71 protein-coding genes (1 of these 71 running past the window's edge) are annotated in these 115,343 nt (G+C 70.3%); 35 read left to right on the forward strand and 36 right to left on the reverse strand.

Going from position 1 to position 115,343, the window contains the following annotated elements; translation table 11 throughout:
• Positions 1–1,010 precede the first annotated feature (1,010 nt).
• The gene (locus ACIQF0_RS12895; protein ID WP_401028495.1) at positions 1,011–2,027 is read left to right on the forward strand and encodes a glycoside hydrolase family 88 protein; all 1,017 of its coding nucleotides are present in this window, start codon (positions 1,011–1,013) and stop codon (positions 2,025–2,027) included.
• Between the two features lie 67 nt (positions 2,028–2,094).
• Positions 2,095–2,580, forward strand: a complete 486-nt coding sequence (locus ACIQF0_RS12900) for a hypothetical protein (protein ID WP_401028498.1) — start codon at positions 2,095–2,097, stop codon at positions 2,578–2,580.
• Here ACIQF0_RS12900 and ACIQF0_RS12905 read toward each other — a convergent pair.
• Positions 2,574–3,497: a peptidoglycan-binding protein gene (locus ACIQF0_RS12905; RefSeq protein WP_360035270.1), complete on the reverse strand. Its 924-nt coding sequence runs from the start codon at positions 3,495–3,497 to the stop codon at positions 2,574–2,576. The two genes, ACIQF0_RS12900 and ACIQF0_RS12905, sit on opposite strands and share 7 nt — an antisense overlap.
• Before the next feature lie 10 nt (positions 3,498–3,507).
• Positions 3,508–4,032, reverse strand: a complete 525-nt coding sequence (locus ACIQF0_RS12910; protein WP_360035267.1) for a response regulator transcription factor — start codon at positions 4,030–4,032, stop codon at positions 3,508–3,510.
• A 97-nt stretch (positions 4,033–4,129) separates the two neighbouring features.
• On the opposite strand from ACIQF0_RS12910, the gene ACIQF0_RS12915 reads away from it, so the two are divergent.
• On the forward strand, positions 4,130–8,245 hold the full coding sequence (locus ACIQF0_RS12915) for a BTAD domain-containing putative transcriptional regulator (RefSeq protein ID WP_401028503.1): 4,116 nt from the start codon (positions 4,130–4,132) through the stop codon (positions 8,243–8,245).
• Here the strand turns inward: ACIQF0_RS12915 and ACIQF0_RS12920 are convergent.
• Both ACIQF0_RS12920 and ACIQF0_RS12925 read right to left on the reverse strand, forming a co-directional pair.
• Positions 8,200–8,865, reverse strand: coding sequence for a response regulator (locus ACIQF0_RS12920; RefSeq protein ID WP_401028506.1), 666 nt, complete (start codon positions 8,863–8,865; stop codon positions 8,200–8,202). The genes ACIQF0_RS12915 and ACIQF0_RS12920 overlap by 46 nt on opposite strands.
• A complete protein-coding gene (locus ACIQF0_RS12925; protein WP_401028509.1) occupies positions 8,862–9,944 on the reverse strand; it encodes a sensor histidine kinase in 1,083 nt (360 codons plus the stop codon). Before ACIQF0_RS12925 ends, ACIQF0_RS12920 begins: the two co-directional genes overlap by 4 nt.
• Positions 9,945–10,075: 131 nt before the next feature.
• Here ACIQF0_RS12925 and ACIQF0_RS12930 point away from each other — a divergent pair, with 131 nt between their 5' ends.
• The gene (locus ACIQF0_RS12930; RefSeq protein ID WP_401028512.1) at positions 10,076–10,390 is read left to right on the forward strand and encodes a DUF6223 family protein; all 315 of its coding nucleotides are present in this window, start codon (positions 10,076–10,078) and stop codon (positions 10,388–10,390) included.
• On the opposite strand, the gene ACIQF0_RS12935 is transcribed toward ACIQF0_RS12930, so the two are convergent.
• From ACIQF0_RS12935 to ACIQF0_RS12950, 4 genes are all read right to left on the reverse strand, one after another.
• Entirely contained in the window at positions 10,347–11,486 is a 1,140-nt protein-coding gene (locus ACIQF0_RS12935) for an ROK family protein (RefSeq protein WP_401028515.1), read from the reverse strand. The two genes, ACIQF0_RS12930 and ACIQF0_RS12935, sit on opposite strands and share 44 nt — an antisense overlap.
• Entirely contained in the window at positions 11,483–12,865 is a 1,383-nt protein-coding gene (xylB, locus tag ACIQF0_RS12940; protein WP_401028518.1) for a xylulokinase, read from the reverse strand. Before xylB ends, ACIQF0_RS12935 begins: the two co-directional genes overlap by 4 nt.
• Before the next feature lies 1 nt (position 12,866).
• Complete coding sequence (xylA, locus tag ACIQF0_RS12945) at positions 12,867–14,018, reverse strand: xylose isomerase (protein WP_401029934.1); 1,152 nt, start codon at positions 14,016–14,018, stop codon at positions 12,867–12,869.
• 81 nt (positions 14,019–14,099) lie between these two features.
• Entirely contained in the window at positions 14,100–14,690 is a 591-nt protein-coding gene (locus ACIQF0_RS12950) for an SGNH/GDSL hydrolase family protein (protein WP_401028521.1), read from the reverse strand.
• A 316-nt stretch (positions 14,691–15,006) separates the two neighbouring features.
• Between ACIQF0_RS12950 and fusA the strand changes: the two genes are divergently transcribed.
• Both fusA and ACIQF0_RS12960 read left to right on the forward strand, forming a co-directional pair.
• Positions 15,007–16,992, forward strand: coding sequence for an elongation factor G (gene fusA, locus ACIQF0_RS12955; RefSeq protein WP_401028524.1), 1,986 nt, complete (start codon positions 15,007–15,009; stop codon positions 16,990–16,992).
• 52 nt (positions 16,993–17,044) lie between these two features.
• A complete protein-coding gene (locus ACIQF0_RS12960) occupies positions 17,045–17,806 on the forward strand; it encodes an endonuclease/exonuclease/phosphatase family protein (RefSeq protein ID WP_401028526.1) in 762 nt (253 codons plus the stop codon).
• Here the strand turns inward: ACIQF0_RS12960 and ACIQF0_RS12965 are convergent.
• Positions 17,796–19,253: a hypothetical protein gene (locus ACIQF0_RS12965; protein WP_401028528.1), complete on the reverse strand. Its 1,458-nt coding sequence runs from the start codon at positions 19,251–19,253 to the stop codon at positions 17,796–17,798. The genes ACIQF0_RS12960 and ACIQF0_RS12965 overlap by 11 nt on opposite strands.
• A 117-nt stretch (positions 19,254–19,370) precedes the next feature.
• Here ACIQF0_RS12965 and ACIQF0_RS12970 point away from each other — a divergent pair, with 117 nt between their 5' ends.
• The 3 genes from ACIQF0_RS12970 to ACIQF0_RS12980 are packed head-to-tail and all read left to right on the forward strand — an operon-like array spanning position 19,371 to position 23,057.
• Complete coding sequence (locus ACIQF0_RS12970; RefSeq protein ID WP_401028531.1) at positions 19,371–19,979, forward strand: hypothetical protein; 609 nt, start codon at positions 19,371–19,373, stop codon at positions 19,977–19,979.
• A gap of 22 nt (positions 19,980–20,001) precedes the next feature.
• Positions 20,002–22,236: a GH92 family glycosyl hydrolase gene (locus ACIQF0_RS12975; RefSeq protein WP_401028535.1), complete on the forward strand. Its 2,235-nt coding sequence runs from the start codon at positions 20,002–20,004 to the stop codon at positions 22,234–22,236.
• 50 nt (positions 22,237–22,286) lie between these two features.
• A complete protein-coding gene (locus ACIQF0_RS12980) occupies positions 22,287–23,057 on the forward strand; it encodes an SAM-dependent methyltransferase (protein ID WP_401028538.1) in 771 nt (256 codons plus the stop codon).
• 27 nt (positions 23,058–23,084) lie between these two features.
• Here the strand turns inward: ACIQF0_RS12980 and ACIQF0_RS12985 are convergent, their stop codons facing one another.
• Positions 23,085–23,687 (reverse strand): flavodoxin family protein, encoded by a 603-nt coding sequence (locus tag ACIQF0_RS12985; RefSeq protein WP_401028540.1) that lies wholly within the window; start codon positions 23,685–23,687, stop codon positions 23,085–23,087.
• A 72-nt stretch (positions 23,688–23,759) separates the two neighbouring features.
• Between ACIQF0_RS12985 and ACIQF0_RS12990 the strand changes: the two genes are divergently transcribed.
• The 3 genes from ACIQF0_RS12990 to ACIQF0_RS13000 are packed head-to-tail and all read left to right on the forward strand — an operon-like array spanning position 23,760 to position 25,314.
• Positions 23,760–24,083: a plasmid stabilization protein gene (locus ACIQF0_RS12990; protein WP_401028542.1), complete on the forward strand. Its 324-nt coding sequence runs from the start codon at positions 23,760–23,762 to the stop codon at positions 24,081–24,083.
• Position 24,084: 1 nt separating this feature from the next.
• A complete protein-coding gene (locus ACIQF0_RS12995; protein ID WP_360035221.1) occupies positions 24,085–24,747 on the forward strand; it encodes a hypothetical protein in 663 nt (220 codons plus the stop codon).
• Between the two features lie 15 nt (positions 24,748–24,762).
• Positions 24,763–25,314, forward strand: a complete 552-nt coding sequence (locus ACIQF0_RS13000) for a hemerythrin domain-containing protein (RefSeq protein WP_401028545.1) — start codon at positions 24,763–24,765, stop codon at positions 25,312–25,314.
• Here the strand turns inward: ACIQF0_RS13000 and ACIQF0_RS13005 are convergent.
• Positions 25,250–26,035, reverse strand: a complete 786-nt coding sequence (locus ACIQF0_RS13005; protein ID WP_401028548.1) for a TauD/TfdA family dioxygenase — start codon at positions 26,033–26,035, stop codon at positions 25,250–25,252. The two genes, ACIQF0_RS13000 and ACIQF0_RS13005, sit on opposite strands and share 65 nt — an antisense overlap.
• Positions 26,032–27,207, reverse strand: a complete 1,176-nt coding sequence (locus ACIQF0_RS13010) for an MFS transporter (RefSeq protein ID WP_401029937.1) — start codon at positions 27,205–27,207, stop codon at positions 26,032–26,034. Before ACIQF0_RS13010 ends, ACIQF0_RS13005 begins: the two co-directional genes overlap by 4 nt.
• 115 nt (positions 27,208–27,322) lie before the next feature.
• Here ACIQF0_RS13010 and ACIQF0_RS13015 point away from each other — a divergent pair, with 115 nt between their 5' ends.
• Genes ACIQF0_RS13015 through ACIQF0_RS13035 form a run of 5 tightly spaced genes read left to right on the forward strand, consistent with a single transcriptional unit; the run spans position 27,323 to position 31,966 of the window.
• Positions 27,323–28,300 carry an ABC transporter substrate-binding protein gene (locus ACIQF0_RS13015; protein ID WP_401028551.1) on the forward strand — a complete coding sequence of 326 codons (978 nt, stop codon included), beginning with the start codon at positions 27,323–27,325 and terminating at the stop codon, positions 28,298–28,300.
• On the forward strand, positions 28,293–29,354 hold the full coding sequence (locus tag ACIQF0_RS13020; protein WP_401028554.1) for a FecCD family ABC transporter permease: 1,062 nt from the start codon (positions 28,293–28,295) through the stop codon (positions 29,352–29,354). The genes ACIQF0_RS13015 and ACIQF0_RS13020 overlap by 8 nt, the downstream gene beginning before the upstream one ends.
• Complete coding sequence (locus tag ACIQF0_RS13025) at positions 29,351–30,118, forward strand: ABC transporter ATP-binding protein (protein WP_401028556.1); 768 nt, start codon at positions 29,351–29,353, stop codon at positions 30,116–30,118. The genes ACIQF0_RS13020 and ACIQF0_RS13025 overlap by 4 nt, the downstream gene beginning before the upstream one ends.
• 13 nt (positions 30,119–30,131) lie before the next feature.
• On the forward strand, positions 30,132–30,926 hold the full coding sequence (locus ACIQF0_RS13030) for a Rossmann-like domain-containing protein (protein WP_401028559.1): 795 nt from the start codon (positions 30,132–30,134) through the stop codon (positions 30,924–30,926).
• The gene (locus ACIQF0_RS13035) at positions 30,923–31,966 is read left to right on the forward strand and encodes a pyridoxal-phosphate dependent enzyme (RefSeq protein WP_401028562.1); all 1,044 of its coding nucleotides are present in this window, start codon (positions 30,923–30,925) and stop codon (positions 31,964–31,966) included. Before ACIQF0_RS13030 ends, ACIQF0_RS13035 begins: the two co-directional genes overlap by 4 nt.
• On the opposite strand, the gene ACIQF0_RS13040 is transcribed toward ACIQF0_RS13035, so the two are convergent.
• Complete coding sequence (locus ACIQF0_RS13040) at positions 31,938–32,096, reverse strand: DUF3040 domain-containing protein (RefSeq protein WP_360035200.1); 159 nt, start codon at positions 32,094–32,096, stop codon at positions 31,938–31,940. The two genes, ACIQF0_RS13035 and ACIQF0_RS13040, sit on opposite strands and share 29 nt — an antisense overlap.
• Before the next feature lie 369 nt (positions 32,097–32,465).
• Between ACIQF0_RS13040 and ACIQF0_RS13045 the strand changes: the two genes are divergently transcribed.
• Positions 32,466–35,057 carry an ABC transporter substrate-binding protein gene (locus ACIQF0_RS13045; protein ID WP_401028566.1) on the forward strand — a complete coding sequence of 864 codons (2,592 nt, stop codon included), beginning with the start codon at positions 32,466–32,468 and terminating at the stop codon, positions 35,055–35,057.
• A 1-nt stretch (position 35,058) separates the two neighbouring features.
• Here ACIQF0_RS13045 and tsaA read toward each other — a convergent pair whose 3' ends face one another.
• Together tsaA and ACIQF0_RS13055 are read right to left on the reverse strand one after the other, a co-directional pair.
• Positions 35,059–35,454 carry a tRNA (N6-threonylcarbamoyladenosine(37)-N6)-methyltransferase TrmO gene (gene tsaA / locus ACIQF0_RS13050; protein WP_401028569.1) on the reverse strand — a complete coding sequence of 132 codons (396 nt, stop codon included), beginning with the start codon at positions 35,452–35,454 and terminating at the stop codon, positions 35,059–35,061.
• Positions 35,454–36,851: a YdiU family protein gene (locus tag ACIQF0_RS13055; RefSeq protein WP_401028571.1), complete on the reverse strand. Its 1,398-nt coding sequence runs from the start codon at positions 36,849–36,851 to the stop codon at positions 35,454–35,456. Before ACIQF0_RS13055 ends, tsaA begins: the two co-directional genes overlap by 1 nt.
• A 138-nt stretch (positions 36,852–36,989) precedes the next feature.
• Between ACIQF0_RS13055 and ACIQF0_RS13060 the strand changes: the two genes are divergently transcribed.
• Both ACIQF0_RS13060 and ACIQF0_RS13065 read left to right on the forward strand, forming a co-directional pair.
• Entirely contained in the window at positions 36,990–37,904 is a 915-nt protein-coding gene (locus ACIQF0_RS13060; protein ID WP_401028573.1) for a hypothetical protein, read from the forward strand.
• A gap of 235 nt (positions 37,905–38,139) precedes the next feature.
• Positions 38,140–38,586 (forward strand): hypothetical protein, encoded by a 447-nt coding sequence (locus ACIQF0_RS13065; protein WP_401028576.1) that lies wholly within the window; start codon positions 38,140–38,142, stop codon positions 38,584–38,586.
• Here ACIQF0_RS13065 and ACIQF0_RS13070 read toward each other — a convergent pair.
• Genes ACIQF0_RS13070 through ACIQF0_RS13080 form a run of 3 tightly spaced genes read right to left on the reverse strand, consistent with a single transcriptional unit; the run spans position 38,583 to position 40,170 of the window.
• Complete coding sequence (locus ACIQF0_RS13070; RefSeq protein ID WP_401028579.1) at positions 38,583–38,882, reverse strand: hypothetical protein; 300 nt, start codon at positions 38,880–38,882, stop codon at positions 38,583–38,585. The two genes, ACIQF0_RS13065 and ACIQF0_RS13070, sit on opposite strands and share 4 nt — an antisense overlap.
• A gap of 3 nt (positions 38,883–38,885) precedes the next feature.
• Complete coding sequence (locus ACIQF0_RS13075; protein WP_401028582.1) at positions 38,886–39,257, reverse strand: HNH endonuclease; 372 nt, start codon at positions 39,255–39,257, stop codon at positions 38,886–38,888.
• Positions 39,241–40,170 (reverse strand): LysR family transcriptional regulator, encoded by a 930-nt coding sequence (locus tag ACIQF0_RS13080; protein WP_401028584.1) that lies wholly within the window; start codon positions 40,168–40,170, stop codon positions 39,241–39,243. Before ACIQF0_RS13080 ends, ACIQF0_RS13075 begins: the two co-directional genes overlap by 17 nt.
• Before the next feature lie 70 nt (positions 40,171–40,240).
• Here ACIQF0_RS13080 and ACIQF0_RS13085 point away from each other — a divergent pair, with 70 nt between their 5' ends.
• Together ACIQF0_RS13085 and ACIQF0_RS13090 are read left to right on the forward strand one after the other, a co-directional pair.
• Positions 40,241–41,269, forward strand: coding sequence for a TDT family transporter (locus ACIQF0_RS13085; protein WP_401028586.1), 1,029 nt, complete (start codon positions 40,241–40,243; stop codon positions 41,267–41,269).
• Positions 41,270–41,278: 9 nt separating this feature from the next.
• Positions 41,279–42,412, forward strand: a complete 1,134-nt coding sequence (locus ACIQF0_RS13090) for a hypothetical protein (protein WP_401028588.1) — start codon at positions 41,279–41,281, stop codon at positions 42,410–42,412.
• On the opposite strand, the gene ACIQF0_RS13095 is transcribed toward ACIQF0_RS13090, so the two are convergent.
• Entirely contained in the window at positions 42,375–44,072 is a 1,698-nt protein-coding gene (locus ACIQF0_RS13095; RefSeq protein WP_401028589.1) for a hypothetical protein, read from the reverse strand. The two genes, ACIQF0_RS13090 and ACIQF0_RS13095, sit on opposite strands and share 38 nt — an antisense overlap.
• Before the next feature lie 520 nt (positions 44,073–44,592).
• Here ACIQF0_RS13095 and ACIQF0_RS13100 point away from each other — a divergent pair.
• Both ACIQF0_RS13100 and ACIQF0_RS13105 read left to right on the forward strand, forming a co-directional pair.
• A complete protein-coding gene (locus ACIQF0_RS13100; protein WP_401029940.1) occupies positions 44,593–45,372 on the forward strand; it encodes a hypothetical protein in 780 nt (259 codons plus the stop codon).
• Between the two features lie 143 nt (positions 45,373–45,515).
• Complete coding sequence (locus ACIQF0_RS13105; protein ID WP_401028592.1) at positions 45,516–46,727, forward strand: MFS transporter; 1,212 nt, start codon at positions 45,516–45,518, stop codon at positions 46,725–46,727.
• Here the strand turns inward: ACIQF0_RS13105 and ACIQF0_RS13110 are convergent.
• From ACIQF0_RS13110 to ACIQF0_RS13145, 8 genes are all read right to left on the reverse strand, one after another.
• Positions 46,711–47,556, reverse strand: coding sequence for an XRE family transcriptional regulator (locus tag ACIQF0_RS13110; protein WP_401028595.1), 846 nt, complete (start codon positions 47,554–47,556; stop codon positions 46,711–46,713). The genes ACIQF0_RS13105 and ACIQF0_RS13110 overlap by 17 nt on opposite strands.
• A gap of 10 nt (positions 47,557–47,566) precedes the next feature.
• Complete coding sequence (locus ACIQF0_RS13115; protein WP_401028597.1) at positions 47,567–77,659, reverse strand: hypothetical protein; 30,093 nt, start codon at positions 77,657–77,659, stop codon at positions 47,567–47,569.
• Positions 77,660–77,847: 188 nt separating this feature from the next.
• A complete protein-coding gene (locus tag ACIQF0_RS13120; RefSeq protein ID WP_401028599.1) occupies positions 77,848–79,545 on the reverse strand; it encodes a hypothetical protein in 1,698 nt (565 codons plus the stop codon).
• A gap of 48 nt (positions 79,546–79,593) precedes the next feature.
• Positions 79,594–80,100: a YbaB/EbfC family nucleoid-associated protein gene (locus tag ACIQF0_RS13125; RefSeq protein ID WP_401028601.1), complete on the reverse strand. Its 507-nt coding sequence runs from the start codon at positions 80,098–80,100 to the stop codon at positions 79,594–79,596.
• A gap of 41 nt (positions 80,101–80,141) precedes the next feature.
• The gene (locus tag ACIQF0_RS13130) at positions 80,142–80,897 is read right to left on the reverse strand and encodes an ESX secretion-associated protein EspG (RefSeq protein WP_401028603.1); all 756 of its coding nucleotides are present in this window, start codon (positions 80,895–80,897) and stop codon (positions 80,142–80,144) included.
• Positions 80,894–82,537 (reverse strand): PPE domain-containing protein, encoded by a 1,644-nt coding sequence (locus tag ACIQF0_RS13135; protein WP_401028605.1) that lies wholly within the window; start codon positions 82,535–82,537, stop codon positions 80,894–80,896. Before ACIQF0_RS13135 ends, ACIQF0_RS13130 begins: the two co-directional genes overlap by 4 nt.
• Before the next feature lie 43 nt (positions 82,538–82,580).
• Positions 82,581–82,961: a hypothetical protein gene (locus ACIQF0_RS13140; RefSeq protein WP_360039528.1), complete on the reverse strand. Its 381-nt coding sequence runs from the start codon at positions 82,959–82,961 to the stop codon at positions 82,581–82,583.
• Positions 82,962–83,377: 416 nt separating this feature from the next.
• Positions 83,378–84,139 (reverse strand): ESX secretion-associated protein EspG, encoded by a 762-nt coding sequence (locus tag ACIQF0_RS13145; RefSeq protein WP_401028609.1) that lies wholly within the window; start codon positions 84,137–84,139, stop codon positions 83,378–83,380.
• Positions 84,140–84,482: 343 nt separating this feature from the next.
• On the opposite strand from ACIQF0_RS13145, the gene ACIQF0_RS13150 reads away from it, so the two are divergent.
• The 11 genes from ACIQF0_RS13150 to ACIQF0_RS13200 all read left to right on the forward strand — a co-directional run bounded on the left by ACIQF0_RS13150 (position 84,483) and on the right by ACIQF0_RS13200 (position 103,610).
• On the forward strand, positions 84,483–85,598 hold the full coding sequence (locus tag ACIQF0_RS13150; protein ID WP_401028612.1) for a molybdopterin-dependent oxidoreductase: 1,116 nt from the start codon (positions 84,483–84,485) through the stop codon (positions 85,596–85,598).
• Positions 85,599–85,689: 91 nt separating this feature from the next.
• Positions 85,690–87,267, forward strand: a complete 1,578-nt coding sequence (locus ACIQF0_RS13155; RefSeq protein WP_401028615.1) for an MFS transporter — start codon at positions 85,690–85,692, stop codon at positions 87,265–87,267.
• Between the two features lie 191 nt (positions 87,268–87,458).
• Positions 87,459–88,418 carry an AAA family ATPase gene (locus ACIQF0_RS13160; RefSeq protein WP_401028618.1) on the forward strand — a complete coding sequence of 320 codons (960 nt, stop codon included), beginning with the start codon at positions 87,459–87,461 and terminating at the stop codon, positions 88,416–88,418.
• A 10-nt stretch (positions 88,419–88,428) separates the two neighbouring features.
• Positions 88,429–89,547, forward strand: a complete 1,119-nt coding sequence (locus ACIQF0_RS13165; RefSeq protein ID WP_401028621.1) for a DUF58 domain-containing protein — start codon at positions 88,429–88,431, stop codon at positions 89,545–89,547.
• A 5-nt stretch (positions 89,548–89,552) separates the two neighbouring features.
• The gene (locus ACIQF0_RS13170) at positions 89,553–91,676 is read left to right on the forward strand and encodes a DUF3488 and DUF4129 domain-containing transglutaminase family protein (protein ID WP_401028624.1); all 2,124 of its coding nucleotides are present in this window, start codon (positions 89,553–89,555) and stop codon (positions 91,674–91,676) included.
• Entirely contained in the window at positions 91,673–94,342 is a 2,670-nt protein-coding gene (locus tag ACIQF0_RS13175; RefSeq protein ID WP_401028627.1) for a right-handed parallel beta-helix repeat-containing protein, read from the forward strand. Before ACIQF0_RS13170 ends, ACIQF0_RS13175 begins: the two co-directional genes overlap by 4 nt.
• Before the next feature lie 12 nt (positions 94,343–94,354).
• Positions 94,355–95,467, forward strand: a complete 1,113-nt coding sequence (locus tag ACIQF0_RS13180; RefSeq protein WP_401028630.1) for a hypothetical protein — start codon at positions 94,355–94,357, stop codon at positions 95,465–95,467.
• Positions 95,464–96,564 (forward strand): caspase domain-containing protein, encoded by a 1,101-nt coding sequence (locus ACIQF0_RS13185; RefSeq protein ID WP_401028633.1) that lies wholly within the window; start codon positions 95,464–95,466, stop codon positions 96,562–96,564. The genes ACIQF0_RS13180 and ACIQF0_RS13185 overlap by 4 nt, the downstream gene beginning before the upstream one ends.
• Positions 96,561–98,345: a hypothetical protein gene (locus ACIQF0_RS13190; RefSeq protein ID WP_401028636.1), complete on the forward strand. Its 1,785-nt coding sequence runs from the start codon at positions 96,561–96,563 to the stop codon at positions 98,343–98,345. Before ACIQF0_RS13185 ends, ACIQF0_RS13190 begins: the two co-directional genes overlap by 4 nt.
• Positions 98,342–101,638, forward strand: a complete 3,297-nt coding sequence (locus tag ACIQF0_RS13195) for a hypothetical protein (protein WP_401028639.1) — start codon at positions 98,342–98,344, stop codon at positions 101,636–101,638. The genes ACIQF0_RS13190 and ACIQF0_RS13195 overlap by 4 nt, the downstream gene beginning before the upstream one ends.
• A 625-nt stretch (positions 101,639–102,263) precedes the next feature.
• The gene (locus ACIQF0_RS13200; RefSeq protein WP_401028642.1) at positions 102,264–103,610 is read left to right on the forward strand and encodes a collagenase; all 1,347 of its coding nucleotides are present in this window, start codon (positions 102,264–102,266) and stop codon (positions 103,608–103,610) included.
• Between the two features lie 7 nt (positions 103,611–103,617).
• Here the strand turns inward: ACIQF0_RS13200 and ACIQF0_RS13205 are convergent, their stop codons facing one another.
• The 9 genes from ACIQF0_RS13205 to ACIQF0_RS13245 all read right to left on the reverse strand — a co-directional run.
• Positions 103,618–106,146 carry a CHAT domain-containing protein gene (locus tag ACIQF0_RS13205; protein WP_401028645.1) on the reverse strand — a complete coding sequence of 843 codons (2,529 nt, stop codon included), beginning with the start codon at positions 106,144–106,146 and terminating at the stop codon, positions 103,618–103,620.
• Positions 106,143–106,601, reverse strand: coding sequence for a hypothetical protein (locus ACIQF0_RS13210; protein ID WP_401028648.1), 459 nt, complete (start codon positions 106,599–106,601; stop codon positions 106,143–106,145). Before ACIQF0_RS13210 ends, ACIQF0_RS13205 begins: the two co-directional genes overlap by 4 nt.
• On the reverse strand, positions 106,598–107,197 hold the full coding sequence (locus ACIQF0_RS13215; protein WP_401028651.1) for an RNA polymerase sigma factor: 600 nt from the start codon (positions 107,195–107,197) through the stop codon (positions 106,598–106,600). Before ACIQF0_RS13215 ends, ACIQF0_RS13210 begins: the two co-directional genes overlap by 4 nt.
• Entirely contained in the window at positions 107,194–108,801 is a 1,608-nt protein-coding gene (locus ACIQF0_RS13220; RefSeq protein WP_401028654.1) for a S8 family serine peptidase, read from the reverse strand. The genes ACIQF0_RS13215 and ACIQF0_RS13220 overlap by 4 nt, the downstream gene beginning before the upstream one ends.
• 114 nt (positions 108,802–108,915) lie before the next feature.
• Positions 108,916–111,120 carry a hypothetical protein gene (locus ACIQF0_RS13225; RefSeq protein ID WP_401028657.1) on the reverse strand — a complete coding sequence of 735 codons (2,205 nt, stop codon included), beginning with the start codon at positions 111,118–111,120 and terminating at the stop codon, positions 108,916–108,918.
• Between the two features lie 13 nt (positions 111,121–111,133).
• A complete protein-coding gene (locus ACIQF0_RS13230) occupies positions 111,134–112,795 on the reverse strand; it encodes a P-loop ATPase, Sll1717 family (protein WP_401028660.1) in 1,662 nt (553 codons plus the stop codon).
• Between the two features lie 251 nt (positions 112,796–113,046).
• Positions 113,047–113,997, reverse strand: coding sequence for a LysR family transcriptional regulator (locus ACIQF0_RS13235; RefSeq protein ID WP_401028663.1), 951 nt, complete (start codon positions 113,995–113,997; stop codon positions 113,047–113,049).
• A 21-nt stretch (positions 113,998–114,018) separates the two neighbouring features.
• Positions 114,019–114,912, reverse strand: a complete 894-nt coding sequence (locus ACIQF0_RS13240; RefSeq protein ID WP_401028666.1) for a hypothetical protein — start codon at positions 114,910–114,912, stop codon at positions 114,019–114,021.
• A gap of 2 nt (positions 114,913–114,914) precedes the next feature.
• Positions 114,915–115,343 carry the 3' portion of a hypothetical protein gene (locus ACIQF0_RS13245; RefSeq protein ID WP_401028669.1) on the reverse strand. 93 nt of this gene lie beyond the right edge of the window, so 429 of the gene's 522 nt are visible here — the last part of the coding sequence; its start codon lies beyond the right edge, outside the window — the gene reads right to left on this strand; the stop codon is at positions 114,915–114,917.

The raw sequence follows: 115,343 nt of genomic DNA on the forward strand, positions 1-115,343 counted from the left end.
CCGGGGACTCGTTCCGCACCGACCATCTCGTTCAACGGTGCGGGGTTCTGTTGTGTTCCCGGCGTGCTGTGTGCTCGCTCACCGGTCGGTTGACATCTAATTCCCAGCTGCGCAAGGGAATCCCGGCGAAGAGGAAGACCCTCAAGCCGTCTGGGGGGTCCGGCTTGAGGGTCGAGCTTGTGGTCGGTGCGGCGGTCGCCTCTCGGCGGTGGGCACGACGCGGTTCCAGCCGAACGGTATGCCGCGAGGGCGTTTGTGTTGGGGTCCGGGGACTCGTTCCGCACCGACCATCTCGTTCAACGGTGCGGGGTTCTGTTGTGTTCCCGGCGTGCTGTGTGCTCGCTCACCGGTCGGTTGACATCCAATTCCCTGCTGTGCAGGGGAATCCCGGTGAGGAGGAAGATCCTCAAGCCGTCTGGGGGGTCCGGCTTGAGGGTCGAGTTCGTGGTCGGTGCGGCGGTCGCCTCTCGGCGGTGGGCACGACGCGGTTCCAGCCGAACGGTATGCCGCGAGGGCGTTTGTGTTGGGGCCCGGGGACTCGTTCCGCACCGACCACCCCGTACAACGGCGCGGGGATCCGTTGTGTTCCAGGGGGACCTGTGTGGCCGGTCACCGGCGGAAGCGCGGAAAACCTTCCGGGGCAAGAAGAAAACGGGTGGTCGGCGCGGCAGGAGAGCTCCGCGCCGACCGGACGCCCTCAAGACGTCTGTCGGGGAGAGGGACGGCTTGAGGACGAGTCTGGTGAGGCCGGTGCGATCGGTCGCCTCTCGGCGAGTGGCTCTGCGCGGTACCAGCCGAACGGTCTTCCGCGAAGGCGTTGAGGTGAGGCCCGGGGGACACGGATCGCACCGCCCAACACGTATAACGGACCTGAAGCCCGCAGTGTTTCCGGAACGGGCTGTGTGGTCGCTCACCGCGTACCGGGATCTCGCGAAACCCTGGCCTCGCGGGGTGACCGCCCGCTCTAATGGGCGATGACGCCGCCCATGTCACAGGTTGGAGAAAACCTGATGGTGAGGCGGCGTTCGTTCCTGCTCGGGGCATCAGCCCTGCCACTCATCGGTCCCGGCACCGCGCTGGCAGCGGCCGGACCGCTCGACTCCGGGCGGCTGGCCGCGGACTACTGGATCCGCACGCAGGCCGTCGGCGGCAACGACTGGCAGGACGCGACCCTGCACAGCGGTGTCATGGCGCTGTACCGGGCCACGAATGACACCAAGTACCGCGACTACGCGCTGGGCTGGGCGAACCGGCACAACTTCGGGCTCAAGAGCTCGTCGAGCAACCCGCACTTCGCCGACCACCAGGCGGCGGGGCAGGCCTACCTCGACCTGTACGAGGACACCCCGGAACCGCGGCGCAGGGCGGCCGTCGTCCGGGAGATCGACGCGACGATCGCGACCGGCAGGACCGACTACTGGTGGTGGGTCGACGCGCTGCACATGGCGCTGCCGCTCTTCGCCCGGCTCGGGAAGATGGACTACGGCGACCGGCTCTACCGGTACACCCGGCAGCGGCTGTGGAACAACGGGCTGTGGTGGCGGGACAGCAAGTTCGTCAACAAGAACATCTACTGGTCGCGCGGCAACGGCTGGGCGATCGCGGCACTCGCCAAGGTCCTGCAGGTGCTCCCGCAGCAGTCGCCCTACCGCGCGGGCTACGAGGCGGACTTCCGGCAGATGGCCGCCAGGCTCGCGCAGGTGCAACGCTCGGACGGGTTCTGGAACGTCAACCTGGGCGACCCCAACAACTATCCGGGTCCGGAGACGAGCGGCACGGCGTTCTTCACCTACGGCCTCGCGTGGGGCGTGCGGTCGGGGCTCCTCAACGCCACCACCTACCGCCCGGTCGTGACGAAGGGCTGGGACGGCCTGACCAGGCTCGCCCTGCAGTCCAGCGGCCGGCTCGGGTACGTGCAGGGCGTGGGGCAGCAGCCGTCCGACCACCAACCCGTGCGCGCCAACGACACGTCGAACTTCGCCGTCGGGGCGTTCCTGCTCGCCACGTCGGAAGTCGCGCGTCTCTAGGCGCGAAAGTCGTCCGCCGGCGAACATCGCCTGCCTGGACTGACGATTCGGGGGAGTCACGCGGTACGTGCTGGGAGCGCTCGCGGTCGCCACCGCGCTGGCTCTTGCCCACGACACGACGGGCGTCATCGCCATTCCCGGAGCGCCGGTACCGCTGTCGGTCGAGTCGATGCGCCTTCTCGCGGACGACGGTTGCCGGCGGCCACCGGGATTCCGGCTCAACACCCTGCAACGGTTGCACGGCAGCGTTCTGGAGGTGGGCGTCACCGACAGCCAGCTCGTCGTGTGCACCGTCGAGCCTCAGTCGCAGGTGATCTCCACGACCGAGGTGGGGCGGGTCGCCCCTGAGATCGCCGTCCTCGAGTTCCTGGTCGGCGGACAGGTCTTCACGGCCGAGTTGTACGGCGAGACCTACCTCTGCCGCATTCCGCACAGGATCACGATCGTGCGAGTCCGGGCCTGCGACGCGAGTGGCCGGCTCCTGCGGGATGCGGAGATCCAGGGTCTGGATCGCCGAGAGCCTCGGCGATCCAGACCCGTCGTCCGTCAGTAGAAGCAGCCCGTGCGGGGCAGCGACGACGGCGCCGGCGGCGTCCGCCCGTCGTACAGCGCGAGCAGGAAGTTCTGCGGGCAGTAGGACGTTCCGCTGATCTTGATCGCGATGTGCAGGTGCGGGCCCGTCGAGTTGCCGGTGTTGCCGGTCGTGCCGACGCGGTCACCTGCCTTGACGGCGGTGCCGTTCGAGACCGACCACGACGAGAAGTGGCAGTAGATGTAGTCGACGCCGCTCTTGACGATCCGCAGGCCGTTGCCACAGCCGCTGGGCTCGTTGATGCGGTACGCGGTGCCGGTGACCATCGCGTACGCCGGCTTGCTGTTCACCGGCAGGTCGATGGCGGGGTAGTCGTGGTGCGGGTCGTCGTACTCGCTGCGCGGCAGGGCGCTCTTGGCCAGCGGCAGGCTGTAGGTGCCGCCGCCACCGCCGCCGGAGCCCGACCCGCCGACCAGGGTCTGCCAGGTGTTCGGGCCGACGACGCCGTCCGCGGACAGGCCCTTCGAGCTCTGGAACGCCACGGCCGCGCTGCGCGTGCCGCCGCCGAAGTCGCCGTCCTCGTCCAGGCCGTAGCCGTAGCGGTTGAGCTGCACCTGGGCGGCGCGGACGGCGTTGCTGTTGTTGCCCTGCTGGACGCTGACGATCAGCTTCGGCCAGGTGTTCGGGCCGATCTGGCCGTCTGACGACAGTCCGTTGGCGGTCTGGAACTGCTTGACCGCCGCTTCGGTGGCCGGGCCGAAGTCGCCGTCGGCGTCGATGTTGTAACCGCGGTGGCGCAGCAGGTGCTGGGCGGTCAGCACGGTCGCGCCGTTCTGGCCTTCCTTGACGTTCGGCCACGACGGCAGTGCCGCCTGAGCGGGGCTGACGACTCCTATCAGAACCCCGAACGAGATCAGGGCGGCAACGAGGATTCTCATGCCCAGCACGCTAGGAACGCACCGCCAGCGGGCGCCCTAGTCGCGAGACCAGTTGTGTGCGGTCGCGGCAGCCGAACTTCCTCAGCAGGTTCGACACGTGGTACTTCACCGCGCTCACGGTGATGAACATGGCCGCGGCGATCTCCGCGTTCTCCCGCCCCTCGGCGACCAGCCGCAACGTCTCTCGCTCGCGGACCGTCAGCGACGCCGGCGGGGGACCGGGCAGCAACGACGACACCAGTCGCGGCGACACCCAGCCGCCGAACCGGTGCACGTCGTGCACGGCCCGCACGATGTCCTCCGGAGGGTCGTCGGCGAGCACGAGCCCGGTCACGCCCAGCCGCACCAGGCCTTCCACGGCGTCGAACGACGACAGCACCGCGACCGTGCGGGGCCCGGCGGCGGCAGCGGCGTCGGTGACGATCACGTCGGCGGGAGTGCCTGGGACAGCCCACGGGGCGGCGGTGAGGCGGGACGAGATCCGGTCGGCCAGCAACGTGCTGCGCAGCGACAGGGAGACATGGATGGTCGGCACATCCCGGAACAGTCGGGAAAGGACCGTATTTCTCCGTATCGGCTGCGTATAACGCCAGGTCGTTGTTACCGTTCCGCCGATCATCGGGGGAGGGTGCGTGCGGTTCCGGGTGCTCGGTCCGATCGTCGTCGCGGCAGGCGAGGAGGAGACGCCGTTGCGGTCGGCGAAGCAGCGGATCCTGCTCGCGATGCTGGTGCGGCACGCCAACACACCCGTGTCCCCGCAACGGTTGATCGAGGTGCTCTGGGAGGTCCCGCCCGCCTCCGCGCAGGAGAACGTCCGGTTGTACGTCTACCAGCTCAAGCGCGCGTTGGGCCTCGCCGACCGGATCACCCGCGAACCGGCCGGGTACGAGCTGAGCATCGAACCCGGCGAGCTCGACGCGGACCTGTTCGACCAGCTGACCGAGGACGGCGAACGGGCGCTCGCGGACGGCGACCCCGCCAAGGCGGCCGATCTGCTCACCGAGGCGCTCGGCCTGTGGCGCGGCCCGGCCTACCCGGACCTGCCCGGCCAGTTCGCCGCGCGGCTGGACGAGGCCCGGCTGCGCGCGGCGGAAGCGCGTGCCGGGGCGGAACTGGCGCTGGGCCGGCACGCCGAGGTGATCGGCGGCCTGGCCGAGCTGGCGCAGGCCAATCCGTACCGGGAACCGTTGCACGCCAAGCTGATGACCGCCCTGTACGGCGCGTCCCGCCAGGCGGAGGCACTGGAGGTGTTCCGGCGGGCACGCGAACGGCTCGTGAGCGACCTGGGCATCGAACCCGGCCCCGAACTGCGCGGCCTGCACGAGACGATGCTGCAGGGCGCGCCGCTGCACGAACCCGCGCCGCCGAAGACCGCCCGCGGGGACTGCCCGTACCGCGGCCTGATGGCGTACCAGCCGGAGCACCACCCGTGGTTCTTCGGCCGCGATCACCTCATCGACCTGGTCACCCGCCGGATCGACCGCCATCCCGTCGTCGGGGTGTTCGGCGCGTCCGGCAGCGGCAAGTCGTCGTTGTTGCGCGCCGGGGTCGTCGGTGGGCTCGACGCGTCCTGGCGGCCGATCGTCATCACTCCGACCGCGCACCCGATGGCAGCGCTCACCAACGCACTCGCGTCGTTCACCGGCAAGCGGCCCGACCTCGGCACCGATCCGGCGGCGTTCGACGTCGAGGTCCGCAACGCGCTCGCGAACGGCCCGGACGACGTCCGCGTGCTGCTCGTGGTCGATCAGCTGGAAGAGCTGTTCACGTTGTGCACCAACGAAGGTGAACGCTCACAGTTCATCGGCGTGCTGCTCGACGCCGCCCAGGGACCGCATCGCCGCACCCGCGTGGCGCTCGGCGTCCGGGCGGACTTCCTCGCCCACGTCACGCAGCACCCCAGCCTGGTGCAGGCGCTCGCGGACGAGGCGACCGTGCTGGTCGGACCGCCGTCGGGCGCCGACCTGCGGGACATCGTGCTGCGCCCGGCCACGATGAGCGGGCTGTCCGTCGCCGCCGACCTGCTCGCGACCGTTCTGGCCGACGTGGACGCCGAACCGGGCGCGCTTCCGTTGCTGTCGCACGCGCTCGTCGAGACGTGGCAACGCTCCGGCACCGAACTGACGCTGGCCGCGTACCGGGCCGGTGGCGGGGTGCGCGGGGCGATCGCGCAGACCGCCGAACGCGCCCACGACGACCTGGCCGACGCCGAACGACAGGCCATGCGCCGGATCCTGGTGCGGCTCACCGCGTTCGGCGACGGCACCGAGGACACCCGCAGGCCGATCCGCCGTGCCGAACTCGACGGCATCGCCGAGCCCGAGGTGATCGACGGCGTGCTCGGCCGCCTGGTCACCGAGCGGTTGATCGTGGTGGACGAGGACACCGTCGAGATCGCGCACGAAGCGCTGATCCGCGCGTGGCCCCGGTTGCAGCGCTGGCTGTCCGACGACCGCTCGACGCTGCTGGTCCACCGCAGGCTGACCGCCGCCGCCCACACGTGGAGCGAGCTGGACCAGGACGACGGCGCGCTCTACCGGGGCACGCAGCTCGTCACCGCGTCGGCCTGGGCGCAGGACCACCCCGGCGAGCTCAACGCGGCCGAGGAGGCGTTCCTTGCGGCCAGTCGCGAGCACGACCAGGCCGAGCAGGTCACCGTGAAGCGCCGAAACCGGCTGCTGACCAGGCTCGTCTCGATCATGGGTGTGCTGCTCCTGCTGGCCGCGGGCGGGGGCGGCGTCGCGTGGTGGCAGTCGCGGGAAGCCCAGCTCCAGCAACGGATCGAGCAGGCGCACCAGATCGCGCTGTCCGCTCGTGGCCTCGTCGACACGGCGCCCGACCTCGCCGGACAGCTCGCCGTGTCGGCCTACCGGTTGCACGAGGACGACGACACCCGAGGCGCGCTGCTGAGCGCCGCCTCCGCACCGCGTCGCCGCATCGAGCTGAACGCGGACGGCCCACCCGTGCTCGACGTGAGCGTGTCGCACAAGGGCGACGTGATCGCCACGGCCGACCGGGACGGTCACGTCACGCTGTGGGACCCGCGGACCCGGTCCCGCAAGCTCCTGCTCGCGGACCACAACGGGTTCACCGACGGCGGCTACGCCAGGCAGGCCGAGTTCAGCGCGGACGACAGGTTCCTCGCCTCGAACGCGTCGCTGCCCGCGCTGGGCGGAAGCCCCGGCGACGTCGTGGTCTGGGAGCTGGCGAGCGGCACGGCCGTGTTCTCCCACCAGTTCGACGTGATCACCACCGGACTCGCGTTCCACCCGGCCGGCACGTCGTTCGCGGTCGGCGTCGCCGGTGGTGCCGTCGAGGTGTGGGACGTGGCGGCGAAGACCAGCCGGACCTTCCAGGGCCACGGGAACGAGGTGAACGCGCTGGCGTTCAGCCCGGACGGCTCGCTGCTGGTCACCGCGAACGGCAAGGAGCGTCCGCTGGTGTGGGACGTGGCTTCCGGGGCGCGCGTCGGCGAGATCCCGTCCCTGGAGGTCAACAACGTCGGCTTCGACGGCGCGGCGATCGTCACCGCGACCCTGCGCGACGGCGTCAAGTTCTGGGACGTCAACGGGAACTTGTTGTCCGAACTGCCGAAGCAGGGCGCCTACGCGTGGGAGGCGTCCGGGCCGGTGGGCGGCCGGATGGCGGTGGCGGACGAGGACGGCCTCATCACCATCTGGGACATCCGCACCGGCCGCCCCATCACGACCTACCGCGATCGCGGCCGCACCGAGTCCAGGGCGATCGCGCTCGGCCGTGATGGCACGCTGCTGGTCTCCGGAGGCTACGGCCGGATCGTGGCGGTGCGCGAGGACGCCGTGCCGCCGTTCACCGGTCACGCCGACGGCATCAACGACATCGACGTGTCCGGCGGGACGGTCGCGTCCGCGGGGGACGACGGAACCGTGCGGCTGTGGGATCTCGACGGTGCCGCGGTGGCCACTTTGGACGGTCATTCCGACCGGGTGGAGTCGGTGGCGTTCAGCCCGGACGGCTCCCGGCTGGCCGCGCTGACCCGCGACCACACGATCTCGCTCTGGGACGTCGCCCGGCGCGAGCGGCTGTCGTCGTTGTCCTACAGCGGGTTGGGCGCGTCGACCGACATCGCCTACCAGCCGGACGGGCGCGGGATCGTGACGGCGTCGCTCGGCCGGTTCCGCTGGAGCCTGCCGGACCTGGTGCAGGGCACGTTCTCCGGCGGCCCTTACATCGCGAGCGCCGTCGAGTTCACCCCGGACGGCCGCCTGCTGATCTCCACCGATCCGGCGGGTGGCGCGATGCTGTGGGACCTCGCGAGCGACAAGCTGGAACGGCGGGTCAGCACCGGTCAGGGCGACGTGCGGGACGTCGCGGTCAGCCCGGACGGCACGCGGTTCGCGACGGCGGGCGCCAACCGGACGGTGAAGGTCTGGGACGTGGCCACGGGTGCGGAGCTGATGACGCTGACCGGCCACTCCGCCGCCGTGGTGGCGCTGGCGTTCAGCCCGTCCGGTGAGGCGCTGGCGTCCGGGGGAGAGGACGACTCGGTCGTCGTCTGGAACCTCGCCACTCGGGCCGGCACAACGCTGACCGGGCACACCGGTCCGGTGCAGGCAGTCGCGTTCACGCGGGAGGACGAACTGGTGTCCGGCGCGAACGACTCGCGGATCATCCGCTGGTCACTGTCCACTGAGGACGCCGAGGCGCGGATCTGCGCCGAGGGCTATCCGCGTTCCGAGGCCTGCGGGACGACCAGGCCCGACTCGTAGGCGATCACCACCAACTGCGCCCGGTCACGGGCGTGCAGCTTCATCATCGCCCGGTTGACGTGGGTCTTCGCGGTGAGCGGGCTGATCACCATGGCCGCGGCGATCTCGTCGTTGGACAGGCCGCGCGCGACCAGGGTGACGGCCTCGCGTTCGCGGTTGGTCAGGTGGGCGAGGCTCTGGTTCCGGTGCGGTGGCTGGCTCACGTACCGGTCGATCAGCCGGCGGGTGATCGACGGGGCGAGCAGCGCGTCACCGCGGGCCGCGACCCGGACGGCGTGCAGGAAGTCCTCCGGCTGCACGTCCTTGACGAGGAACCCGGCCGCGCCCGCCTTCAGCGCGTGGAAGACGTACTCGTCCAGGCCGTAGTTGGTGAGGATCACGATGTGCGTGCCTGCGAGAGCCGGGTCGGCGGCGATTCGCCTGGTCGCCTCGATGCCGTCCACGACGGGCATCTGGACGTCGATCAGGGCGATGTCCGGGAGGTGCCTGCGGACCTGGTCCAACGCCTGCTCGCCGTTCGCGGCCTCGGCGACGACCTCGATGTCGTCCTCGGCCTCCAGCAGCGCGCGGAAACCGCTGCGGATCAACGGCTGGTCGTCCACCAGCAGGACGCGGATCATGGCTGCACCACGGGAAGTTCGGCCTGCACGCTGAAACCGCCCTCACTTCGCGGCGCGGCGCGGAGGTGACCGCCGAGCGCCGTGACCCGTTCGCGCATGCCGAGAAGCCCGACGCCGGGCCCCGTGTTCCCGGGCGTCGCCGTGCCGTCGTCGTCCACCTTGATGATCACCGCGTCCGGCCGGTAGTCGATGTGGACCTGTGCGGTCGCCGCGACGGCGTGGCGGGCGATGTTCGTCAGCGACTCCTGCACGATCCGGTACGCCGTCCGGTCGACCGCGGCGGGGACGTCGCTGTGGCTGCCTTCGATCGTGAGCCGGGCGTCCAGGCCGTTCGACCTCGCGCGTTCGACGAGTGCGGGCACGTCGTCCATGCCGTGCGGCGGGTTCTTGTCGTCGTCCCTGAGCGCTTCCAGGGTGGCTCGGAGTTCCCGCGCGGCTTCGCGGCCGGCGTCGCGGATCACCAGGAGCGGCTCGGGCACCTCCTCGCCGCGTTTGCGGGCGAGGTGGACGGCGACCTCGGCCTGCAGCTTGATCACGGAGATCTGGTGGGTCAGGGAGTCGTGCAGCTCGCGCGCGATGTGCAGGCGTTCCTCGCCGGCCCGCCTGCGCGCCGTCTCCTCGCGGGTGCGTTCGGCCTCGTCGGCTCTGCGTTCGGCCTGCCTGAGCGCCTCACCGGCGGCCGCGGCGGCGATCAGCCACGCGATCTGCAGGACGTCCCTGGTCTGCCCGAACGCCTCGTACGCCGTGAGATCGCGGGGCGACAGGAGCGCCGCGAGGGGGAGCGTGGCGAGCATCAGCACGGAACCGGCGAGCGTCACGACGCGATGGCCCGCCCGCATCGTCGAGTACACGGCGAACAGGAACGCGATCACCGGCACGTCGGCGCCGGTCGCCTGGTAGCCCAGCGCGAGGAGCCCGGTCGCGGCGAGCACGGCGATCGGGGCCGTCCTGCGCGCCACGAGCGCCAGTCCGCTCGCGGCCAGCAACGCGTAGCCCGGCCCGGTGGCGGGGTGCCCGGCCACCACCAGGCTCGCGGCGACCCCGGCGGCGATCGCCCAGTCCAGCCAGCGCCTGCTCATGCCTGCACCCTAATCCGGTGTTCGGGCTGGTAGATCCTGCGCTGGGATGACTTCCGGACTACCGCGCCCGCGGTAGTCGCTGTCTGCGCACGCACGACGACCGTTCGCGCTTCGCGGGACAGGCTGGGGCCATGTTGCTCTCAGCTGCTTACGAGATGACCGCCGGACGCACGTGGTCGCTGATCGGCGCCGCTGCCGGAGTGTTCGGCGTGGTGATGGGCGTGCTGGCCTTGAGGCGAGGCCGGAGCGGCTCGGTCGCGGTGATCGCCGGTGGGGTGGCGGTGGTGCTCGGCGTCGTGGTCGTGCTGATGGCGAAGGGCGGCCCCGGCACCGGCTACGGCATCGTTGGCGGCTACGTGTCGCTGGTGGTGGGCCTCGCCGCCGTGGTGCTCGGTGTGCTGGCTAGGCGAAGAGCCGCTCGGGCTGCTGCACCGCGCGCCTCGTGACCAGTCCCGCCGCGCCCCGCACGACCGCGAACTCGCCCAGGGGTGACGCGATCAGCCTGGTGTGCCGTTCGCCGCCCGCGAGCACCCTGCTGTCCATTTCGGACTGGACGGCCTCGCGCAGATGGTCGTACAGCACGGCATAGCTGCCGCCGAGCACGACCGTCGGGACGTCGAAGAGGTTCATCAGGGTGCCGAGCCCGACCCCGAGCGCCTCACCGGCGTTCCGCACGGCCTCCAGCGCCTTGGGATCGCCCGCGTCGAGTGCCTTGCGCAACGAGTCGAGGCGTCGCCGTCCGGCCTCGCGCAGGATGACGTCCAGTCCCGCGTACCGCTCCACGCAACCGCGGCTGCCGCACGTGCAGAGGACGCCGTTGCGTTCGATCACGACGTGCCCGAGTTCGCCCGCGAACCCGCTGACCCCGCGGTAGACCTCGCCGTTCAGCACGACGCCCGCGCCGATGCCGACGTCCGCGGTCACGTGCACGAAGTCCTCGCCCGCGAGGTGCCGCGGCCACAGGTGGGCGAGCGCGGCGAGGTTGGCCTCGTTGTCGAGCAGGACGTCGAGGTCCGTTCGCCTGCTCAACGCCTCGGCCAGCCGCACGCCGACGAGGTTCGGCAGGTTGGGCGTCCTGATGACGACTCCGTCGTGCACGACACCCGGTATCGCCAGGCCCGCACCGAGGAGCGGGCGCGGCCCGGTGACCTCGCGGATCAGTTCGGCGATCCTGCCGAGCACCTCGTCCGCCGTGGCCCTGCGCATGTCGGCGGGCACGAGACGGCGCTCGAGCGTCTCGCCGTCGAGTCCGATGGTCTCGACGGCGAGGTGGCTGACGTTGATCTCCGCGCCCACCGCGACCGGCCCGTCCGGGTGGAAGCGCAACGGCTTGGACGGCCTGCCCATGCCGGCGAGCGTGGCCGGCTCCTCGACGAGGATCCCGTTGGCCAGCAACGGTTCGGTGAGGTTGGACAGCGTCGCCTTGGTGAGGCCGGTGCGGGCCGCGAGGTCGGCCCGCGAGCCGGGGCGGTCGACGAGCGCGAGCAGCACCGTCCGCAGGTTGCCGAGGCGGACCTGGCGGAGGTGGTCGACGGTGGTCATCGACTCAAGTATCGCTGCGCCGCTTCTCCGTACCGCGCCCGGATCTCCGGCACCGCCTCCGCCTCGTAGCGGGTGCTCTCCGCCAGCGTCCACTCCGGCGGCGTCGCACCGCCCGTGAGCGTCCACGCGGCCTGCCTCGCGGCGCCGTCGGCGACGTATTCGCCAGGCGCGGGCACCGTCACCGGTACCCCGAACACCACCGGCGCGATCTCCCGCACCGCCGGAGAAACCGCCGCTCCTCCGACGAGCCGCACGCCCGTGACGTCCGCACCTTGCTCAGCGAGTGCGTCGAGTCCCACGGCGAGACCGCACAGCATGCCTTCCACGGCCGCACGCGCGATGTTCGCGGGCGTCGCGTTGGCGAGCGTCAGACCGTGCAGCGCACCCGTCGCGTCCGGCAGGTTCGGGGTCCGCTCACCCTCCAGGTACGGAACCATCACCACGCCGTCCGCACCCGGCTTCGCGGACAGAGCCAGTTCGCTGAGCCTCGTGAGGTCGACGCCCAGCATCCGGGCGGTCGCGTCCAGCACGCGGGCGGCGTTCAAGGTGCACGCCAGCGGCAGGTACCGGCCCGTGGCGTCGGCGAACCCGGCCACGATCCCGGACGCGTCCTGCGCCCGGACGTCGCTCGTCGCGGTCACCACACCGGACGTGCCGAGCGACACCACGACGTCCGCGCCGCCGCCCACACCGAGCATGGCCGCCGCGTTGTCCCCGGCGCCCGCGCCGAGCCGCACCGGGCCGTCCACGAACTCGGCCGGTCCCAGGACTCGGGGGAGCAGCACGTCGGAGCGCCCCAGCGCCAGCGAGACCAGATCCGGCACGTACGCGTTCGTCACCGAGTCGAAGTAGCCGGTGCCGGACGCGTCCGAGCGGTCCGTCACCAGGTCGGCCAGATCACCGGTGCCGCGCAGCCGCCACGTCAGCCAGTCGTGCGGCAGGCAGACGGCGGCGGTGCGCTTGGCGTTGGCCGGTTCGTGCTGGGCGAGCCAGCGCAGCTTCGTGATCGTGAACGACGCGACCGGTACGAGGCCGATCCGCGCCGCCCACTCCGCCGCGCCCAGCTCGTCCGTGAGAGCAGCAGCGGCCGCCGCGGAACGGGTGTCGTTCCACAGCAGCGCCTCGCGCACGACCTCGCCGTCCTCGTCGAGGCAGACCATGCCGTGCTGCTGACCGGCGACGCTCACCGCCGACACGTCGTCCAGCCCGCCGGCGTCGGACAGCGCCGACTGCAGCGCCGTCCACCAGTGCGACGGGTGGACCTCGGTGCCGTCCGGGTGAGCCGCGCGGCCCTCCCGGACGAGCCTGCCGGTCTCCGCGTCGCGCACCACGACCTTGCACGACTGCGTGGACGAATCGATGCCGGCGACGAGCGTCATGTCAGCGTGCTCCCGTGAGGTGCTCGATGGCGAGCTGGTTGAGCTGCACGAAGCCGTAGCCCCGCTCGCCCGCCTGATCGGGGTCGAATCCGGTGTCCTTGATCAGGTCATCGTAGGACTCGCCGGCGTTCAGCGTGGGCTGCGACAGCTCGGCGACGCCCGCCGTCGCGAGCGCCTCCTGCACCTCCGGGTCCGCCCGGAAGGCCGCGGCGCGGTCGCGGAGCAGCAGGTAGGTGGCCATGTTCGCCTTGGCCGAGTCCCAGACGCCCTTGATGTCCTCGGTCCGCGACGGCTTGTAGTCGAAGTGCCGCGGGCCGTCGTAGCCGGCCGTCTCCAGCAGGTCCACCAGCGCGAACGCGTTCATCAGGTCGCCGTGCCCGAACACCAGGTCCTGGTCGTACTTGATGCTGCGCTGCCCGTTGAGGTCGATGTGGAACAGCTTGCCGTGCCACAGCGCCTGCGCGATGCCGTGCACGAAGTTGAGCCCGGCCATCTGCTCGTGCCCGACCTCGGGATTCACGCCGACCAGTTCCGGCTTGTCGAGCGACGTGATGAACGCGAGCGCGTGCCCGACCGTCGGCAGCAGGATGTCGCCGCGCGGCTCGTTCGGCTTCGGCTCGATCGCGAACCGGATGTCGTAGCCCCGGTCGGTGACGAACTGCGTCAGCAGGTTCATGGCCTCGCGGTACCGCTCGAGCGCCGCCCGCACGTCCTTGGCCACGTCGTACTCGGAGCCCTCACGCCCGCCCCAGAGCACGAACGTCTTGGCGCCGAGCTCCGCCGCGAGTTCGACGTTGCGCAGCACCTTCTGCAGCGCGAACCGCCGCACGCCGCGGTCGTTGCTGGTGAAGCCGCCGTCCTTGAACACCGGGTGGCTGAACAGGTTCGTCGTCACCATCGGGATGACGAGCCCGGTTTCGGCGAGCGCGCCCTGCAGCCGGCTGATCTGCTGGTCGCGGTTGGTCGCCTCGAACCCGAACAGGTCGTCGTCGTGGAACGTCAGCCCGTACGCGCCGAGTTCGGCGAGCCGGTGCACCGCCTCGACCACGTCCAGTTCGGGCCGCGTGGCCTCGCCGAAGGGGTCACGACCCTGCCAGCCCACGGTCCACAGACCGAAGGAGAACTTGTCCGCCGGAGTGGGCGCGCTCATCATCCACCTCATTCGTTCAATGCTTGAACTTAGTCGGGACAGTACGACGCCACGGCGTTGATCGCAATCGGTCAGGCGTGAAGTTCAGGCGTGAAGTTCCGCGGCGACCGCCTCGACCGCGGGTGCGAGAGCCGCGGCGATCGCGCGGTAGCCGAGGGCCGACGGGTGGAAGCGATCGGCCGCGAAGAGCGAGGGATCCGCGGCGAACAGGGACGTCACCGCCTGCTCGACGTGGGCGACCACGCCACCGGCCCGGATGACGGCCTGCTGCTGCACCTGGGCGTAGTCGCGGCTCACAGCCGACACGACGTCGCGCAGCGCGGGCGGCACGTGTGCGACGACGCTCAGGTCGGGTGCGGTGCTCACGACGACTCCGGCGCCCGTCCGCCGCAGGTCCGCGACCGCGTCGTGCAGTTGCTGCGCGCCGACGTGCGCCGGGACGAACCGGGTCAGGTCGTTCGCGCCGATCACCACGACCGCGATGTCGGTCTTGCCCGTGGCTCGAACCTGGGCGCGCAGGTCGGCCGAGCGGGCGCCCGCGAAGGCGTGCACGCTGAGGTCGACCTGGTGTCCCTTCGCCCGAAGGCGTTCGGCGAGCAACGGGCCGAGCGTGTCCTCCCGGCGCGTGCTGCCCACTCCCGCGGCGATCGAGTCGCCGAGCAAACAGAGGCGCATGGTCGTTGAACGAGGGGCGTTGAGCTGGTGTTCCGGGGAACAGTCCGCTGTGGGCGAATGTTGGAGTGGGTAAACCGCTGTCGTGAGAGTGCCGATCTGTCTACACTCCACGATCATCAACGAGCTACCGAGCGAGAGGGGACCGGCCATGCGCACCACCGCCGTGCTCCCGTCCCGTTTCGACGTGATCCTCGTGTCTCCGCACCCCGGCTGCCCGCTGCGCGCCGGGTACCGGAGTGTCTGACGAACCCCTCCGCGGCGTTCGTCGGGTCATCGCGCTGACCCCGTAAGTCCTTGACACCAAAGGCACACAGCCATGCGCACGATCACGTTGAACGCTGTCCGCAACCTCGGCATCCTCGCCCACGTCGACGCCGGCAAGACCACGCTCACCGAGCGCGTCCTGTTCGCGACGGGCAGCACCTACAAGCGCGGTGAGGTCCACGACGGCACCACCGTCACCGACTTCGACCCGCAAGAACGCGACCGCGGCATCACGATCTTCGCCGCGGCCGTGACCTGCACGTGGGACGGACACCGCATCAACCTCATCGACACGCCAGGCCACGTCGACTTCGCTGACGAGGTCGAACGATCCCTGCGCGTGCTGGACGGGGCCGTCGCGGTGTTCGACGGCGTCGCCGGCGTCGAGCCGCAGAGCGAATCGGTGTGGCGGCAGGCTGATCGCTACGGCGTGCCGCGGATCGCGTTCGTCAACAAGCTCGACCGGGCGGGCGCCGATCTCGACGCCGTCGTGGAGTCGATCCGCATGCGGCTGCACACCGTGCCGCTCGTCGTGCAACTGCCGATCGGCGTGGAGGACGGGTTCCGCGGTGTCGTCGACCTGGTGCGCATGCGTGCGCTGACCTGGGACGACGGCATGACCGAAGGGCCCGTGCCGGACACGCTGCTGGCCGAGGCGCAACGACGTCGTCGTCTCCTGGAGGAGGCGGTGGCGGAACTGCGTCCCGAGGCGTTGGAGGAGTTCTTCGCAGGAGGTCTTTCTGATCAGACGCTCGTCGAAGCACTGCGGGAACTGACCCGGCGAGGTCAGGCCACCGTCGTGCTGTGCGGCTCGGCGTACCGCAACCGCGGCATCGAACCGCTGCTGGACGCGGTGATCGCGTACCTGCCGTCCCCTGTGGACGTTCCGCCGGTGCGCGGCGTCGACGGCCAGGAACGGCAGCCGGACCCGGACGCGCCGTTCGCGGCGTTGGTGTTCAAGGTGAACGCCACCGCCACCGGACGGCTGGCGTACGTGCGCGTCTACTCGGGCACCCTCCACAAGGGAGAGACGATCCAGGTGGGCGGCCGCAGCGAGCGCATCGGGCGGATCCTGCGCGTCCAGGCCGATCGGCACACGCCGGTCGACCAGGCCGTCGCGGGTGACATCGTCGCGCTGGTGGGGCTGAAGTCGGCGCGCACAGGCACGACCCTTTGCGCGCCAACGGCTCCGCTGCTGCTCGAACCCGCGGTGTCGGCCGATCCTGTGGTCTCGGTGGCGGTGGAAACGCGGACCAGCGCGGACAACGCCAAGCTGACCGAGGCGCTGGCGCACCTGGTCGACGAGGACCCGTCCCTGCGGTTCGGGACGGACCCGGAGACCGGCCAGACGGTGTTGTCCGGCCAGGGCGAGCTGCATCTGGAGGTCTCGGTGGAGAAGGCGCGCACGCTGCACCGCATCGAGATCACCATGGGACGCCCGCGCGTCTCGTACCGCGAGACCGTTGCCAGCGGTGTCACGGGGTTCGTCCACCGGCACGTGAAGCAGGACGGAGGACAGGGGCAGTTCGCTCACATCGTGCTCGACACCGAGCCGCTGGAGACCGGTTTCGAGTTCCGCTCGGCCGTCACCGGCGGGCGCGTGCCGCAGGAGTTCGTCCGCGCGGTCGAACAGGGCTGCCGGGACGCGCTGGCCGAAGGGCCGCTCGGGCACCCGGTCACCGGTGTGCGGGTGACGCTGGTCGACGGGTCCACGCACGTCAAGGACTCGTCGGAGATGGCGTTCCGCACGGCCGGACGGCTCGGGCTGCGTGACGCGCTGAAGGCCGGCGCGATGACGTTGCTCGAACCGATCGCCGAGGTCACGGTCACCGTGCCGGAGGAGTACCTCGGTGGCGTGCTCGGTGATCTGGCTTCGCGCCGGGGCAGGATCCTCGGTTCGGTGGCCAGGACCGGCACGACGGTGGTGACGGCGAGTGTGCCGTTGGCGGAGATGTTCGGCTATGTCACGAAGTTGCGCAGCCGGACGCAAGGCCGAGGCAGCTTCACCAGCACTCCGACCGGCTATGCGCCCGCATAGGTAGTACGCAGGCCCGTCTCGCGAGAGGCGGGCCTGTGCCATGCTCGGAGAGGTGTCGACCTTGAGCGTCATGTCGTTCAACCTGCGGTACGCCTCGGCCGCCGAGCCGAACTCGTGGGCGGTCCGGCGCCCGGTCATGGCCCAGTTGCTGCTCAACGAGCTACCAGCCGTCCTCGGCACGCAGGAGGGCCTCTACGGCCAACTGCTCGACATCGCCCACGACCTGCCGGCCCACTACGACTGGATCGGCCTGGGCCGTGCGGGCGGCAGCCACGACGAGTTCATGGCGATCTTCTTCGACACGCTCCGCCTCGAACCGCTGGAGTTCGACCACCACTGGCTGTCCGCCACCCCGAACGTCGTGGGCTCCCGGTCGTGGGGCAACAACGTGATCCGCATGGTCACGTGGGTCCGGTTCGCGGACCGCCTGACGGGCAAGCAGTTCGTGGCCGTCAACACGCACTTCGACCACGAGTCGGCGAACTCCCGGCTGCGCAGCGCCGAGTTCGTCCGCGACCGGCTCCAGGCCCAGACGCTGCCGGTCGTGCTCACCGGCGACTTCAACGACGTCCCCGGTTCACCGGCCTACGCCACGCTGACGTCCGTTCTGGCCGACTCGTGGCTCGCGGGTCCGCGGACCACCCCGGCGTACGGGACGTTCCACGGCTACGGCCCGCTCGTCCCGGACGGCCCGCGCATCGACTGGATCCTTACTCGCGGCGCCACCGTCGAGGCCGCCGCGATCAACACCTTCCAGCGAGATGGTCAGTTCCCGTCCGACCACCTCGCCGTCCAGGCACGCATCAGCCTCTAGGCGCCCATTCGGGCGGCAGGTCGTGCGAACAGGTGGGTGCTCCGGCCGCACGCGCCTGCCGTTGCTCCAGGTACGGCCCGGCGATCTGGTCCCGGGGTAGCGGGGCCAGCGCCGTGATCGCGTCGCCCGCGGCCAGCACCTGGCGCCGCATCCGTTCGTGATCCACGGCCTGGGAGCCGAACGACGGCGCCCAGAGCGTCCACGGCCCGGAGATCATCGCCATCGTCGGGATCAGGTGCGAGTGGAAGTGCGTGCCGATGCCGCCGAACGAGCACTGCGCCGGCACCCGGCCTGGCACCGGCAGGTCGCTGCCGGGCAGGACGAACGTGCGATCGACCGCGCGCCCCGCCAGTGCTGTCAGCGCGCTCTGGGTGAGCGTCGGGCTGCCCGCGAACCAGCCGGACAGCTCGGCGAGGCCTGTTGGTCGCAGAGAACCGTTCAGCGGCAGGAACTCCCGCGTGCCGAGGTGTTCCAGCACGAACGCGAACGCGACGGAACCCGAGTCGTACTCGGCGTCGAGCGCGCGGGCCCGGAACTCGCTGCCCTCCGCCGGGCGGTGCAGGTGCCCGGTCGCGAAGACGAACTCGATCGTGCGCGGCCGGCAGCGCAACGGCAGGCGGGCGAAGTGCTCGGCCAGTGCCAGCAGTGCGACGGTGCCGTTCTCCTGCACCCAGCCCACGCCGTCGGTGTTGGTGTCGAGGACGATCCGTTCGCTGCTCAGGCCTGGGAGCGTGGCGATCAGTGAGCGGGTGACGGCCGGTTCGCGCCCGGCCAGGACACCGATCGTCGTTCGCGTGCCCGGGACCAGGTGCACGGCCGCGTCGGAGCCGACGAACACGCCTGGCACGCGGTAGTGGGTGCCGAGGTGCGGGTCCCAGTAGCCCTTCACCTGCTCGTGCGGGAACGGGAAGGCGACGACGACCCCGGCGGCGCCCGCCTTGCCCGCGTCGACCATGTCCTCGTCCAGCAGGGGTTCGGCGAGGTAGCCGCGGTCGAGGGCGGGGAAGTCGCGCAGGACGATCTTGCCGCGGGCGTTCGCGGCGGTGATCGGCGTGCCGGCGGGCAGGCGGACGAGCTCGCCGGAACGCAGACCGGGCTCGGAGTAGGGGATCGCGCCGGCGACCGGCACCAGGCCGCCCGAGAGCAGAAAACCGGGACCTGGCTTCCAGCGCTGGATCGCGAACGGCTCGGAACGCACGGCCACGCCCGGCAGCCGGTCCACCCGGCGTTCGAGCCAGGAGATCAGGCGGTTGTGGGCCGGGCTGCCGGTGGCGCGGACGCCGAACCCGGCGACGGTGGCGTTGAGAGCGCGGAGCTGGGCGGCGGAGGCGAACGTCCGGTCGTCGACGGTGGGGGAGCAGTCCGTCGAGGCGGTGGCCGGAGTGGTGAGTTGGAGGGCGAAAACCGTTACGACACCTATGAATGCGATGCATCTGGCGGGGTGCACGGGCTCACTGTGACCGGCGTGAGCAGCGCTCACAATCCGCTGTCCAGGTAACCAAGTGAGACCTGTGTCAACCGTGAAGGGAAATGGTTTATACCAATTTCCGCTACGGTCCGCGAGATGCGCCTGAAATCGACGTTCGGCCGCGTCGCGGTGATCGCGTACGCGCTGCTGTTCACCCTCGGCTCGACAGCGGTCGCCAACGCCTCGCACGGCCGCGAGTGCGCCACCCCGTCCATCGACCGGTACCAGCAGTGGATCGCCAGTGGTGAAGGTGCCACGGAGCCCGCGACCGGCAGCATCCTCGTGCCCAAGGGGCGGCACGACCACACGGCGAAGATCAAGTTCCTGGCGGACGACTGGGCGGTCATGGTCGTGTGGCTGGGCAACAAGTTCGAGGCCCAGGCCGACCTGTCCCACTCGGCCGGTTTCTCGATGACCTACCGCGCCACCAGCGACCTCTACATCCAGCTGCGGCCCGCGTCGTTCTGGAGCGGCGGCGACAAGTGGGTCACCAAGGTGCCGTCCACCGGCGGCAGGCTCGTGAAGCGGTTCTTCAGCTTCAAGACAAAGGACTGGACATATCTGCCCGCGCTCGGCAAGCCGTCCTACCCGCTCGCCGAGGCCCTCGACGACGCCCGTGGCCTGGTGTTCGTCGGCAACACGAAGGACGATCTGGAGTTCCAGAGCCTGAAGATCGACGGCTACCGGCCACCCTGCGTTTACTGAGAACCGGTTACTGTCCCGGGACGTGAGAGCGCTCCCGGTCTTCCTGGTCACTGTCCTCACCGCCGCGCTGGCGACTCCCGCGAGTGCGGCGGTGAGAGACGACACCCGGTACGTCGACCCGCTGATCGGCTCGGCGGGCGGCGGCAACACCTATCCGGGCGCCGTGCGGCCGTTCGGGATGATCTCGTGGAGCCCGACGTCGACCCGCGGCGACCAGACGAACACGGGCGCTGCCAACGGTTACGCCTACGACGCGACGAGGGTGCGCGGTTTCAGCCTCACGCACGTCAACGGCGCGGGCTGTCATCCCGGCGCCGCGGGGGACGTCCCGATCATGCCGCACGTCGGTGACATCACCTCGTCGCCGACCGCGGACACCAAGGACCAGATCTTCGCGAGCGACTTCTCGCACGCCGACGAGAAGGCCGAGGCCGGGCGCTACCGGGTGGGCCTGAAGTCCGGTGCCACGGCGGACCTCTCCGTGTCGACGCGCGCGGGCATGGGCGAGTTCACCTTCCCCGTCAACGGGTCGCTGCTGTTCCGCACCTCGAACTCGCTCAACGGCAGCGAGGACGCCGACATCACGATCGACCCGGCGACCAACTCCGTCTCGGGCTCGGTGCTGACCGGCGCGTTCTGCGGCCGCCGTGCGAACGGTGGCACGAACAACCAGAAGACCTACTACCGCCTGCACTTCACGGCGTCTTTCGACCGCCCGATCTCGGCCTACGGCACGTGGGTCAACAGCGAACTGCGGCCTGGCACGACGTCTGCCTCCGGTGGTGAGGGCTACCTGACCGGAAGCAACCGTGCGGGCAAGGGTTCCGGCGGATACGTGTCCTTTGCGGACAGTTCGGTGCGGATGCGCGTGGGCATCTCTTACACCAGCCTGGACGCTGCTCGACGCAACCTCGCGACGGAGATCCCGAGGCGCGCGACCGTCGCCGACGTGGCGGCGGAAGCGAAGAAGGCCTGGGCGAAGCAGCTGCGCGCGGTCGAGATCGACGGCGGCACCGCGGACGAGCGCACGATCTTCTACACCGCGCTCTACCACACCTTCCTGCAGCCCAACGTGATCAGCGACGCCGGTCAGGCCACCAGGTACGGCAACTTCTCCGGCTGGGACCAGTACCGCGCCCACACCCAGTTGCTGGCGCTGCTGGCACCGGACGTGGCGAGCGGCTACGCGCAGTCGTTGCTGGACATCTCCCGCGAGAACGGCGGTGTGTGGGACCGCTGGGTCCACATCACCGGCCCGACGCACGTCATGACCGGCGACCCGTCCGCCCCGGCCATCGCGGGCATGTACGCCATGGGCGCGCGGAACTTCGACGTGCGCGCGGCCTACGACTCGCTGCTGCGCCAGGCCACCGTCCCGCACCCGGACGGCCTGTCCGACAAGGGCTGCCCCGGCCAGTGCGAGGGCCAGCGCCCGAACCTCGCCGAGTACCTGCGCCTCGGCTACGCCCCGCAGGACACGTGTCACTGCTGGGGCGGCGCCGCCGAGACGCTGGAGGACTCGGTCGCCGACCAGGCGCTCGCCGACCTGGGCCGCGGGCTCGGCCGTCCCAGCGAGGAGATGGAGAAGCGCGCGGGCTGGTGGCGCAACACGTTCAACCCGGACACGGGCTACCAGCAGGCCCGTCGCGCCGACGGCACCTGGGTGACGCCGTTCAACCCGGCCTCCGACCAGGGCTTCGCGCAGGGCAGCAGCGCCACCTACACGTGGATGGTGCCGCACGACGTGCAGGGCTTGGCCGAGGCCATGGGCGGCAACGAAGCGGCCGTGACCAGGCTCGACGCGTTCTTCCACCGCGCGGACGGCTCGTGGGCGACCGGTGGCGACGCGCTGCGCTACGACCCGACGAACGAGCCGGGCATCCACACGCCGTGGATCTACAACGAGCTCGGCCAGCCGCGCAAGACCCAGGAGACCGTGCGCGCGATGGCCCGGCTGGTCTACAAGACCGGCCCGTCCGGCCTGCCCGGCAACGACGACCTGGGCACGATGTCGGCCTGGTACGTCTTCGCCGCTCTGGGCCTGTACCCGCGCACCCCGAGCAGCGCCGAACTGCACGTGTCGAGCCCGATGTTCCCCAAGGCGCGGATCACCGCGAAGAACATCACGGTCCTCGCGCCCGGTACGCCGGCCGTCCACGTGCAGGAAGTGCGCTGGAACGGCCGCGAGGTGGAGCAGCCGTGGCTGCCCGAGTCGTTCGTGCGGCGCGGCGGGGTGCTGAGGGTCGCCGTCGGCTAGACGCGCGAAATACCTGCGACACAAGATCCAGACTCTGTTAGACAGCGATGGTGGGCCGACAAGAACTCAGCGCCATCGCGCACACCGACCACCCGATATCCGCGCCGTTGAGCGACAGCACAGTGGCGCACCTCCTCGACCGGGCCATCCGCGAGCAGGACGACCACCTGCTCGATCTGGGCTGCGGCGACGGCACCTGGTTGCTACGCGCGCTGCAGGCGCACGACGGCGTAACGGCTGTCGGAGTCGACATCTCGGGTGAAGGCTTCGACCACGTCCTGGGCGAGGCGGACAGGCTCGGTCTGGCCGATCGGCTGGAACTGCGCCGCCAGGACGTCGCCGAGTACCAGTCGACCAGGAAAGCGGACCTGGTGCTCAGCGTGGGGGCCGCCTACGCGTACGGCGGGCTGCTCCCCACGTTGAACGCCGCTCGGGAACACCTCGCCGAAGACGGGATGCTCCTGCTCGGCGACTGCTTCTGGGAGCGCGAGCCCGACGCCGCCGTCCGCGCGCAACAGGAGACCGGCCCGCAGAAGTACGCGGATCTCCCGACCACCGTGGCCCAGGTCGTCGCGGACGGGTGGACACCGGTCTACGGGTACGTCAGCACCCTCGCGGAGTGGGACGAGTACGAATGGTGCTGGACCGGCACCCTCGCCAAGTGGGCCCTCGACAATCCCGAGCACCCCGACCAGGCCCTCGCGCTCCAGATGTCAGCGACCCACCGCGCCAGCTGGCTGGGCGGCTACCGCGGATTTCTCGGGTTCGTCGTACTCCTGCTGCGGCGCACACCTCCACCGGCATCGACCGAGGTGTCCTGAGAGGAACCCTCGCGTTCGACGCAGGCCCTAGGCGGGGATGGGGCGCTCGGCCAGGGCCTGGGCGACGGCGTGCAGGTTGGCGGCCATCGTGCGGCCGGTGTTCTCCGACCACTCGTGGCCCTCGTCGGTGTCGGCGTAGCTCGGGCCGGGCCCCGGACCGCGGTTCCAGTAGGTCCAGGCCTGGCCTGGGATGGTGTAGCCGATGTCGCCGAGGCCGCCGCAGATCTCGCTGATGACGTGGTGCGCGCCGTCCTCGTTGCCGGTCACCACCACTCCCGCGACCCGGTTGTAGGCGACCGGGCGGTCCTGGTCGTCGGTCTCGGAGATCATCGCGTCCATCCGCTCCAGCGCGCGCTGGGCCAGGGAGGAGGGGCGGCCGACCCACGTCGGGGTGGCGAACACCAGGATCTCGGCGTCGAGCAGCAGCCGGTGGACGTTCGGCCACTCGTCGCCGCCGCCGAGGTCGGTCACGACGCCGGGCGGGATCTCGTGGTCGGCCAGCCGGAACGACGTGACCTCGACGTCCTTCTTCGTCAGCTCGTCGATCACGACCTGGGCGAGCAGGTCCGTGTTGGACTCCTCCGGCGACTTCTTCAGGGTGCAGTTGAGCACCACGGCACGCATCGTCATGCCGTTCGGCTACCCGGTCGGGTGGGTGTGAACCGCCCTGCCCAGGGGTATTCGCCGGGCAAGGAGGTCGTGATGCCCGCAGGGTCGAACGCGAAACGTGAACGCCAGTACGAGCACATCAAGGACTCCGCCGAGGACCGCGGAGCGTCACCGAAGCGCGCGAAGGAGATCGCGGCCAGGACCGTCAACAAGAACCGCGCGCAGGCCGGCGAGTCCAAGACTGCCAGCAGATCGTCCATTGAGGACATGTCGCCGCAGAAGCGCGGCGGTCAGCGGTCGCACAAGGGCGCGCAGGGGCCGACGTACGACCAGCTCTACAACGAGGCGAAGCAGCGCAACGTCAAGGGCCGCTCCAAGATGACGAAGAAGGAACTCGCCAAGGCGCTCGGTCACTGACGTGTCGGAAGTGGACAAGGCCTCGGCGCTGACGATCCTCACCATGGAGCACAACACGCTGCAGATGATCCGCACGGCGACGATCACCGACGCGACCGGGCGGGCGGGTCACCTGCTGACGACGATCTCCGCGTCGATGATCGCACTCGGGTTCGTCGCGCAGGTCGTGCCGCTGACCGTGTTGCTGACGTTGCTGCTGGTCGTCTTCAGCGCGCTGTTCCTGATCGGTCTCGCCACGTTGTTCCGCACGGTCGAGCTCACCATCGAGGACGTGCGGGCCGGGCTGGGGATCAACCGCATCCGGCACGTCTACGGCGACCTCGAACCGTCCGTCAAGGACGTGTTCGTGCGTCAGATCCACGACGACGTTCTCGGCGTCGAGGCGGACGGAGGCCAGACCGGCTGGCGCAAGACGAGGCGGCCGAGGCTGATCGGCACCGCACTGGGCGTCGCCGGCCTCGTGAACCTCGTGAACGGACTCGTCGCCGGCGTGATCGCCGGCGCGACGTCGGGCCTGCTGGGTGCGGGCCTGGCCTGGTCGATCGTCATCAGCGCGGTCGTCGCCCTCGCCGTGATCAGTGCTTTCGGCGTGGCACTCGGCCGGATCGGACGGCGCGGTCTCGAGTCCACCACCACGCGCTATCCGAGGAACAACCCGAACTGAAGGAGAACCACCATCATGCAGTACGACGTCGTCGACCTCATCATGCAGGACCACCGCGAGGTGGAGCGCCTGTTCGACGAGCTGAAGAACCACCCGGAGAAACGCCCGCTGCTCACGCCCGTGATGTGCGGCCTGCTCGTCGCCCACAGCCGCGCGGAGGAGTCCGAGATCTACCCGCCCGCCAAGGACGCGGGCGGGCAGGACGAGGTCGAGCACAGCCAGGAGGAGCACGCCGAGGCCGAGCTGCTGCTCGCCAAGCTCCTCGACTGCGAGTACGACTCGCCGAAGTACGAGAAGGCCCTGCAGGACGTCGTCGACTCCATCACCCACCACGTGGAGGAAGAGGAGAAGACGGTGCTGCCGGGCATGCGCAAGCGCCTGAGCGCCCAGCGCCGCTACGAGCTCGGCGAGGCGTTCGCGCGCAGCCGGGCCGACCACCTCGGTGAGCTGCCGGGCCAGGCCACCCGCGAGGAACTGCTCACCCAGGCGCAGAACCTCGGCGTCACCGGTGCGTCGAACATGACCAAGGAGCAGCTGCGCAAGGAACTGCAGAAGGCCGGTTCCTAGGCGTCGTCCGTTCGCGCCGTCTGGATGTGCACGGTCCGGGCGCGCCGGTGTGTGCGTCCCGGCCGTGCCAGCAGCGGTAGTTGTCGAGGACCAGGAGTTCGCCCTCGTTCACCCTGAGTCTCGGCAACGTCCGCTGCACCCGTTCGACCTCGGTGTCGAAGCGGGCGAGCATTGCAGTGATGTGCTCGGCGGCGGGGTCGCGGTGCAGGGCCGCGACCCCGTCCGTGCGTCGCGTGATTCGCCTGCCCGCACGCGTGTACTCGATGTGACGGCCCACCCGCGGCGTCGCCGGCAGGCCGCGCGTGCCGGCCCACCGGCCGTACAGGTCCACATCGGACTCCCTCAGGAACGCCTTCAGCTCCGCGTCGAGCGAGTCGGTGAACTCGTGCGCGTCGAGGACGAAGGACTGACCTCCGCACGGCGCCTGAGAAGCGAGCAGCACCAGCACGTGGTCCTCGTCGGGATGCCTGCGCCGCACGGGTTTCCCGGCGATGTCGACGACCACGTCGAAACTGTCCGCGTGCAACCCGACGACCTCGCCGTCCACCGAACGCCGGGTCCGGTACGGGAACAGCTCGCGCAACGACGTGCCGAACAGCAGGGAAGCGGCCACGGGCAGCGATTCGGGGGAGTTCGGCAGGCCGGTGAGGATCACCGCGCCCGTCTCCGTCAACGCCCTGCGCGCGGCCGGATCGAGGACCTGCAGGCGGGGCACGATCATCGGCGCGGCCCGAAGTCGCGCGACGACGGCACCAGTGCGGCCAGCGCGGGCGCGGCGAAGCAGATCACCGCACAGGCGGCCAGCACCACGGGCGCGCCGAACGACGAGATCGCCGGGGCGATGAGCGCCAGGCCGATCGGCGCGAGGCCGTAGGACATCAGGAAGTCCAAAGAGGACACGCGAGCGAGCTTCGACGGCTCGACCTCGCGCTGGGTCGCGGTGAACCACGGCACGTTGAACAGTTCGATGCCCAGCCCCGCGACGGCGTAGGCGGCGATCACGACGAACGGGTGCACCGGCAGCAGCAGGCTCAGCGGCGCGAACCCGTACAGGGCGAGGCCGAACAGCGCGGTCCAGCCCGCGTGACGAGGCCGCCAGCGGGCGATGAGCAGGGCGCCGGCCAGCGCACCGAGCGTGTAGGCGGTCAGCGCGCCCGCCAGGACCGCCTCGGTGTCGTAGCGGTCGCGGCTGACCAGGGGGAGCACCACGCCGGTCGCCGAGTAGCCGGTGGCGATCACCGCGGTCAGCGCGCCGAGCCCGGCCAGGAACCACGGGTGCCTGCGGGCCTCGCGGACGCCCTCCCAGAAGTCCGTCACGAAGCCCGAACCGCTCGCCGAGGTGAGGCCGGTGCCGGCGGGCGGGACCAGGGCGGCGACGAGCCACAGGGCGCCGATGCCGAGCAGCAGCACCTGCGTGTTCAGGACCAGGGCGAGCAACGCGGTCAGGCCCGGCGCCACCAACGTCGTCACCCGCACCGACAGGGTCATCGCGGCGTTGGCCTGCTGACGTTGGGCTGCCGCGACCACCTCGGCGGTCAGCGCCTGGAACGCCGGCCGGCACGCGCCCTGGCCCGCTCCCATCGCTACGGCCGCGACCGCCGCGAACACCAACGAGTTGCCCACGAAGGCAGCGAGCACCGGTGCGGCGAGAGCCGACACGAGACCTGACCACAGGACCACCTGGCGGCGCGCGTAGCGGTCGGCCAGGACGCCGCTGACCGGGACGGCGGCGAGGAATCCCGCGGTGCGCGCGGCGAGCAGGACACCCAGTTCCACGGCCGTCAGCGAACGCGAGAGCACGGCCAGGCCGAGCACGAACGGCAGCGCCCAGGTCGCGATGCCCGATGCCGTCGTCGCGGTCCAGAGGCGGAGAAAAGTGGTGCTGCGCAGCACCGACGGGCTGCGCACTGTGTCGTGGACCACGCGATCGACCTTCCGGCAGGGTTGCATTGAAAATGATTGTCGTTACAGTAACGCACACCGTCGAGTGAACTTTCTGGAGGATCCGATGTCTCACCCCGCCCGTCTCGGACTGGCGTTGGTCGCGGTGCTGGCCGCGGGCTGCGCCACACCGGGAGGCGCACAGGCGCCGACGGCTCAGTCGGTGGTGGTGGACAGCTGTGGCAAGCAGCTCACGTTCACCGGCACGCCGCAGCGGGTGGTCACGCTGGACCAGAACTCGACGGAAACGTTGCTGGCGCTGGGAATGCAGGACCGGATGGCCGGCACCGCGAACGTCAAGACCAAGGTGTCGCCCCGGTTCGCCGACGCCTACGCGAAGATCCCGGTGCTGTCACCGAAGATCCTCACCTCGGAACCGCTGCGGGCGGCCAACCCCGATGTCGTCGTGGCGTCGTTCAAGGAACTCTTCACCGCCGACCGCGCCGGAACGCGCGACGAGCTGGAAACCCTGGGCGTGCCCACGTTCGTGAGCGCGGTGAACTGCCCGGACGGCACGACCGCGCCGTTCGACCGGCTGTTCCGCGACTACGAGAACTTCGGGAAGATCTTCGGCATCACCGAGAAGGCGAACCAGCTCGCCGCCGAGCAACGCGCGGCCGTCGCCGAAGTCCAAGCTGTCAAACGGGATCCGGTGAAGGTGGTCTGGATCTACTCGGTCTTCAAGGGCGTTCCGTACGTGGCGGGCCGCGACGGCATGCCGAGTCAGATGAGCAAGATCGCCGGCGCGGTCAACGTGTTCGACGACCTGGACCAGGAGTGGCCGGAGGCGTCGTTCGAGGAGATCGCCCGGCGCGACCCGGACGTGATCGTGATCGGTGACCTGTCCGAGCGCGGCAATCCCGGCGACAAGGCGAGCGAGAAGCTCGCGATGATGCGCGAACACCCGGTCGTCTCGCAGCTCAAGGCGTTGCGGGAGAACAAGGTGATCGAGCTGCCCGGCATCGAGATGGACCCGTCCGTGCGCACGGTCGACGCGCTCAAGGCGTTCGGTGCGGGGCTCGACGAGATCGCCGGCCGTGGCTGACGCCGCTGTTCTCGACCCGGTTGTCCTGGAAACTCCGAAAACCTTTCAGCGCAAGAAGAACACGCTCGTGGTCGTGCTGAGTCTCGCCGTCCTCGTGGTGTCGGTGGTGCTCGCCGTCCGCATCGGCGTGGGCGCGGGCTGGGCCGAGATCGGCCGGGCCGCGGGCGGACGCCTCGGCCTGCCGGTCGTGCCGCTGCCTCGCCTGCTGGACTCGCTGATCTGGGACCTGAGGGTGCCGCGGGTGCTGCTCGCGGCGCTCGTCGGTGCGGCGCTGGCGGTGTGCGGCGCGGTGCTGCAGAGCGTCACGCGCAACTCGCTGGCCGACCCGTACCTGCTCGGGGTGTCGTCCGGCGCCTCGACGGGCGCGGTGGTCGTGGTGGTGCTGGGGTTCGCGGGCTCGCAGCTCGGGGTGACCGGTGGGGCGCTGATCGGCGCGCTGGTGGCGTTCGGGTTGCTGATGCTGCTGCTCCGCCGCACAGGCCTGGACTCGTCACGCGTCGTGCTCACCGGTGTGGTCGTGGGGCAGCTGTTCGCCGCGCTCACCTCGTTGATCCTGCTGACGTCCGGGGACGCCGACAGCATCCGTGCCGTCACCAACTGGCTGCTGGGGTCGCTCGCGTCGGCCCGGTGGACGTCCGTGGTGGTGTGCGCGGTGGTCCTGGCGGTCGGTCTGCTCGTGGTGTGGCTGTGCTCGGCCGCGCTGGACGGGTTCGCATTCGGCACCGACACCGCGTCCTCGCTGGGCGTCGACGTGCGCACGACTCGGATCGTCCTGCTGGTCACGACCTCGGTGCTGACCGCCGTCGCGGTGGCCGCCGTGGGCGCGGTCGGATTCGTCGGGCTGATCGTGCCGCACGGCGTCCGGTTCCTCGTCGGGCCGTTGCACCGCAAGCTCCTGCCGTTGTCGGCCGTCGTCGGCGCGGTGTTCCTGGTGTGGACGGACGCGCTCACCCGTGTGGTGTTCTCGCCGCTGGAGGTGCCGGTGGGCGTGTTCACCGCACTGCTCGGCGTGCCGCTCTTCCTCCTGGTGCTGCGCAGGCGGGGTGAGCTGTGAGGATCGACGTCCGGAAGCTGAGCTGGGGCGTGCCGGGCAAGACCATCGTCAGGGACGTGAGCCTGGTGGTCGAGCCGGGGGAGACGGTCGGGCTGATCGGGCCGAACGGCTCCGGCAAGTCGTCGCTGCTGCGGTGCATGGCCGGGCTGCGAGCCCCGGCGAACGGCGAGGTGTGCTTCGACGGCGTGGAGATCACGTCGTGGTCCGCCCGTGAGCGAGCGCGCAGGCTGGCGTTCGTCGAGCAGACCGCCGACACCGACAGCGACCTGCGGGTGGCCGAGGTCGCGATGCTCGGCCGCACCGCGCACCGGTCGCGGTGGCGCGGTCCTGACGCCGAGGATCACGCGATTGTCGCCTCGGAGCTGGAAAAGCTCGACCTCACCGGACTGGCGGACCGGCCGTGGAAGCAGCTCTCCGGTGGCGAACGTCAGCGCACCCATCTGGCGCGGGCGCTGGCGCAACGCACGTCCGGGCTGCTGCTGGACGAGCCCACGAACCACCTGGACGTCCGCCACCAGCTGGAGTTGATGGAACTGGCCGGCCGCACGCCGCAGACCGTCGTCGTGGCGCTGCACGACCTCGCGCTGGCCGCCCGCTACTGCGACCGGCTGGTCCTGATGCACGGCGGCACGGTCGTCGCCGACGGCCAGGCGGCCGACGTGCTGACCGCGCCGCTGCTGCGCGAGGTGTTCGACGTGGAAGCCGAGATCGGCCGCGACAGCCTGGGCCACCTGGCCGTGGGCTACCGCGAACCGGTCCGCTGAGAAGGGGGATGCGATGACCACAGTGGACGATCTGATCACCGGGGTGCTGAAGGGACGGCACGGTCCCGATCCGCGGGAGATCCCCGCCACCAGCGTGTTCTGGGTCCACCACGGAACCCGGCTGGCCGGCGGCGACACCACCTACCGCAACCAGTACGTGCTGGCCCGCGTCGGAACGGCGTTCGGTGCCTGCGCGTTCGCGGAGGCCGACGCCGACCCGGCGGTGTGCGCGAACTACTCCGGCGCTCCGGTCGCGCGGCTTCTCACCGAGGCCCCGGCCCCGGTGCGGATCGCGGCACTCGACGCCTACCTGGGCAGCGTCCGTCCACATCGGACGTCCGAGGCCGAACGTGTCGTGCTGCCGGTCGGTACACCCGAAGAACGGGCACGGGCGAGGGATGCCGCCGTAGCGGGCCTGCTGGACGTCGAACCGGGCGCCAAGGTCGCGTTGATCGGCGTGGTGAACCCGTTGGTCGCGGCCATCCGGGAGCGCGGCGCCGAGTGCCTGCCGTGCGACCTCTCGTTGCGCACGACGCAGTGGGGCGACCCGGTCACCCCGGACATGCGGGACGTCCTCGGCGTCGCGGACGCCGTGGTGGCAACGGGAATGACGATCGGCAACGGCACGTTCGACGAGATCCTGCGCTCGTGCCGTGAACGCGACATCCCGCTGATCGTCTACGCCCAGACCGCGAGCGCCGTCGCCCGCCACTTCCTCGGCGAGGGGGTCACCGCCCTGTCCGCGGAACCGTTCCCGTTCTCGCAGTTCAGCGCCGACGAGTCCGCGCTGTACCGCTACCGAGCATGAGAGAAGACGTGGACCACCACATCGCCGACGCCCTCAGTCGTCCCGCCCTGGTGCGCCTCGACTCCCGCACCCTCTGCCTGCGCTTCGAGACCATGAAGGTCGCGTCCGCCCTCGAAGCCGTCCGGTACCTCCTCGAACGCGGCACCATCGCGCAGGGCGACACGCTGGTCGACAGCTCCAGCGGCATCTACGCGCACGCCCTGGCGTTGGCCTGCCACCGCTACGGCCTGCATTGCCACATCGTCGCCTCGACGACGGTCGACAGGACGCTGCGCACCCAGTTGGAGATCCTCGGTGCCACGGTGGAACCCGTGCCGCCGTCGAAGAGCCTGAAGCTGGACCAGAGCCTGCGGGTGGCACGGGTGCGGGAGATCCTGCGCGATCATCCGCGGCACCACTGGATGCGGCAGTACCACGACGACGTCCACTACCGCGGCTACCGGCCGATCGCCGACCTCATCCGCGAGCACGCGGACTGCGACCACCTCAGCGTCGTGGGCGGGGTCGGCACCGGGGCGTCGACGGGTGCGCTGGCCACGTTCCTGCGCGAGACCGCTCCGACCGTCGAACTGGTCGGCGTGCAGCCGTTCGACAGCGTGACGTTCGGCAGCGAGCACGTGCACGACCCGGAGATCATCATCGCCGGGATCGGCAGCTCGATCCCGTTCGGCAACGTCGACCACACGCTCTACGACACCGTGCACTGGTTCGGCTTCGACGCGGCCCTGTCCGGCGGCGTCGCCCTCCTGCGGGAGCACGCGATCTTCGCCGGGCTGTCGGCGGGGGCGGCCTACCTGGCGGCGCGGTGGGAGCAGCGGCTGGATCCGGAACGGCACGTGGTCGTGCTCGCCCCGGACACCGGCCACCGCTACGTCGACGCCGCCTACTCCCGGCACGCGGAGGTGCCGGCGCCGGACGAGCTCCGGCCGCGCCAGATCACCACGCTCACGGACATGGACCTGCCGTGGTCGCGGATGCACTGGAACCGGGCGGAGGCGCCACCGAACGCGGTCACTCAGCCGGTCGCGGTGGCTTCCTGAAGAACGCCGCCACGCGCTGACCCAGGTTCCGCTGGGGGCCTCGGCTCAGCAGGCGAGCCAGGTCCGGGTCGGAGGCGTGCAGCCACCGTTCGATGTCACTGAGCCGCTGCTGTTCCTGAGCACTGAGCATGCCCGCTCCCCAGGTCGGTCCGGCCTGTCGAAACGTGCGTGTACCCAGCTGCTCAGGGGTTCAAACCGGTTTCGGTGACGGCGGCAGCGGATCGGGATCCGGGCCGGGAGGGCGCAACGGATCGGGGTCGGGTCCTGGCGGCGACGGCTGGTCGGGACCGGTCGGTCGCGGCTGGTCAGGACCCGGCGTGGTCGGCACGGGCTGCGCCGGCGGAATCGGTTGGCTCATGACCGGGGGTACCCGCTGCTCAAACCCCGCTCACTCGATTCTCGCCCGCCTCGAATTAAGTCCGTTTCCGCTAATGAGGCGCCCTGCCTGGCCGACAATCCGTCCAGATTCTGTTTGGATCCGGCAGAACGGGGCGGGGACTTGACGCTGTCCAGGGCGGCACAGGGGTGGTTCCACGGTTCCGAGCAGACCCGCGGTCTGCAGTTCAGCGGAGTGATCGAGCTTCTGCGGCTGCTCGACCGGCTGTCCGCCCGTCCGCGCTGGCCGTCCCGCGACGTGCCGCTGCCGATCGTGTACCTGCGCCGGCCGCCCGGCGCGAAGGACCCGCTCGAGGCACTCGCGAACCGGCCTGCCGACACGCGTGGCCGCCGGGTTCCGTACGCGCTCGTCAACGGCGCCGCGGAGTCCCGGCGCAGGCTGCTCGACGACGTGGTCGGGCAGCTCGCGAGCGAGGTGCGGGGCGTGGCGCGGTTGCGCTTCCCGCGGTTCGCGCTCGTAGGGTGGCTGCTCGACCTGACGCTGCCCGCCGGGGTCGAGGCGGAGGAGGAAGAACGGGAGATCGCGCGGGAGTTCCGGGTGCACCTGCAGCGGCGCCTGCGGGTGACGCGGGACGGGATGCAGGACCTCGCGCAGGACTTCCCCTGGTGGATCAGGCTGATCATCGGGGTGATGCCGCGCATCGGCCTGGCGTTGATGGCACTGCTGTGGCGCCCGGCGAAGTGGGTGGGCGAGCAGTCGCTGGGCGGCCGGTCGCGCCAGGGTCTCTACCGGCTCGCCCGCACGGTGGTGAAGGAACGCCTGGCAGAACGCCACGAGGACGAGGTCGGCGACCTGCTCGTGCGCGCGCTGCTGGAGGACCTGCGGCGTTCGCACAGGCGCTGGACCCTGTGGGGGACGGGGCGGCGGCGCACGGGGTGTCCGTGGCTGTTGCTCGACAACCACGACGGCGACTGCGCGGGACAGTGGCTGGTCGACTCGATCGGCCGTGCGCGCAGCGGCGTCCGGAGTGGACAGTCGTGGCGGGCGAACCCCTTGAGCCGGCCGGATCCGCTGCTCGTCGTCGCGGCGAAGGAGTCGGCCGACGTGCCGGCCACCCACGCCGCGGACGCGCTCGCGGGCCATCACGACTGGCTCCGGCAGCTGTCGCGGTCGGAGAACTGGGTGCTGGCGCTCGACACCGACGCCACCGAACCCGCGCGCGGCATCGTCGGCGCGCTGTCCGAGTACCCGGCCCTGCGCCTGCGCAGAGCCCTGGCGGCGCCGCTCGTGCTCCTGCTGCTCGCCGGATCGCTGGTGGCCGTGCCGTTCCTCAACCACGGCAGGTGCGACGAGTGGTGGTCGCCGTCGTTGCGCTCGCCACTGGAACGGGTCGGCACGGAGTGCATCGGGGTGTCGGCGGATCCGTTGCGGCACTTCGTTTCCGACTGGGTTCCGGAGGACATCCGGCCGGCGCTGCAGGACGTCTACGGCCGGATCATGGCCGAGAACCGCAAGGCGGCGCTGCGACCGGACGCGATCACCATCGTGTTCCTCAGCGTGCTGACCCCGAGCACCGCCAACAGCTTTCACGCCCTGGTCGAGGAGTTGCGGGGTGTGTGGGTGGCGCAGAGGAACAGCGACGTGCCCATCAAGATGTTGCTGGCCAACGGTGGCGAAGGGCCGGGCGGCCGTGGTCTGGCGTCCGGTGACGTCGCCGCGGACAAGATCGTCGAACTGGCGGCGCGCGACCGGAGCGTGGTCGCGGTGACCGGGCTGTCGATCAGCTCCGACACCGCCAAGTCCGTGGTGAAACGCCTGGGCAGCAACGCCTTGCCGATCATCGGCACGCTGACCTCCGCCGACGACATGGCGAGCATCAACGAGTACTACCACCAGATCGGGCCCAACAACCTGCGCGAGTCGAAGGTCGCCGCCTACTACCTGCAGACCCGGCTGAGCGTGACGAACGTGGCGATCTTCTTCTCCGGCGACACCAGCGACCGGTACAGCCAGAACCTGGCCGAGGACGCCCGGCTCTCCTTCGCCGAACGCGGAATCGTGGTCAGCCAGTACAAGTCGTACCGGGTCGCGAACGACGACGAGGGACTGGCACCGGCGAGCCTCGGCCAGGGCGCGTGCCCGGCGGCGGCCACCCCCGGCTACGCGGTCTTCTACGCCGGCCGAGCCCAGTACCTGGCGGAGTTCCTGCGCGGTATGAACAGCAAGTGCCAGGGCAGCACGCCACCGGTGCTCGCGAGCGACTCGTCCACGCGGTTCATCCTGGAGGGGACCATGGCCCAGTTCCCCAACGTGCGGCTGGACTACGTGTCGTTCGCGAGCCCCGCCGCGTGGACCGACTGCGCGAAGGTGCCGTTCTACAAGAACTACCTCGACGTGTTCCGCAAGACCTGCCAGACGCTGGGCGACGGGCGGTCGGCCGCCGCCTACGACGCCATGCAGGTGCTGGCGGAAGGGGTCCGGCAGGTGCGGCGGACCGATCCGGGCGCGCGGGTGCGCGAAGGCCTGCTCGCCGGGATCGGCAGCATCCGGCCGGACAACGCCATCCAGGGTGCCACCGGGACGATCGGGTTCGGCGCGAGCACGCGGCTGCCGGCGAACAAGGCCGTGCTGGTGTTGCAGGGCAACACGGACACGACCTCGACGCCTCGGCTGTTGTGCGGGGAACTGCCGTTCCGCGAGGACTTGGCGGCGGGGCTGGAACAGGACGGAGGATGCCCGCGCGATCCCCAGTAGGTCAGCGTTCCGGCCCCAGCACGGGCTTGACGTCGACGATCGGCGTGCCGTCGATCGCCTCCAGGTGCGCGACCCGCAGCTTGAGGCCGTCCACCGCGGTGATCCGCACGTGGTGCAGGCCGATCGGGTTCGGGCGGTCCGGCGACCGGGTCGAGAACACGCCCGTCTCGGGCCGGTCCAGGTCGCTGCGGGGATGCACCGCCAGCACCGACCTGTCGGCGCGGTCGAGCCAGGTCAGGACCAGGACGTCCTGGCCGGCTTCCAGTTCCCGCATCGCCCGCGCGTACTCGGGCGCGAACACGAGCAAGGCCTCCGGCGCGCCCTCGTCGGCCTGCTTGGGCGCGGCGGTGCGGTCGGTGAGGGGTGATTCGACGTGGCCGATCGGCTGCAGCTTCATCAAGTCCCGCAGTAGGTCCGGTAGGTGGCACTGAAGTCCCGCGGCGCGGGATCGGCGAAGTATTCCAGGCCGGGTCGTGCGCCGTACGGGGAGGTAACCGCTTTCAGCAGACGGTCGAACGGATCCATGTCGCCGTCCGCCCCGGCCGCCAGCGCCTCCTCCACGAGGTGGTTGCGCGGGACGTAGACGGGGTTGGCGCGGTCCATCACGTCGGCGTCCGGTGCCATCGCACGCCAGCGGGCGAGCCAGGCGTCGATGGCCGCGAGGTCCAGGAACAGGGAGCGGGCGGGTTCCGCGTCGCCGCGAGCGGCCTTGCCGAGCAGGTGGAAGAACGACGTGAAGTCGACGTGGTCCTCGTGCATCAACGCGAGCAGGTCCTGCAGCAGCGGCTTCACGTCACCGGACACCCCGAGCTTCGCCCGCATGCCGCCGATCCAGGTCTCCTCGAAGTGCGCGTCGAACGTGCGCAGCGTCGCGAGGGCCAGCGAGACGGCCTCGTCCTCGTTCTCGGCGAACAGCGGCAGGAGGGCCTCGGCGAGCCGGGCCAGGTTCCACTCGGCGATGATCGGCTGGTTGCCGTAGGCGTAACGGCCGCGCTCGTCGATCGAGCTGTACTTCGTCGTCGGGTCGTAGGCCTCCATGAACGCGCACGGGCCGTAGTCGATCGTCTCGCCGGAGATCGTCATGTTGTCGGTGTTCATCACGCCGTGGATGAAGCCGACCAGCATCCACCGGGCGACGAGGGACGCCTGCGCGGCGACCACGTGCGCGAACAGTTCCAGGTACGTGCTGCCGGGGTGGTGGCGGGCGATCGCGTGGTCGGCGAGGCGGCGCAGCAGTGCCAGGTCGCCGGTGTTGCGGGCGTACTGGAAGCTGCCGACGCGCAGGTGTGACGAGGCGACCCTGGCCAGGACGGCACCGGCCAGCGGCTCCTCGCGCTGGACCACGTGCCCGGTCGACACGACGGCCAGCGCACGGGTCGTGGGGATGCCGAGCGCGTGCATGGCCTCGCTGATGACGTACTCGCGCAGCATCGGGCCGACGGCCGCCAGGCCGTCGCCACCGCGGGCGAACGGCGTGCGGCCGGAGCCCTTGAGGTGAAGGTCGCGGAGCCGGCCGTCCGCGTCGGTCAGCTCACCGAGCAGCAGCGCGCGGCCGTCGCCCAGCCGGGGGGAGTAACCGCCGAACTGGTGACCGGCGTAGGCCTGGGCGACGCCACGACCGCTCACCAGGAACGGCAGATCGTCCGCGCGCAGCCGGCTGGGGTCGAGGCCGAGCTCCTTCGCCAGTGGCTCGTTGAGGGCCAGGAGTTCCGGTTCGGCGACCGGGACGGCCTCCCACGAGACCGCCATCTCCGGCACCGCGTCGGCGAAGTCGCTGCTCAGGCTGATGTTCACGCCCCCAACGGTACCGGGTGCGCTTCCCGGCGAGTGTGATCGCGCTCTCACCTCGAACTCGGCTGAACCGATCCGAGGGGCCGTACGTGATTGGGGGTGAACAGGTTGGCGAAAGTCCACTCAGGAATGAGAAAAACAATGCGTCGCAAGCAAGTTGGGTTCGCTGCTGCCCTTTTCGCGGTCGGTGTCATCGCACTGACGGCGTGCGGCCAGGGTGCCGCGCAGTCCGGATCTGCTTCCCCCGCAACGGAACAGGCCCAGGAGACGCAGGCCACCGCCGAACAGTCCGATGTGGACTTCCTGCGCGGATCGGCGAATTCCAACAAAGCAGACCAGAACACCGGCGACCGCGCACCGGCGACCGCTTCTCCTGAGGTGAAGCAGAAGTGGGTCGAGCTGCGCGTCGCCAACGCCGGTGGCCTGGAGCCCGCCGTCGTCAACGGCAAGGGACTCTCGGTCTACTGGTTCAGCGACGACCCGGTGAAGGGCGGGGTGTCCAACTGCAACGGTGACTGCGCCAAGACGTGGCCGCCCATCACGGTCACCAAGGGCACCAAGCTCTTCTTCCCCGGCATCAAGCGGGAGAACATCGGGTTCATCAAGCGCCAGGACGGCGCCACCCAGGTGACGATCGGCGGCCGCCCGATCTACCTGTTCAGCAAGGACGAGAAGGCCGGTGACATCAAGGGCCAGAACGTCGGCAACAAGTGGTTCGTGATCAACCCGGAGGGCAAGCGCGCAGTCGCCCCCGCCGAGGCTCCCGCCACCCAGCCCGCCCCGCCCGCTCCCGGCGCCAAGCCCGCGAACTCCGTGACCTTCTTCACCGGCAAGAACTTCGACGACTTCAGCGGCGACAACTTCGCGACCGGCGTCAAGGTCGAGCCGAAGTGCGCCGACCTGCGCGGTGGCTTCAAGTCGCTCACCGCGGACGGCGCCGTGAAGATCTGGTCCGAGCCGGGCTGCAAGGGCAAGTCCGCCGTCGTGACCGACGACGTCGCGGACACCGCTCCGCTCGGGTTCCCGGACGGCGTGAAGTCCTACATCCGCGCATGACCTCTATCGAGTGAACGCCCAGGCCGCCGGAGCACCCCAGCTCAGGCGGCCTTTCGGGCGGAGCGGTGTGTCCGCCGGTCCCGCCGGTCTGGCTTCGTGCCCGGTAGGACGCCTCGCGGCACCGCCTCCACGCCCCATATGCCCGATATGGGGCGTGGAGGCGGCACCGCGATGCGCCCGCCTGGACACGAACCAGGCCGACAGCGGCCGGCGGACACACCGCTACGCTCCCCGCATGCGCTACTCCGCCATTGCGCTGGCTTTCCTCCTGCTCGGGTGCGGTACCGGGACGTCGTCCCTGCCCACGATCACCCCCGCCGTGCCCTCGGTCACCGGCTCGCCGCTGCCCGACCTGCAGCCCCGGCTCGACGCGATCGGCGTCCTGCTCACGGACTGCGCGGCGCGCCTGCGAGGAGAGCCCGTCGCCCCGGCCGACAACTGCACGCACGTCATGCCCGACGTGACAGGCGTGATCGACGAGGTCGAGAAGCAGTCGGCCAAGCTCCCGCCCGCCGGTCAGACGGCCCTCGCCGAGGTGCGCCGCCAGCTCGCCGCGATCGCGCCGTGCGAGCCGTGGTTCGCGGCCGGTGGGGTGAGCGCGGACGGGCAGCTCGACGCCGCGTGCAAGAAGGCGTGGGACGCGCTCTTCGACGGGTACAGCGCCGTGCGGAACTCCGCCTAGGCCGGGTCGCTGAACGAGATCGGTTTGCCGGTGGCGCGGGCGTAGGCGATCTCCCTGCGCGTGGAATCGCCGACGTACCCGCCGGGGTTGACGACCAGCACCCGGTCGGCCAGGTCGATCTTGCGCAGGTGGAGGGCGTCCAGCGCGGCCTTCTGCTCGTCGGTGACCGGCTCGTCCGCCTCGCCCGGCGCGACGACGATGACACCGGCGAAGGTCAGATCACGGTTCGCCGCACGCATCTCGTCGGTGAACCGGGCAGAGCCGCAGATGCAGACGATCTCGGGTCGGTCGGGCACGGCTCAGTCCGGTTCCACTGTGGACTGGACGAAGCGGGCCGTCAGCTCGTTCGAGATCTCGTAGTGGCGCACCAGGAACGTGCGTTCGTCGAGCCTCTTGCGCCGCAACCAACCGGTCACCTCGGCGTTGCACTTGCTGGCGTTGCACGATCCGCACGCGGGCACGACGTTGCCGAGCGTGTAGCGGCCGCCGCGGGAGAGTGCCTGCACGCAGTCCTTCTGCAGCGAACTCGCGGGAGCGGTGCAGTAGGCGCAGCCGCCCCACGCCGTCTTGAGGGCGTCCCACTGCTCGTCGGTGAGGTCGTTGATGACGCGGCCCATGCGCTTCTTGCGCTTGCGCGCGGCGCGAACCTGTTTGCTACCGCCGGTCGGCACGATCGGTGAGACTACGCGTCGCGATGGTCAACAGGTCGGAGGCGGGGCCCCGGGGTGTCCGCCCGGACGACCAGACCGCCCTCAGCGCGCGGTGCAGGTCCACGCCGGCGACCTCGACCCGGACGAGCGTGCGGGCGGCGATGTCGGCGGCCACGGTGTGGACGCTGAGCACGGCGGGGCCGATGCCGCCGATCGCGGCCGCCTTGATCGCCGTGGTCGACGACATGTCGAGCAACGGCCCGGCGGACTCGGTGATGCCCGCGGCCTTCAGCGCGTGCTCCCAGGCCTGCCGCGTGCCCGAACCGGACTCCCTGCTGACCAGCGGCGTCGCGGCGGCCTTCGCGGCGGTGACGCGGCGGCGCCGGGCCCAGGGGTGACCGGGAGCGACGACGAGCACGAGCTCGTCCTTCGCGACCACGCGGCTGGCCAGGCCCGCCGGTACGTCGGTGCTCTCGATGAACCCCAGGTCGGCCTTCTGGGCGAGCACCTGCTCGGCGACGTGCACCGAGTTGCCCGCCGACAGCACGGTCGCGGTGTCCGGGCTGACGGACCGCAGCGCGATCAGCCACGCGGGCAGCAGGTACTCGGCCACGGTGAGGCTCGCGGCGATCCTGAGGTGGCTCTGCCGGTCCGCGCGCAGGCTGGTGATGCCGGCGTCGAGGTCGGCCGCCCGTTCCAGCACCTGGGCGGCCCACCCGGCGACCAGCTGGCCCGCCGTGGTGAGCCGGGCGCCGCGCGAAGTGCGTTCGAGCAACGTGACGCCGACGCGGGCCTCGAGCGTCCTGAGCCGTTCGCTGGCGCTGGGCTGGGACATGCCGTGCGCCTGGGCCGCGCGGCCGATGCTGCCCAGCTCGGCGACGCTGCGCAGCAGGTCGAAGCTGGTCAGGTCGGTGACCCTGGACGGCAGAGGCATAGGAGCAGCCTATGCCCACCTCGGTGATTGGTGCCTACCGAGCCAGGCGCGGCGCGGGGATTGTCATGTCGTGACCGCTCTCGCACCTCAACACACCGTGCCCGTCGGGGTGCGACGAGCGGCACCATTCGGCCCGAACCTCTTCGCCTCGGTGATGGGGACGGGGATCGTCGCCACGGCCGGAGCCTCGATGCCCGGCCTGCGCACCGCCGCCACGTACGTGTGGGCGTTCGACGCCGCGCTGCTGGTCTTCCTCGTGGCCGCCGCCCTGACGCGCTGGACGTGGTCGACGGTGCGGGCGCAGCTCGCCGACCCCGTCATGGCCCAGTTCTGGGGCGCGCCGCCGATGGCGTTGATGACCGTCGGCACGGGCGCGTTGCTGCTCGGCTCCGACTGGATCGGGCTGCCCGCCGCGCTGGCGCTCGACTGGACACTGTGGACGGCCGGCACGCTGCTCGGGCTGGCGACCTCGGTGCTGGTGCCGTTGCGGATGATCGGCAGCGGCGAGCGCGCGTTCGCCGGCTGGCTGATGCCCGTGGTGCCGCCGATGGTGTCCGCCGCCTCCGGAGCCCTGCTGGCGCAGCACCTGCCGGAGGGGTCGGCGCGGCAGGCCATGGTCCTCGGCTGCTACGCGCTGTTCGGCGTCAGCCTGTTCGCGACGATGGTGATCGTGCCGCAGATCTGGCAGCGGCTGGTGCGGCACGGGCTGGGCGCCGCCTCGACCGTGCCGACGCTGTGGATCGTGCTCGGGCCGCTGGGCCAGTCGATCACCGCCGCCAACCTGCTCGCGGGTGTGCCCGTGCTGCCGGGTCAGGCCGCGTTCGGGGTGCTCTACGGCACGATCACGTGGGGGTTCGCCCTGCTGTGGGTGGCGCTCGCGGCGGCCGTCACCGTGCGGACCGCGCGGCGCGGGCTGCCGTTCGCGTTGACGTGGTGGAGTTTCGTGTTCCCGCTCGGCACCCTGGTGACCGGGACGAGCGCGCTCGCGGTCCGGGTCCACTCGGCGATGTTGTCCGGGTTCTCCGTTGTGCTGTACGGAGTGCTGGTGGTCGCGTGGGTCACAGTGGCCGCCCGCACGCTGCTTCACCGGCGGCCGTAGACTGCCGCCATGAGCTCGGAAGTCCGGTACGTCATCATTCTCGTTGAAGGACAAGGGCTTCCGCTCGCCGTGGTGCGGCTGACCGGAACCGTTGAGGAAGCGTTCACGCACGACCTGGGCTGGGCGCCGTCCGAGCTGCTCGGCCGCGTTCCGTCCGAACAGGACTGGACGGCTCGCGAGGTGAGCGCCGGCGTGGCCGACGGATTCCTGGTCGAAATGGTCCGCACGATCCGGTCGCGCGACCACGAGTCGGAGCTGGCGGACTACAAGTACTACGCGTCGTTCAAGGACGCGCTGGGTGTGCTCGACCTGGCCGACGCGGACCGGCTCATTCGCCGGCCGGAGGGCGCCGTCGAGGAGGAGTACGCCGGTCACCAGGCGTGGGAGCCCAGCGAGAAGCTCCACCGCATCGACTCCGGACTCGACAAGCAGGAGGAGTACGTCGCGCTCAGCCTCGTCGAGGCCGCCCACGTCAAGAAGCTGATCGACGCGCAGTGGGATCGCGGCTGCACCCACCACGTCGTCCTCGTGGACAAGCGCCCGGTGGCCGTGGTCACCCAGGTGGTGAAGGACCCGGCCAGCGAGCTCGCGTTCACCGGCGACCCGGAGCCGCAGCCGTCGAGGTTGCTCGCCCAGGCCACCCGCGAGCCGCGGATGGACGCCGTGCGGACGTCCATGGCGACCGCCGTCGAGACGATGGCACGGCTGTCTCTGCGGTGGCGGGCCGAGGCGCGAGCGGGCGAGACCGCCGGCTACGCGGTCTTCCACCAGCTGACCGACGTCCTCGACCTCGACTCGGCGTACGACGTCGTGCCGGAGCCGCAGGGCCAGTTCGCCGTGCCGCTGAACGACGCGGAGAAGGCCGGTCTCACCGCCCGCCTGCACCTCCGCGACGCCCGCAGGGAAGCGCAGCCGATCGACGGTCACTTCTACTTCGCGGTCTTCGAACTGCCGCACCAGGTCGTGGACCTGGACAACGCGCACTCGCTCCTCCGCGTCGACGACGCCCAGCAGTGGGAGATCCTGCGCGACGGGCAATGGCAGCCCGCGGACAAGCCGCGGAAGCTGCACACGCTGCCGCTCACGAAGCCCGGTCTCGACCGCGTCACCCGTCGGGCGGCGGGGGAGCGGCTGACCCGCTGAGCTTCAGGTAGCGCGCGTGCACGAGCCGCAGCGCCTGCTGTTCTGCTTCCAGGGCGGGAAGTTCCGCGAACTGCTCGGACCGGGACAGGCAGAACTTCAGGAACTCCAGCGAGTCGAGCAGGTCGGGGATCACCCACGGCTGGGCCTCGCCGACACAGCTGCGTTGCAGCGAGATGGCGCCCCGGATCGCCTGCTCCGCCTCGCTCCAGCGGTGCAGGGCGGCGAACGCGTTGGCCATGGACCACGTGGCGATGGCGCACTGGGCGGCGTACACGCGCGGTGAGTGCGTGAGGAGCTCGTGCAGCACGCGGATCGCGGTCCGGTAGCCCTCCAGCGCGTTGGCGTGCTCACCGCGGGCGGCCAGGCGGTTCGAGAAGTTCAGCACCACCCTGGCGTACTGCGGGCCGTGCCGCCCGGGGTCGCGCCGGTGCAGGTCCTGGATCAGCGTCAGGGCCTGCCGGCCGACGTCGAACCCGTCCTGGCCCGCATCGCCCAGTGCGATCGCGTAGGTGTCGAGGGCGGTGATGTAGCGCGGCAGGTGCCGATCGGGATCGCGGTCGGCCAGATCGCGGAGCAGCGCGACCGACTCGGCGGCGAACTCGGCCGCACGGGCCGGGTCTCCTGAGTGGGCCGCGCAGGCGAGACCCAGCGCGACGGCCCGATCCTCCGGGTCGAGTTTTCGGGAGAGTTCCAGGGCTTCGAGCGACGCGGCCGCCGCACGGGCGTGGTCGTTCACGGCGTGATTGCTCGTCACGACGGTCTGCAGGGTGTCGAAGAGCAGGCCCCTGTTGCCGACGCCCCGGGCGATGGCCAGGGCTTCGCCGGCTTTCTCGCGGGCGTACCAGGGGTGGCCGAGCCGGGCCACCGCCTGGGAGAGCGTGACCAGCGCACGGACCCGGAGGTCCTGGCTGTGCGCGTTCTCGGCGGCACGACGGGCGAACGCGGCGGCCTGGTCCGATCGCCGTCCGTCGAGCCTCTGGACGGCGAGGTGGAGGTCGAGCATCGGGCTGGGTTCGTCCTCCGGGTCGGGATCGGAGCCGAAGGTGTTGCGGGAGAACAGGTCCAGCGCGATCCGGGCGGCGGCCGAGCCCAGCGGCGAGTCCTGCCGGGGCAGGCGGAGGTAGGCGTCGGCGGCGACCTCGTCGCTCGCCGCGGCGAAAGTCCGGTGCAGCAGTTCGATGATCCGCGCGGGGTCCTCGACCGAGGGCGCCGCCTGCGCGAGCGCGGGCAGGTAGCCGTCCGGGTCGTCGGCCAACGCCTGTGCCAGCGCGAGATCCGCGGCCTGGGAGGCGACGCCCGGCACGGATGCCAGGCGGCACAAGGATTCCACGGCACGTGGACGATCGGGTTCAGCGACGGCGCGCAGCGCGCCGAGGAGAACGTCGGCGCCACTGTCCGGTTCTCCCAAGGCGCTCAACGCTTCTCGCGCCAGCTCGTCGCCTGATTCCACTGGGGAGAGAAAGTCCGCGGTCCGCTGGACGTCGTAGAGCCGCGCGCGGAAGCCCGGCAACGCGGTGAGCAGCGCTTCTGCGGATCGCCTGTCGCGCAAGGGGAACAGGGCGGGAAGCGCCAGAGTCAGGGAAAGGGTGATCGGGTCGTCCTCGAAGCCCAGTCCGGCGTCACGGACTTTCGTTCGCCAGTGCTCCAGGTCTTGGGGCATGGGATCATGTAACCAGCTCTCGTGCTCGTGCAGGGTGACGATCGGGCGACGCCCGTTGCTCGATGCCGCCGTGGCCGACGATCCCGGTCAGATCACCGTCGGCGGATCGCCCTATTCGAGCGTCAATTCGAACCCAGGGTGAAAGGGGCCGGATTTCGGGGTTCGACGGCACGCTTTTCGTCAATTCCCGGCGCGGAGACCGGTGCGACCCGACCCGAGACCAGACCACGGCCCCCCGGTGGTCTCATCCGCTCGGCCCAGTCGCCCCCACCAGGCCGAACTGGCCTCCGACTCGCGAAAACACGGCCTGACCAGCAAGATCACCATCGCGCCGAAAACCTTAAAGGCATTTAAAACCAACAGTGTTCTGTTCGCTTTGAACCCCGTCCGTGACCTCCCCGTAGTCATCGGTACAACACCGTTCGACCCCCCGAGGAGACACAGAATGGGCGCTCGACACCGCAAGCCCGCCATGATCGGCGCGGGCGCCGTGCTGGCGGTCGCCGCTGTCGCCGGTGGCATCTTCGCCTTCAGCGGCACCAACTCGAACGCGGCTGAGGACTGCGGTGGACTCGACACCGCGCTCCAGAACAACCTGACCTTCATCGCCGGTCAGCAGGCGAACCCCGACGCGCAGTCGGACGCTCGCATCGCCAACCGGCAGGCGGTCGTCAACCTGATCAACCAGCGGCGTGCGGCCGCCGGTTGTGGCAACAACGTCCAGGCGAAGCCCGAAGCGGGGCAGGCCGCCACGTCCGGTGAGGACTGCGGCGGACTGGACAAGGCCTTGCAGAACAACCTGACCTTCATCGCGGGCCAGAAGAGCGCTCCGGACTCCCAGTCCGAGGCCCGCATCGCGAACCGGCAGGCCGTGGTCGACCTCATCCAGCAGCGACGCAAGGCGGCGGGCTGCAAGGGTGACGGTGGCGCGGCCCAGGCCGGCGACAACGCCGGTCAGGCCGGCAACAACAACGCCGGTCAGGCGCCGGCCCAGCAGCCCACCAAGCAGCCCAACGCGAACCAGGGCAACAACAACGGCGGTGGCGCTACCGGCCAGCAGGTCTGCAACGGCTCGACCGTGACGCTGTCCGGCGAGGGCGGCGAGCCCGCCGCGTCGAGCGGCACGTTCCCGGTCGGCACCACGCTGAAGGTCACGAACCTGGACAACAACAAGTCCACGACCGTCAAGGTGGCGTCGGTGTCCGGCAGCTGTGCGCTGCTGAACAACGCGGCCTTCGAACAGGTCCGTGAGCCCGGCAAGTTCCTGATCCGCAACGCGAAGATCGAGAAGATCGGCTGATCCGTCCACAACGGACGGCACGAGGCCGGGTGTTCCCGTCAAGGCGCGGGGGAACACCCGGCCTCGTGCCGTCCGTTCGCGGTCACCGGGAATAACGATCTCGTGGTGGTCAGAAGTGTGCCCAGGATGAGACCTTGGTCGTCGTGACGGAGAAAGCAACGGCGCCATCTGTCTTCCGGAACACCGCGTTCCTGCGTCTGTGGACCGGGACGACCGCGTCGGGCCTCGCGATGTGGGCGATGCCCTTCGTACTGGGCCTGGCCGTGCTCGAACGCTCGATCACCGCCGTGGAACTGGGCGTCGTACTGGCCACCAGAACCGCGGGTTTCGTCGCCGCGGTCCCCGTCGCCGGTGTGCTCGCCGACCGGCACCCCCGGCGCGTCGTGGTCTTCTGGTCGTGCCTGGTCGCCGCGGTCATGACACCGGTCATCGCGGTGGGGATGGGGAAGTCCCTGCTGCTCATGGCCGTCGCCGCGGCGATCGTCGGTGCCGGTCAGGGTGCCTGCCGGCCCGCGTTCCAGGCGCTGGTGGCCGAGGTGGTGCCGGAATCCGGGCGGCAGCAGGCCAACGCGGCGACCACGCTGGCGATCAGGGTGACCACGCTGGTCGCGCCGAGCCTCACCGCGCTCGCGGCGCTGCTCCTGGACGCCCGCGCGCTGCTCGCGATCACCGCCGTGCTGTGGCTGTGCGCCGCGCTCGTGCCGCCGAAGGGGACGGGCAGGCCGGCTCAGACCGGCGAGACCCGCGCGGGCTTGGTCGCCGACTTCCTCGACGGCATCAGGGAAGCACGCCGGCACCCGTGGCTGCTCGGCGGACTCGGCGCGCTGACGGCGATGATCGCCTTCGGCTACTCCGCGACGGCCGTGCTGCTGCCGGTGGTGAGCCGGGACCGCTACGACACGGAGGCGGTGCTGGCGGCCGCCACGACCGCGTACACCCTGGGAGCGCTCGGGGGCGCGGTGCTGATCGCCCGCTGGCGGCCGCGAGCGGCGGGATGGGCCTCGCTGGCCGGACTCGCCTGCTACGGCCTCATCCCGCTGGGCCTGCTGGCGCCGGTGCACCCGTTCTTGCTGATCGCCGTGTACGCCGTCGCGGGGATCGGCATCGAGCTGTTCAACGTCCCCTGGTTCACCGCGATCCAGCGCGAGGTCGAACCGGGCAAGCTCGCCCGAGTGTCCTCATTGGACTTCCTGCTCTCCTACGGCCTGGCGCCGCTCGGCCTGGCGTTCATCGCGCCGGCGATCGAGCAGTTCGGCGCGAGTGCCGTGCTCGGCGTCTGCGCGGTGATCTGCTTCGCCGCACCCGCCGCCGCCGCGCTGATCCCGTCGTCGCGCGGGTTCACCAGGTCCAGCTGAACCCGCGCACACCGGGCTGCACGTCCAGCACCACGTCCAGCAGCGTGCGGCCGGGAGCCACGGCGGAACCGTCCGCGAGCTGGACGACGGAGGAGGGCGCGTCGCCCTCGAACGTCACCTCCAGCACGTACTCCCGCGTCGGCAGGCGGAACTTGCGCTCGTAGTTCGTCGCAAGTGGACACGGGTCCTGGTTCACCAGCTCGTGCTCGATCACGACGCTCTCGCCCTTGCGCAGCGGCCGTTCGAACAGCAGCTCCGCGACCAGCAGCCCCTCGGACGGCTCCCGGACCACCTGCCCGACCGTGCAGTTCTTCAGGGCGTTGACCAGCGGCAACGGGCGGTCGTGCGAGTCGACGTGCATGATCACGACCCAGCGGTCCGGCCCGGTCATCGACGCCGACAGCACCTGCCGCGACCGGAACGTGCGCTCGGTGCGGTCCGCCCCGATCGTCACGAAGTCCTGCTGGCTCACCCGCAGGAGCTGGTCGTCCCACTGCGTGTCGAGGTCGTGCAGCGCCTGCTCGACGGGTGTCGGGGACGGCCAGAACGCGGACATCGGCGCCGGAGCGTGGCGCAGCCAGCGGCCACGCGGGCGAGGCGGCCCCAGCAACTCCGAGAGGTGGCCCGGCGGCAGCTGCAGGATGTGTTCCAAGTGGACCACGGCCTGCAGCGACTTCTGCCGCTCCGGGCGGCTTCTGCCCGTCTGCCAGTAGCTCAGCGTCGCCATCGAGACCGACACGCCGTTCTGCGAGAGGTGCTCACGCAGGCGCTCCAGACCGAGACCACGATTCGTGATCGCCGTCCGGAGCGCCTGCGCGAACTCGTCCACGCGGGCCACGCTAATGCATCTGCGCGTCCGGCTGCACCCCTCCCGGCGGCTGGTACGGCCGGTAGGTGACCTGGCGTCCGTCGATCACCATCTCGACGTCGACGGTGTCGGGGAACGGCGGGCCCATCGGCCGCAGCAGCACCGGGTTGCCGCCTGCCTGGTGGATCCGGATGTTGACGCCCTGCTGCGTCGCGATCAGCTGTCCGACCAGGTCACGGGCGTTGCCGGCGCCGACGTTCTCGGCGGCGTCGGGCTTCATGTGCCAGTTCGCGTTCTCCACCAGCGCGCCGTTCATGTGGCCCTGGTGCATCGGCCGGCTGACGGTGTAGTCCGCCACGAACCTGGTCACCGCCTGGTGGGTGGCCGCGAGGCCGACCACCTGCTGGCGCAGCGTCACCGGGTTCAGGCCGCGGGCCTGCGCGACGACGGCGTACAGGCCGTTGTCGGTGACCGGCGGGACGGGCTGGCGGACCAGGACGTCCTCGTTGAGGAACCGCAACTGCCGCTGCGTGTTGCTCACGTGGTCGGACGCCACGAGCCCGTGGGCCGCGACGACCTTCTGGTCCTTCTGGACGCCCGCCTGCATCTGGTCGAACGGAGCGGGCATCGGCGCGGACACGGCCGGGTTCATCCGGTTCTTCTGCGGCGCGCCGAGCTGGGTCTTCATCGTGTTGGGCGGGTTCCACGTGTTCGTGGTCTGCCCAGTGGCAGGAGGCAGGAACGGCTCGACCACGGCGTGCGCACCGGTGGCGAGACGTGCGCGCTCGTCGGCGAACTTCGTGCCCTTCTTGGCGGGCTTGCCGTCGAGGAACCGCTCCGACACGTTCGGCAGCGCGGTGTGCGACTGCGGCAGCTTGCCGTCCGTGATCAGCCCGTAGGCGATCCTGGACAGGTCGGTGCCGGTGTCACCCGCCACGAAGTCGGTCGCGAACGCCTGACCGCGCACCGGGTGCCGGTTGTTCTGAACGTCCACCTTGGCCAGTTCGGTGGCGGCTTCCATGTCCGCGGCGTCGGCCGGCGTGTGCAGCTTGGCCAGCTCCGCCGCGTAGAACCGGTTGAGCGACTGGCTGAGCTGCCCGAACTCCGCCTGGCCTGGACCGAACCGCACGTTCGGGTCCACCAGCGGCACCAGGCCGTCGACGAACAGGTTCGGTTCCGGCGTGTAGGGCAGCAACGGGTGGATGCCCTGCTGGTTGCGGCGTGCGTGCATGTCCGCGTCGATCACGTGCACGAACCGCTCGTGGAAGCCCGGCTCGTCGAGCTCGGCCCGGTAGGCCTCCTTCTGCGCGTCCGAGGTCTTCGAGTCGCCGTCGATGCGGGCGAGGACGTCGGCGCGCAGCTGTTCCGGCGTGACCGCCACCCGGTAGCCGCCGCCGATCATCAGCGGCCGCAACGGCTTCGAGACGTCGGGACCGTCGGCGGGACCGACCTCGTGCGCCTCCGTGAGCCTGGCGACGTGGTCGAAGACGTGCGCGCCGTCGCGGGTCGTGCGGTCGCCCGCGTCGAAGTCCATGACCGCCACGTACGGGTGCGTTCCGGCCACGGCCAGTGCGGTCACCGCGAACACGTGCGCCTCGCTTTCCAGCGTGGCGTTGCGGGTCTCGCCGAACTTGAAGCCCTGCGGCCCGTGCGGAACGCTCACCAGCGCGACCGCTTCCGGCCGGCCGACGACCGACGGGGTGGCGGTGGCGATGGCGGCGTCGATCTCCGCCTGGGTCGCCCCGTTCACGCCGAGCACGAACGCCACGCGGCCGTCCATGTCGTGCGAGCCGGCCATGACACCGTCGATCACGGTGTCGAGCTGGTCGAGCTCGCTCGCCCGGACGATCATGCTGACGACGAACGACGGCTTCTCGTCGGCGTCGATGCTGGCCTGCGTCCACTGCAGGTAGTTCTCGGTGGTGACCTCCGCGAGCGCGTTGCCCCGGGCCAGGTTCTCGTACGCCGCGTTGTGCACGCCGTTCTCGTTGAACGGCGTGGCTTCGTGCTCGACCTGCTCGGCCATCTCGACGTCCGCGTCGTCCTCGATGGACAACTCCTCGAGCTCCTCGCGGGTCCGCTTGACGGCGTCCCCGGCCGGGTCCTCGCCGAGGTGTTCGTTGCCGCGCTTGGGCATGTTCGGCGGCGGGAGCTCCGACCGCTCGTCGGCGCCGGGCTGCGGCGGGTTGTGCGACTGCAGCGCTTCCATCCGGTTCTGGACCAGCTGGAGGTGGCGCGGCTTGAGCCGGGCGTCGGCCTTGTCGATGCCCTGGGTCATGGGGGAGTTGTCGTTGACGACGCGGCCCCTGCCGTCCTCGTGCTGGAAGATCGGCTTCACGTCGCCGGTCTCCAGGTACTCGTCGCGCAACCCGAGGAAGTGCCCGACCTCGTGCGCCAGGCGCCGCGAGTCGGTGTGCGAGGGCCAGGTGAGCTGGTTGGCCCTGCCCTTCGGGTCGTTCGTGACGTCGATCGTGGCGTGCGCGTCAGCGGGGTCGTTCGTGAACTCGACCGTGACGTGGAACTGCTCGCCGCCGGGCAGCTTGTAGCCCTGGTTGTACAGCTCCTCGACGCCCGCGCGGGTGCGGTCCTGGACGTCGGCGTCGCCGCCGTTCAGGTGCAGCCGGACGGTGAAGTCGCGGACCGGCACGCCGTCCACGTTCAGCACGCGGTTGTCGTACGCGATCGGGCCGCGCCAGGCCTGCATGTTGATGCCGTGCGGGCCGACCTTCGTCGAGTCGAGGACACCGCCGTCCTCACCGCGCACCCAGCTGGTGGCCGGGGTCGTGGCACGGGCGTCCGCGATGGCCTGGGAGGACACCGGGTTCTGCGGGTCGAACCACGCCGCGCTCGTGTCCGTGCTGTGCAACGGACTCGGGTCGGTGGGCGGCACGGTCGACGTCGGCGCCTCCAGCGGGGGAGCGGACGGAGCCGGGTCGTCGTCGACGATGCCGTAGTCCTGGAGGTTCGTCGTCATCTCGGCGATCGCCGCGGGGTCGAGCTCGACGCCGAGCACCTGACCGAGCTCGGCCCGGTTGTCGGTGACGGCCTGGGTGAACACCTCCGGGCTGACGAGGCCCGCCGGTACGAGCTGCGACTTGGCGAGCACCTTGTGCGCCCACAACGCCTGGTGGTGGGGCTCGGTGCCGTCGGGCTTGATCTCGCGGATCGAGTCGGCCAGCGACGGCGCGCCCGTCACGTCGATGATCGCGGCGTCCTGGGCGAAGTTGAACGCCCGGTTGTAGCCCTTCTCGTGGTCGAAGATCTCGGAGGCGATCTTCGCGGGGTCGGCCGCGAACGTCGGGCTGCCTTCGAGGGTGTTCCACAGCTGGTGCGACCAGTCGTCGAACTTGCCGTGGCCGGGATCGTCGGCGAACGCCTCGATCTGCTCGCTCTCGATGATCGGCCGTTCGAACTGGTCGTTGAACGCCTTCTGGACGGCCTCCAGACCGTGCTGGTCGACCAGCGCCGCGACCTCGCCCGCGTTGACGTGCAGGACGGCCGAGGCGCGCAGCAGGTCCAGGCCCTCCTTGTGGTTCAGGTACTTCTGCGGGTTGGCCTTGAGCTCCGCCTCCACCTGCTTCATCAGCGGGGTGGCGTTCTCCATGGCGTCGTCGGTCAACGCCACCAGCCGGGTCTCGGCCTCGGTGGTGGGAGCCGGAGCCGACGGCGGCACTGGCGCGGTGGCCGGAGCCGGCGCCGGGTCGTCGGCGACCATGCCGTCGCCCTGGAGGTGCTGCTTCAGCTCGGTGACCAGTTCCGGCGTCACCTCGGTGCCGAGCGCCGCGCCGATCTCGGCCCGGTGGTCCGTGACGGCCTGCGTGAACGCTTGCGGGCTCACGATCGCGTCCGACGGGATGATCTCCGCGTCGCCCAGCACCTTCTGGACCCACAGCGCCTGGCTGTAGGAGTCGGTGCCGTAGACCTTGGTCGCGACGATGGCGTCGGCCAGCGACGGTGCGCCGACCAGTTCCGCGAACGCCGTCTCCTGCGCGAAGTTCGTGCCGCGGTTGTAACCCTTGTCGTGGTTGAAGACGTCGGCGGCGAGCTTGTCCGGGTTCGCGGTGTAGGACGGCGTGTTCCTGACCGTCTCCCACATCCGGTGAGCCCAGCCGTCGAACGCGGCCCGGCTCTCCGGCGTGCTCAGGTCACCGAACTGCGCCAGCTGCGCCGTCTCGATGATCGGGCGGCCGAACTCCCTGGTGAACGCCCGCGCCACCTGGTCGGCGCCGTGCCGCTGGATCATCGTGGCGATGTCTTCGGTCCTCGTGTCGAGCACGACCGACGCCCGCAGCAGGTCGAGCCCTGCCTCGGACTGCACGTACTGGCCGGGGTTCGACCGCAGCGCCGACTCCACCTCGTTGGCGAGCGGGGAGGCGTTCGTCATCGCGTCCGCCGTCAACGCCTTGAGATGGCTCTCCACCACGACGTTCGGCACGCTGGTGGGCGCGTCGGTGTCGGTGTTCGTGTTCGACGTGGTCGCCTCGGTGGACGGTGCGTTCGGCGGCTGCGGTGCGGCGCTCCTGCTCGTCGACGCCTCGCTGGACGAGGACGTTTCAGCAGGCGGCGCCGGACGCGTCTCGACGTCCCTGCTGGAAGAAGCCTCCGGGGACGAGGACGTCTCCGGAGCAGGCGGAGGCGGCGGGGGAGTGGACGACGTGGTGGTCGTCGACGGCGGGTTGTTGTAGTCGGTGATCCGCTGGTCGACCGCCGCCTTCTTGTCCCACCACTCCTGCTGCCGTCCGTCCGCGGTTGTGCGTGCCGTGTTCAGCCTGGTCTCGGCCGCCGTGACGAGCGCCTTCTGCGTCGCGTGGTCGGTGGCGAGCTGGGCGGAGGCCTGGTCGTGACGCGCTTGCTGCGCGATGCGGGCGGCCTCGAACTGGGTCACGACCTGCTGCTGCGCCACGAGCTCCGCACGCCGGGCGGCGGCGTCCGTGCGCAGACCGCCGATCGCGGCGTTGGCGAGGTCCAGCTGGTGCTGGGCGTCCTCCATGCCCGCCTTGGCGTTGGCGAACGAGCCTTCCGCCGTGCGCAACGTGGTCTGGGCGTTGGTGTGCGCCAGCCTGGCCGCGTCGACCTGACCCTGCAGGGCCACGTTGCCCGGCGCCGCGGCCAGCTGGGCCTCCAGCGTCCGCAGCGTGGTGGCCTTGGCCTCGACGTCCGACTTCGCGTCGTCGATCTCGAACTGCGCGGTCATGGCCAGCGCGCCGAAGCCGCCGACCTTGGGCGACAGCTCGGAGATCGCGTCGACAACGCGCTGCGCCTCCTGGCGGGCGATCTCGGCCCTGGTCTCCAGAGCCGGGAGCTTCGCCTGCTCGTCCAGGTGATCCTGGATCGCCTTGTTGTAGTCGATCTGGACGGGCGTGAAGGCGGAGTCCGCCCTGGCGAGCGTCGCGGCCGAGTTGTTGATCACCTGCTGCGCGGCGTGCCGCTCGGTGTCGACGTCGACCTCGGCGGTGCGCCAGGCGTCCGCCGCGGTCTTCACCTCGGTCTGGGCGGTCGTGAGCTCCGGGCTGAAGTTCTTGCCCAGCACCGTCTGCGCGTCCGAGACGGGCATCCGGACCGCGGCCGAGTTCGGCACGGACAGGTCGACGACGGCGGTCCTGCCGCCGATCGTCGCGACCACGCGGTACTCGACACCGAACTGCACCAGTCCGGTCGTGGCCTTCGGCTTGAGGTTGTTGACCTTGTTGTCGGTCTGCCCGCCGGAGTTCGCCGTCGAGTCCTCGCCGGCGTGCCGCAGCTCGACACCGCTGGTGCCGAAGGTGACGTTGTCCTTCGGGTCGGTGTTCTGCTTGACGCCCGCGCCACCGGTCGCGAGACCGGCGGACAGGTCGCCGGTCTCGGTGACCTTCGAGTCCGTGCTGGTCGCGGTGACCTGCGACTTCGGGTTCTCCAGCGCCACACCGTCGCTGAGCGATCCCAGCGTCGGGTCGACCAGCTTGGCGTAGACCTTGACGTCCGCGTCCTGGCCGAACGTCAGCGCGGCCTCGTGCAGGCCCGGCACGGTCAGCGGGCCGGACAGCATGCCGGGCAGGTGCGGCTGCAGGTTCTCCGGGCTCAGCGTGGACAGCAGGCTGTTCAACGCGCCCGTGCCCTTGCCGGTCAGGCCCTTCTTCGCCCCGGCGTCCTTCAACGCCTGGATCGTCGCCTCACGCAGGTCCTGCGCGCCACGCAGGTTCTCCACCGACGCGCCCGGCGGCAACGAGGAGGGGCTGCCCTCCTGCTGCCAGTCGGAGGCGGCCTGCGGGGTGCCCTGGTCGGCCGTGCGGGAGTTCTGGTCCTTCGTGTAGGGCTGCGCCGCGGCCGAGCCGTCGACCTTCTGGTTGTCCGCGTGCAGGCGGACGGTCATCTCCTGCAGGCCGCTCTCGGCCCGCGCGATCTCCTTGTCGCCCTTCTCCACGACGAGCTCGAACTCGATCGGCACGGTGTAGCGCGCCGCCGGTCCGCTGCCCGCGCGGAAGCTCGCGAACTGGTCCGTCGTGGACGTGGAGACCGAGCTGCTCTTGGACTGGCCGATGTTCGCCGCCGCCATGACACCCGCGGTGCCCGAGACGTTCGGGTTCGCGCTGCCCGGCTGGGCGAGGCCCGGTGCCTTGAGCCCGAGACCCCAGCCGGTGGCGCGGCCCTGGCCGTCGGTCACCTTGTGCGAGCCGGCGATCGTCGACTCCATCTCGACGCCGTCGTTGACGACGTTCTGGAACTTCGGCGTGTCCGCCTTGGCCCGCAGGGTGACCTGATACGAGTCCTTGCCGAACGTGCCGGGCTGGTGCACCAGCAGCGGAACGCCGCCGTCCAGCGCGCTGTCGATCATCGCCTTGACGCTGGCAGGCGAGCTGAAGTCGACCAGGCGCTGCAGGTTGCTCATCGAGTCCTTGAGCACCGAGTCCGGCAGCAGCGGGTCGCCGAAGCGCTTCGCCGTCTTCGCGTTGACCTTGTTGGAGAGGTCCTCGACCACGTTCGACAGGTCCGGCACCGACTCCACAGTGGACAGGCCGAGCGCTCCGGGCTCGCCCTTCGCCACCGTCGCCGGCGGCGCCATCTTCGGGAACTCGGGCTTGGGCACGGTCGGCTGCACGTCGGGCAGCAGCCCCATGTCCCGCGCCACGTCCTCGGTCACCCGCACGAAGACGGACTTCGGCAGGCTGACGGTCGCGCCTTCGGCCCTGGGCGTGGTGCCGGCGATGAAGTTCGCCGCACGGCTCTCGCCGACCACGGTGACGTCGGCGTCGAGCTGCACCAGCACGGTGCGGCCACCCGCGGGCGTCACGTAGTTGCGGTCGTGGCTGCCGCCGACCTCCTTGCCGGTCGACTTCGAGTCCGACCACGGCGTGACCTTGCCGGCCACCGCGAAGCCACCGGCACCGCTGGCGGGCGTCGGCTCACCGGCGGGCGGGGCGGGGTCGTTCGGCTTGATCGGCACGTTGATGCCGCCGGTGACGTCGACCGACCGGTTCGTCGACGACGACTGGCCCGCCTTGTAACCACCGGTGCTGGCGTTCTCGGTACCGGTGTTGTCCGAGATGGACACGATCTTCGGGTTGCTCAGCCCGAACTTGACGCCGATGGCGCCCGTCCGGTCGGTGACCCGCCGGTCGTACTTGAGGCCCTGCTCCTGGATGCCGGTCTCGGTCAGCGTGCGCAGGTTCGCCTTGATGTTCTCCGGGGAGAACATCTTGTCGATCTGCGCCCGGGACGCGGTGCCCGGCACGGTCAGCGCCGAGTCGCCACCGGCCGCGCGGTTGAGCGCGTCGATGGCCTGGTCGCGCAGCGCCGTCGTGTTCGCCACGGCCTCCACGTGCAGGAAGTCCGGTGCCTTTTCAGGGGACTTGGTGCTCAGGAGCTTCTTGACGGTCGGCGCGTCCTTGAGCGTCTTCGGCTCGGGCGCGCCCGGCTCGAAGCCCTTGCCGGGGTCGGTGTCCAAAGTGGAGCTGTCCGACACCCAGAGGTTGACCGGGCCCTTGATGGGCTTGAGGTCGGTGGCGCCGTCACCGGTCTTCGCGACCGTGTGCTGCTCCGGCGAGTGGAAACCGGGAGCGCCGGGCACGACCCGCCGCACCCAGGCCCGCGGCCGGGTGAACGTGGTGATCTCGACCTCGAACTCCACGTCGCCCCGGAACACCTGGGCGTTCGGGCTGCCGACGCTCAGCGAGGTGCTGTTGACCGTCGGACCGGCCGAGGTCTTGTCGGTCCACGAGTGGTTGTACTTCACCCCGGCCTGCGGTGCCGGCGACAGCTTGGCGGCCTTGGTCTCCGCCGGGATGACGACCTTGCCCTCGACGCCACCGCTCCAGCCCTTGGTGGTGCTGCTGGAGCTGTCGAGCTTCGGACCGGTCGACGACGCGTCGCGGACGTTGCGCGCGTCGGCCTGACCGAGGTGCTCGGTGCCGGTCACCTTCGCCTTGACGGTGACGTTGACGTAGGTGTTGGTGGACTTGCTGCTGCTCTTGAGCTGCACCTGGACGCCGGGACCCATGAGGCTGTCCATGTTGGTCCGCAACGCCGCCGGCGAGAGCTGCGAGGTCAGCCTGCGCTGGTTCGCGAGCTGCTCGGCGACGTCGGAGAACGCCTTGCCCTTGCTGCTGCGCGGGTTCGAGTGGGGGTCGTTCCAGCTCGGCAGGAAGTTCGCCAGGCCGGGGACGTCCCGCAGGGCCTCCTCGATCTGCGTCTGGACCTCCGACGCGACCGCGAACTCGCCGACCTTGGCGTTGCCCGCGGCGAGCGCGTCACTCATGTAGGGCGGCGGGAACTTCTGGCCCTTGTTGGTCTCGTCGACGATCTTGTCGCGCGTGCCGTCCGGCGTCGGCAGGCCCATCTGGCCCGCCTCGGGCAGACCGACCCGCAGGTAGGACGTGACCGGGATCTTGACGCTCTCGCCGCTGGGCGTGCGGACCTCGACCTCGGCGGTCACCTTGTACAGACCGGTGTCGCCCTTGAGCTGGATGCCGCTCTTGTGAGCGGTGTTGATGCCCGCGTTGACGTTCTCCGCGGTGCGCGCGGCGTAGCCGACCGTGGCACCGGCCTGGCCGCCCACCACGTTCGGCAGACCGGCGTTGAAGCCGGCGCCCGCGTTGAAGTCGCCACCGGACTTGGTCGTCGAGGACACACCACTGCTGTGCGCGGAGGTCTCGTGGAGGCGGAGCTGACCGGTGCCGAGCGTGCCGACGAGCTGCGCGCTCTGCAGCGTCGCCTTCATCTGCACCGCGGCGCCCTTGCTGGCGTGCGGGCTGATCAGGTCCGGCGACGTCACGTAGGCGCCGCCGAGCATCGCGCCGAGGTTGTTGCGGATCTCGGTGGGGCTCAGGAAGTTCTGCAGCGCCTCACGGCCGGGCGAGCCGACCTTGACGATCGACGGGTGCAGCTTGCGCGCCACGTCGGAGAACGCCTTCGCCGGGTTGTCGACCGACACCGCCTCGGGAGCGGGGTGTTCGAGCTTGGCGCCCCACTTGGCGTCCGGCGGCGTGACCGCGGCGGAGGTGTTGCCCGAGCTCGTGATCGTGGCGAGGTCGTTCGGGATCTGCAACGTCACGTCGGTGCCGGTGTCGACCGTGGCGACGGGCCGGAGCCCACCGCTCGCGTTGGTCAGCGTGATGTCGTAGGACACGTTCACCGTGGCCTGCGTCGACCCCTCGCCCGCGCGGATGATCCGCTGGTCGGTGAGCGACGACGACATGCTCTGCGACTGCGCCGGCGTGGCGAACTGCGCCTTGCCGCCGAGCGAGCCGTACGCGCCGAACCCGTTGCTGGCCGAGGCCGAGCCGCCGATGTCGTTGGCCGTGGCGACGGTGTGCGTGGCCGACGACGTGTTGCCCGACTGCGCGGTCGCGTCGACCTTGACGCCCGGCGCGTCCACCGGGGCGACGTCCGTCTGCGCCTGCATGGTGGCGCGGATGTTCGCCTCGTACCAGTTGTTGCCGATCTTGACCTGGAAGTTGCGGCCCTTGTCCAGGAACGACTCGAAGTCACCGGTGATCGCCTGCTGGATGCGGGCGGCGTCGGCGGGCTTGAGGTTCTCGATCGCGTTCGTGACGTTCTCGGCGCCGCGGACGTTCGTCGGCGCGATCGTGCCCAGCGCCTTGTTGTCCTGGAAGAAGCCGGGCAGGGCCTGCGTGCCCGGCATGACCTGGCCGACGGGCTGCGGCGCGATCACGGTCATCGGGATGGCCGGGTTCGGCGTCGGCGGTGCCGGCCGCGTCTCGACCTCGACCTCGGTGTCGGCCTCCGGCGCAGTCCACACCGGAGCGTCCTGAGTGGACGGCGGCGGCGGTGCCTGGCGGGTCTCCTGGTCGGAGTCCATCGGGTCGTCGAGCGGCCGCGGCGGGTTCGCCGGGTCGTGCTGGGTGAACCGGCTCCTGCCGTTCTCCTGCGGGTGGGCGTCGATCTCCAGCGGAGCCGGGAACACCGGCCTCGTCCAGGTGTTCGCCTTCTTGATGTCCGCGGCGGACGACTTGGAGTTGGTCTCCAGCCGGGGCTCGAAGAACGGCTCGACGGTCGTGGACCCGTTGGGGCCGTGGATCGTCAGCGGCCGGCCGATCTCCGTCGCGAGCAGCTTGGCGGCCAGTTCCTCCGCCTTGGCGAGCTTGCCGGTGTCGGCCGGGTGCGCGAAGGCGAACGGATCGGCCTTGGGGTCGGTGACCGACGGAGGGCCCGGCTCGACGAGCGCGGTGACCAGGTGGCCGTTGTCGAGACCGTGTTCCTGGCGGAACTTCGCGATCTCCTTGTTGATCGCGGTCGTCGAGATCGAGGCCTTCTGGACCGCACCGGCCCGCAGCTCCGCCGGGGTCTTGATCGCCGGAGCGGCCTTCGCCTTGCCCTTCTTGCTGGAACCGGCCGCCGGCGGAGTCGGAGCCTGGCTCTTCAGGGCGTCGTGCACGGTGTTGAACAGGCCGTCGGGGCGCGGCGCCTCGGCGATCGGCAGGATGCCGTGTTCCAGCGTGCCGAACGTGCGGGTGACGTTGCTCGTGTTGGCCGACATGGCCAGGTTGAGCATCGTGGCCATCTTCTGCTGCTTGTTGCCCGGCACGATGTGCTGGACGTCGTCCTCGGTCTTGGCCTTCTTGGCCTTCTTGGCCGGAGCCTTCTCCTCGGCCTCGCTGTCGCTGTCGCTGTCGCTCTCGGCGTCCTCGTCCTTGGCCGGCGGCTCCGGGTAGACGGTGGTGGGGTCGACCTGCGGGTCCACGCCCATGTAACCGTGACCGGGGATGGGCGCGGAGATCGCGCCGCCCAGCGTGTTCTTGTCCTCCCAGCCGAGGTGCAGCGCGTCGAGCTTGGACGGCTGCCAGCCGCCGGACTTGCCCGTCTCGGTGCGGACACCGGTCTCCGGGTCGTAGCTGTAGGTGTGCTCGGTGATCTGCTGGGCCTCGCGCCGCGAGTGCGGCTTGTTGCCGGGGTTCGGCTTGCCGTTCGCCCTGGGCTTCTTGTCACCGTAGCTGTTGCGGATCTTCGCGCCGGACGCGTCGGCCTTCGCCGCCCGGTCCGCCTTGTTGTCCACCTTGCCGTCCGCGTCCGGCAGGCCGCCGTACGCGCGGTTCGTCACCGAGGTGAGCGCGACGTGCGACTGCGGCCACTGCTTGCCCTCGGTCTTCGCGAAACCGAGCGCGAGACGGGACAGGTCCGTGCCGACCGCGCCCTGGACGAAGTCGCTGGTGAAGTTCTCACCGCGGTAGGGGTTGCGGTTGTTCTGCATGTCGACGTCGATGGCCGACTCGATGGTGCTGTTCGCGAGCGAGCCGGTGACCACCGCCTCGACCGCCGCGTCGATCGTGGCCTGCGGAAGATCGGGGCGCTGGGCCCGGTAGGTCGCCTCGACCTCGGCCTTGAGCTGGGCGACGTCCGCCTCGGCCTTGTCGATCGCGGCCTGGAACCGCTGCAGGGTCACGGTTTCGGCCGGGCTCGGGGCACGGCCCTCCTCCGCGATGTCCGACTCCAGCTTGGCCTTGGCCTCGGCGAGCGACTCGCTGGGCTTCGGCGGGGTGGGCAGCTGGTTCTCGTGGAGCTCGACCAGTTCCTTGCCGGCGAACTCGTTGATCGAGTCGCTCAGGTCGCCGAACTCGTTGCCGCCGTCGCTGAACTTCACCTCGGGGTCCACGACCGTGACGGCCGCATCCATGAACAGGTTGGGCTCCGGCGAGTAGGGCAGCAGCGGCGCCGAGTCCTTCTGGCGGCTCCGCGCGTCCATGTCGTCGCTCATCGCCTGCTGGAACTTCTCGGCGAACTCCGGCTTCGCGAGGTAGTCCTGCGCGACCTTCAGCTCGGCGAGCGCCTTGTTGCGCTTCGCGGGCGTGAGCTTCGGATCGCTCTTGACCGACGCCCGTTCGGCGTCGATCCGCGCCTGGGTGTCCGACACGAGCTTCGCCGGGTCACCGACGCGGTAGCCGCCCGAGTACAGCAGCGGACGGATCGGGCCCGCGTCCGAGCTCATCGACTCGGCGACGTGGGTGAAGATGTCCTTCGGCGGCGCGCCGTCCGGGGTCTGCACCCGCCGCGAGCCGGTGTCGAAGTCCTGGAACGAGATGTACGGATGCGTGCCCTTGCCGTTCATCGCGCCGATGGCGATCTCCGTGGCAGAGCTGTGCATCGTGCCGTTGCGCATGCGGCCGAACGGGAAGCCGTCCTTCGGGGCGAAGGTCGGCAACGGCACGAGGGCGATCGGTTCCTTCCGGCTCGCCACGGCCTCGTTCGCCTTGCCGATCTGGGTGTTGATCTGCCCGTCCGAGTCGGTCGGGCCGTTCACGCCGATCACGAACACCATGTCCTTGCCGAGCGGACCGGCGTCCTTGGTGATCGCGTCGATGACCTTGTTGATGTCGGCCTTGGGGTCGTTCAGCGCGCTGTGGCTCACGATCATGTTGACCACGAACGACGGGCGCCTGCCCTCCTCGACGCTCTTGCGGAGGTCACCGAGATAGCTGTCCCTGGTCGGCAGCACGGAATCGGTGTCCTTGACCAGCGCCTCGAACGCGGGGTTGAACGCGAAGTCGGCGTCGTCCAGCGAGACCTTGTTCACCTCGGCGGCCAGGTCGTCGATCTCGGAGTCCGAGTCGACCTCCATCGGGACGCCGGTGTTGCTCGGTCCGGGCTCGGCGTTGGTCCAGCGGTCGGCTTCCGGCTTCTTCTTGGTGGCCCGGTCGTCGACCGGGGAGTTGCCTTCGCTCTCGGGGGAGCGGTCGCGCTTCGTCACCATCGGCCGGGTGTCGCCGTCCGGCGTGGAGTCCGGCGTCGTGCTCGGCGGGGTGATGGCCGGGCCGGTGTCGCCCAGCCTGGTGTCGGGCACCATGACCTGGCTGGTGGCCGTGCGCTCGACGAGCCACAGGTGCCGCGGCCGCAGGCCGGGCTCCTTGCCGTGGACGTCGGTGCCCATCATGCCGCCGTCGTTCTGGTGCACGCCCGAGTTCGTGTCGTGCTGCTGGAACACGCGCGACTTGTCGCTGTACTCGTCGGGAATTCCGAGGTAGTGCAGCGTCTCGTGGGCGAGGACCTCGGGACTGGTGTTCGGGTTCCAGTGCGTCTGGTCGACGTTGGGGTTCTTCGCGTCGACCTTGATGCTGGTGTGGGCGTCGGCCTTGTTGTCGGTGAACTCCAGGTTCAGGTGGAACTGGTCGCCGCTCGGGAGCCGGTGTCCCTGGTTCAGCAACGAGTTCACGCCCTTGGTGGCGTTCTCCTTGACCTGTGCGACGACCTCGGGGTCGGTCTTCGCGGCAGGGTCGATGTGCACCTTGACGGTGTACTCCTGCACGAAGTTGCCGGGCGAGGTCTCGATGCGGCGCAGGTCGTAGTTGACGAGTCCCTTGTAGGACTTCAGGTTCGTCGGCGTGCTGTTCGTGCGGATGTCGTGCACGACCAGGTCGACCGTCTTGACGTTCGCGTTGGCCCTGCGGTCGGCCCACGTGCTCGGGTCGGCCGGCTTGCTCGGTGCGAACCAGTCGGCGGTCTTCGCGGGGTCGTGCCGCCACGACTCGTCGGTGAGGACGTCCTTGCCCTGGTGGGATTCCGGGGTCGGCGGGGTCATCCTCGGCGGTGCGCCGCCGCTCTTGACCTTCTTCGGCGCGTCGGGCTTGGCGTCCGACGCCGGGGGAGCGGGCGGTGCCGTGGGCGGCGCGGGACGCGTCTCGGCGCCGCTCCTGCTGGTCTCCGCCACAGAGGCTTCCTGCGGCAGAGGCGGCAGCGGCCGCTCGTCGACGTTCGAGGTCGTCGTCGTGGTGGTCGGCTTGGGCGGCACCGGCGGCGGGGTGTTCGCCGCGGTGTTGAACGAGTCGACCTCGTTGTCCACCTTGGCCTTGGCGTCCCACCACAGCTTCTGCTTGGCGTCCGCGTCGCGCCGGGCGGCGTCGAGCTTGGTCTCCGCGTCCTTGATCGCCTTCTCGGCCGCTGCCTGCTCGTTCACGAGCTGCTGGCGCGCGTCGTTGGCGGCCGTGCGGGCGGCCTCGGCCTTGGCCGCGACCTCCTTCGGCCCCTGCAGGTCGGTGCGGGCGTCCGTGGCGGCCTGACGCTGGGCGTCGAGCTCCGCACGCGCGTCGGCGATCTGCTGCTGCACGTCGGACAACGCGGTGTGCGCCGCGTCGGCGTCCTGCGTGAGCTGGTCGATCTCGGCCTGCGGCGCGCCGTTGGCCCGCGCGTCGTTCACCGCGTTGTCGGCCACCTGAGCGTCCTGGCTGAGCGACACGGCCTGCGCGTTGAGGTCCTTGATCGCGGCACGGGTCTGGCCCGCGTCCCTGATCGTGTTGTCGAACGCCGTCTGGACCGGCGCGAGCTTGGTCTCCGCGTCGATGTGCGTGTCGATCGCCGTGTTCAGCGTCGTCGACGCCTCGCCCAGCTTCGAGTCGGTCTTCGCCAGCACGGCCGCGGCCTCGTTGATCGCGTCCTGGGTGTCGTGCCGGGCCTTCTCGACTTCCTTCTCGGCGGTCCGCCAGTCGTCGGCCGTCTTCTTGACGTCGGACTGGGCGTCCTTGAGCGAGTCGCTGAGCTGCTGGTTCAGCATGGTCTCGACCTCGGCGGCGGGCATCCGCACGCCGGCCGAGTTCGGCACGGACAGGTCGACGACGGAGGTCTTGCCCCCGATCGTCGCGACCACGCGGTACTCGACGTCGAACTGCACGAGACCGGTGCGGGACGTGTCCTTGGGCTTGACGTTGCCGCCCTCGGCCTGCGCCGGGCCGCCGGACACCCCGGAGGAGTCCTCACCCGCGTGCCGGAGCTCGACACCGCCGGTGCCGAAGTTGACGGTGTCCTTCGGGTCGGTGCCCTGCTTGACCGCCGCGCCGCCCTGCGCGAGACCGACCGACACGTCGGCGGTCTCGGACACCTTGGCCTCGCTGGAGGTCTCGGTGGTCTTCGTGGTCAGCGGGGTCTCGATCTTGACGTCGTCGCTGAGCGACCCGAGCTGCGGGTTGACCAGCTTCGCGTAGACCTTGACGTCGGCGTCCTGGCCGAACGTCAGCGCCGCTTCCTTCAGGCCCGGCACGTCGAGCGGGCCGGACAGCATCGACGGCAGGTGCGGCTGCAGGTTCTCCGGGCTCAGCGTCGAGAACAGGGCGTTGAGCGAGCCCGTGCCCTTGCCGGTCAGGCCCTTGCCCGCACCGGCGTCCGTCATCGCCTTCACCGCGGCGTCGCGCAGGTCCTTGGCACCGCGCAGGTTCTCCACCGACGCGGTCGGCGGCAGCTGCGAGGCACGGGTGTCCTGCTGGAACGCGAAGGTCGCCTCGGGAGTGCCGAACTCGCTGCTGCGCCTGCTCGCCGCGGACATGTACGGCTGCGGGTTCCCGTGACCGGTGGTCGGCTGGGAGATCTTCTGGTTGTCCGCGTGCGTGCGGACCTTCATCTCCTGCGGGCCGCTCTCCGCCCGCGCGATCTCCTTGTTGCCCTTCTCCACCACGAGCTCGAACTCGACCGGCACGGTGAACTGCGCCGCCGGTCCGCTCGCCGTGCGGGTCTGGCTGAACGCCTCGTTGGTCGAGGTCGTCACCGAACTGCTCTTGCTGCCACCGATGTTCGCGCCCGCGCTGACACCCGCGGTGCCCGAGACGGCCGGGTTCGCACTGCCCGGCGAGGCCAGGCCCGGTGCCCGCAGGCCCGCACCCCAGCCGGAGCCGCGGCCCGTGCCGTCGCTCTCCTTGCGGGAGCCACCGACGTTGTGCGACATGTCCACGCCGTCGTTGACGACCTGGTCGAACTGCGGTTCGCCCGTCTTGGCGCGCAACGTGACCTGGTAGGAGTCCTTGCCGAACGTGCCGGGCTGGTGCACCAGCAGCGGAACGCCGCCGTCGAGCGCGCTGTCGATCATCGCCTTGACGCTGGCAGGCGAGTTGAGGTCGACGATGCGCTGCAGGTTGCTCATCGAGTCCTTGAGGACCGAGTCCGGGATCAGCGAGTCGCTGCCGAACTTCTTGGTCTTCGCGGACAGTTCGGCGGTGAGGTTGTTGACCACACCGGAGAGGTTCGGCACCGACTCCACGTTGGACAGACCGAGCGCGCCGGGCTCGTTGGTCGCCACCGTCGACGGCGGGGCCATCTTCGGGAAGTCCGGCTTCGGCACGGTCGACTCGACCTTGGGCAGCACGCCCATCTCGCGCGCGACGTCCTCGGACACCCGCACGAACACCGACTTCGGCATGTCCACCGTCACGCCCTCGGCGTGCGGGGTGCCCCCGTGCAGGAAGTTCCCCGCGCGGCTCTCGCCGACGATGGTGAACTCCGCGTCGATCTGGACCAGCACGGTCCGCGCGTCACCAGGGGTGGTCCGGCCGCGGTCGACGTTGCCGCCGACCTCGTTCGACGTGGTCTTGCTGTCCGACCACGGCGTGATCTTGCCGGTCGCCGCGACGCCGCCGGACCCGCTCGGGTTCGACGGGGTGCCCGCGGGCGGCGGGGTGACGTTCGGCCGCACCGGGACGTTGATGCCCGCGGTGAGGTCGACGGAGCGGCTGGTCGAGGACGACGAACCGGCCTTGTAGCCACCGCTGACCGAGTTGTCGGAGCCGGTGGTGTCCGAAATGGACACCAGCTTCGCCTCGCCCAGCTTCACGGACATGCCGATGGCGCCGGAACGGTCGGTGACGCGCCGGTCGTACTTCAGGCCCTGCTCCTGCACGCCGGTCTCGATGAGCCGCTGCAGGTTCGCCTTGATGTTCTCCGGGGCGAACATCTTGTCGATCTGGGCGCGGGACGCGGTGCCCGGCGTGGTGAGCGCCGAGTCGCCGTTGGCCGCGCGGTTGAGCGCGTCGATCGCCTGGTCCCGCAACGCGGTCGTGTTCGCGACCGCCTCGACGTTGAGGAACTCCGGCGACTTCGGCCGCGCTTCCTTCGGGTTGAGCAGGTCCTTGACGGTCGGGGAGTTCTCGAGCTGCGTGGGCTTCGGGTCACCGGGCTTGAAGCCGTCGCCCGGGTCGTTCTTGAGCGTCGAGCCGTCCGACACCCACAGGTTGACCTTGCCGTCGATCTTGTCGAGGCCGGCGCCGGTCTTGGCGACGGTCGTCACCTCGGGCGCCTGCTGTCCGGGCGCTCCGGGCACGACGCTGCGCACCCACGTGCGGGGCCGGGTGAAGGTCGTGATCTCGACCTCGAACTCGACGTCCTGCTGGAACACCTGGGCGTCCGGGCTGCCGGGGTTCGACGACGTGGCGCTGACCGCCGGTCCCGCCGCGGTCTTGTCCGTCCACGAGTGGCTGTAGGACACACCGGCCTGCGGCATCGGCGTGAGCGACGCGACCCCGGTCTTGACCGGGATGTTGGCCCTGCCGCTGATGCCGCCGGTCCAGCCCTTGGTGGTGCTGGTGCTGGCGTCGAGCTTCGGACCGGTCGTGGTCGAGTCGCTGACCGGCCGCGCGTCGGCCTGGCCGAGGTGCTTCGGGTTGCTGACCTTCGCCTTGACCGTGACGTTCACGTAGGTGTTCGTCGTCTTGCCGGAGTTCTTCAGCTGCACCTGGACGCCCGGACCGAGCAGGCTGTCCATGTTGGCCTTCAACGCGGCGGGCGAGAGCGTCGCCGCGATCTTGCGCTGGTTCGCGAGCTGCTCGGCGACGTCGGCGAAGCCCTGACCCTTGCTGCTGCGCGGGTTCGCGTCCGGGTTGTTCCACTGCGGCAGGAACTTGGCCATGCCGGGGATGTCCTTGAGCGCGCCCTCGACCTGGCCCTGCACCTTGTTGGCCGGCGTGAACTCGCCGACCTTCGCGTTGCCGGCGGCGATCGTGTCGGCGACGAACGGCGGCAGGAACTTCGTGTCGGCCGTGGCCGGATCGGTGATCGAGTTCCTGGTGCCGTCCGGGGTGGGCAGCCCCACCGCACCGGCCTCGTGGAGGCCCATGCGCATGTGCGTGGTGACCTCCATCTTGACGCTCTCACCGGACGGCGTGCGGACCTCGACCTCGGCGGTGACCTCGTACATGCCGGTCTCGTTCTTCACACCGATGCCGGTCTTGTGGCTGCTGCTCGACCCCGCGTTCACGCCCTCCGCGGTGCGCGCGGAGTACGTCGCGGTCGCGCCGACCGTGCCGCCGACCTGGCCGGGCACGCCGATGTTGCCGCCGCCTCCGACGGTGGCGTCGAACCCGGTCTTGGTGGACGCGGACACACTGCTGCCCCAGGACGAGGTGTCCTTCAGGTCCAGCGCCGCCGTGTCGTGCGTGCCGACCAGCTTCGCTTCCTTCAACGTCGCGGTCATCTGCACCGCGCCGGCCTTGCTGGCGTGCGGGCTCAGCAGGTCGGGGGACGTGACGAAGCCACCGAGCATCGACGGCAGGTTGTTGCGGATCGAGGTGGGGCTCAGGAAGTTCTGCAGCACCTCGCGGCCGGGCGAGCCGACCTTCGTGATCGACGGGTGCAGACCGGCCGCGACGTCGGTGAACGCCTTGCCGGAGTCCTTGACCACCACGGCTTCCGGCACCGCGTTCTCGAGCTTCGTGCCCCACGCGGCGTCGTCCGGTTTCTTCACGTCGGACGTCTTGCCGGAGTCGGTGATCGTGCTGAGGTCCGCGGGGATCTGCAGCGTGACGTCCGGGCCGGTGCTCAGGGTCGCGAACTGCTTGGGGTTGCCGGACGCGTCGGTCAGCGTGATCTCGTAGGAGACCGGGACGGTGACCTTCTTGGAGCCGTCGTCCGATCCCTTGATCCCACGCTGCTCGGTGGTGCTGTTGGTGTTCGACTGCGACACCGCGGGCGTCGCGAGCGCGGCCTTGCCGCCCGCCGTGCCGTACGGGCCCATCGCGACACCGGCCGTGGCCGAGGCGCCGACGTCGTTGGACGTGGAGATGGTGTTCGTCGTCGTGGACGACGTGGCTGCCTGGTAGTTCTTGTCGACCTTGGTGTCGGCGTCGGTCGCGACGTTCGTGTCGGCGTCCGCGTGCATCTCGGCGCGGATGTTCGCCTCGAACCAGGCGTTGCCGATCTTCACCTGGAAGTTGCGGCCACCGTCGAGGAACGTCTCGAAGTCGTTCTCGATCGCGTTCTTGATGCGCGCCTGGTCGTCCGCCTTGAGGCCCTGGATCTCGGCCACGACGGCGTCCGCGCCGCGCACCTCGGTCGGCGTGATCGACCCGAGCGCCTTGTTGTTCTGGAAGAAGCTCGGCAGGTTCGTGTTCGGCACCTGGCCGACCGGCTGCGGCGCCATGGTGGTCATCGGGATGACCGGGTTCGGCGTCGGCTTCGGCGGCGCGGGACGGGTCTCGACGTCGGCCTCGGTGTTCGTGTCCGCGTCGGGGGCCGACCGCGTGTCCGTGTCGGGCGCGGGCGGAGCGGGGCGCGTGTCCGCGTCCACCTCCTGGCGCGCTGCCTGGACCTCGTTGGTGAACTCCCGGAGGGCCTCGAGGTGGCCGGTGTTGTGGCCGCCCGTCTGTGCGTCCTGGATCTGCTGGTCGAGGTGGGTCTGCACGGCCACGATGTCGGCGTCGCTGAACTGGCGCCAGCCGTACGAGTTCGGGTCGGCGGGCTGCTGCAGCGCGTACGTGGTGAGCGCCGCGTCGCGGTTGTTCGTGAACTGGTCGACCCGGTTCTGCTGCCACTGGACGTCGCGGCCGGCCCGCTCCCGGCGGGCCGCCTGGTCGTCCAGCATCGACTGGGTCTTGAGGGCGTCGGGCACCATGTCGGCGGCGTTCCACCGGGTGCTGTCGGCCTTGGCCTTCGCGAGGCCCTGCTCGGCGATCTGCGTCCGCTGGTCGTAGAGGTGCGGGGGACCGGCGTGGCGGGAGATGTCGATCGCGTTCTGGATCGCGGCCGCACGGTCCGGGTTGTTGTTGTACGCCGGGTTCTGCTGCATCTCACGCAGCGCCGGGGTGTCCAGGCCGTACAGCGACGCCGCGAACGACCGCGCCGGCGTGCCCTCCTGGACGGGACCGAAGCCGCCGGGGACGACGAGGTCCACGTCCGGGTTCGCGGGCCGTGCCGCCGGGTCCTGCATGAACGGGCGCGGTTCGGCACGGGGTGCGGGCGCCGGTGCGGGCTGGGCCTGCTGGTTCCCGTCGGCCGCGCGGTCGCGGACGTCACCTGCCGGTGGGGGCGGCGCGTCGTTGTCCGAGTGGACGGACGAGGCGTCGTCCACCTGGACCGGAGGCGTCTCCGGCCGGTAGGGCACCGCCGAGTCGATGAGCTGGAGGTCCTGGAGCTGACCGTAGAGCTGGTCCAGCTCCGGGGTCGGCTGACCGGCCACGCGTGCGTCGCGGATCAGGTCCGTGACGTGGTCCTGGAGGACCTCGACGTCCTGCGGCGACACCGACTGCCAGCCGGGAGCGTTCAGGTCGTCCGGCGGCAGGTTCAGCGCGTACGTCGTGAGCGCGTCCTTGTGGTCGTACTGCAGCGTCATCAGCTCGTTGGAGAGCTGCGACTGCTGCTGCTTGAGCGTCTGCTGCTGGGCCTGGCGCTCGGCCTGGTCCGTGCGCATCAGCTCGGACTTGAACATGTCCGGAAGCGCGTCGCTGACGTGCTTCAGGTCGGTCGCCTTGCGGTGGTTCTCGTTGATCTCGGTCCGGAGGTCGCTCAGGTGCTGCTGGATGCCACCGGGCTTCTGCGCGATCTCCAGGTTGCGGGACATCTGGTTGATCTCTTGCAGGTGGAACGGGTCGTTGCGGTGTTCGACGGCGAGGGCGTCGAGCTCGGCGGGGGTCTTGCCGAAGAGCGAGGCCCTGAACCCGGCGAACTCCTGCCGCGGGTTGAGCCCGCTGTTGCCGGGCCGCGTGTCGACATCGGACTCCACGTCCGGCTGCGCGTCGAGGTCGGACTGCACGTCGATGTCCGACTGCACGTCCGACTGCGCGTCGACGTCCGATTGCACGTCGGAGTCGGGACCGTTGAGGGCGGCCTCGTTCGCGATCTCCTGGCGGCGCTGCTCCAGCTCCCGCTCGAACTGGCGCTCGTTGAACTCCCTGGTCCTGGCATCGAGGTCGCGCAGGCGTTCCGCACGCGCTTCGATGTCCGCGTTCATCTGCGCGATCTTGGCCTGCGTGGCCTGGATGTTCGCGTACATGTCCGCGGCCTTGGTGAAGCGGTTGTCGTAGTCGGGGTTGCCGACGAACGACAGGTTGTGCTCCGTCCGCGCCACCTGGGCCTCGGCTTCGGCGATCTTCTGGTCGAAGTCGACCGAGGTGTCGACCTCGCCGCCGAACATGCGGGTCAGGAGGGCGTTGATGCCACTGTTCGCCGACTTGCCGTTGCGGTAGTTCTCCAACGCCACCTTGGCGTCTTCCAGCTGGGTGGACAACCCGTCCAGGCCGCGCGTCGAGGCGTGGGAGAGCACCTTGCGGACGTCCGCCTCGTTCTGCACCCGCGTCTGCAGGTCCTTGAGGCTCTGCGCGTCGAACCCGGCGTTCTCCGCCGCCGCGATCTGCTGGGTCAGGTGGGCGTCGAGCTGGGTGAGCGTGGCGGGCTTGATGCTCGCGAGCCCGTCCGCGTTCGGGCCCGCGACCTGGGTGTCGATGATGTGCGTCATGCCCAGGTTCGGGCCTTCGGCGTTCAGGGTGTCGATCTGGCTGTTCGTGTTGTCCAGCAGATCGGTGAGGGTCGCGACCTGGTCCTTGATCGCGGCCGTCTGCGCCTGCTCCTGCGGGTTCTGCATCGCCTCGGGCTTCCAGGAGCCCTTGGACTTCGCGTCGTCGATCCGGCTCTGCAGGTCCGCCGACCGTTGCATCAGGTCGTTCGTGAAGACCTGCGGACCGCCGGGGTGCGCCGCCGCGCGCTTGATCAGCTGGGTCTTCTGCGCCGCGTCGTAGAGGCCCTTGTCCTGGCGCCCCTTGTAGAGGTCGCCGACGGTCTGGTTGACCTCGGCGGAGGACTTGCCGCTGAGCCAGGCCTCCATGCCGGCGCGGACCTCCTGCGGCGTCGGGCCGCCGAGAGCGCCGAACGTGCCGTTCTGCGAGGAGACCTGCACCTGCGGCGCGCCCGCGGGGCCGTGAACGGTCTGCACGCCGTTGTTGTCGACGACGAGCTGCACGCCCAACGACTGCGCGATCGTGTCAGGCAGGTGCGAGCCGACGTGCGAGTCGGCCCAGGACGGCGTCTGCAGGGCGTGGGTGACGAGGTCGGGCGACGACGGCAGCGCGCCGTTCTGCTTCACCTCCTGCGTGACGTGGTTGATCATGTCGACGTCGCCGGGCTTCATGCCGTCGGTGTTCAGGCCGGCGTTGACGACGTCCCAGCGCTTCGGCGTCCCGTTCGCGAGGTCGTTCGCGACGTTCGCCCGCCACTGGTCCACCTTGGCGTCACCGGTGAGGCCGGGCACGTTCGGTTCCAGGTCGGGGTGGAACTTCGCCAGCGTGTCGGGGTCGACCTGGCTCGCGACCCAGTTCGACAGGGCGGGCGGGTTCAGGCCGGGGTGGTTGTGGTTCTGCGGGTTCTGCTGGACGTCGGCGAGGACGTTGTCCACAGTGGACTTGACGTCGCTGGTGCCGACCACCGGTGACGCGTTCGGGACCGGCGCGTTCTGGAACGCGGCGCTGCGCAGCACCGACTCGACCAGGCCGACCTTGTCCAGGTTCGGCAGGTGGTTCTGGGTGTTGGGCCGGACGTCGGCGTCCACGTCGGAGTCGACGTCCCAGCTACCGGGCAGGTTCGGCGTGTCCGACGGCATCGGCCGCGTCTGCACGTCCGGGCCGGGGGTGCTGTCGGTGTCCGGTGTGGACGGTGCGGGCGCGGTGTCCGCGGCGGGCTTGGGAGTCCAGTCCGCGGGCGGCGGCACCGTGGCCGGACCGGCCGGGTTGATCGTGGTGTCGGGCACCGCGACCTGGCTGTTGGCGGTGTTCTCGATCAGCCACAGGTGACGCGGCCGGATGCCGGGGTCGTCCAGGTGGATGTCGGCGCCCATCATGCCGCCGTCGTTCTGGTGCACGCCGGAGTTCGTGTCGTGCTGCTGGAAGACCCGTGTCGAGTCCTTGTACTCGTCCGGGATTCCCAGGTAGTGCAGGGTTTCGTGCGCCAGGACCTCGGGGCTGGTGTCGGCGCCCCAGTGCGTCTGGTCCGGGTTGGGGTTGTTCGGGTCGACCTTGATGCTGGTGTGGGCGTCGGCCTTGTTGTCCGTGAACTCGAGGTTCAGGTGGAACTGGTCGCCGCTGGGCAGCCGGTGGCCCTGGTTCAGCATGGAGTTCACGCCGTTGGTGGCGTTCTCCTTGACCTGCGCGATCGCCTCCGGCGTCATGTTCGCCGCAGGATCGATGTGCACCTTGACGGTGTACTCCTGCACGAAGTTGCCGGGGCTGGTCTCGATGCGGCGCAGGTCGTAGTTGATGAGTCCCTGGTAGGACTTGATGTTCGACGGCGTGCTGTCCGTGCGGACGTCGTGCACGGTCTGGTTGACGGTCCGCACGTCGGTGTCGTTGCGGCGGTCGGCCCAGGTGCTGCGGTCGGCCGGGTTGCTCGGGTTCGACCACTCCGCGGTCTTGGCCGGGTCGTGGCGCCACGACCCGTCGGTGATGACTTCCTTGCCCTTGTGCGACTCCGGGGTCGGCGGCGTCATCGCCGGCGGCGCGCCGACCTTCGGCACGTCCTTGCGGGTGCCGTCGGGGTTCAGGTTCGAGGCAGGAGCGGGCGGGGCCGGGGGAGCGGGAGGTGCCGGCGGGGCGTTCTGCGCGGGCGGCGGGGTCGCCGGGGCGTCCCTGGTCGGCGCCGGGCCGTTGCCGGTGGTCTGCTGGGTGTTCGGGGACGGCGCGTCGGTGTCCGCGGACTTGTTCGTGTCGGTGTTCGGCCTGACGTCGGTGTTGCCGGGCGCCGGGGGCGCGCCACGGGTGCCGTCCGTGGTGGCGTCGGTGTCGGGGTTGGACCGGGCGTCGAAGAAGGGGTCGGTGTCGGAGTCGACGTCGCTGGGGGTGCCGGGGTTGGACTGGGCGTCCACGAAGGCGTCGACGTCGCTGTCGCTGTCGGTCGCGTTGCCGGGTGGGGCCGTGTTGGTGTCGGTGTCGAAGTCGAAGAGAGCGTCGGTCATGTCGGGTCCGTCGGACTCGACGTCGCTGTCGGCGTTGGTGTCGGCGTTGGTGTTGGTGTCGGCCGGGATGTTCGGCGAGTCGGTGTCGGTGTCGGTGTCGGAGTCGAAGAGTCCGCCGCTGATGTCGGGTCCGTCGGACTCGGCATCGCTGTCGGCGTTGGTGTCGGCCGGGATGTTCGGCGAGTCGGTGTCGGTGTCGGTGTCGGAGTCGAAGAGTCCGCCGCTGATGTCGGGTCCGTCGGACTCCGTGTCGCTGTCGAAGAGGCCGCCGCTGATGTCGGGACCGTCGGACTCGGTGTCGCTGTCGGCGTTGGTGTCGGTGCTGGTGCTGGTCTCGGGGGTCGTGACGGCGGGCGGAGCCGTCGGAGCAGGGGCCGACTCGGCCGGTGGCGTCGAGTCCACCGTCGTCGACTGGCTCGGCACCTCGGTGGACGGCGTCGCCTGTGCCGGGGGAGCCGGCTGTGGCGGGTCCAGCCGCAGGGTCAGAGCCTGGATGACCTGGTTGTTCTGCGGTGCGCGAGCGTCCTCGAAGACCTGGGAGAAGTACTGACTTTCGGGACTGTCCTTCTGCGAGAGGTTCTTCAGCAGGTCAGCGATCTGGGCGACGTCGTTTCGAGCCGAGCCCGGAACGTCGGGATCGATCGGATCGCCCGGCGTGTTGCTCGGGGCGTTGTCGGACAGCTTTTGCTGGAGGTCCGGCTTCTGCGACTCGAGCAGACCGATGATCTGGTCGAGCTGGTCCTTGGTGAGGTCGACCGTGTTGGAGTCGTCGAGGAACTTCGTCGACAGCGGCTTGCCGTCGATGACGCTGCTGATCTCCTTGACCGCGTCGTCGGGGAGTCCGGAAAGGATGTTCGCGACGTCCGCGCCCTTACCTGGGACCGCGGGCGCGAGCATGCTGGCGACCTGGGACACGGTGCTGGCTGCCTCGTCGGGGTCGCGGTTCGGCGACTCCACGTAGTCCCGGAGCGCCGAGAAGGTCTCGACGGCGGAGGTCAGGTTGATCGCCTGCTTCACATCCGGGTTGGTCTTGGCAGCTTCAAGCCACGCGGTGTCCGCTCGCAGACCGTCGCTCACGTTGTTCAGGTTCGACGTGGCGGCGTCGCTGCCGGGGACGTTCGGATAAGGGGTCTTGTTGGTGAGAACGGAGATGTTCGGCCGTTCGACGAGGTGCGCGAGGTTCGTGGAGTTCGCGCCCTCGTTGATCGCGGGCAGGGTGCCGAGCTGGAAGACCTGCTGGAACACCGCCTGGGGCATGGACCCGGTGTTCACCACCAGGACGTCGCCCTGCTTCAGGTCGTTGATCTGCTGATCCAGGTCGGGCGAGGTGATGTCCGCGCGCTTGAGCCAGTCGGCCTTGAGCTCCGGTACGAACCACACCGCCGACGGAGTGATCTCCATCATGATCGCGGGCTTCTGGTCCAGCGAGTGCAGAGCCGTCGCGAGGTGGTTGGACACGCCGGGACGGTTCGCGAGGTCGACGGCCCCGAGGCCGTAGACCGGCATCATGTCGGCCTTGTCGCTGAGCACCGCGTCGGCGACCTTCTTGATGCCGTCCGCCTTCGCGGGGTTGGAGGGCATCTCCTGGTCGATGAGCTTGGCCAGTTCCGGCGAATTGGTGATCTTCGGGACGTCGTAGACGTACCTGGCGTCAGGGCTGATGTGCGCGTCCAGATCGATGATCTGGACGTCACCGTTGGGGGAGTCGCGCTTGATGAGGAGCCGCTTGCTGCCATCCCAGGCGTAAGGCTTGAGGATGAGAGCTTCGTTCACGTTGTTCTTGTTGAGGTAGTTGGTGGCGCCGACTGGGTCGTGCACGCTGAGTGAGTCGTCGCCTGCCGACAGCAGCAACGTGTTGCTGTCGTCGGGATGGTTCGGCGAACTGGTGACCTCGACCGGCTGCAGGGCCGGCGTGATCAGGAGTTCCATCTTCTTCGCGGACTCCGGATCAGTGACAAAGGTGATCTTGTCCTGATAGCCGCCGTCGCGCAGCGCCTTCACCAGCGTCGTCGCGGCGGCCTGGTGGCCGAGCCCCGCCGCGTTGTCCACCGCGACGACGACATTGTCGACGTCCGCCAGCAGCTCGTTCACCGTCGGAGCCGCATCGGAGGTCGTGGCCTCCTGCTGTGCGTCGGTGGACGAGTCGGAGTCGGAACCGCGGCTCGCGTCCGTGTTGGGGCCGGGGTTCGTGTTGGGGCCGGGGTTCGGTCCGGCGGCCGCGGGCGGCAGCACGACCAGGCCGGGCATGGGGTTGGCCGTCGTGTTCGGGTTCGCCGTGGTGTTCGGGTTCGGCGCCGCGCCGGTGGGCGGCGGGGGAGCCGGCCGCGTCTGAACGCTCGGGTCGCCGGGGTTGGGCGTGTTCGTGTCCGGGGTGGGCTTGGACCCGGCAGGGGGAGCGTTGGTCTCGGGCTTCGGCGTGTTCGCCGCGGGAACGGCGGTGTCCGGCCTCGGCGACGGCGTGTTCGCGGGCGGCACGTTCGTCGCGGGGCTGGGCGACGGGGTGTTCGCGGGCGGCACGTTCGTGGCCGGTGCGGGAGACGGGGTGTTCGCGGGCGGCACGTTCGTCGCCGGGGTGGGCGACGGCGTGTTCGCCGGCGGGACGTTCGTCTCGGGCCGCGGAGACGGCGTGGAGGCCGGGGGAGTGTTGGTGTTCGGCGCCGGGTTCGGCGTGTTGGCCGGCGGGGTGTTGGTCTCGGGCCTGGGTGCCGGGTTCGGGTTCGGCGAGGTGTTCGCCGGGGGAACGTTGGTCTCGGGCCGCGGAGCCGGCGCGGGCGTGTTCGCCGGCGGAGTGTTGACCGGAGGCGTGTTCGCCGGCGGCGGCGTGTTGACCGGAGGTGTGTTGGTGTTCGGCGTGTTGACCGGCGGCGTGTTGACCGGCGGGGTGTTGACCGGCGGGGTGTTGACCGGCGGCACGTTCGCGGGCGGTGCCGGGCGCGTCTGCACGGGCGGTGCGTCGGCACGCGGCGGCTGCGCGGACGGCGTCGTCTCCGAACGGGGAGACGGCGTGTTCGCCGGCGGCACGTTGGTCGACGGCGCGTTGGTCGCCGGGTTCGGCGAAGGCGCGTTGGCCGGTGGGGTGTTGGTCGCCGGGTTGGGTGCCGGCGTGTTGACGTTCGGCGTGGGCGACGGGGTGTTGACCGGCGGCACGTTCGCGGGCGGCGCCGGACGCGTCTGCGCCGGCGGCGTGTCGGCGCGCGGCGGCTGAGCCGACGGCGTCGTGTCCTGGCGCGGCGACGGCACGTTCGTGTTCGGCGCGTTGGTGTTCGGTGCGGGCGACGGCGCGTTGGTGCTGGGCGCGTTGGTGTTCGGCGCGGGCGAGGACACCGGTGGCGCGGCCGGAGCCGGCCGCGACTGGGCGGCGGGCGGCGGCACGTTCGCCGCGGGAGGCGGCGTCGACACCGGCGGCGTGCCGGGCCGGTTCTGCGCGGGCGGCGCGACGTTCGTGTTCGGCGCGGGCGCCGGTGAAGAGACCGGTGGCGTGCCAGGACGGTTCTGTGCCGGCGGTGCCGTGTTCGGCGAGGTCGTCGAAGGCGCGGTGGCCGCGGGCGGGGACAGCGGCGTCGGCTTCGGGGCCGGCGGCGGCGTGGACGGCGACGACTGCGGCGGAGCCTTGGTGATGGTGCTGTCGGGCGAGGGCGGCTTGGGCGCGTCGAACACGCCCTTCGCGCCGCCGCCGGCGGGGGTGAACTTGCTGCCGCCGCGTTCGCCACCGGTCGCACCGGGGTTCGCGCCGCCAGGTGCCATCGGCGGTGCCATGGGAGGAGCAGCCGCGGCGGACGGCGTCGCGCCGGGAGCTCCGCCGGCACGAGGGCCGGCGCTCTGCGGCGGGGTGGCGACGGCGCTCTGCGAACCGGGCGCCGTCGGGCCGCCGGGGTTGCCGGGGCCGTTGTAGCCCGGCGCCGTCGGCGTGAAGGGAGCGGGGGCCTTGGCACCGCCGCCGGCAGCCGAGGAGCCAGGAGCCGAGGAACCGGGAGTCGCGCCACCGGTCGACGGCGTCGCGCCACCGGCGCTGCCGGGGTTGCCGGGGGCGTTGTAGCCGGGTGCTGTCGGCGTGAAGGGAGCGGGGCCCTTGGCGCCACCGGCGGGCGGCGTCGCGCCACCCGTGGGCGACGGGGTGCCGCCGACGCCCGGCTTCGGGGCCGGGGGCGGAGTCGAGGGCGAGGAAGACGGCGGGGCCTTGGTGATGGTGCTGTCGGGTGAGGGCGGCTTGGGCGCGTCGAACACGCCCTTCGCACTGCCGCCGGCGGGGGTGTACTTGCTGCCGCCACGCTCACCGCCGGCCGCACCACCGGGGTTCGCGCCGCCCATCGGCGGGGCCATCGGGGGTGCCCCGGCAGACGTCGCACCGCCGCGCGAAGGCGACGTCACGGCGCCCTGCGGGCCGGGAGCGGACGTGGCGGGCTTGGTGCCGGCCGCGCCGCCGGGAGTGTTGGGGCCGTTGTAACCGGGTGCCGTCGGCGTGTAGGCCGCGGGGCTCTTGGCACCGCCGCCAGGCGTCGCACCACCACCGGGAGTCGCGCCCCCGCCCTTGGCGCCGCCACCGGGCGTCGCACCGCTACCGGGAGTCGCGCCCGTGCCCTTGCCTCCGGGAGGCGTCGAACCGGGAGCCGTCGGCGTGTAGGCCGCGGGACCCTTGGCGCCGCCACCAGGCGTCGCGCCTCCGCCCTTGCCTCCAGCGGCGGTCGCACCGCCAGGCGGGGTGTAGCCGGGCGCGGTCGGCGTGAACGCCGCGGGGCTCTTGACGCCGCCGGCCGCGCCGCCCTTGCCACCGGCGGTGTTGGTGCCGCCGGGCGGGGTGTAGCCGGGTGCGGTCGGGGTGAAGGCAGCGGGAGCCTTGGCGCCGCCGCCAGGCGTGGCACCGGCGCCGCCCTTGATGTTCGGAGCCGCGCCTGCCGCGGCACCACCGGTGGCCTTCCCGCCGCCGGACGTGCCGCCCTTGGCGCCGCCGCCGGGCGGGGTGTAGCCGGGTGCGGTCGGGGTGAAGGCGGCGGGAGCCTTGGCGCCGCCACCGGGCGTCGCGCCGGCGCCGCCCTTGATGTTCGGAGCCGCGCCCGCCGCGGCACCACCGGCGGGGTTCACGCCGGCCGCGCCGCCCTTGGCGCCGCCGCCACCGGGCGGGGTGTAGCCGGGTGCCGTCGGGGTGAACGCGGCGGGAGCCTTGGCACCGCCGCCAGGAGTCGCGCCCGCGCCGCCCTTGATGTTCGGGGCCGGGCCTGCCGCGGCACCACCCGTGGGTCCCTTGCCGCCGCCGGGCGTCGCGCCCGCGCCGCCGCCCTTGATCGCCTGTGGGCCGGTGACGTTGGGGCCGCCGGCGGTTCCCTTGCCACCGCCGGTCGCGCCGCCGCCGCCGTTGATCGCCTGCGGGCCGGTGACGTTGGGGCCGCCAGGAGTCTTGTTGCCCGGCGTGTTGGTGCCGGCGCCGGGCACGTTCTTCGCGCCGGTGGTCGAGTCGATCGACTTGATGTTGGTCTGGTTGGTCTGGTCGACCTGCACGGCGGTCTGCTGCGTCGCCTTCAGGTTCGTCTGGACCTCGGTGAACGCCTTGGCGCCCTTGTCGGCCTGCGAGACGGCGTTGTCGTTGGACGCGTTGAGCGCCGGCACCGCGAACAGGCCGATGGGCCCGAGCGCGTTGCCGCTGAAGTTCAGGCCCCGCAGGCCGGACGAGATGCTCGTCAGCCGGGACCCCAGGTCACCCGCCTTGCTCTGCAACCCCTGCATCGAGGAGTCGTTCATGGAGAAACCGGAGTTGCCGGTGGGGCCGCCTCCGCCCGTTCCGCTGGTGGGCGGTGCCGAGGGGGGAGGGTTGGCTCCCGGGTTCGGCGCTGGGTTGGGATTGACGTTCCCCTTGGCCATGAGCGGCGATTCTCCAGTGCTGCGTCAGAACAAGGCGGGATCGCGGGGATCCCGGCTGTTGGCTGGACTTACTCTGTCGGCCGGACGGACCGCTCGTGCGCGATGGTCGGACGCAGCGGCTGGGCCGCGGCACCGCCGGCCGCTTCGTAGCCGACGGTCGGCTGAAGCGGCTCACTCGCCATGAGCGGGTTGACGCTCTCGTAAACGGGCTGCGCGTCGACGCGCGACGGCTCGAGAGCGTCGTACGCGTACGACATCTGCGTGCGCGCGAGCGGCTCGTAACCCGACTGGGCCTGCAACGGCTCGGACGGCGTGTCCGGGCTGGTGTACACCTCACGCGCCTGCATCGGCTGGACGGACTCGTGCATCGGGGCGCCCCCGGTCATGCTGACGCCGGACACCATCGTGGAGTCCTGCGCCGACGCACGGGAGAACGCCACCGGAGCCTCGGCCGCCTCCACGCGGGAGAACGCCATCGGGGCCTGAACCGCCTCGGCCCGCTGCATCGGCTGAAGCGGCTGCACGGCGTCCATCTGCGTGCGCTGCAACGTGTGCATCGGCTCGGCCGCGTGCATCGCCGTACGGGCCTGCAACGGCTCGGTGGCGTGCACCGCCATACGGGCCTGCGTCGGCTCGACGACCGCGTCCCTCGCACGGACGGCCTGCATCGGCTGCAGCGGCTCCGAGGCCAGTCGCTTGGTGGCCTGCATGGGCTCGGACACCGTCGCCCTGAGCGGGGCGTTCGGCAGCGTCGCCTGCGCGTACCCGTCCTGCTGGACGGTGCCGATGCGGGCGTTGGCGAGCGTGGCGGTGCCTTCCGGCTGGACCGTGCCGATGCGGGCGTTCGCCAGCGTCGCGCTCGCGGTGCCGGTCGTGTCCGCCGCCGTCTTGCCGCCGGAGGCACCGGGCGGGGTGTTGCCCCTGCCCTCCATGGCCTCGTCGATCTTGTCGTCGACACCCTTCTGGGCCTTGTAGCCCTCGTAGGTGATCTCGGCGACGTCGGCGGAGTTCTCGAACCGCTCCCAGCCCTTGCTGACCTTCTTCATGATGTCGTCGAGGTCGCCGATGCGCTTCATCTGACGGCCGAGGGCCGCGACGACGCGGGCGACGCGGGACGCGATGTTCACGCCCAGCGCGACGGCCTTGCCGACCGCGAAGCCACCGAAGATCGGAATCGACGCGCCGAAGGTCGGGATCATCATGGCGACGGCGATGAGCGCGCCACCGATCAGCGAACCGATCAGCTGGGCGATCAGGTCGCGGACGATGTCCCGCAGCACCGTGACGAGCATGCCCATGATCGCGACGATCTTGGCCTTGGACTCGACGGCGTTCGCCAGGTCGTCGAGCTCGTGGCTCATGTTGTCCATCGACGCCTGGAAGCGCTCGGACGACTGACCCGTCCAGCCGTCGAACGTCGCGAGACCGCTCTTGTGGTCCTCGGCCAGCACCCGCAGCTCGGCCGCGCGCGCCTTGTTGGCCTCGACGTTGGCCTGGATCTCCTCCGGGTTGCCCATCAGCTGGTTCAGGGCGTCCCGCAGGAACGAGACGTGCTCGATCAGCCAGCCGACGCCGGCGCCGATGATGCTGCCGAGCGGGTCGATCGCGAGCATCACCGTGGCCGAGGCCGCGCCGATGGCGTTGAACGTGATGTCGAGAGCCTTCTCGGTCTCGGACTCCGCGTCCTTGCTGATGCCGTCGATCAGGCTGCCGTAGGCCTCGATGAACAGCGAGCCCTTGAGCTTGTTCTCCTCGGTGATCTTCATCCCGGGAGGAGACGGGAGTGGAGTTTCAGGCGCGGTCATCGCTGTTCCTTACCAGGGGTTGTCGTCGTCGTCATCGTCGTCGTCCGCACGGCGCCGGCCGCGGACGGGCGCAGGCTGCGGGGTCGCCGCCGGCTTGCTCGCCGGAGGAGCCGGAGCGGGTTCCGGCTCGTCGTCGACCTCGTCGTACTGGTCGACTTCCTCGTCGAACTCGTCGTCCGGGATCGCGTCCGACGCCATCTGGTAGGCCTCGGTGCCTTCGCCGAGCGGCTTGAAGAGCTCGAGGACCTGCGTCGCCGCCTGCTTCTGGGCCTTGCGCGCGGTCTCCAGGATCAGCGCGGTGAGCCGGGGCCCGCCCAGCTCGACCGCGCGGTGCCCGAGCTGCAGGTTCTGCAGGCCGCCGTTGGGACCCACCGTCACGGTCACCGCGCCGTCCTTCGACGTCACGGTGGCGGAGGCCGCGGCGACGTTCTCCGAAAGGTCCTCCGACTTCTTCTTCAGGTCGGCCAGCTTGGCCTCGTACTCTTCGACCCACTGATAGGGGTTCGCGGGATTCACACGGTCCTCCGGCGGCGGCGGTTCAACTGAGACGCGCTAATTCACGCGAGCACAGCGTCGATTCGGGTGGCGATGCGGTCGTTGTCGGTCGGCGAGACGCTCATCCAGCCGTCCGAGTTGACCATCAGATAACGGCCCTGGTGGGTGTCGAACCAGTTGATGACGACACCCGACCGCTGCCGGCCGTGGGTGACACCGAACTGGCCTCCCGCGACGCGGTTCGAGGCGAGCTCGTCGAACTGCTTCGCGTCCTGGGGGGACAGACCGGCCTGCTGCAGCGCCTCCTGGTCGTCCACCCCGCCGTCGCCGAACAGGTCGTCGGAGGGGTCCACCTCCTGGGCCTCCTGCAGCGCGACCGCGTCCTGAAGGGACTGGACCCGGACGTTCACCGCCGTGCCAGGACCGGGCACGGCGTCGGGCAGCACCTTCACGATCTCGCGGGCGATCCCCGTCTCCCGGATCTCGAGCAGTCCGACCCGGTCGTCGTCGATGATCGCCAGCGCGGCGCGCCGGCCGTTGGAAACGGCCAGCGCGCGCACGGTGCGGTCAAGACCGGCGACAGCGTCCACGGACACCTCGTGGTCGTCGAGCAGCCGCAGGAAGTCCTCGAGACGCTGGTTGTCCACGAGCCCGCGGGACCGCAGCTCGTCCATCGTCTTCGTGACGAGCACGCGGCGTTCCTGCTCGGTTTCGCCCTCGTTCGGCACGTCCAGCGGGTACGGCACTCTGCCGAGCTGCAGGGCGTGCCACAACACGTCGAACTCGCGCGGCGAGAGCAGGAACTCGGGCGTGATCACTGCGACTCGGTCCCCTTCTGCTTCTTGACCTTCGCGGCACCGATCACCGACGGGGGCAGGTTCTCACCGGGGACCTCGAACAGGTCGCCGCCCATGATGTAGCTGGCGGAACGGTGTTCCTTGTCGTCCTCGCCCTTGCCGCCACCGGGAGCGCCACCCATCGGCGCGCCACCCATGCCGGCACCGGCCGCGGAAGCGCCACCGGGGCCCATGCCCATCGGCATGCCGCCACGTCCGGCCTGGCCCTGGACACCGGCCGCGCCACCGGGCTGCATCGCACCCGCACCGGAGCCCGCGGCACCGCCGGCGCCACCGCCGAACGCACCGCCGCCGCCTCCGGCACCCATCTGGGGGGAGTACGGCATTCCGCCCTTCATGCCGCCGCCACCGGCGCCACCGCCGCCGCCACCACCGGCACCGCCGCCCGCACCACCGGGACCGGTGTAACCGGGCGCCGAGGGGTTGTAGGCCGCGGGACCCTTGGGGTTCTGCGGGACGTAGTTCGGGTTCGACAGGTCCTTGCCGACGACCGGGACCTTCGGGATGTTCTGGTTCTGGCCGGTGTTCGACTTGCCACCGGTGCCCATCTGAGGCGTGTAGCCGGGCGCGGTCGGCGTGTAGCTGCTACCGCCGCCACCGCCACCCCCGCCGCTGCTGCTGGTGTACGTGCTGCCCGTGTTGCCGGGGCTGTAACCAGGCGCGGTCGGCGTGTAGGCCGCTGCGGTGTTGGTGTTCGTGTTGCCCATCTGCGGCGTGTAGCTGCTGCCGCCACCGGCGCCACCGCCCGCACCGCCACCGGCTCCTGCTCCGGTGTAGCCGGGGGCGCTCGGGTTGTAGGCCGCCGCGGCGGGCTGGTTCACGCCACTGCCGCCGCCCGCGCCGCCGCCGGCTCCAGCGCCCGCGCCGGAACCCGACTGCTGGCCGTTCGTCGTCGGAGGGGCCGCCGTCGCCGCTCCGGCGCTCGCCGCCTGGGTGGACATGAGGCCGTCCACGCCGTTGGGGAGGGTGGCCGCGCCGGAGCGCGGAACCGCCATCACCGGCTCCTCGACCATGCCGGTGTTCGGGTTGAACGGCGGCTTGAACGCGGGCGTCGTCGAGTCGATCTGGCGGGAGTTGTTCTCCATGTCGGTCATCACGGTGACCGCCTGGTCGTGCGCCGCGCGCGACGCGGCGTTGGCGAGCGCGATGTCGGCGGAGGCCAGCACGAAGGCGGGCGTACCGGGCTGGGCGAGCGCGGCCGCGGCCTTGTTCCAGTCGAACTGGACCGGCGGGGGCATCTGCGCCCTGGCGTTCTCCATGACCCGGCCCTGGTCGGCGACCTTGGTGCCGACGTCGACGGCCGTCTTCGCGGTCTCGTCGACCCAGTCCCCGAGCTTCTTCATCGCGGCACGGGCGGCCTCGGCGGCTCCACCCGTCCACTTCGACTCCGACGCGGTGATGACCGAGTTGATGGTCCGGGACGCCTCGGTCAGCTCGTTGCCGTACTTGCTCCAGTCGGAGCTGATCTGGCCGGCTTGACCGGGGTCGTTGTTGTTGTGCACCGCGGCATACAGCTCTTGGTGCGATCGGGACGCCCAGTTCTGCGGGTCCGTGAGGACCGGGACGTTCTCGATCTCGCTCGGGTCGGTCTCGGGGGGCATGACCGGCTCGCCTCTCACTCCGTTGGATCAGCTGGCCACAAGATCAGCTGTTACCCATGTGCTTCTTCAGTTCGGCCTGCTGTTCCTCGTCGAGCTTCGTGAAGTTCCCGATCGCTTCGACGATGGAGTTCTTCGTCTGCTCCAGAACCGTGCGGTACGCGGTCATGACGCTGACGAACGAGTACTGCTCACCCTCGGCGCGATGCGTGAACTTGTCGCGCATCTTGTCGCCGACGGGGTTCGCGCCAAGCGGCGCCGGGCGGGCGATGCTCGAGTTGGCGCGTTCGATCCAGGAGTCGACCTGGTCGATCTGGGTCTGGAACTGCTTGCGGAGTTCCTCGCCCGCCTCCGGGTCGATCTGCACCTGGCCCGTGCTGACGGTGTCGCCGAGCGGGACAGCCTTGTTGTCACCGACGATGTACATGCGGGCAGTATCGGGGGTCTTTTCGCGCATCGCTCACTTTGCCGCGCGCGAGTTACCAATTGAGATCGGCGTTCACAATGCGTTGTCACTGACCGAATCGGGCCACGAACTGGTGAACGTCGTGTAACAGCGTGATCGTTTGCCCTGGTTGTGGGAGCGCTCTCGGGGGGCTGCCCGTTCGGGCTCCCGATCTCTGTTCACATCCCTGGAACGGCCCTTGACCTGGGTCGACTGTGACTCAAATCACATAGGGCATTCTCTGGAATTTAGGGCTTTCTTGAGGTCCGTCACAGCCTGGTTCGTCGTTCACCGGATCGGCTGAATCGGTCGACGGAGACGACAACGCGGGCGCACTCCGGAGAGTACGCCCGCGATGCCCGATTTGGATCATTCTTGTGCGCTGGAACGCACCACTCTCAGGCCAGTACCGCGTCGATCCGCGTGGCGATCTTGTCGTTGTCGGTGGGCGACAGGCTGAGCCAGCCGTCGGAACGCACCATCAGGTAGCGCCCCTGATGGGTGTCGAACCAGTTGATGACCACGTCAGCGCGGTGTCGTCCGTGCGTGACACCGAACTGGCCACCCGCGACCCGGTTCTGCGCGAGCTCGTCCATCTGCCGTGCGTCCTGCGCGGACAGTCCGGCCTTCAGCAACGCCTCGCGGTCGTCGAGCTCCTCGTCGGCCGCACCCCACGGGTCCTCGGAGTCCTCCTCCTGCTCGGCCTCCTGCAGCGCGACGGCCTGCTGCAACGTCTCCAGGCGCACCGACAGCGCGCTGCCGGGCCCCGCCACCCCGTTGGGCAGCACCCTGACGATCTCGCGGGCGAGGGCGGTGGGCCTGATCGCCGACAGGCCGACGGTGTCGCCGTCGATGACGGCCAGCACGGCCTCCGTCCCGCCGGCGGCGGCCAGCGCCCGCACTGTCCGGTCGAGCCCGGCGACGGCGTCCACGGACACCTCGTGGTCGCCGAGCACCCGCAACAGGTCCTCCAGCCGCGGGTCGTCGGCGATGCCGCGCCGCCTCAGTCCGGCGATCGTGCTGGCCTGCAATGCTTTGACGTCCTGCTCGGTCGCTCCTTCGCTGGGCACGTCGAGCGGGTACGGCATTCTGCCGAGCCGCAGCGTCTGCCACAGCACCTCGAACTCGCGGGTCGACAGCAAGTACTCGGGCGTGATCACGAGTGCTCGGAACCTTTCTGCTCTGCCTGCTTTGCGCGCAGTATCGGGCAGAAATGCGTCAACCGTTCCTCGTCGGCCGAATACGTACCCGGTTGAGACGAATGTTCACAATCAGTCGCGCCGGGTGGAAACGGGCCACTTCCGGGCGAACGGAACCTGTGCGCACGCTTGTTTTCCCAGGTTCTGGGAGCGCTCTCAATGCGTGACCTGGGCAGACGCTCCCTGCCCGTTCACACGTCCTCACGGCGGCCCTGCGGCCGGTTGAGTGTGACCCAAATCACGTCGCCTGGACGGTCCTGCGATGTGAGACGCACCCTTGCGGTGGGTAGCTAACTTCGAACGCATGATCTCTCGGCGCGGCGTGCTCCTCGCGGCAGGACTCTCGGTGCTGCCTTCGGTGCTTCCTGCCAGGGCGGTGGCCGCCCCCACGATCGTGAAACCGTTGCCCGACACGGACTTCATCGTGCACGGCACCAACGCGGAGACGCGCTGGGAGGCCCTGCGCGGCACCGGTTCGCTGACGCCGGTGTCGAAGTTCTTCGTCCGCAACCACACCTCGACCCCGCTGATCGACCCCACGTCCTGGCGGCTGGAGATCCACGGCTCCGGAGTGACGCGCCCGTTGTCGCTGTCGCTGCGAGACCTGCGCGCACTGCCGTCGTGCTCGGTGGAGGCGGTGATCGAGTGCGCGGGCAACGGCCGCAGCTTCTTCGCCACGCAGCAGGGCCAAACCGTGTCGGGCACACCGTGGAAGCTCGGCGCCGTCGGCAACGCCCGCTGGCGCGGGGTGTCGCTCGGCCTGCTCCTGCGGCTGGCGGGCCTGCGCCGCTCCGCCGTCGACGTGCTGCCCGCCGGTCTGGACGCGGAGTACGTGACCGGTGGCGTGAACCTGGGCCGGGTGCGGCGGCCGCTGCCCGTGGCCAAGGCCCTGGACGACGTGCTGGTGGCGTACGAGATGAACGGTGCCGACCTGCCGCCGGACCACGGTTTCCCGGCGCGGCTGGTGGTGCCGGGGTGGATCGGGATCGCGAGCATCAAGTGGCTGGGCTCGCTGGAGGTGTCGGCGTCGGCGCTGCACTCGCCCTGGGACACGCAGTACTACCGGCTGCTCGGACCCACGTATCCGGCCGAGGGGACTCTGGTGACCTCGCAGGTCGGCAAGAGCGCCTTCGAACTCGGCTGGGGTGCCGTGGTGCCGGCCGGTCGTCAGGTGCTGACCGGGCGGTCCTGGGCGCCGGACGGGGTGCGGAAGGTCGAGGTGTCGACGGACGGGCGGTCGTGGCGGCGGGCCACGCCGGTGTCGCGCGGCGGGTGGACCCGGTGGCAGGTGCCGTGGCAGGCGACTCCGGGGGAGCACGTGCTGCGGGCTCGGGTGGACGGGCAGCCGGAGGAGTCGCCGTACAACACGCAGGGCTACCTGTTCGGGGCTGTGGTCAGGCATCCGGTGACGGTGGCGTGAGCGTTCGTGCTCTCAATAACTTCAGCGTTGACCGAAACTCGCCCTCCAGCCGTGCTCGGCAAGGCGCACCCTCAGGTGTGAAGATCGGCGGGTGACTGTCTCCCCGTGGGCGCCCCTGCGCCGCAGCGCGTTCCGTGCGCTGTGGCTCGCCCAGTTCGCCTCCAACATCGGCACGTGGGCGCAGACGGTCGGTGCCCAGTGGCTCATGGGCGATCTGGGCGGCAGCGCCCTGCAGGTCGCGCTCGTCCAGACCGCCACGACGCTGCCGGTGTTCCTGCTGGTCGTGCCGTCCGGCGCGCTCGGCGACATCCTCGACCGGCGGCACGTGCTGATCTCCGGCCAGGCGTTGATGCTCGCGGGTGCGGGTGGGCTGATGGTGCTGGCGGGTACGGACAAGGCGACGCCGTCGAGCCTTCTGGGGCTGTTGGCGCTCATGGCGATCGGGCAGGCGTTGTCGATGCCCTCGTTCCAGGCCATTCAGCCGGAACTGGTGTCGCGCGAGGAGATTCCGCAGGCCGCGCTGCTCAACGGCGTCAACATGAACGTCGGGCGGGCGATCGGGCCCGCGCTGGGCGGGTTGCTGATCGCGCTGGCCGGGTCGGAGGCGACGTTCGCGTTCAACACGGTGAGCTTCTTCGGCGTGCTGATCGTGCTCTCGCGGTGGAAGCGGCCGTCGGATCACCGGCCGCTCGGGACCGAGCACATCACCACCGCCATGCGGACCGGTGCGCGGTACGTGGCCAGTTCGCCGTTGTTCCGGCGCGTGCTCACGCGGCTGACGTTGTTCATCGTGTTCGGCAGCGGGTTGTGGGCGCTGTTGCCGGCGATCGCGCGCGGGCCGTTGCGACTCGACGCGAGCGGGTACGGCGTGTTGCTCGGCAGCGTCGGCGCGGGGGCGATCGGCGGCGCGTTCGTGGTGCCGAAGTTGTTGCAGCGCATGAGCAAGAACCGGATGGTGCTGCTCGCGACGTTCGTCTACGCGGCGGCGACCAGCACGGCGGTGCTGACGCAGAGCTTCGCGGTGGTGATCGTGGCGATGCTGCTGACCGGCGCCTGCTGGATCGCCACGCTGTCGACGTTCAACGCACTCGCGCAGGTGCTGCTGCCTGCGTGGACACGGGCACGTGCGTTGGCCTACTACCAGCTGATCCTCATGGGCGGGCAGGCGCTCGGCGCGGTCGTGTGGGGCGTGATCGCGGACGCGTACAGCCTCAAGGTCGCCATGATCGTGCCCGCGGTGGCGATGGTCGTGCTGGCCGCCGGGGCGACGAGGTGGCTGCCGCTGCACGACCGGCCGCTCGACGTCAGCCCGGCGACCTACTGGGAGGAACCGCCGGAGATCACCGACACCGACGCGGGCCCGGTGCTGGTCACGGTGGAGTGGCCGGTCGCACCGGAGAACGAGGACGCGTTCATCGACGCCATGCAGCGCGTCGGCAGGGCCCGGCGCAGGACGGGCGCCACGATGTGGGGGTTGTTCCGGGACACCGAGAAACCCGAGACGTTCCTGGAGACCTTCACCGTGGCGACGTGGCAGGAACACCTGCGCCAGCACGTCGAACGCGGCACCGTCGTGGATCAGGAGAACCAGGAGGTGGCACGCGCGCTGGCCAAGGGACCGGCGCACGTGCGGCACCTGCTGTTCGCCGAGCCGACGAAGCCGGCCTGAAGTCCAGTCGGTGTCCACTTTTTGAATTTGTTGTGCACCCAGCAAAAATGCCATGTTCCCTGGAATTATCGCTGGGAGTAACGCTCGTTCGTGCGCGGCGATATTGACTCCGTCGAACGGTTTCGCGGCAGAAAGTGAAGATTCTTGCAATCATGCTGGAGTCGCCGTGAGGGGACGCGAGGTAATGGTGCATGTCGAGTTCCGTGTTGATGTTCCGGGAACGGTTCAACGCGTTGCAGGACAACGTCGAACAGTTCGTCCGAGGCAAGTCCGAAGTGGTCCTCCTCGCGCTGACCTGCTTCTTCGCTGAAGGTCACCTGCTGATCGAGGACGTTCCCGGCGTCGCCAAGACCTCGCTGGCGAAGGCTCTGGCCGGTTCTGTCGGCGGCGACTTCCATCGCGTCCAGTTCACGCCTGACCTGCTGCCGTCCGACGTGACCGGCGTCGAGATCTTCAACCCGAGAACCCTGGAGTTCCAATTCCGCAGGGGTCCGGTGTTCGCGAACGTGCTGCTCGGTGACGAGATCAACCGGGCCTCGCCGAAAACGCAGTCCGCCCTCCTGCAGGTGATGGCGGAACAGGAGGTGACCGTCGGACTGACCACCTATCCGGCGCCGCGGCCGTTCTTCTGCGTAGCGACCCAGAACTCGGTCGAGCACCAGGGCACCTACCCGTTGCCGGAGGCCCAGATGGACCGGTTCCTGATGCGCACCTCGATCGGATACCCCTCGCCGGAGGTCGAGCGGGAGGTGGTCGGGCTCGGCGTCGCACGGGCGAGGGCGGACGACGTCGCCGAGGTGATGAGCATCGACGAGGTCGCCTCGATGATCGCGGTGGCCCGCGATGTCGAGGTCTCCGAGCAGTTGCGCGAGTACGTCGTCAGGATCGTGACGGCCACCAGGAACGACGACTCGGTCCTGCGCGGCGCGAGTCCGCGGGGCAGCATCGCCCTCGCGACGGCCGCCCAGGTCGTGGCCGCGTCGCGCGGCCGGCAGTACGCGACGCCCGACGACGTGAAGTCGATCGCGGAACCCGTGCTGGCCCATCGGATCCAGCTCAAGCAGGCGGCACGGGTCGAGGGGGTGACCGCGGAGTCGGTGATCGCGTCGATCCTGCGCCACCGCCAGGTGACCGTGCCGAGGGCCGGATAGCGGGTGCCTCGTGAAGCTCACGAGAACCGGATGGATCCTCGCGGCGACGGCCGCCGTGCTGCTCGCGGCGGGTATGGCGGCCGACTATCCCGAGATCGTCGCGTTGGGCGTCGGCGCGGTGGTGCTCGTGCTCGCCGCAGCCGGGTGGACGTGGCGCAAGCCGAGAGTCACCGTCGAACGCACGCTGGTGCGCCACCGCGTTCGGGAAGGGCAACCCCTCCGCTGCCGCCTGGTCGTCCGCAACGACGGCCTCCGGCGCAGCCCCGAGCTCGAGGTCGTCGACGACAGCGCTGAGCGGCCGATGCGGCTCGTGCTCGCGGGTGTGCCCGCCGCCGCGACCGAGGAGCTCGAGTACGAACTGCGGACCCGGCAGCGCGGTGTGTACGTCTCACCTCCGCCCGCAGTGGGCCTCACGGACCCGCTCCGGCTGATGCTTCGCGCCCGCCGCGACGGCAAACCCGATACCTACTACGTCCACCCCGACTACCACGAGATTCAGGGCTTCGGCACCGGGGGACCGCTTGACGTCGATGGCGAAGCGTCGGTGCCACGGCGTGACGGTGCGGCGTTCTACGCATTGCGACCCTACGTCCCCGGTGACGAGCGACGACTGATCCACTGGCCGGCGTACGCCAGGACCGGGGAGCTCGTCGTGCGCCACCTCAGCGCACCGGATGCGCCGGAGTGCCTCGTGGTGCTCGACACCGACGGCGAGCTCTACGCCGGCGGCCGATTCGAGGAGGCGGTCCGGCTGACCGCGTCGTTCTGCGTCGCGGCGCTCACGGCCGGTGCCAGGCTCACTCTCCGCACGACGACCGGCGCGGAACTCCGCTGCACCTCTTACACCGAACGCACCGGGCCGCTCGATTTTCTGTCCGGTGTGGACATCGCGCGCAGGCGGATCTCCTGGCTGCAGGCGGTGGCGGGCGATGGAGCGTGGTCGAGCGCGGTCGTCGTGAGCGGTGCGATGAAGGACGAGGACGTGCGCGGAATCGCGGCGGTGGCGTCTTCGGCACCGACCGTTGTCGTGCGGCTCGACGCCGGTCGCGGTTCCGCCAGGGTGGCCGCGGGGGTTCGGGTCCTCACCGCGAGCACGTGCAGTGGTTTCGCAGACGAGTGGAACGGCTGAGCGCCGTGGAAAGAGCCTTGCAGCTGCTGGTGTGCACCCTTGCCGCGGGCGTGTCCGGGATGGTTTACCTGGACTTCTTCGCCACCAAGGCGTTCCTGCCGGCGATAGGGGTGACGATCGTGGTGGCGGGCGCCGCGGCGTTGCTGGTGTCCCGTCGTGGTCCTGTCGTGAGCTCGGTCGCGCTGCTGGGACTGTTCCCTCTGGTCGCGGTTCCGTTCGCGTTGCGATCCACTATGGACGGATGGTGGCCCGCAGCGAGCACCGCGCGCGAGTTGACTCTGGGCGTCGCCGGTGGCTGGGCACGGGTGCTGTCGGTCAGCGTGCCCGCCGAACCGACCGGCCAGATCCTGGTGGCCGTGCTGTTGGCGGTGTGGTGCACGACGTTCGCCGCCGTTCTGCTCGTGCTGCGCGCCCAGGCCGCACTTGCACCGGTCGCACCGCTTCTCCTCGGGTTCGTTGCCGCACTCGTCGTCGTCGCCAGCAGGCAGACCACCCATCTCGCCGCGACCGTCGCCACCGCCGTGCTCATCACGCTGCTGGTCTTCCTGCGGACCGGCAACGGGTCTAGGGTGCGCACCGCCGCAGGCGCCACGCTGTTCCTCGTGCTCGCGGTCGGCGCGGGCTCGGCGACGTTCGGAGTGGTCGCGTCGGGTGAGAACCGGGCCGACCCGCGCCCGCTGCGCACGGACCCGATCAAGCCGCCGGACCTGATCACGCCGCTCAACGAGGTGCGTGACCAGCTGATCGCGAAACCGCCCAGAGTGCTCTTCACGGCGCGGACGACCGGCGCGGACGACCTCGTCGGGCTGCGGACCGCCACGCTCGGCCACTTCGACGGCACGCTGTGGACCTCGGACGACGAGTATCTGGTCGCGGGCGAACGCCTGGCGCGCGAGCAGGACGGGGAAGTCGCCAGGCAGGTGACCGCTCGCGTCACGCTGGGCGAACTCCCGCCGCCGTTCCTTCCGGTCGTCGGCCGACCGAGCGGGATCAGGTTCACGACCTCCGCGCCGAAGGCCATCGCCTTCAGTGCCGTGTCCGACTCGGTGCTCGCCGACCAGTCTTGGCAGGCCGGCACGACCTACGAGGTCACGGGGGTGCAGGCGGTCGCCCGCGACCTGGGCCAGGACGCGGTGCCGACCTCGTCTGAGCGGTACGCGGCGTTCCGGGAAGTGCCGGGCACCGTGCCGCCGGGCATTCTCACGCAGACGCAGGCAATCACGGACACCGCGTCGAACGCGGTGGACAAGCTCAGGGCGATCGAGACCTACCTGCGCGGCTTGCCGTACAGCATCGACGCCCCGCCGGGGCATTCGTACGCGCGAATCAGCAGGATGCTCGGATCGGCGCAGAACGGCGAGGACAAGGGCTACGCCGAGCAGCACGCCGCCGCTTTCGCCTTGATGGCAAGGGTTCTGGACTACCCCGCTCGGGTCGCGGTCGGCTATCGCGTCCGGGATCAGGTCACCACCGCCGACGCGCACGCGTGGGCCGAGGTGCACTTCGCGGGCCGCGGCTGGGTCGCGTTCGACCCGACCGACCCCGCCAAGGCGCAGCGAGACGCACCGGAACAACCGAAGGTGACGCAGGTTTCGGCGCCCGTGCCGACCGACGGCAGCCAACGGCCCGTGCAGACCATCGCGCCGGTGCCGGGAGATCCGCTGGTCGAGCCAGCTCGGAACGTCTTTTGGCGGGTGCTGCTGGCGTTGGCGGGATTCGCGTTGCTCGTCGTTCTTCTCGTCCCGCTGGAGAAGGCCCGCCGGCGTCGGCGCAGACGGGCGGGTCCAGCCGCGGCACAGGTCGTCGGGGCCTGGGAGGAAGCCGTCGACCGGCTGCTGGAACGAGATCTCGCGCTCGCACCAGAACGCACGCCCGTCGAGTACGCGCGCTACGCCCAGGAACGGTTCGGCCCGCCCGCCAACGTGCTGGCCGAGTTCGCGGAGATCACGACCACGGCGATCTACGGGCCGGATCACCTCGCCGACGGAGCAGCTGAACGGACGTGGGGCATGGCACGCACCCTGCGCCGCGACCTCTACCCGGGATGGCGGCGCCTGCTGTGGGTGCGGTCGGCGATCGACCCGAGGCCGCTCTACTCGCGGCGGATCCTGAAGAGGAGCAGGAGATGAAGAAGGTGCTCACACGCGCGCAGGCGGGTGCGGTGGCCTGCGCCGTCGTAGCCGCCACCGGCCTGGTGGTCGTCGGCTACCAGCACGTCCTGCCGCCCCTTCAGCCCAAGATGCTGGCGGGCAGCACCTGGCTGGCGTCGCGTTCGGTGGGCCACCTGACCCTGGTGGACGGGATCTCGGCGGCTGTGTCCGCGAGCGTGCAGGTCGCTCAGCCGAACGTCCCGTTCACCGTCGCGATCGGCGACCAGCGCGCGTACACCGTCGACAATGCGAGCGGCAACGTTGTCGGCATCAGCGGCGCGACGCTGGAGAGTGCGTCGATGAAGCCGCTCACCTCGCAGGTGCGGGCGATCACGGTGCACCCGGTTGGCGACGCGTACATCGCCATCGACTCGAAGAACGGCGTGCTTCAAGCCATGGGCACGGCGGCGGAACGCCTGGGAGCGCAGGAAAGACTGCCGGCATCCGTCCTGGCCGTGGCGGCGGACGAACGACGGGTCTGGCTCGCGGACGGAACGAGCGGCGGTCTGCTGTCGTTCGAGTGGACGGCAGGCGGCCCGATCAAGCGGGAACTGCGCGACGTGCACCGCAGGGAAGCGACCGACGTGCGGATCCTGGTCGCGGGCGACCAGCCGGTCGTCGTCGACCGCACCCACCAGACCGCCACGCTGCTGACCGCGTCCGGCGAGATCGCCGGCACCGCGCCGTTGACGCTGGGGGAGACGACTCAGGTCAGCGCCTCGGCACAGCCCGGCCGCGTGCTGGTCGTCGAACCGTCGCGCGGCGTGGTCATGTCCTGCGACGTGCTGACGGGCACGTGCGGCATGAGCTTCCCCATAGCGGCACCCGACTCGGACCTCGGCGCCGCTGTCGATGCCCGCGGGCACGCGTTCGTCCCGGACAACGCGACCGACCGCGTGCACGTGGTCGACCTCGCCGACGGGTCCGTCGCCACGACCGAGACACTGCTCGGCGAGGGCGCCCCGTTCGAACTGTCCACACGCGACGGTGTGGTCTTCTTCAACGACCCCAACAGCGAGAAAGCCGGCGTCATCGATCGCGACGGCAGGATCAGGCGAATCGACAAGTACGACCCGACCAAGCCACCGACCGCGTCCAGTTCGTCCAGTTCGCCGCCGACCAAGGCCACCACGACGACCGTGCCGAGCGGCTCGTCCAGCGGCCCGCGCCCGAGCCTCACCGGTTCCCGCGGCAACCGGCCGGACGGAACCACGGGTTCGGTGCCCTTGCCGACCGGCAGTTCGTCGAACTCGCCGGACGTGCCGCACATCAACGAGATCACGGCATCGCCCGGCAACCCTGAGGCAGGCGAGGAGGTGTCGTTCGCCGCGGACGTGACGGGGGCGGTGCCGCAGCAGTGGGAGTGGGAGGTGCGCGGGCCCGGCGGTGACATCAAGACGGCCGCGTCCACGCCTCGGCTGAGCTACCGGTTCGAGGCGGCCGCCACCTACGAGGTGAAACTGACCGTCTTCGCTGGGACGCGGCGCGATGAGCAGACGCGGAACCTCGTTGTGATGGCGGTGATCGCTTCCGCCGAGTGCGGCGACACGATCACGCAGAACGTGCGGCTGCGCAAGGACTTGGTGTGCACCGGCAACGCTCTGACGGTCGGCGCCAAGGACGTGGTGATCGACCTCAACGGGCACTCGATCACCGGGTCTGGGGGCGAGATCGGTGTGTGGGTTCCAGAAGGCCAACACAACGCGACGGTGCGCAACGGCACGATTCGATCGTTTCAGACGGGGGTCGTGTTCAACCTGTCGAACAACAGCGACGTCGAGCAGATCCGCTTCGAATCGAACACCAAAGACGACGTGCGCTGCTTCGATGGCACGGATCTGACTGTGGTCGACTCCGAGTTCACCAGAGGCATCACCTGTCTGAACGCAATGCGGCGATTGAGAATCTCGGGTTCGGTGTTCACCGACGCGGCGATCTCCTTGCACTCGGACATCGCGGACACCCTCTTCGCCAACTGCAAGTTCACCGACAGCGACATCAGCCTCAACAACGACGCCAACGTCACGGCCATCGTCGACAGCGAAGTCACGCGGACCGCGGTCAGAGCTAGCCAGTCGAACGGCCTCAACATCGCGAGAAGCCGCGTCGCTTCCAGTCGGCTCGAGTTGACCGTCCACTCCGGTTCCGCAGCTTTCCGGGACAACGAGATCTACGGAGCCGAAGTCGGAATCGATGCTTTCAGTGCCAGCGGTGGGGAGTTCCTGACGGTGGAACGGAACAACTTCCACGACAACGGGATCGGGTTGAAGCTCGGGAACCCGATTCAGATGCCGCTCGGGCCCCTCAACGGACTTGTGGTCGCCAACAATCGGTTCAGCGGCAACAGAACCGCAGGGGTGTTCATGGACACCAGCGAAGGAGGGCCTGGACCGCACCTGACCTTCAACGACAACACCTTCATTTCCAACGGTCACCGCCCGAACGGCCTCATCGACCGGGAAGGACGGCCGGTCGATGACGGCCTGCACATCAACTCGCAGGCCGGCAGCGACATCGTCCTCCGGAACAACAAGACGCAGAACAACGCCGACCACGGCATCGAGGCGGTACCTGGGACGGTGGTGGACGGGGGCGGCAACACCTCCGCCGGCAACCCGGCCGGTTGTCTCGGCGTGGCGTGCTGAGAGGGAGCGGGCATGGCGCTGGTGTACGTCCACGGCATCGGGAACCGAGGCGACGACAGGTACAAGGCCGCGGCACGGCGCCGCGACGGTTTGTTCCGCAAGGTGTTGCTGCCCGCAGTCAGCCCAGACCTGGCGGACGCGAAGATTCTCACGCCGTTCTGGGGCAGGCTGACAGTCGCTCCTCGGTGGGATCTCGCGTCCCTTCCACAGCGGGGTGTCGAGCAACTCGGCCCGGAGGACGACGAACGGGACGCGCTCGTCGAGGGCGTCCCGTCGGTGCTGTCTGTCGCCCTGCGTTCCATGGCGGACGCGGTCGACCTGCTCTACGCGCTCGTCGAACCGGGGACGGACGGCGAGGACGAACTCGTCGGCCGTTCGCCCGCGATCGTCGGATACTTGGCGGCGAGGGAAGCCCTCTTCCCCAGGGATCCTGAGGAAGTCCGGTACCCCTGGCTGCGCGAAGTGCGTGACGACTACGAGTTCGTCGACCGGCTGGTCGCCGAGGTTTCGGCGATGTTCGATCCGCCGGAGGTCGAGACCCTCGGTGTCAGGGAACGGGCCCGGGATCTGCTGATCGGGGCGTTGCGGCGGGTGAACCCGGCGACTCTCGTCGTCGGTGCGGGCAGGCGGTTGGCCGGCCGGAACACGGCGCTGCTGATCGCGGACGTGTTGCAGTACATGGCATCACGCGGCACTCGGGAACGGCCGGGCGCGATCGTGTCTCTGGTGGCGGACGTGATCGAGCAGGCGGATGGGCCGCGGATCATCATCGCGCACAGCATGGGCGGCAACATCGTCTACGACCTGCTGAGCCATTACCGCCCCGACCTGAGTGTGGACGTGTTCGTCACGGTCGGGTCGCAGGTCGGGCTGTTCGAGGAGCTGAGCCTGTTCCGGGAGAGCGGCACGGACCGGACTATGGCGGCCCCGAAGCCGCCCGGCGTGCTGCACTGGCTCAACGTGGTCGACCCCGCCGACCCGCTCTCGTTTCGTGCGGGTGCGGTGTTCGACGGTGCACGGGACTACACCTATCCGTCCGGCGCGGTCTGGGCCCACACCGCCTACCTGAACCAGCCGAACTTCCACGCCCGCATCGGCAGACGCATCGCGGAGGTGCTGGCATGACGACGGTGTTCGAGAAGGTCGGCGACGGTCCGCGCACGCACGCGTTCGTGATCGGCGTCGGCGCGTATCCGCACTGCGGAACGTATGACCGAGGCGGCCCTCTCGGGTCGGTGGTGCGGCGGTTCACGCCGGTGAAGGCACCACCGCGGTCCGCCAAGGCGCTGGCCGACTGGCTGGTCAAGCACCAGGCGGACAACGACTTCGCGCCGCTCGGGTCGGTGGAGCTGCTCATGTCGGGGGAGTCCACCGTGGACACTCCGACGCGGCCGAACTTCGAAGATGCCTTTTGGCGCTGGTACCACCGGTGCGACGAACGCGCGGACAACGTGGCGCTGTTCTTCTTCAGCGGTCACGGGTGCGCCGCAGAGGACCAGTTGGTCCTGCTGGAGGACTTCGGCATCTCGGCGGGGAACCCGTTCAACGAAGCGCTTCAGGTGGGCGCTCTGCACCGCGGAATGGGGAAGTGCAAGGCGCGCGTGCAGTGTTACTTCGTCGATGCCTGCCGCACGGTGCCGGAAGAACTGCTCGGGGCCCGCCCAATCAGCGCCTACTCGGTGATTCAGTCCATGTTGCCGTACAGCCCTGCGGACGCGTCCATCTACTACGCGACCAGACCAGGGGCGACCGCCCCCGGCGCCGACAGCGGGCCGACGCCGTTCACCAAAGCCCTGCTGCAGGCGTTGGAGGGCGGTGCTGCCGCGAACACCAACGGCGACCTGTGGGAGGTGAGAACCGATCTGCTGACGAGGGCGATGGACGCCCTGATCGAGTGGGAGACCGGAAAGGAGCAGGGCCTCACCGCATCGCCTCTGCACGGCGCCGTCCTCCGGCACCTCTCCGGTGCTCCGACCGTGCCGTTCCGGCTGGGGTGCTCCCCGAGGGAGGCACTGGGACAGGCCAGTCTCACGCTCACCGCGGATGAGTTCGAGGCGAGCCGAGGGCCCGTGCCTGCGCTCTGGGAAGACGAGGCCGCTGCTGACTCCTACACCTACAACGCGCACTTCCCGTGTCTTCGCTACACCGATGCGCACAGGCGGATCGGGATCTACCCACCGAACCGGACTTTCGACCTTCCAGTGCGGGGATGTGACGCATGACGGTGATCGAACTGCGCTTCGAGGAGCCTGACGCGGACCACGGTGCTGTGGTGGGCGCGGTGCAGATCCTCGACGAGAAGCTGGTCACGGTCGCCACGTCGGTCCTGCGCGCCGACAAGGCGGTTCCGGTCGAGCTGCCCGGTGGCCGGTACTTCGCCGACGGGTGGTCGCCCGACGGCGCACGCCTGCACGGCGCGGTCGACACGGCCGAGTCGCCGCTCCTGCGGGTGGAGCGCCAGGAACGGCCGGCCTCCGCGTCACCGCACGGCTCGGTGCGGGTGTGGTGGCACCACGGCCGCGACTGGACACCGGGTGCGACGGCGGACACCGCGGACTTCCTGCGGTGCGACGACAACGCGGGCAGCGCTGTGGTCTGGACGCCTGCGTCCGGCGCGTCCCAGGTGTTCGTCGTGCCCACGTGGACCGATCTGGTGGTGAGCGCGGACGGGGTCGGGGTGAGGCCTGGTCTGGGCGCGACCTTGCTGGGCTACCGCCACCGAGGTGACGGCTATTCCGCGCGCGTGGTGGTGAAGGAGGCCATAGCGACGGGAGGCGGGTCCGACGTCGTAGCGGACATCATGACCGGCTACTACCTGGTCTGCGGAGGCAACGCCGCGGCACGGGACTGGATGAGCAGGCTCGCCTGGTTCTACGCCGACTCGGTCGACGTGATGGTGCTGAACGCCCAGCTGATGCTGCGGGAGGCGGGGACGGTGCCGACCGCCCGGGAAGAACTGCACCGCGCGGTGAGCGGCGGACTGCCTTTTGTCGCGGAAGGCCTGCGGCTGCTGGCGGCGGGACTGGCCCTGCTCGGCGAGAGCTCCCCGGTGCGGCACTACACGGCGGCACAACTGGGAACCGCGCTGACCTCGTTCTGGGGCGAAGACCCGCGAGTCCCTCGCAGGAAGCCTGCGTCGTCCGGCGACGTGGAGCCCTGCGACAACGACGTCCCAGTGGCGGTCCCGGTCCCGCCCCGGGAGACGGAACGGGAACAGCGCCCACTTGCCGGTCTGAGCGAGGCTCTGGACGCGCTGAACGGCGCGGGGCTGGTGCCTGCGGATCGCCAGGTCGACGTCGGTGATCTGCGGCTGAACGCGGTGATCGACCGCAACATCAGTCGAACGGATCGCCTCGACCTGGATCTCTGGGTCAAACACCTGGCAGGCCTGCGAGGGCTCACCGTCGGGGTGCGCGAGTCGGCCGCGCTGCACCACCTGGGCTCGTTCGACGACCGCGGCCGGCTCCGGGTCACCGGCCTGCGACCCGGTCAGTGGGCGTTCTCGGTGTGCGAGCCGCCGGCGCGCTCGCGGTTCGCTGGTCCGGTGGCGCCGCTGCCCGTGGCGGCGCCCGCGCTCGAACTGCTCGCCGCGGCAGGGGAAGGCGACCGCGAGGAGGTGTTGCGGGTGAGCACGCCGCCGGCGGTGCTCGTGCTCTTCCGGGAACGCCACGGCGGCCGGTTCCGGTTGGAGGCGTCCAGGCCCCGCGGCGACGACCAGCTCGCGATCGGGGTGGAGTACGGCACCACTGCGGGGGAGACCGCGCTGCGCGTGGCGCCTTATCCGATCGGCAGGCGCATCCGGCGCGAGACGGCCGTGGAGTTCGACGACTTCGACGCCGGCGCTCACTGGCAGGTCGCGGAGCTCACCCCGGCGGACATCGCGCTGCTCGATCCCGCGGACCTCGTCCCGTCGCTCACCCCGGCGTTCGCGGCAGCCTGGCGGGAACTGGCCGAGCACCTGCCGGACGCGCACCGCGCGCTTGTCGACAGGTACCTCGGATGAGCCATCTGTCCACCTTGGACGATCTGCTCGCCGCGATCGAGGAGGGCGATGCGAGCGCGTTGACGACGGGTCAGCTGCGGGCACGGCTGATCAGCCGCCGGCTGTGGTGGCACGCCGTCTCCGATGCCGTCACCGCGGCGCCGCATCGACTGGTGGACTGGGAACGCGGCGCGGACCCGCTCGTCGCGGGCGTGCTCGACGACCACGACCTGCTCGCGACCAGGAACATCGCCGCGGTCGGCGTCCTGCTCGCCGCGGCACGGGGCGACCTGCCCCGCTCCGCCGGAGTGGAGGCGATCACCGCGGCCGCCCGTCGCTGGGGGGAAACCGGGCTGCTCGTTGAAGACACCGGCGGGCCGCACGGCTGGCGGGACGACACCGGCGCGCTGGCACTCGTCGATCCGTTGCACGACGGACCCGCGCGCTCCCTCGCGCACATCGCGGCTGGACTGGCGTCGGGGACTGTCAGCCCACCGGTTTACCAGCACGAGGTCCGCGTGCTGTTCGACACCGGGGAGCGCAGGGGCACCACCGGCTCCCTGAAGGTCGCGGTGCTGCCCGGTGGGCCTCCCGGTCTCTTCCCCGACCCGAGATCGATGACTTTTCTGGAGGTCGACGAGCAGTTCACGGCCTCGCTGGGTGCCGCGTGGACCTGCGCGACCAGAAAGCGGAAGCGTCCACCCTGCGTGCTCTGGTCCGTCGACGTGAGTGACCGGCGGCTCGTGCTGATCAAGGGGCCGTCGCTGGGTGCCGCGTTCGCCGTCGCGTTGAGAACCGCCCTGCACAGGTTGCGCAGGCTGGACCCGTTCCTCTGGCGGTGGCGCGAGAAGTGCGCGGTGACGGGCGCCGTGAGCCCGTCCGGCGAGATCGGCTCGGTCGACGGGCTGGAAGGCAAGCTCGAGGCGGCCGGGGTGGCGTTGTGGAACGTCGTCGCCCCTCACGCCAACCGCGACGTCAGCGGCACACCGCTGGTGGCCGGTGTCGACGTGCGCTGGGTGCGCAACGTCCGTCAGGCACACTGCCGCACTCGCCGGTTGCGATGGAAGTGGCCGGTGGCCGCTCTGGGAGCGGTTCTCCTGGTCTTCGCGAGCCTGGTCATCTACACCCAGATGTCCGGTCGCGACGAGGACCGTGCTGCCGCCCAGCGGCAGGAGGCGGTGGCCACGCTCCTGAACGAGGTGGCGAAGCAGAGCGGCACCCAGCGGACGCGGGCGCTGCGGTACTCGCTGGCCGCGCTCGCGCTGGAGGACTCGGATCGGGTGAAGGCGGCGATGACTGCGGCGCTGACCACGCGGCGCGAGCCGGTCATTTTGTTCACCGGAAGGGGCGAGATCACCGCGACGGCGTTCGCGGGCACCGGGCACGCCCTGATCGCGGGTGTCATGGGGGCCACCACGTGGGAGATGCCGACTCTGTCCGCCGTGCAGGAGATCGGTGAGCTCAAGGTCGATACCGGGTCGCCGGCGGGGGTGTCGGTCGCCGCTGTGAACGCAGATGGCACCTTGGCGGTCGTGGCGAGAGCCGGAGCGGGCGCGCGGCTGTGGAACTTGAGTGACAAAGCCGTTCCCGCCCTGGTCGGCGGGCTGGGCGAGTGCGAGCTCGTGTCGGCGTCCTTCGACACACGCAGGTTGTTGTTGACGGGGTGTGCGGACGGCACGGTCACCCTGTGGGAGACGGTGGTGGGCGCGCCGCCCAAGGCGCTCGGCGACTTGCGGCCCGGACCGGGGGACCTGCGTTCGGTCGCGTTGTACAAGGGCGGGTTCGCGGTCGCGACCCCCGGAGGCGTCCGGTTCTGGTCGTTCGACGAGTCGAGCGAGCAACCGAGGTTCACCCCGGTCAGAGATCTGGAAGCCGCCCGAGGTGACGCTCTCGTGCTCACCGCCGGCGCGGCGGGGCTGGTGGCCGGCCACACCGACGGCGCACGGGTGTGGGCGGCCGGCTCCGGAAACCTCGGAGTCCCGACCCTCGCCGGCAAGCCCGCTCGGCTCTCGTTCGCAGACGGAGCGGCGATCACCGCGGTCGCGACCGGTGGTGGCGAGAATCCCGTGATCCTCACCGGCGACGCACGCGGTCAGGCCGTGCTGTGGGTGAGAGGGCGGGGTGGCTACCGGCCCGCCATGCTGCTGGACGGGCACACCGACGCGATCACCTCGGTGGGTCTCAGCCTGGATGGTGCCAAAGCGCTCACCGGAAGTCGTGACGGCACCGTGCGGTTGTGGGACGTCCACAACGACGGTCCTTACGAACTCGACGGGAGCGCGCCGCTCGGCGCGCAGGTGGAGAAGGTCGTGACGTCCCCGAAGAACAGCGTCGGCCTGGCGATCACCGGAACGGGTGAGGCCGTCCTGTGGGACCTCGCCGATCCGTCGCAGCCGAACCGGCTCACCGGGATCAAGTCCCACCGCGGTTCGGTGCGAGCCGCGGCCTTCGACCCTGCGCATGGCACTCGGTTGGCATCCGGGTCGGAAGACGGCGAAGTGGTGTTGAGCGACATCTCCGCGCCCACCGCTCCGACCGAACTCGCGAGGATGCCGACGAGTGGCCCGGTGGCGGCGCTGGCGTTCGATCCGTCCGGCTCGAAGATCGCGGCGGGGACCGGAGACGGCACCGTCGTGGTGGCCGAGGTCGGAGCGCGCAAGCCGACCTGGGCTGAGCTGCCCAGGGATGAGAAGCACCCGGTTCGCGCGCTGGCGTACGGACGGGACGCCGACCTCCTGGCTGTCGGTGACGCCACCGGACAGGTCGAGCTGTGGCAGGGAAGTACGCGGGTCGGGAGAATCGACCCAGGCGAGCACGGCGGTGTGCGTGCGCTCGCCTTCAACCCGCGGGGAAGGACCCTGCTGGTGGCGAGCGAGACCTCGAACGCCGTGCGGCAGTACGAGGTCTCGGAGTCAGGTGAGGCCGCGGAACGAACGGCACTCCCGGCTGGAACCGGCAAAGTGCGGTCGATCGCCTACTCGTTTGACGGCCGGCTGGCCGTCGGTGCAGACACCCGTGGGACCGCGTTGGTGTGGAGTTTGCTGGATCCAGGAGCGCCGCACCTCCTCGCCGAGCTCACCGGACATACGGGAGCCGTGTTGTCCGTGGCGACCTCGGGAGGAGGGGCCACCGTCGTCTCCGGCAGCGCTGACGAGACCGTGAACGTCTGGGACATCAGCGAACTCCTCACCATCAACGACAACCCTCGAGATCGCGCATGCAGGGAGGCACAGAGGGCGATGACCGCCGAGGAGTGGCGGAGCGATGAGAGGCTCCGCCACTTCGATCCCATCGACAACTGTGCCGGTCGTTAGGTGTTGTGGGCCTCGACGGTCACGTGTGGTCCGGGCTGGGTCTCAAAGCGGGAACATTTCCGTTGCTGCGCCAGTCGGTCCAGCCCTTCACCCTGGCCGTTCACCGGACGTGCCGTAGACCTGGAATCCGTTGAGCCCCAACGGGTTTTCGTTCGACCGGCGAGTCGCCGTCAGCCGGACACACCGGGCGCTGACCGGCTCGTCCAGCGCGATCCGGGTCTCCCCGCCCCTGGCCGTCGTCGGTGCGATGCGCCTCGCGCCAAGTCTGTCCTCCGTGCCTTGAAGACCAGCACAAACGACTCGATCGAACACACGGCCCACAGGTCGACGACGAGCCACTGCGGATCGTCGCCGGCGGCACGCCAGCAGGCCCCGCGCACCCCGATGCTTCGGTGAAGAACTGGGCGGGTGTCGCGGCGTACGCGGTGGAAGAGGCGGAAACGGGCCGGTTGAGCGCCAAGTCGCGCGACATCGACTCTTCCTGCGGTGAGGCACCCGCCGACCAGCCGATGACAAGGTTGTCGTGACGCTTCCATAGCAGCGCGCTATGAGCGGACGAGATGATCGCGGCCCGACAGGCGATGTGACGCTCTGGGACACCTCGAACCCCTGCGGAGGAACCCCCATGAGATCACTCGCGCTCGTCCTGGCGCTCTTAGCCGGGCTGCTCGCCCCTGCCACAGCCCCTGCCGTGGCCCAAGCCGCTCCCGGTACGCCGAACAGCCCGTTGCTCCCGCCCGAGACCACCAGGAACGTCCTTCACCCCGCGCCGGAGTCGACGATCTACGCGGCCGTCGCCGACTACCCGGCCGAGTTGCGCGCTTTGACCCGTGTGCTCGACAACTACACCAGCGCGGACGACGCCGCCGTGCACGCCGGCATGCTCCTGCTCTACTACGGCCACAGCTACCCGGAGTTCCTGACGGCGGTGCGGGCCGACCCGGAGGTGTTGCGGGCGCTGCACCGGTTCGTGGTGGCGCACCTGGACCTCTTCGGCACCGACCGCCAGTACCTGGTGCAGAACGCGACCCGCGAACTGGGCAGGTTCCTGCAGCACAACGACATCGCGCCACGCGTGCGTCCGTTGCTCGCGGACATGGCGTCACGTGGTGACGTCGTCGGCCGCCTCGCCCCGCTGTGGGTGGGCGTCGCGGAGATGGTCGACTGGTACGACAAGGCGAACTGCCGCCGCTACAACACCTGCGACTTCCGCGCGAAGATCGACCGCCGCGTGCTCACCGTCCGGCACACCTGCAGTGCCACCTTGAAGATCCGCGCCCAGCAACTGACCCGGGCCGAGCTCCGCCAGACCTGCGCGTCGCTCGCCGGCCAGGACGCGGCCTTCCACCGGACCGTGCGCGATCCGGGACCCGTTGCCGGCGACCAGAACACGGCATTGGAAGTCGTCGTTTTCAACACCGGCAACGACTACCGGACGTATGCCGGCGTGCTGTTCGACATCTCCACCAACAACGGCGGCATGTACCTCGAAGGCGACCCGGCGCTCAACCAGGCGCGGTTCATCGCGCACGAGGCCGACTGGCTGCCGGCGTTCGCGATCTGGAACCTCAACCACGAGTACACCCACTACCTCGACGGCCGGTTCGACATGCACGGCGACTTCGAGGAGAACATGACCACGCCGACCGTGTGGTGGATCGAGGGCTTCGCCGAGTACCTCTCGTACAGCTACCGCGGCGAGGTCTACACCGACGCGCTGGCCGAGGCGAAGAAGCAGACCTACGCGTTGAGCACGCTGTTCGACACGACCTACGACCACGACACCAAGCGGGTCTACAACTGGGGTTATCTGGCGGTCAGGTACCTCGTCGAGAAGCACCCGGCCGATGTCGCGGCGGTGCTGGCCGACTACCGCGCGGGGGACTGGGCGGGTGCGCGCGACCACCTCACGCGCGTGATCGGCAACCGCTACGACTCCGACTGGTACGGCTGGCTGACCGCAGTGCGGTAGGACCGGTTCATCCCGCCCCGAAGCAGACCAGCGGAATGCGACTCTCCGCGGTGGCGGCGTCCGCCAGGGCTCTGGCGGGCTCCGCCCCCGCGGCCAGAGCGCGGTGGTAGGAGCTCATGACGTCCACCGCCAGATCGTCGGGGACACGCGCGACGCTCGCGATCACGCTGCTCGTGCCCGAGTGGAGCAGCGCGGCGGTGAAACCGAGTGCCTCGTCGCCCGCACGGACGTTCGCCTGCCCGACGTCGCAGGCGGAGAGGACGACATGACGTGGCGCGACCTTCAACCGCGCCAGGTCGTACGCCATGAGCGGGCCGTCGGCGAGATCCAGGCACGAGAACAGCACGTTGCCCGGTTCGTGGTGTCCGTGCGCGACGAGGTGCGCGAAGTCGATCCCGTCCAGCGCGTGCAGCACCGCCTCGACGGTGGCCGCGGGACCGGTGATGCGGCGCGCGTCCGGGTGGACCGCGCTGATCCCGATGATCTCCTTCTCCGCGTTGAGCAGCCGCGGGCCACCCACGAGCAGACCGCCTCGTCGCAGCGCGGGGTCGGCGGGGACCTGCCGGCCGAACGACCACATCGACGCGGACAACGTGACCGTCGCCGGTCGGCCGCGGAACTCCGGGAGCAGCCCCCACGGGATCGCGCTGAGGTGTTTGGTCGGCACGATCACGACGTCCGAGTCCCCCAGGAAGCCGTGCAGTGGCGCGGCGACGTCCGCGCTCAGCAGGCGCACGTGGTGGTCGGCCGACCTGATCAGAGCTGCTTCCAGGCGCGCGGGCAGTCGTCTGCCGCACAGGGCGTCGAGGTCGTGCAGCAACCTGGTGACGGTCTCGACCACCACGCTCGTGCTGCCCAGTCGTACGAGTCGAACGCGGCGCTGGTCCACGATCAGCGCCGAGAGCCGGTCGTCGTGGTCGAAGAAGCTCACCATCACCCGGTTCGCCTCGGCGAGCTGAGCCTGGATCGCGGTCAGGCTCACCACGTGACGGCGAGGACCGCCGCCCTCGAGCTGCCAGGTCCGCTGCTGGACCAGCCGTTCGAGACTCGCGCACCGGGCCCTGGTGGCAGGGTCGGAGCGGCCGCGCAGCTCGGCCTCCCGCAGGTTGTGGCTCAGCTGGCGGAGTTCGGCCACGGCGTCGCGCACCACCTCGTCCGCGGGCGGGCGGACGGGCGCCAGCCGGAACGACTGGGCGCGGTGACGTTCCGTCCAGGCGAACACCAGCCGGGGCGAGCCGCTGGCCAGAGCCAGATCCAGGCCCTGCCGGGCCAGATCGGCACCCGTGGCGTACAGGGCAGCGCGCAGCTCGGCACTGCCCCAGCGTCCGCGCTGGGCGTGCAGCAGGTCCAGTCCGGCGCGCAGTTCGCGCAGCGCCTGGCCGCCCGACGCCAGCCGGGCCCGGACCAGTCTGCGCAGCAACCGCACCTCCAACGGCCCGCCGCGGCGGCTCAGCGCCTGGACCTGGCGCGCCTGCTCAGGTCGTCCGGCGTCGAGGAAGGCCTGAGCCGCGAGCAGGTCCGCGTGATCGGCGTCGTTCGCGAGGCCCAGCTCCCGCAGCCTGGTGGCCAGCCGCTCGCACCGGGCGGCGACCGGCATCGCCGACCGGTTCATCGACAGACGTGCCCGCATCGCCGTGAGATCGGCGACCGCTGCCCACGCGTGGTCGCCGTGCCTGCGGAATCGGCGGCCTGCCCGCACGGCCCAGTCCCGCGCGGTCGCCGGTTGGCCGACGGCCAGCGCGGCCTGCGCGCGGGTCAGCTCCGCCCAGGCGTAGTCCACGCTGAACCGGTCCGCGGTGAACAACGCGAACGCCGAGTCCAGCTCACGTGCGGCCTCACCGGCGAGTCCCGTCGATAGCAGCGCACGCGCTTTGTCCATCGCCAGCACCGGCAGATACCCGGCACCGTGTTCCGCGTAGCGCTCGGCCGCCTCCTCGAACGCGCGCAGCGCGGCCGGGATGTCGCCGTCGAGAACAGCGCAGTAGCCGAGGTCGTGCGCCACTTTGGCCTCGGTGAGCGCGAAGCCCTCGCGGGCCGCGATCTCCTGGCAGAGACGGAGGTCCTCGCGGGCCCGGCGGGTCCGCCCGACCCCGATGCCGATCGCCACCCTGGTGAGCAGCGCGGAGGTGTGCGCGAACGGATCCCCGTCGCGAGCGAGCACGGGGACGGCGGCGTCGAGCAGGCGCAGGGCCTCGGTCACCCGGCCGGCGCGGTGCAGCACGAGAGCGCGTTGCTGCCAGAGGATCGGGCGGTCGTGGTCGGCGACGATCCGTTCGGCGGCGTCGAGGGTGGCGAGACCGCGCGCGGTGTCGCCCAGTTCCGCCTCGGCGAGCCCCAGGCTGATCAGCACGTGCGAGGTGAGCACCCGGTGGGCCACGTGATCGGGGGCCACGTCCGGTGACCACCGCAGCAACCTCAGTGCCGCACGCAGCTTCCTGGCACCGGCGGCCGGCCTGCCGCTGTTGGTCAGCAGCGAGCCCTCCTGGCGCATCAGGCGCACCCGGTCCTCGATCGCCGCGCTCCTTTCCGTGCTCACAACAGGATCGCGGGCGTCACGACGGTCGTGCCGGCCGCCCGGACGACGAACTGGACGAGACCGCGACGGGCGTTCTCGACGGCGAAACGGCCTTCCGGCGACGTCTCGATCGTGGTGGTGCCCGTCGCGGTGCGGAGTTCGACGCGGTGGTCACCGGGCGGGTCGAGCCACCCGTCGATCCGCACGGTCCCGTCGTCGCGGATCTGGATCTGCACCATCACGGCGAGCAGCGGGCCGCAGTCGAACGTGATCTGCGTGCCGGTACCGCCCCGTGCCCCCGCTCCCGTCAGCGGTTCCGAGTCCTCGATCCGGGCGATGTCGAAGTCCGCCGACTCCACGTCGACCGCGAACTGAGCGCAGGCGACCAGGCCGGGCGGCACGGGTTCGACTGTTGTGTAGAGGTCCTGGAGCTCGTCGAGGAGTCGCAGGTCCTCGGGATCGAGCGGAGAGGTCATGACGGACCCCCCGCGTCGCCGCCCAGTTCGATGCGGAGTTTGTCGAGGCACCGCAGCCGGGTCGGTCCCACGCTGCCGCGCTTCATGCCGAGCGTCTCCGCGATCACGCCGTAGTCCGGGCGCGGCACGAACGCCACGACGCGCAGCAGTTCCCGGCACCGCTGTTCGAGCCGCGCGACGGCCTTCCACAGCCTGCGCTGCTGGTCGTTCACCCCGGCCAGTTCCTCGGGACCGGGTGCCGGGTCGGTTCCGTCCAGCTCGGTCTCGTCGCCGGTGACCACCTCGGGCCGGCGACGGCCGCGGACCCGCCAGCACTCCCGTTTCGTCGTGGTGATCAACCAGCCCGCGAGCGCCATCGGATTGCGGATCTCGTGCATGTCGCGGACGAGGCCGAGCCAGGCCGTCTGCACGACGTCCTGGCTGGTCTCCCGGTCCAGGCCCTGGGCGCGGGCCACGTGCCACAACAGGGGGCTGAGCGCCGCGACGAGGTCGTGGAACGACTGGCGGTCGCCGCCGCGCGCCGCCTCGAACAACGCGGCGACACCCGCCCAGCCGGTGCCGGACGGCCCTGTGGACGTGCGATCGCCGGTGCTCATGGGCTGAGCTGCGCCGCCTTCCTCACGACGTCCACCGCTCTGGCCGCGCGGATCGTGGCCTGCTCCTGCTTCTCGTCCGCCGTCGTCCCGACGGACTGCATGTCCTGCAACGCCTTCGCGAGGTGTGCGGCGATGTGCGGCGTCGCGAACGAGGTTCCCGTCCAGACGGCGAACGGGCTGTGCGTGTGGTCGTCCACGTCCGGTGTCTGCCGGAACGGCGGCAGGCCTGGGCGGTTGGCCGCCGGAACCTGCACTAGCGGCTGCCTGCTGGCGTTGGCGTCCTGGGGGAACGTGCTGATCACGTTGACGCCCGAGGCGTAGCACGTCGGGGTCTCGTTGGTGAACAACGCGATGCTGCCGTTCGGGTTGAGGGCGCCGACGCTCACGACCGGCGGCGTGGTCAGCGTGTCGGCGAGCGTGGAGAGGCACGCGGGGAAGAACCGCCGGTTGGAGGCCGAGTTGCCGATCGCGGCCGTCACGAGGACACCGCGTTCGCGCAACAACCCGATCTGCACGGCGAGCGGCGACGTGCGCTCCTCGGCCTCGGACCTTTCGAACAGAAATCCCATCGACAGCGACACCACGTCGACCATCTCGGTCATGTCGCCGGACCGGAACGCCCCGTTGACCCGCGTGACGAGTCCCTGCAGCGCTGCCAGCACGGCGCTTTCCCGTGCGACGCCATCGCTTCCCATCACGCGGATGGCGAGCACGGTGGAGTCGGGAGCGATCTGCTTGATCACGCCCGCGCAGAACAGGCCGTGCCCGAAACACCAGTCCTGGGTGCCGATGAACGGGTTCCTCGTCAGCGGCTGGTCCTTGGCGTGCCTGATGACCTCGCCGCTGAACCCCTTCTGGGACAGGCTCGCGTTCTCCACAGCGGCCTGAACGGAGTCGTCCACCACGACGTGCCCGGTCTGCCAGGACGACATTGGCTGCAGCGCGTCGAGCGGGTCGATCTTCAGCCAGCTGTTGTGCCCGATCCCGGTGTCGAGCACCGCGACCACCGGTCTGCGGCCGAGCTTCAGTTCGGTCACCGGCTTCGGCGCGAGCGGCGGCATCTCCAGCACGACGGGACCGTCCAGGTAGCCGTCCGTCACCGGGCTCGCGGCGCCGAACGGCGGTGCGAACCCCTGGATGGCCCCTGGCGCCCCACCCAGGTCCCAGGTGAGCGGGGAGGCGAACATCAGGTGGTCCAGCCCGATCCGCGGGCCGAGCGTCGAGTTGGCCCTGATCGCCTGCAGAGCGGTCCACGCGTCGACCTGCACGGGGACGGGACCGGGCACCGGTCTGAGCACCACGGGCACCGCCAGCTGTGGCAGGTCCGGGTCGCCGACCATCGGTTCGATGGTCATGTTGACCGGCTGGAGCAGACTGTTCAGGGCCTGCTCGGCGCCCCGCAACTCGAACGGGATCAGCAGCACGTTCGCCACGTACGCGGTCGGTTGCAGTGCGGGCCCTGCTGCTCCCTCGGCGGCGGTCGCGGGCTGAAGCACGCGCGCGTTGTGCCGTTGCAACACCTCGTCCGGCACCTGGAAGGCGAGTCCGGTGTTCCCGGGCTCCGTGCTCGCGGCGAGCGGCGGATCTGGCCAGTAGATCGTCATGCGGGTTCCCCTCCGAATCGACCTGTGCTCGCCGCCGCACCTGGATCGTGGTCGTGGCGCCAGGGGCCGGACAGAGCCTTTTGACACCAACCGAGTGGCAGCGAGTCCTCACCTTCACGACGGGTTCGCCGTGGCCCCGCCAGATACACGGCCGGGATCGCCGTGCCCGTTGCCGCTGTGGGCGGGCGGGCGCCGCAACAGCTGTGCGGGGATGGCCAGCAGATCGGCGGCCTGCCTTCCCGCTTCGTAGCCGAGCGTCCGGTAGGCCTCGAACTGCTCGTCGGTGAACATCTGCTGACTGGTGGAGTGGTTCGGGAAGCGGCCGTCGCGTGCCTTGAACGCGTGGAGGTCCCAGCTCGACGCCGGGGTGAGGACCGCCTTGGCGTACACCAGCTGCGCGGGCTGGACGTGGTGGGGAGGCGGGTAGGTGACGTCGCCCTGGACCGCCATCTGCGCGCTGACGCCCTCCGCGTCGGGCAGCACGGGCCGCGGGTCCAGCACGATGTCGACGCCGAGCTCGCTGCGGGCCAAGGCGATCGCACGGCCGATGTCGAGGCCTTCGCCGGCTTGGTCGCAGCTGGCGTCGAAGCACAGCACGTGAGTGCAGCGGCGGCGCAGCAGCTCGACGACGCCGAGGTTCTCCCAGTGGCCACCGTCGGTCAGGTAGATGTACCGGTGGCCCGACTTGGCACCGCCCAGCGCCTCCCGCAGGACGTACAACGCGCCCGGCTCCAGCCATCCGGCGCGAACGGACCGCGCGGCTCGCACCAGCCGGCCGGGCCGCGGCGCGCTCTCCTGATCGACGTCCGGCCGCCAGTCCCGGTGCAGCGGGTTCTTGATCCAGACCCCGAGCCGGACGTTGGTCAGCGCCATCAGGAACCGCAGCGGCGGGTAGGTGAACCTGCCCATCAGCGGCGACAGCGCCGCCCCGGACACGGCCATGAGCGACGGCAGCGTGAGGTGCGTGCCGGGCAGGCCGCCCCGCTGCTCCAGGTGCCTGGTCGGGCGGTAGTCGAAGAGCGGGCCGCCGCTGCGCTCGGTCTCGAAGGTGAACGACTCGGCGAACCGGCCGACCGGCACGTCGTCCGTGGTGAGGTTGACCGCACAGCAGACGACCAGGTTCGGCAGCGTGACGCCCGTGGTCGCGCAGTCGGTGAAGTAGAGCCTCTCGTGGTAGGCGATGGGCTCGGCGACGATCCGCCCCTGCTCGTCCCTGGTCCGCTTCAGGGCGAACGCGCTGTTCAGCCGCTCGCGGTAGAAGAGGTGCATGGAGTACCGGCGGTTGTGCATGAACACCGCCATCCCCAGCACGATCGCGACGTAGGCGGTCAGGCCGATCGCGTCGGCGGGGGAGTCGATCCCCTCACGGGTGGCGTGCTCCAGCGACGACAACAGCGGCACGAGGAGCAGGCCGGCTCCCGCCAGTGACGACAGCACGAGCATCAGCCGTCGCGCGCGAAGTCTCCTGCTCAGCACCAAAGCGGCAGCGGCGAGCAGCAACGACACCACGAGCCACACGAAGGCGATCGCGATGCGGCCCCGTGTCGTCTGGAACATCTCGGGGCTCTCGTCGAAGATCCACGACAGGGCCGCCGTCGACGCGTTCCCGTACAGCTCGGCGAGCGCGGGCAGCGTCAGGGCGATCACGACCACGCCGGCGGTGATGAGCAGCCGCGCGGCATAGCGTTCGGCCCGCGAGTCGCCGTAGTTGCCGGGGTCGTCGTCCTTCACCTGTCTTCGCCAGAAGACGAAGGCGAGCGCGGTCAGCAGGCAGACCGCGCCACAGCACAGCAGCAGGCGCAACACGGTGGAACCGGGCAGCTGCAGGCCGTTCAGGTGCAGGTCGGAGAGCCGCAGACCCAGCCAGGCGAGCGTCCACCCGGCCAGCCTGCCCGCGATGATCATGCACAGGGCGAACGGCAGGTAGTTCACCATGAACCCGTAGACGACGCTGGCCGCCATCCACAGCTTGCCGACGGCTCCCGGCGCCAGGTAGTCGGTGTGCTGGCGCAGATATCGTTCTTCCGGAGAACCCCTGCCCCACAAGGGTTTCCCGTTCTGGAACTCCGGATCGGTGTGGGCGGCCGACAGGGTGAGCGCGCTGGCGATGTAGTTGCCTCCCGACACCGCGGCGAGGTGCTCCGCCTTGTACAGGATTCCCCGTTCCTCCAGTGCCTGCAGCGCCCCCAGGTTGAACGCCGCCGACCTGATCCCGCCTCCGGACAGAGCGATGCCGACCCGCAGTTCCTCGGGCGGGGAGTCGAGGTACTCCTCCGCCACGCTGGGCAACGGCTTCTTGGGGCGTGGTGCGAGTGGCATCGCGGTGCTCCGTTCACGAGTCGAGGTAGCCGAAGGTGTCCCGGTAGTCCTCTCCCTTGGGGTCGCAGCCGTACGGGTAGGTGGCGTGGGCCTGCTGCTCGCGCAGCTGCGGAAGGGTGCGCTCCAGCAGGTACCGGGTGAACAGCGGGTGGAGGCAGAGGTGGTCGGTCTCCTCCTGGCTCACCAGCGGATAGTCGAACGTGTACTGGAAGTGGGCCTTGTTGTACCGGCCCGTCTGCCCGAACCGGATTCCCAGCGCTCCCAGGGTGAACAGCATGGACAGGAACTCGTCGAACTCCAGTCCCGTCAGCTTCTTGATGCCCTGCTGGTTGTAGACCTTGTGCAGCCTCCTGGCGGGAAAGGAGATCTCCAGCCGCCCGGTGAGACGCTGCAACGCTTCCGCGGCCAGCGGGAAGGTCTCCTTGTAGGCGCTGAGAATTCCCTGCACCACCAGCCGTTCCGCGTGCCTGGTGCCGGCGATGACCGCGACGGGGGTGACCTTCCACGGCGTCGATCCCCTGTCAGGCCTGCTGAAAACGCTGTTGAGGATCTGGATCAGATGTCTCGGCAGCAGTTGTGTGTGCCGGAGCAGGTACGCGAGAGGGTCCTCGTCGATGTCGAGTCCACTGTGGATCAGCGGTGGGAGTGCCTCGCGGAGCAGCGAGATGGACGGGTCGGACTCGTCGTTGAGGTCCGCGCGGCGCTGCAGCATCTCCAGCTCGTCGGGATGGTGGGCGTGCAGGAACAGCCGCAGTCTCGTGCCGGAAAGCCGCAGCAGCTCCCGCGAGGTCCAGTAGATGGTGAGGTAGCGGCCCTGCAGGTCCTTCTCCGGCGCGGCCGCGATGTCGTGGATCCGGTCCCAGAGCTCGGACGGGAGACAGACCTGCACGCCGAACGGCCGGTTGTCCGGGTGGGACGAGATCATCCTGCCGACGCAGCGGAACAGCCCGGCGAGCACGGGCCTGAGCTCCCGCAGCCGCAGGTGCAGCTCCTCCAGGTTGTCCATGACGATGATCGGTGGTCGTTCCCGGCGGGACAGCACGGCCCGGAGCACGGCTTTGGCGCCCGCGAACGGCGTGCGGCCGAGGGTCAGGTTCTCGATCGCGTCGTGAAGCCCGATGCCGGGGGACTTGCTGATGTTCGCCCGCAACCGGCGCAGGAACTGGGTCGCGGCCTTGGACTCGTCCATCTCGTCCTGGCCGGTGTCGCCGAGATAACCGGTGAGGACGCGCAAACTGTCCTGCGGGTCGGCCGCGTCGAAGGTCCGATAGACGTGGAACAGGGCGACGTGGTCGAACAGCGCCTGCCAGAGATCGGCTCGCTGGCCCACGAACAGTTCGTGGTCGCGGTCGTACTCGTGGAAGACCTTCAGCATTTCGTGATAGACGTCCTCGGTCTGGAGAACGATCTGCGGCTGTTCGTGCCGAACGTCCGGCCCGAGCAGGAACGCGGTTTTCCCGGCGCCCTTCCGTCCGATGATGTAGGTCGGTGGCGAGTCCGCGACGGCCTGCGCGTACACGCGGTTGTTGCGGTCGAAGAGCCGGCTCGCATTCGACCGTCCGAGGGTGATGACCTCCTCGGTGGCGATGGGACCGAAAGGATTCTGGGGCGTGAGAACCTGTTTCAGCCAGTCCCGGTCCCGGTGGTCTGCGTGACGATCTTCGTCCTGGTCCACGGCGTCCCCAAATGGCGTATCGCACTGGTATGAGGGACTCGCGGCCGCCCGAGATTCCGTTACTCCGAAGTGACCAGTTCTGGATTGATGTCACTCGGTTGCATCAATGCCCCACGGGTGGAAGTGGACATTCTTGCCGACGTGGATTTCTCGTCCCTGATCTCTTCTGCTCGAGTGGCAGGAGTCCTCGCATTCATGACGAGTGCGTCACGGCGTCGCCGAATACATCCGCTTCTCCGGCATTTCGCGGATCAGCTGGAGAGCTGCGCCCGCAGGGACGGCTGGATCGACTGCCACCAGGGGCGCAGCACCGGACTGGCCAGCGCCTGGTCCGAGTACGCGGTCAGCACCTCGGCGAACACCCGGCTGGCCTGACTCCAGGTCAGCCGATCCCGCCGCCACGCGAACACCAGCCGCATCCGCATCGGAGAGCCCGCCAGCGGCCGCACGACCACCCCTGGACCACCCTGCGACGTCGGCTCGACCAGTTGCACGGCCTTGCCCGCCGCGATCAGCTGACGGCCGGCACCGCTCGGCACTTCGAACCGGACCCGCGGCACGAACCCCGCCGCCCGGCAGGCCGCGCGCAACGCCGTGAGCGACCCGTCCTCGGCGCCCGGCGGTCCGACCCACGCATCGCCGGCCAGGTCGGCGAGGTCCACCTCAGTGCGGTGAGCCAACGGATGCGCGGCGGGCAGAGCGATGTACACCGGCACCCACGGCACGACGACCCGCTGCGCCACCCCGCGCGGCAACCCCAGGTCACCCTCCTCGTCGACGGCGATCACCGCCGCGTCCAGGTGCCCGTTCGCCAGCGCCAGCGCGAGGCCGGTCGACGACGGATCGACCACCAGCGTGACGTCGTCCAGCACCTCTTCCAACCTGGAGTAGAGGGCGGCCACGCACTCCATGTGCACGGAGCCGAACCGGACGGGTCCGCCGCGGCCCGCCGTGTCCGAGCCGAACGCCTCCAGCTCGACCAGCAGCAACCGGGCCCGTTGCAGCATCTGCGCGCCCAGCGGGGTGGGCGCGGCGCCGGAACGGCCGCGGTCGAAGAGCGTGCCGCCGACCATGCGCTCGACCCGTTGCAACAGGGTGGTGAGCGACGGCTGGGAGATGCCGAGCTGAGTCGCCGCCCGCGAGAGACTGCCCGCGTCACCGATGGCGCAGATCGCCCGCAGGTGCCGGATCTCCAGTTCCATAGCGCCAGGCTATACGCGCGATCAGCAGGAGCGGTCGCGCTGGGCGTCGGCCGGTTCGAACTCCAGCCGGGTGTCCCCGGTGCGGGGCAGCACGACGGCCACGCCGTCGCGGCGGTTCCACCCCTTCGGCAACAGGACGCTCTGGCTGCTCGACTGCAGCACCATGACCAGCCCGTCGTAGCGGAACTTGAACGCCGTGTCCGGTGCGGTGCACACGGTCGTGGTGACGCCCGGCCCGCGGACCCCGAGGTCCTTGGCGCTGAACACGACCGTCTTGGGCATGCTGCCGAGCTTCGTCTCGTACTCGTAGCCCCTGGCCTCCCCGACGGCCGCCGAGTAGTCGGTGACCGCCCAGAACAGGCCGATGCTCGCGAGCACGAACGTGAACGTCCACTGGATCACCGGCACGACACCGGCGACGCGCCTGCCGGACCGCGTCGCGTGCAGGTGCTCCGCCGCCGGGAACAGGATCACGCCCAGCGCCACGCACACGCCGGGCAGTCCGGGTACCGGGTAGAGCAGGGTGGGCACCGCCAGGCCGACGAGCCCGAGCACCAAGAGCACGAGGCCCAGCGACACCAGCACCGGAACGGCGCGCCGGGTCAGGGCGCGCCACGTCCTCGGCGTCAGGGCGGAGTGCAGGAAGCGGTAGCCCCACAACGCCGCGAGCCCGGCCGCCGCCAGCACGGTCAGCGGCACGAACATGCCGTCCGAGCTGCGGATCAGGTAGTCCGGCGCGGACAGGCCGAGCACGGAGTAGTGCACCCCGAACCACTGGCAGAAGAACGTCGCGTGCCGGGTGCCGAAGTAGAACAGCAGCGCGGTCAGCACGGTGGTCGGCGCGAGCAGGGACCCGAAGACCCGCAACCCCTTGGACGGCGCCTCGTCCTTCGGCCTGGCTGGGGCCGGGCGCACGGTCAGCCCCCGGAGCACAGGTCGTTGGTGATCCTGAACGTGATCTTGCCGCCCTCGTGCAGCGGATCGGGCACCTTGATGCCTCCCCGGACGACCTTGCAGTCGCCCTCGGTGTCCGTGGACCCGTCGACCACCAGGGTGTAGCCGACGCACAGCTTCTTGCCGGGGCAGGCCTCCGCGAGCTGGCCGGAGATCGTGTTCCAGGACAGGGGGAACGGGATTCCGGTCTGCTGCTCGATGGATCCGCGCAGGCCGGCGGGCAGCACCCAGCGGTCCGGGGGTTTCGGCGGGGGAGGCGGCGGCTTGGTCGTCGTGGTGCGGGGCGGAGGTGGTGGCGGCGGTTTCGGTGGCTGGTTCGTCGTGGTCGCGGGAACAGGGACGTCGGTCGTGGTGGTGGCCTCGGTGGTCGACGTGGTCGTGACCTCGGTGTT

This window comes from Lentzea sp. NPDC092896 (assembly GCF_044754905.1).
Classification (GTDB): Bacteria; Actinomycetota; Actinomycetes; order Mycobacteriales; family Pseudonocardiaceae; genus Lentzea.

Coding starts and splice junctions, on each gene's coding strand:
- ACIQF0_RS13210 (WP_401028648.1), bottom strand. CDS start 106,601: ATGACCTCTCCGCTCGATCCCGAGGACCTGCGACTCCTCGACGAGCTC.
- ACIQF0_RS13065 (WP_401028576.1), top strand. CDS start 38,140: ATGCGCTACTCCGCCATTGCGCTGGCTTTCCTCCTGCTCGGGTGCGGT.
- xylB (WP_401028518.1), bottom strand. CDS start 12,865: ATGACGCTCGTCGCCGGCATCGATTCGTCCACGCAGTCGTGCAAGGTC.
- ACIQF0_RS13030 (WP_401028559.1), top strand. CDS start 30,132: ATGACCACAGTGGACGATCTGATCACCGGGGTGCTGAAGGGACGGCAC.
- ACIQF0_RS13225 (WP_401028657.1), bottom strand. CDS start 111,120: ATGCCACTCGCACCACGCCCCAAGAAGCCGTTGCCCAGCGTGGCGGAG.
- ACIQF0_RS12970 (WP_401028531.1), top strand. CDS start 19,371: ATGCGCCTGAAATCGACGTTCGGCCGCGTCGCGGTGATCGCGTACGCG.
- ACIQF0_RS13115 (WP_401028597.1), bottom strand. CDS start 77,659: ATGAACGACTCCTCGATGCAGGGGTTGCAGAGCAAGGCGGGTGACCTG.
- ACIQF0_RS13080 (WP_401028584.1), bottom strand. CDS start 40,170: ATGCCTCTGCCGTCCAGGGTCACCGACCTGACCAGCTTCGACCTGCTG.
- ACIQF0_RS12985 (WP_401028540.1), bottom strand. CDS start 23,687: ATGACGATGCGTGCCGTGGTGCTCAACTGCACCCTGAAGAAGTCGCCG.
- ACIQF0_RS13060 (WP_401028573.1), top strand. CDS start 36,990: ATGCGTCGCAAGCAAGTTGGGTTCGCTGCTGCCCTTTTCGCGGTCGGT.
- ACIQF0_RS13040 (WP_360035200.1), bottom strand. CDS start 32,096: ATGCTCAGTGCTCAGGAACAGCAGCGGCTCAGTGACATCGAACGGTGG.
- ACIQF0_RS12935 (WP_401028515.1), bottom strand. CDS start 11,486: ATGACCACCGTCGACCACCTCCGCCAGGTCCGCCTCGGCAACCTGCGG.
- ACIQF0_RS12895 (WP_401028495.1), top strand. CDS start 1,011: ATGGTGAGGCGGCGTTCGTTCCTGCTCGGGGCATCAGCCCTGCCACTC.
- fusA (WP_401028524.1), top strand. CDS start 15,007: ATGCGCACGATCACGTTGAACGCTGTCCGCAACCTCGGCATCCTCGCC.
- ACIQF0_RS13095 (WP_401028589.1), bottom strand. CDS start 44,072: ATGCCCCAAGACCTGGAGCACTGGCGAACGAAAGTCCGTGACGCCGGA.
- ACIQF0_RS13220 (WP_401028654.1), bottom strand. CDS start 108,801: ATGACGATCTACTGGCCAGATCCGCCGCTCGCCGCGAGCACGGAGCCC.
- ACIQF0_RS12930 (WP_401028512.1), top strand. CDS start 10,076: ATGTTGCTCTCAGCTGCTTACGAGATGACCGCCGGACGCACGTGGTCG.
- ACIQF0_RS13150 (WP_401028612.1), top strand. CDS start 84,483: ATGATCTCTCGGCGCGGCGTGCTCCTCGCGGCAGGACTCTCGGTGCTG.
- ACIQF0_RS13175 (WP_401028627.1), top strand. CDS start 91,673: ATGAAGAAGGTGCTCACACGCGCGCAGGCGGGTGCGGTGGCCTGCGCC.
- ACIQF0_RS13195 (WP_401028639.1), top strand. CDS start 98,342: ATGAGCCATCTGTCCACCTTGGACGATCTGCTCGCCGCGATCGAGGAG.
- ACIQF0_RS12950 (WP_401028521.1), bottom strand. CDS start 14,690: ATGCGCCTCTGTTTGCTCGGCGACTCGATCGCCGCGGGAGTGGGCAGC.
- ACIQF0_RS13005 (WP_401028548.1), bottom strand. CDS start 26,035: ATGATCGTGCCCCGCCTGCAGGTCCTCGATCCGGCCGCGCGCAGGGCG.
- ACIQF0_RS13235 (WP_401028663.1), bottom strand. CDS start 113,997: ATGGAACTGGAGATCCGGCACCTGCGGGCGATCTGCGCCATCGGTGAC.
- ACIQF0_RS12905 (WP_360035270.1), bottom strand. CDS start 3,497: ATGAGAATCCTCGTTGCCGCCCTGATCTCGTTCGGGGTTCTGATAGGA.
- xylA (WP_401029934.1), bottom strand. CDS start 14,018: ATGATGAGCGCGCCCACTCCGGCGGACAAGTTCTCCTTCGGTCTGTGG.
- ACIQF0_RS13135 (WP_401028605.1), bottom strand. CDS start 82,537: ATGCCCCCCGAGACCGACCCGAGCGAGATCGAGAACGTCCCGGTCCTC.
- ACIQF0_RS13090 (WP_401028588.1), top strand. CDS start 41,279: ATGAGCTCGGAAGTCCGGTACGTCATCATTCTCGTTGAAGGACAAGGG.
- ACIQF0_RS13185 (WP_401028633.1), top strand. CDS start 95,464: ATGACGACGGTGTTCGAGAAGGTCGGCGACGGTCCGCGCACGCACGCG.
- ACIQF0_RS12925 (WP_401028509.1), bottom strand. CDS start 9,944: ATGAGCAGGCGCTGGCTGGACTGGGCGATCGCCGCCGGGGTCGCCGCG.
- ACIQF0_RS13015 (WP_401028551.1), top strand. CDS start 27,323: ATGTCTCACCCCGCCCGTCTCGGACTGGCGTTGGTCGCGGTGCTGGCC.
- ACIQF0_RS13190 (WP_401028636.1), top strand. CDS start 96,561: ATGACGGTGATCGAACTGCGCTTCGAGGAGCCTGACGCGGACCACGGT.
- ACIQF0_RS12920 (WP_401028506.1), bottom strand. CDS start 8,865: ATGATCCGCGTCCTGCTGGTGGACGACCAGCCGTTGATCCGCAGCGGT.
- ACIQF0_RS13180 (WP_401028630.1), top strand. CDS start 94,355: ATGGCGCTGGTGTACGTCCACGGCATCGGGAACCGAGGCGACGACAGG.
- ACIQF0_RS13160 (WP_401028618.1), top strand. CDS start 87,459: ATGTCGAGTTCCGTGTTGATGTTCCGGGAACGGTTCAACGCGTTGCAG.
- ACIQF0_RS12990 (WP_401028542.1), top strand. CDS start 23,760: ATGCCCGCAGGGTCGAACGCGAAACGTGAACGCCAGTACGAGCACATC.
- ACIQF0_RS13140 (WP_360039528.1), bottom strand. CDS start 82,961: ATGTACATCGTCGGTGACAACAAGGCTGTCCCGCTCGGCGACACCGTC.
- ACIQF0_RS13035 (WP_401028562.1), top strand. CDS start 30,923: ATGAGAGAAGACGTGGACCACCACATCGCCGACGCCCTCAGTCGTCCC.
- ACIQF0_RS13000 (WP_401028545.1), top strand. CDS start 24,763: ATGCAGTACGACGTCGTCGACCTCATCATGCAGGACCACCGCGAGGTG.
- ACIQF0_RS13200 (WP_401028642.1), top strand. CDS start 102,264: ATGAGATCACTCGCGCTCGTCCTGGCGCTCTTAGCCGGGCTGCTCGCC.
- ACIQF0_RS13120 (WP_401028599.1), bottom strand. CDS start 79,545: ATGAAGATCACCGAGGAGAACAAGCTCAAGGGCTCGCTGTTCATCGAG.
- ACIQF0_RS13215 (WP_401028651.1), bottom strand. CDS start 107,197: ATGAGCACCGGCGATCGCACGTCCACAGGGCCGTCCGGCACCGGCTGG.
- tsaA (WP_401028569.1), bottom strand. CDS start 35,454: ATGAAGCTGCAGCCGATCGGCCACGTCGAATCACCCCTCACCGACCGC.